Origin of the sequence: Streptosporangium sp. NPDC020145 (assembly GCF_040631275.1) — a bacterium.
Lineage (GTDB): Bacteria > Actinomycetota > Actinomycetes > Streptosporangiales > Streptosporangiaceae > Streptosporangium.
In genome coordinates, this window is the sequence record NZ_JBEXZT010000011.1 from 1 (window position 1) to 113,257 (window position 113,257).

Annotated in this window: 104 protein-coding genes, 4 tRNA genes, 1 rRNA gene, 1 pseudogene and 1 riboswitch (1 of these 111 cut by a window edge); of the genes and pseudogenes, 66 read left to right on the forward strand and 44 right to left on the reverse strand. The window is 70.1% G+C overall.

The genetic code is table 11. The annotated features are described in order from the left end of the window. A 16S ribosomal RNA gene (locus ABZ463_RS21015) occupies positions 1-63 on the reverse strand; the annotation flags it as partial. A 600-nt stretch (positions 64-663) separates the two neighbouring features. Between ABZ463_RS21015 and ABZ463_RS21020 the strand changes: the two genes are divergently transcribed. Both ABZ463_RS21020 and mgrA read left to right on the forward strand, forming a co-directional pair. Then, positions 664-2,742 carry a S9 family peptidase gene (locus tag ABZ463_RS21020; protein ID WP_352015211.1) on the forward strand — a complete coding sequence of 693 codons (2,079 nt, stop codon included), beginning with the start codon at positions 664-666 and terminating at the stop codon, positions 2,740-2,742. Beyond that, entirely contained in the window at positions 2,739-3,767 is a 1,029-nt protein-coding gene (mgrA, locus tag ABZ463_RS21025) for an L-glyceraldehyde 3-phosphate reductase (RefSeq protein WP_352015212.1), read from the forward strand. Before ABZ463_RS21020 ends, mgrA begins: the two co-directional genes overlap by 4 nt. A gap of 4 nt (positions 3,768-3,771) precedes the next feature. Here mgrA and ABZ463_RS21030 read toward each other — a convergent pair whose 3' ends face one another. Continuing rightward, positions 3,772-6,198: a lysylphosphatidylglycerol synthase transmembrane domain-containing protein gene (locus ABZ463_RS21030; protein ID WP_362778107.1), complete on the reverse strand. Its 2,427-nt coding sequence runs from the start codon at positions 6,196-6,198 to the stop codon at positions 3,772-3,774. A gap of 73 nt (positions 6,199-6,271) precedes the next feature. Between ABZ463_RS21030 and ABZ463_RS21035 the strand changes: the two genes are divergently transcribed. From ABZ463_RS21035 to ABZ463_RS21050, 4 genes are all read left to right on the forward strand, one after another. Beyond that, the gene (locus ABZ463_RS21035) at positions 6,272-6,709 is read left to right on the forward strand and encodes an RpiB/LacA/LacB family sugar-phosphate isomerase (RefSeq protein WP_362778109.1); all 438 of its coding nucleotides are present in this window, start codon (positions 6,272-6,274) and stop codon (positions 6,707-6,709) included. A gap of 353 nt (positions 6,710-7,062) precedes the next feature. Then, positions 7,063-8,622, forward strand: a complete 1,560-nt coding sequence (locus ABZ463_RS21040; protein ID WP_362778112.1) for a M28 family peptidase — start codon at positions 7,063-7,065, stop codon at positions 8,620-8,622. Positions 8,623-8,682: 60 nt separating this feature from the next. Then, positions 8,683-10,713, forward strand: coding sequence for a molybdopterin oxidoreductase family protein (locus ABZ463_RS21045; protein ID WP_362778115.1), 2,031 nt, complete (start codon positions 8,683-8,685; stop codon positions 10,711-10,713). A gap of 48 nt (positions 10,714-10,761) precedes the next feature. Beyond that, entirely contained in the window at positions 10,762-11,487 is a 726-nt protein-coding gene (locus ABZ463_RS21050) for a helix-turn-helix transcriptional regulator (protein ID WP_352015217.1), read from the forward strand. 20 nt (positions 11,488-11,507) lie between these two features. Here ABZ463_RS21050 and ABZ463_RS21055 read toward each other — a convergent pair whose 3' ends face one another. Beyond that, on the reverse strand, positions 11,508-11,969 hold the full coding sequence (locus tag ABZ463_RS21055) for a GNAT family N-acetyltransferase (RefSeq protein ID WP_352015218.1): 462 nt from the start codon (positions 11,967-11,969) through the stop codon (positions 11,508-11,510). A 129-nt stretch (positions 11,970-12,098) separates the two neighbouring features. Beyond that, positions 12,099-12,392 carry a hypothetical protein gene (locus ABZ463_RS21060; RefSeq protein ID WP_352015219.1) on the reverse strand — a complete coding sequence of 98 codons (294 nt, stop codon included), beginning with the start codon at positions 12,390-12,392 and terminating at the stop codon, positions 12,099-12,101. Between the two features lie 193 nt (positions 12,393-12,585). Between ABZ463_RS21060 and ABZ463_RS21065 the strand changes: the two genes are divergently transcribed. Continuing rightward, a complete protein-coding gene (locus ABZ463_RS21065) occupies positions 12,586-13,056 on the forward strand; it encodes a hypothetical protein (RefSeq protein WP_352015220.1) in 471 nt (156 codons plus the stop codon). Positions 13,057-13,125: 69 nt separating this feature from the next. Here the strand turns inward: ABZ463_RS21065 and ABZ463_RS21070 are convergent, their stop codons facing one another. The 3 genes from ABZ463_RS21070 to ABZ463_RS21080 all read right to left on the reverse strand — a co-directional run bounded on the left by ABZ463_RS21070 (position 13,126) and on the right by ABZ463_RS21080 (position 14,767). Then, positions 13,126-13,479, reverse strand: coding sequence for a VOC family protein (locus ABZ463_RS21070; protein WP_352015221.1), 354 nt, complete (start codon positions 13,477-13,479; stop codon positions 13,126-13,128). Positions 13,480-13,553: 74 nt separating this feature from the next. Next, entirely contained in the window at positions 13,554-13,877 is a 324-nt protein-coding gene (locus ABZ463_RS21075) for a multidrug efflux SMR transporter (RefSeq protein ID WP_352015222.1), read from the reverse strand. Positions 13,878-13,888: 11 nt separating this feature from the next. Next, a riboswitch (guanidine-III (ykkC-III) riboswitch) is annotated at positions 13,889-13,955 on the reverse strand. Next, on the reverse strand, positions 13,952-14,767 hold the full coding sequence (locus ABZ463_RS21080) for a methyltransferase domain-containing protein (protein ID WP_352015223.1): 816 nt from the start codon (positions 14,765-14,767) through the stop codon (positions 13,952-13,954). (Overlaps the previous riboswitch by 4 nt.) Positions 14,768-14,993: 226 nt before the next feature. Here ABZ463_RS21080 and ABZ463_RS21085 point away from each other — a divergent pair, with 226 nt between their 5' ends. From ABZ463_RS21085 to ABZ463_RS21095, 3 genes and pseudogenes are all read left to right on the forward strand, one after another. Next, complete coding sequence (locus ABZ463_RS21085; protein ID WP_352015224.1) at positions 14,994-16,817, forward strand: acyl-CoA dehydrogenase; 1,824 nt, start codon at positions 14,994-14,996, stop codon at positions 16,815-16,817. Between the two features lie 116 nt (positions 16,818-16,933). Next, positions 16,934-17,674: an NUDIX domain-containing protein gene (locus ABZ463_RS21090; protein ID WP_352015225.1), complete on the forward strand. Its 741-nt coding sequence runs from the start codon at positions 16,934-16,936 to the stop codon at positions 17,672-17,674. Positions 17,675-18,006: 332 nt separating this feature from the next. Then, positions 18,007-18,327, forward strand: a pseudogene (locus tag ABZ463_RS21095) (lipopolysaccharide kinase InaA family protein); the annotation flags it as partial. Positions 18,328-18,481: 154 nt separating this feature from the next. On the opposite strand, the gene ABZ463_RS21100 reads toward ABZ463_RS21095, so the two are convergent. After that, the gene (locus tag ABZ463_RS21100) at positions 18,482-19,363 is read right to left on the reverse strand and encodes a transposase (RefSeq protein WP_362778475.1); all 882 of its coding nucleotides are present in this window, start codon (positions 19,361-19,363) and stop codon (positions 18,482-18,484) included. 301 nt (positions 19,364-19,664) lie between these two features. Here ABZ463_RS21100 and ABZ463_RS21105 point away from each other — a divergent pair, with 301 nt between their 5' ends. Both ABZ463_RS21105 and ABZ463_RS21110 read left to right on the forward strand, forming a co-directional pair. Further along, positions 19,665-20,612: a hypothetical protein gene (locus ABZ463_RS21105; RefSeq protein ID WP_352015229.1), complete on the forward strand. Its 948-nt coding sequence runs from the start codon at positions 19,665-19,667 to the stop codon at positions 20,610-20,612. A gap of 11 nt (positions 20,613-20,623) precedes the next feature. Further along, positions 20,624-21,850 (forward strand): adenylosuccinate synthetase, encoded by a 1,227-nt coding sequence (locus ABZ463_RS21110; protein WP_362778123.1) that lies wholly within the window; start codon positions 20,624-20,626, stop codon positions 21,848-21,850. Here ABZ463_RS21110 and ABZ463_RS21115 read toward each other — a convergent pair. Further along, the gene (locus ABZ463_RS21115; RefSeq protein ID WP_352015231.1) at positions 21,840-22,133 is read right to left on the reverse strand and encodes a Dabb family protein; all 294 of its coding nucleotides are present in this window, start codon (positions 22,131-22,133) and stop codon (positions 21,840-21,842) included. The two genes, ABZ463_RS21110 and ABZ463_RS21115, sit on opposite strands and share 11 nt — an antisense overlap. A gap of 267 nt (positions 22,134-22,400) precedes the next feature. Between ABZ463_RS21115 and ABZ463_RS21120 the strand changes: the two genes are divergently transcribed. Next, positions 22,401-22,688 (forward strand): hypothetical protein, encoded by a 288-nt coding sequence (locus tag ABZ463_RS21120; protein WP_352015232.1) that lies wholly within the window; start codon positions 22,401-22,403, stop codon positions 22,686-22,688. 110 nt (positions 22,689-22,798) lie between these two features. Here the strand turns inward: ABZ463_RS21120 and ABZ463_RS21125 are convergent, their stop codons facing one another. From ABZ463_RS21125 to pdhA, 4 genes are all read right to left on the reverse strand, one after another. Beyond that, complete coding sequence (locus ABZ463_RS21125; protein ID WP_362778128.1) at positions 22,799-24,706, reverse strand: ABC transporter ATP-binding protein; 1,908 nt, start codon at positions 24,704-24,706, stop codon at positions 22,799-22,801. A gap of 464 nt (positions 24,707-25,170) precedes the next feature. Next, on the reverse strand, positions 25,171-26,541 hold the full coding sequence (locus ABZ463_RS21130; RefSeq protein WP_352015234.1) for a dihydrolipoamide acetyltransferase family protein: 1,371 nt from the start codon (positions 26,539-26,541) through the stop codon (positions 25,171-25,173). Positions 26,542-26,553: 12 nt separating this feature from the next. Then, the gene (locus tag ABZ463_RS21135) at positions 26,554-27,537 is read right to left on the reverse strand and encodes an alpha-ketoacid dehydrogenase subunit beta (RefSeq protein WP_352015235.1); all 984 of its coding nucleotides are present in this window, start codon (positions 27,535-27,537) and stop codon (positions 26,554-26,556) included. Continuing rightward, on the reverse strand, positions 27,534-28,625 hold the full coding sequence (gene pdhA, locus ABZ463_RS21140) for a pyruvate dehydrogenase (acetyl-transferring) E1 component subunit alpha (protein ID WP_352015236.1): 1,092 nt from the start codon (positions 28,623-28,625) through the stop codon (positions 27,534-27,536). Before pdhA ends, ABZ463_RS21135 begins: the two co-directional genes overlap by 4 nt. Positions 28,626-28,970: 345 nt before the next feature. Here pdhA and purS point away from each other — a divergent pair, with 345 nt between their 5' ends. The 4 genes from purS (at position 28,971) to purL (ending at position 33,456) form a co-directional block, all read left to right on the forward strand. Further along, positions 28,971-29,216: a phosphoribosylformylglycinamidine synthase subunit PurS gene (gene purS, locus ABZ463_RS21145; RefSeq protein ID WP_352015237.1), complete on the forward strand. Its 246-nt coding sequence runs from the start codon at positions 28,971-28,973 to the stop codon at positions 29,214-29,216. 582 nt (positions 29,217-29,798) lie between these two features. Beyond that, a complete protein-coding gene (locus ABZ463_RS21150; RefSeq protein WP_352015238.1) occupies positions 29,799-30,317 on the forward strand; it encodes an ATP-binding protein in 519 nt (172 codons plus the stop codon). A 173-nt stretch (positions 30,318-30,490) separates the two neighbouring features. After that, on the forward strand, positions 30,491-31,174 hold the full coding sequence (gene purQ, locus ABZ463_RS21155) for a phosphoribosylformylglycinamidine synthase subunit PurQ (RefSeq protein ID WP_362778135.1): 684 nt from the start codon (positions 30,491-30,493) through the stop codon (positions 31,172-31,174). Positions 31,175-31,206: 32 nt separating this feature from the next. Further along, the gene (gene purL, locus ABZ463_RS21160) at positions 31,207-33,456 is read left to right on the forward strand and encodes a phosphoribosylformylglycinamidine synthase subunit PurL (RefSeq protein ID WP_362778477.1); all 2,250 of its coding nucleotides are present in this window, start codon (positions 31,207-31,209) and stop codon (positions 33,454-33,456) included. Between the two features lie 97 nt (positions 33,457-33,553). Here the strand turns inward: purL and ABZ463_RS21165 are convergent, their stop codons facing one another. Further along, positions 33,554-33,679 carry a hypothetical protein gene (locus tag ABZ463_RS21165; protein WP_352015240.1) on the reverse strand — a complete coding sequence of 42 codons (126 nt, stop codon included), beginning with the start codon at positions 33,677-33,679 and terminating at the stop codon, positions 33,554-33,556. A 105-nt stretch (positions 33,680-33,784) separates the two neighbouring features. After that, the gene (locus ABZ463_RS21170) at positions 33,785-34,402 is read right to left on the reverse strand and encodes a TetR family transcriptional regulator C-terminal domain-containing protein (protein WP_362778139.1); all 618 of its coding nucleotides are present in this window, start codon (positions 34,400-34,402) and stop codon (positions 33,785-33,787) included. Positions 34,403-34,468: 66 nt separating this feature from the next. On the opposite strand from ABZ463_RS21170, the gene ABZ463_RS21175 reads away from it, so the two are divergent. Then, positions 34,469-34,801: a hypothetical protein gene (locus ABZ463_RS21175; protein ID WP_362778142.1), complete on the forward strand. Its 333-nt coding sequence runs from the start codon at positions 34,469-34,471 to the stop codon at positions 34,799-34,801. Beyond that, the gene (locus ABZ463_RS21180; RefSeq protein ID WP_352015243.1) at positions 34,798-34,956 is read left to right on the forward strand and encodes a hypothetical protein; all 159 of its coding nucleotides are present in this window, start codon (positions 34,798-34,800) and stop codon (positions 34,954-34,956) included. Before ABZ463_RS21175 ends, ABZ463_RS21180 begins: the two co-directional genes overlap by 4 nt. Before the next feature lie 418 nt (positions 34,957-35,374). Here the strand turns inward: ABZ463_RS21180 and ABZ463_RS21185 are convergent, their stop codons facing one another. Then, the gene (locus ABZ463_RS21185; RefSeq protein ID WP_362778146.1) at positions 35,375-36,259 is read right to left on the reverse strand and encodes a hypothetical protein; all 885 of its coding nucleotides are present in this window, start codon (positions 36,257-36,259) and stop codon (positions 35,375-35,377) included. Positions 36,260-36,414: 155 nt separating this feature from the next. Next, positions 36,415-37,083, reverse strand: a complete 669-nt coding sequence (locus ABZ463_RS21190; RefSeq protein WP_362778480.1) for a TetR family transcriptional regulator — start codon at positions 37,081-37,083, stop codon at positions 36,415-36,417. Positions 37,084-37,165: 82 nt separating this feature from the next. Between ABZ463_RS21190 and ABZ463_RS21195 the strand changes: the two genes are divergently transcribed. Then, the gene (locus ABZ463_RS21195; RefSeq protein ID WP_362778148.1) at positions 37,166-38,605 is read left to right on the forward strand and encodes an MFS transporter; all 1,440 of its coding nucleotides are present in this window, start codon (positions 37,166-37,168) and stop codon (positions 38,603-38,605) included. A gap of 62 nt (positions 38,606-38,667) precedes the next feature. Here ABZ463_RS21195 and ABZ463_RS21200 read toward each other — a convergent pair whose 3' ends face one another. Beyond that, a complete protein-coding gene (locus tag ABZ463_RS21200) occupies positions 38,668-40,773 on the reverse strand; it encodes a PhoX family phosphatase (RefSeq protein WP_362778151.1) in 2,106 nt (701 codons plus the stop codon). 136 nt (positions 40,774-40,909) lie between these two features. Here ABZ463_RS21200 and ABZ463_RS21205 point away from each other — a divergent pair, with 136 nt between their 5' ends. Next, positions 40,910-41,356 carry a sterol carrier family protein gene (locus ABZ463_RS21205; protein WP_362778153.1) on the forward strand — a complete coding sequence of 149 codons (447 nt, stop codon included), beginning with the start codon at positions 40,910-40,912 and terminating at the stop codon, positions 41,354-41,356. Positions 41,357-41,616: 260 nt separating this feature from the next. Here the strand turns inward: ABZ463_RS21205 and ABZ463_RS21210 are convergent, their stop codons facing one another. Then, positions 41,617-42,507, reverse strand: a complete 891-nt coding sequence (locus ABZ463_RS21210; RefSeq protein ID WP_362778156.1) for a DUF4190 domain-containing protein — start codon at positions 42,505-42,507, stop codon at positions 41,617-41,619. 575 nt (positions 42,508-43,082) lie between these two features. Here ABZ463_RS21210 and purF point away from each other — a divergent pair. Both purF and purM read left to right on the forward strand, forming a co-directional pair. Further along, positions 43,083-44,519 carry an amidophosphoribosyltransferase gene (gene purF, locus ABZ463_RS21215; RefSeq protein ID WP_352015249.1) on the forward strand — a complete coding sequence of 479 codons (1,437 nt, stop codon included), beginning with the start codon at positions 43,083-43,085 and terminating at the stop codon, positions 44,517-44,519. Between the two features lie 37 nt (positions 44,520-44,556). Beyond that, positions 44,557-45,582 carry a phosphoribosylformylglycinamidine cyclo-ligase gene (purM, locus tag ABZ463_RS21220; RefSeq protein ID WP_352015250.1) on the forward strand — a complete coding sequence of 342 codons (1,026 nt, stop codon included), beginning with the start codon at positions 44,557-44,559 and terminating at the stop codon, positions 45,580-45,582. A 182-nt stretch (positions 45,583-45,764) separates the two neighbouring features. Here the strand turns inward: purM and ABZ463_RS21225 are convergent, their stop codons facing one another. Both ABZ463_RS21225 and ABZ463_RS21230 read right to left on the reverse strand, forming a co-directional pair. Beyond that, entirely contained in the window at positions 45,765-45,998 is a 234-nt protein-coding gene (locus tag ABZ463_RS21225; protein WP_352015251.1) for a DUF3073 domain-containing protein, read from the reverse strand. 150 nt (positions 45,999-46,148) lie between these two features. Then, positions 46,149-47,252: a Glu/Leu/Phe/Val dehydrogenase dimerization domain-containing protein gene (locus ABZ463_RS21230; RefSeq protein WP_362778160.1), complete on the reverse strand. Its 1,104-nt coding sequence runs from the start codon at positions 47,250-47,252 to the stop codon at positions 46,149-46,151. 186 nt (positions 47,253-47,438) lie between these two features. Here ABZ463_RS21230 and ABZ463_RS21235 point away from each other — a divergent pair, with 186 nt between their 5' ends. Together ABZ463_RS21235 and bldC are read left to right on the forward strand one after the other, a co-directional pair. Beyond that, the gene (locus ABZ463_RS21235; protein ID WP_352015253.1) at positions 47,439-48,296 is read left to right on the forward strand and encodes a hypothetical protein; all 858 of its coding nucleotides are present in this window, start codon (positions 47,439-47,441) and stop codon (positions 48,294-48,296) included. 322 nt (positions 48,297-48,618) lie between these two features. Next, positions 48,619-48,822, forward strand: a complete 204-nt coding sequence (gene bldC / locus ABZ463_RS21240; RefSeq protein WP_013133571.1) for a developmental transcriptional regulator BldC — start codon at positions 48,619-48,621, stop codon at positions 48,820-48,822. A gap of 230 nt (positions 48,823-49,052) precedes the next feature. Here bldC and ABZ463_RS21245 read toward each other — a convergent pair whose 3' ends face one another. Beyond that, positions 49,053-49,748, reverse strand: a complete 696-nt coding sequence (locus ABZ463_RS21245) for a TetR/AcrR family transcriptional regulator (RefSeq protein WP_362778162.1) — start codon at positions 49,746-49,748, stop codon at positions 49,053-49,055. Positions 49,749-49,948: 200 nt separating this feature from the next. On the opposite strand from ABZ463_RS21245, the gene ABZ463_RS21250 reads away from it, so the two are divergent. The 4 genes from ABZ463_RS21250 (at position 49,949) to ABZ463_RS21265 (ending at position 54,036) form a co-directional block, all read left to right on the forward strand. Continuing rightward, a complete protein-coding gene (locus ABZ463_RS21250; RefSeq protein WP_352015255.1) occupies positions 49,949-51,034 on the forward strand; it encodes a LacI family DNA-binding transcriptional regulator in 1,086 nt (361 codons plus the stop codon). Positions 51,035-51,152: 118 nt separating this feature from the next. After that, positions 51,153-51,401, forward strand: coding sequence for a hypothetical protein (locus tag ABZ463_RS21255; RefSeq protein ID WP_352015256.1), 249 nt, complete (start codon positions 51,153-51,155; stop codon positions 51,399-51,401). A gap of 77 nt (positions 51,402-51,478) precedes the next feature. Further along, complete coding sequence (locus tag ABZ463_RS21260) at positions 51,479-52,342, forward strand: N-acetylmuramoyl-L-alanine amidase (RefSeq protein WP_362778166.1); 864 nt, start codon at positions 51,479-51,481, stop codon at positions 52,340-52,342. A gap of 35 nt (positions 52,343-52,377) precedes the next feature. After that, positions 52,378-54,036, forward strand: coding sequence for a beta-N-acetylhexosaminidase (locus ABZ463_RS21265; RefSeq protein WP_362778169.1), 1,659 nt, complete (start codon positions 52,378-52,380; stop codon positions 54,034-54,036). A gap of 219 nt (positions 54,037-54,255) precedes the next feature. Here ABZ463_RS21265 and ABZ463_RS21270 read toward each other — a convergent pair whose 3' ends face one another. Together ABZ463_RS21270 and ABZ463_RS21275 are read right to left on the reverse strand one after the other, a co-directional pair. Beyond that, entirely contained in the window at positions 54,256-54,459 is a 204-nt protein-coding gene (locus tag ABZ463_RS21270; RefSeq protein ID WP_352015259.1) for a cation transporter, read from the reverse strand. 42 nt (positions 54,460-54,501) lie between these two features. After that, positions 54,502-55,569, reverse strand: coding sequence for a quinone-dependent dihydroorotate dehydrogenase (locus ABZ463_RS21275; protein WP_352015261.1), 1,068 nt, complete (start codon positions 55,567-55,569; stop codon positions 54,502-54,504). A 171-nt stretch (positions 55,570-55,740) separates the two neighbouring features. Here ABZ463_RS21275 and ABZ463_RS21280 point away from each other — a divergent pair, with 171 nt between their 5' ends. The 5 genes from ABZ463_RS21280 (at position 55,741) to ABZ463_RS21300 (ending at position 59,869) form a co-directional block, all read left to right on the forward strand. Then, a complete protein-coding gene (locus ABZ463_RS21280; protein ID WP_352015262.1) occupies positions 55,741-56,124 on the forward strand; it encodes a hypothetical protein in 384 nt (127 codons plus the stop codon). A 135-nt stretch (positions 56,125-56,259) separates the two neighbouring features. Beyond that, positions 56,260-57,018 (forward strand): phosphatase PAP2 family protein, encoded by a 759-nt coding sequence (locus ABZ463_RS21285; protein ID WP_352015263.1) that lies wholly within the window; start codon positions 56,260-56,262, stop codon positions 57,016-57,018. Between the two features lie 444 nt (positions 57,019-57,462). Beyond that, a complete protein-coding gene (locus ABZ463_RS21290; protein ID WP_352015264.1) occupies positions 57,463-57,693 on the forward strand; it encodes a hypothetical protein in 231 nt (76 codons plus the stop codon). Positions 57,694-58,072: 379 nt separating this feature from the next. Continuing rightward, positions 58,073-58,891 (forward strand): signal peptidase I, encoded by an 819-nt coding sequence (gene lepB, locus ABZ463_RS21295; RefSeq protein ID WP_362778176.1) that lies wholly within the window; start codon positions 58,073-58,075, stop codon positions 58,889-58,891. 132 nt (positions 58,892-59,023) lie between these two features. Then, positions 59,024-59,869, forward strand: a complete 846-nt coding sequence (locus tag ABZ463_RS21300) for a universal stress protein (RefSeq protein ID WP_362778179.1) — start codon at positions 59,024-59,026, stop codon at positions 59,867-59,869. A 55-nt stretch (positions 59,870-59,924) separates the two neighbouring features. Here the strand turns inward: ABZ463_RS21300 and ABZ463_RS21305 are convergent, their stop codons facing one another. After that, on the reverse strand, positions 59,925-61,844 hold the full coding sequence (locus tag ABZ463_RS21305) for a glycoside hydrolase family 15 protein (RefSeq protein ID WP_352015267.1): 1,920 nt from the start codon (positions 61,842-61,844) through the stop codon (positions 59,925-59,927). A gap of 83 nt (positions 61,845-61,927) precedes the next feature. Beyond that, positions 61,928-62,953, reverse strand: coding sequence for a hypothetical protein (locus ABZ463_RS21310; RefSeq protein ID WP_362778183.1), 1,026 nt, complete (start codon positions 62,951-62,953; stop codon positions 61,928-61,930). Positions 62,954-63,244: 291 nt separating this feature from the next. Between ABZ463_RS21310 and ABZ463_RS21315 the strand changes: the two genes are divergently transcribed. Beyond that, complete coding sequence (locus tag ABZ463_RS21315; RefSeq protein WP_362778186.1) at positions 63,245-63,985, forward strand: HAD family hydrolase; 741 nt, start codon at positions 63,245-63,247, stop codon at positions 63,983-63,985. A gap of 52 nt (positions 63,986-64,037) precedes the next feature. Here ABZ463_RS21315 and ABZ463_RS21320 read toward each other — a convergent pair whose 3' ends face one another. After that, positions 64,038-64,799, reverse strand: a complete 762-nt coding sequence (locus ABZ463_RS21320) for a helix-turn-helix domain-containing protein (protein ID WP_362778189.1) — start codon at positions 64,797-64,799, stop codon at positions 64,038-64,040. A gap of 61 nt (positions 64,800-64,860) precedes the next feature. Here ABZ463_RS21320 and ABZ463_RS21325 point away from each other — a divergent pair, with 61 nt between their 5' ends. Further along, on the forward strand, positions 64,861-66,267 hold the full coding sequence (locus ABZ463_RS21325; protein ID WP_362778192.1) for an MFS transporter: 1,407 nt from the start codon (positions 64,861-64,863) through the stop codon (positions 66,265-66,267). Here the strand turns inward: ABZ463_RS21325 and ABZ463_RS21330 are convergent. Beyond that, on the reverse strand, positions 66,193-67,422 hold the full coding sequence (locus tag ABZ463_RS21330; protein WP_362778195.1) for an MFS transporter: 1,230 nt from the start codon (positions 67,420-67,422) through the stop codon (positions 66,193-66,195). The genes ABZ463_RS21325 and ABZ463_RS21330 overlap by 75 nt on opposite strands. A 101-nt stretch (positions 67,423-67,523) precedes the next feature. Here ABZ463_RS21330 and ABZ463_RS21335 point away from each other — a divergent pair, with 101 nt between their 5' ends. Next, positions 67,524-68,405 carry a LysR family transcriptional regulator gene (locus ABZ463_RS21335; protein WP_362778198.1) on the forward strand — a complete coding sequence of 294 codons (882 nt, stop codon included), beginning with the start codon at positions 67,524-67,526 and terminating at the stop codon, positions 68,403-68,405. Here the strand turns inward: ABZ463_RS21335 and ABZ463_RS21340 are convergent. Continuing rightward, complete coding sequence (locus ABZ463_RS21340; protein WP_362778201.1) at positions 68,370-70,706, reverse strand: M28 family peptidase; 2,337 nt, start codon at positions 70,704-70,706, stop codon at positions 68,370-68,372. The two genes, ABZ463_RS21335 and ABZ463_RS21340, sit on opposite strands and share 36 nt — an antisense overlap. 150 nt (positions 70,707-70,856) lie before the next feature. On the opposite strand from ABZ463_RS21340, the gene ABZ463_RS21345 reads away from it, so the two are divergent. The 3 genes from ABZ463_RS21345 to ABZ463_RS21355 are packed head-to-tail and all read left to right on the forward strand — an operon-like array spanning position 70,857 to position 73,181. Next, positions 70,857-71,474 carry a DedA family protein gene (locus tag ABZ463_RS21345; protein ID WP_352015275.1) on the forward strand — a complete coding sequence of 206 codons (618 nt, stop codon included), beginning with the start codon at positions 70,857-70,859 and terminating at the stop codon, positions 71,472-71,474. Further along, on the forward strand, positions 71,458-72,540 hold the full coding sequence (locus ABZ463_RS21350) for a histidine kinase (RefSeq protein ID WP_362778204.1): 1,083 nt from the start codon (positions 71,458-71,460) through the stop codon (positions 72,538-72,540). The genes ABZ463_RS21345 and ABZ463_RS21350 overlap by 17 nt, the downstream gene beginning before the upstream one ends. Continuing rightward, on the forward strand, positions 72,531-73,181 hold the full coding sequence (locus ABZ463_RS21355) for a response regulator transcription factor (protein WP_352015277.1): 651 nt from the start codon (positions 72,531-72,533) through the stop codon (positions 73,179-73,181). The genes ABZ463_RS21350 and ABZ463_RS21355 overlap by 10 nt, the downstream gene beginning before the upstream one ends. On the opposite strand, the gene ABZ463_RS21360 is transcribed toward ABZ463_RS21355, so the two are convergent. Beyond that, positions 73,166-73,855, reverse strand: a complete 690-nt coding sequence (locus ABZ463_RS21360; RefSeq protein ID WP_362778208.1) for a GntR family transcriptional regulator — start codon at positions 73,853-73,855, stop codon at positions 73,166-73,168. The two genes, ABZ463_RS21355 and ABZ463_RS21360, sit on opposite strands and share 16 nt — an antisense overlap. Before the next feature lie 223 nt (positions 73,856-74,078). Here ABZ463_RS21360 and ABZ463_RS21365 point away from each other — a divergent pair, with 223 nt between their 5' ends. From ABZ463_RS21365 to ABZ463_RS21400, 8 genes are read left to right on the forward strand one after another with little or no spacing between them, the layout of a single operon-like run. Beyond that, the gene (locus tag ABZ463_RS21365) at positions 74,079-75,728 is read left to right on the forward strand and encodes a peptide ABC transporter substrate-binding protein (protein ID WP_362778211.1); all 1,650 of its coding nucleotides are present in this window, start codon (positions 74,079-74,081) and stop codon (positions 75,726-75,728) included. After that, positions 75,728-76,690: an ABC transporter permease gene (locus tag ABZ463_RS21370; RefSeq protein WP_352015280.1), complete on the forward strand. Its 963-nt coding sequence runs from the start codon at positions 75,728-75,730 to the stop codon at positions 76,688-76,690. The genes ABZ463_RS21365 and ABZ463_RS21370 overlap by 1 nt, the downstream gene beginning before the upstream one ends. Continuing rightward, a complete protein-coding gene (locus ABZ463_RS21375; RefSeq protein WP_362778215.1) occupies positions 76,687-77,547 on the forward strand; it encodes an ABC transporter permease in 861 nt (286 codons plus the stop codon). Before ABZ463_RS21370 ends, ABZ463_RS21375 begins: the two co-directional genes overlap by 4 nt. Then, positions 77,544-78,488, forward strand: a complete 945-nt coding sequence (locus tag ABZ463_RS21380) for an ABC transporter ATP-binding protein (protein WP_362778218.1) — start codon at positions 77,544-77,546, stop codon at positions 78,486-78,488. Before ABZ463_RS21375 ends, ABZ463_RS21380 begins: the two co-directional genes overlap by 4 nt. Then, on the forward strand, positions 78,485-79,288 hold the full coding sequence (locus ABZ463_RS21385; RefSeq protein ID WP_362778220.1) for an ABC transporter ATP-binding protein: 804 nt from the start codon (positions 78,485-78,487) through the stop codon (positions 79,286-79,288). Before ABZ463_RS21380 ends, ABZ463_RS21385 begins: the two co-directional genes overlap by 4 nt. Before the next feature lie 37 nt (positions 79,289-79,325). Beyond that, positions 79,326-80,156 (forward strand): carbon-nitrogen hydrolase family protein, encoded by an 831-nt coding sequence (locus ABZ463_RS21390; protein ID WP_362778222.1) that lies wholly within the window; start codon positions 79,326-79,328, stop codon positions 80,154-80,156. Continuing rightward, a complete protein-coding gene (locus ABZ463_RS21395; RefSeq protein ID WP_362778224.1) occupies positions 80,149-81,129 on the forward strand; it encodes an acetamidase/formamidase family protein in 981 nt (326 codons plus the stop codon). Before ABZ463_RS21390 ends, ABZ463_RS21395 begins: the two co-directional genes overlap by 8 nt. 2 nt (positions 81,130-81,131) lie before the next feature. Beyond that, complete coding sequence (locus ABZ463_RS21400; protein WP_362778227.1) at positions 81,132-81,977, forward strand: hypothetical protein; 846 nt, start codon at positions 81,132-81,134, stop codon at positions 81,975-81,977. A gap of 3 nt (positions 81,978-81,980) precedes the next feature. On the opposite strand, the gene ABZ463_RS21405 is transcribed toward ABZ463_RS21400, so the two are convergent. Then, the gene (locus ABZ463_RS21405; RefSeq protein ID WP_362778229.1) at positions 81,981-82,562 is read right to left on the reverse strand and encodes a TetR/AcrR family transcriptional regulator; all 582 of its coding nucleotides are present in this window, start codon (positions 82,560-82,562) and stop codon (positions 81,981-81,983) included. A 40-nt stretch (positions 82,563-82,602) separates the two neighbouring features. Here ABZ463_RS21405 and ABZ463_RS21410 point away from each other — a divergent pair, with 40 nt between their 5' ends. Both ABZ463_RS21410 and ABZ463_RS21415 read left to right on the forward strand, forming a co-directional pair. Beyond that, positions 82,603-83,439 (forward strand): helix-turn-helix transcriptional regulator, encoded by an 837-nt coding sequence (locus tag ABZ463_RS21410; protein WP_352015288.1) that lies wholly within the window; start codon positions 82,603-82,605, stop codon positions 83,437-83,439. A 69-nt stretch (positions 83,440-83,508) separates the two neighbouring features. Continuing rightward, entirely contained in the window at positions 83,509-84,261 is a 753-nt protein-coding gene (locus tag ABZ463_RS21415; RefSeq protein WP_362778231.1) for a glucose 1-dehydrogenase, read from the forward strand. Positions 84,262-84,276: 15 nt separating this feature from the next. Here the strand turns inward: ABZ463_RS21415 and ABZ463_RS21420 are convergent, their stop codons facing one another. Next, the gene (locus ABZ463_RS21420; protein ID WP_352015290.1) at positions 84,277-84,882 is read right to left on the reverse strand and encodes a DUF1707 domain-containing protein; all 606 of its coding nucleotides are present in this window, start codon (positions 84,880-84,882) and stop codon (positions 84,277-84,279) included. Between the two features lie 400 nt (positions 84,883-85,282). On the opposite strand from ABZ463_RS21420, the gene ABZ463_RS21425 reads away from it, so the two are divergent. The 8 genes from ABZ463_RS21425 to ABZ463_RS21460 all read left to right on the forward strand — a co-directional run bounded on the left by ABZ463_RS21425 (position 85,283) and on the right by ABZ463_RS21460 (position 97,837). Next, the gene (locus ABZ463_RS21425; protein WP_362778234.1) at positions 85,283-91,762 is read left to right on the forward strand and encodes a metallophosphoesterase; all 6,480 of its coding nucleotides are present in this window, start codon (positions 85,283-85,285) and stop codon (positions 91,760-91,762) included. A gap of 250 nt (positions 91,763-92,012) precedes the next feature. Beyond that, entirely contained in the window at positions 92,013-92,462 is a 450-nt protein-coding gene (locus tag ABZ463_RS21430) for an SRPBCC domain-containing protein (RefSeq protein WP_352015292.1), read from the forward strand. Beyond that, positions 92,459-92,833, forward strand: coding sequence for a helix-turn-helix domain-containing protein (locus ABZ463_RS21435; protein WP_362778237.1), 375 nt, complete (start codon positions 92,459-92,461; stop codon positions 92,831-92,833). The genes ABZ463_RS21430 and ABZ463_RS21435 overlap by 4 nt, the downstream gene beginning before the upstream one ends. 90 nt (positions 92,834-92,923) lie before the next feature. Continuing rightward, positions 92,924-93,736, forward strand: a complete 813-nt coding sequence (locus tag ABZ463_RS21440; RefSeq protein WP_362778239.1) for an SDR family oxidoreductase — start codon at positions 92,924-92,926, stop codon at positions 93,734-93,736. A 428-nt stretch (positions 93,737-94,164) separates the two neighbouring features. Beyond that, the gene (locus tag ABZ463_RS21445) at positions 94,165-95,493 is read left to right on the forward strand and encodes a histidine kinase (RefSeq protein ID WP_362778242.1); all 1,329 of its coding nucleotides are present in this window, start codon (positions 94,165-94,167) and stop codon (positions 95,491-95,493) included. Between the two features lie 10 nt (positions 95,494-95,503). Beyond that, positions 95,504-95,713 carry a LuxR C-terminal-related transcriptional regulator gene (locus ABZ463_RS21450; protein WP_362778245.1) on the forward strand — a complete coding sequence of 70 codons (210 nt, stop codon included), beginning with the start codon at positions 95,504-95,506 and terminating at the stop codon, positions 95,711-95,713. A gap of 227 nt (positions 95,714-95,940) precedes the next feature. Beyond that, entirely contained in the window at positions 95,941-96,681 is a 741-nt protein-coding gene (locus tag ABZ463_RS21455) for an alpha/beta hydrolase (protein ID WP_362778248.1), read from the forward strand. After that, positions 96,674-97,837, forward strand: a complete 1,164-nt coding sequence (locus tag ABZ463_RS21460; protein WP_362778251.1) for an acyltransferase — start codon at positions 96,674-96,676, stop codon at positions 97,835-97,837. Before ABZ463_RS21455 ends, ABZ463_RS21460 begins: the two co-directional genes overlap by 8 nt. An 837-nt stretch (positions 97,838-98,674) precedes the next feature. On the opposite strand, the gene ABZ463_RS21465 is transcribed toward ABZ463_RS21460, so the two are convergent. From ABZ463_RS21465 to ABZ463_RS21480, 4 genes are all read right to left on the reverse strand, one after another. Beyond that, a tRNA-Phe gene (locus ABZ463_RS21465) sits at positions 98,675-98,748 on the reverse strand. Positions 98,749-98,776: 28 nt separating this feature from the next. Continuing rightward, positions 98,777-98,851, reverse strand: a tRNA-Asp gene (locus ABZ463_RS21470). A 108-nt stretch (positions 98,852-98,959) separates the two neighbouring features. Beyond that, positions 98,960-99,032 (reverse strand) — tRNA-Glu (locus ABZ463_RS21475). A gap of 92 nt (positions 99,033-99,124) precedes the next feature. Beyond that, positions 99,125-100,645: a metallophosphoesterase gene (locus ABZ463_RS21480; RefSeq protein WP_362778254.1), complete on the reverse strand. Its 1,521-nt coding sequence runs from the start codon at positions 100,643-100,645 to the stop codon at positions 99,125-99,127. 43 nt (positions 100,646-100,688) lie between these two features. Between ABZ463_RS21480 and ABZ463_RS21485 the strand changes: the two genes are divergently transcribed. Both ABZ463_RS21485 and ABZ463_RS21490 read left to right on the forward strand, forming a co-directional pair. After that, complete coding sequence (locus tag ABZ463_RS21485; protein ID WP_352015300.1) at positions 100,689-101,030, forward strand: metallopeptidase family protein; 342 nt, start codon at positions 100,689-100,691, stop codon at positions 101,028-101,030. 219 nt (positions 101,031-101,249) lie between these two features. Beyond that, positions 101,250-102,485 carry an MFS transporter gene (locus tag ABZ463_RS21490; protein ID WP_362778258.1) on the forward strand — a complete coding sequence of 412 codons (1,236 nt, stop codon included), beginning with the start codon at positions 101,250-101,252 and terminating at the stop codon, positions 102,483-102,485. A gap of 1 nt (position 102,486) precedes the next feature. Here the strand turns inward: ABZ463_RS21490 and ABZ463_RS21495 are convergent, their stop codons facing one another. After that, complete coding sequence (locus ABZ463_RS21495) at positions 102,487-102,957, reverse strand: PspC domain-containing protein (protein ID WP_352015302.1); 471 nt, start codon at positions 102,955-102,957, stop codon at positions 102,487-102,489. A gap of 120 nt (positions 102,958-103,077) precedes the next feature. On the opposite strand from ABZ463_RS21495, the gene ABZ463_RS21500 reads away from it, so the two are divergent. After that, complete coding sequence (locus ABZ463_RS21500) at positions 103,078-104,235, forward strand: acyl-CoA dehydrogenase family protein (protein WP_362778263.1); 1,158 nt, start codon at positions 103,078-103,080, stop codon at positions 104,233-104,235. Here the strand turns inward: ABZ463_RS21500 and ABZ463_RS21505 are convergent. Beyond that, positions 104,226-104,867: a 3'-5' exonuclease gene (locus ABZ463_RS21505; protein WP_352015304.1), complete on the reverse strand. Its 642-nt coding sequence runs from the start codon at positions 104,865-104,867 to the stop codon at positions 104,226-104,228. The genes ABZ463_RS21500 and ABZ463_RS21505 overlap by 10 nt on opposite strands. Positions 104,868-104,983: 116 nt before the next feature. Here ABZ463_RS21505 and ABZ463_RS21510 point away from each other — a divergent pair. Further along, positions 104,984-105,056, forward strand: a tRNA-Lys gene (locus tag ABZ463_RS21510). Positions 105,057-105,914: 858 nt separating this feature from the next. Here the strand turns inward: ABZ463_RS21510 and ABZ463_RS21515 are convergent. After that, entirely contained in the window at positions 105,915-106,157 is a 243-nt protein-coding gene (locus ABZ463_RS21515; protein ID WP_362778266.1) for a hypothetical protein, read from the reverse strand. 194 nt (positions 106,158-106,351) lie between these two features. On the opposite strand from ABZ463_RS21515, the gene ABZ463_RS21520 reads away from it, so the two are divergent. Both ABZ463_RS21520 and ABZ463_RS21525 read left to right on the forward strand, forming a co-directional pair. Further along, a complete protein-coding gene (locus ABZ463_RS21520) occupies positions 106,352-106,975 on the forward strand; it encodes a DUF6000 family protein (RefSeq protein ID WP_362778268.1) in 624 nt (207 codons plus the stop codon). Positions 106,976-107,096: 121 nt separating this feature from the next. Further along, on the forward strand, positions 107,097-107,546 hold the full coding sequence (locus ABZ463_RS21525) for a hypothetical protein (protein ID WP_362778271.1): 450 nt from the start codon (positions 107,097-107,099) through the stop codon (positions 107,544-107,546). Between the two features lie 110 nt (positions 107,547-107,656). On the opposite strand, the gene ABZ463_RS21530 is transcribed toward ABZ463_RS21525, so the two are convergent. From ABZ463_RS21530 to ABZ463_RS21540, 3 genes are all read right to left on the reverse strand, one after another. Then, entirely contained in the window at positions 107,657-108,439 is a 783-nt protein-coding gene (locus ABZ463_RS21530) for a DUF6461 domain-containing protein (protein WP_362778274.1), read from the reverse strand. A 517-nt stretch (positions 108,440-108,956) separates the two neighbouring features. Next, positions 108,957-109,274 (reverse strand): hypothetical protein, encoded by a 318-nt coding sequence (locus ABZ463_RS21535; protein ID WP_362778276.1) that lies wholly within the window; start codon positions 109,272-109,274, stop codon positions 108,957-108,959. 498 nt (positions 109,275-109,772) lie between these two features. After that, the gene (locus tag ABZ463_RS21540) at positions 109,773-110,423 is read right to left on the reverse strand and encodes an SRPBCC family protein (RefSeq protein WP_362778278.1); all 651 of its coding nucleotides are present in this window, start codon (positions 110,421-110,423) and stop codon (positions 109,773-109,775) included. Between the two features lie 338 nt (positions 110,424-110,761). Here ABZ463_RS21540 and ABZ463_RS21545 point away from each other — a divergent pair, with 338 nt between their 5' ends. Together ABZ463_RS21545 and ABZ463_RS21550 are read left to right on the forward strand one after the other, a co-directional pair. Further along, complete coding sequence (locus ABZ463_RS21545; RefSeq protein ID WP_362778280.1) at positions 110,762-111,514, forward strand: hypothetical protein; 753 nt, start codon at positions 110,762-110,764, stop codon at positions 111,512-111,514. A 266-nt stretch (positions 111,515-111,780) separates the two neighbouring features. Beyond that, positions 111,781-112,230, forward strand: a complete 450-nt coding sequence (locus tag ABZ463_RS21550; RefSeq protein ID WP_362778282.1) for a hypothetical protein — start codon at positions 111,781-111,783, stop codon at positions 112,228-112,230. Between the two features lie 105 nt (positions 112,231-112,335). Here the strand turns inward: ABZ463_RS21550 and ABZ463_RS21555 are convergent, their stop codons facing one another. Together ABZ463_RS21555 and ABZ463_RS21560 are read right to left on the reverse strand one after the other, a co-directional pair. After that, complete coding sequence (locus ABZ463_RS21555) at positions 112,336-113,127, reverse strand: glycoside hydrolase family 16 protein (protein ID WP_362778483.1); 792 nt, start codon at positions 113,125-113,127, stop codon at positions 112,336-112,338. A 41-nt stretch (positions 113,128-113,168) separates the two neighbouring features. Continuing rightward, positions 113,169-113,257 carry the 3' end of an SDR family oxidoreductase gene (locus tag ABZ463_RS21560; RefSeq protein WP_352015995.1) on the reverse strand. It continues 682 nt past the right edge of the window, so only the last 89 of its 771 coding nucleotides appear in the window; the start codon falls outside the window, past its right edge; its stop codon occupies positions 113,169-113,171.

Below are 113,257 nucleotides of genomic sequence, written 5' to 3' on the forward strand. Positions count from 1 at the left end.
GACTTGCATGTGTTAAGCACGCCGCCAGCGTTCGTCCTGAGCCAGGATCAAACTCTCCAAACAATGCTTTTCGAGTCAACCCCGGCTGAAAGCACCCAACCCCGCTACAGGGCTGGTGCATCAACCAAAGGAATCCATCCCCGCACGGATCATGTCGCCATGCCGTGCGTTAGGACGGGTTTGTGCTTCATGCACTGGCTTTTAGCACACTGTTGAGTTCTCAAGAAACGGACGCGTTCACCGTCCCTCCGAACCGTTTTACCGGCCGGAATTCCGGGGCGTTTCTTTCGTTCATTTCGTTGTGTCTTTATTCTTTCAGACCCGCTTTTTCGTGTCAAACCGATCCGACCGGATCGCATTTTCTTCGATAAAGCCTGTCTGAGGAATTTCAGACCGCCCCGTCTCCGGAGCAACCCTTCAAACTTACCAGCACCTGAGTGGCTCTGCGAATCGACGCGAACCGATCATTGGAACCGTTGGTTTGAGGGGGTTGTCAGCGGACACAGAACAAGCCACACCGGATCACCGGAGTGAGTGGAGTGGTTTGCGCCGAACCTTGCCGACGCCAGAACATTAGCAGTCCCCGCAGACCGCTCGGGACGTAACGACGAACCCCGTGGCTTGGTCCGGGACGTCTGGCACGGAAAACATAGACTCGACGGGGTGAGCAGCCAGACACCGCCTACGGCGAAGAAGGTTCCCAGCGAGCGCGTGCACCACGGGGACACCGTGGTCGACGACTACGCGTGGCTGACGGTCAAGGACGACCCCGAGACGATCGCCTACCTCGAAGCGGAGAACGCCTACACCCGGCAGGCGACCGCCCATCTCGAAGGGCTCCAGGAAACGATCTTCCAGGAGATCAAGGGCCGGACGCTGGAGACGGACCTGTCCGTCCCCACCAGGAAGAAGGGCTGGTGGTACTACTCCAGGACGGAGGAGGGCAAGCAGTACGGCATCCAGTGCCGGGTCGCCGCGGACGGCGACGCTCCTCCCGAGCTGAAGGCGGGCGAGGCGCTGCCCGGTGAGCAGGTCCTGCTCGACGGCAACGAGCTGGCCGGCGACAGCGACTTCTTCTCCCTCGGCGCCAGTTCGGTCAGTCCCGACGGGACCCTGCTGGCCTATTCGGTCAACTTCACCGGCGACGAGCGGTTCACCCTGCGGGTGAAGGACCTCACCACGGGCGAACTCCTCGACGACGAGGTCAGCGGCATCTTCTACGGCGGTGCCTGGTCCGCGGACGGCAGGGCCTTCTTCTACACGACCGTCGACGACGCCTGGCGGCCCAACCAGATCCACCGGCACATGATCGGCACCTCGACCGAGGAGGACGTGCTCGTCCACCAGGAGGACGACGAGCGGTTCTGGATCGGCGTCGGCCTGACCCGCAGCGAGCGCTACCTCGTGCTCTCGGCGGGCAGCAAGATCACCAGTGAGGTCCACATCCTGGAGGCCGACAACCCGACCGGTGAGTTCCGGCTCGTCAGAGCCAGGGAGACCGGTGTCGAGTACGGCCTCGACCACGCGGGGGACCACTTCCTGATCCTGCACAACCAGAACGCGGAGAACTTCGAGCTGGCCACCGCGCCGATCGACTCCCCCGCTGACTGGACCCCGTTGATCGAGCACCGCGCCGACACCCGGCTGCTGAACGTCGAGGCCTTCCAGGGATACACGGTCGTGCACCTGCGCCGTGACGGGCTGACCGGCATCCGCGTCCTGCCCGAGGGGGCGGAGCCGTACGAGATCTCCTTCCCTGAGCCGATCTACGACGTGGCGCCCTCAGGGAATCCGGAGTTCGTCACCGAGCGGTTGCGGCTCGGCTACACCAGCATGATCACTCCGCCCTCGGTCTACGACTACGACCTGCGGGCGCGTGAGCTGATCCTGCTGAAGCGCAAGACCGTGCTCGGTGGGTACGACCCGGCCGACTACGAGCAGTTCCGTGAGTGGGCGACCGCCGAGGACGGCACCCGCGTCCCCATCTCGATCGTGGCCAGGAAGGGCGTCGAGCGGCCCGCTCCGACCGTGCTGTACGGCTACGGCAGCTACGAGATCTCGATCGACCCGTCGTTCTCCGTTGCCAGGCTCAGCCTGCTGGACAGGGGGTTCGTCTTCGCCGTCGCGCACATCAGGGGCGGCGGTGAGATGGGCCGTCACTGGTACGAGGACGGCAAGTTCCAGCGGAAGAAGAACACCTTCACCGACTTCGTCGCCGCCGCCAAGCACCTCGCCGCGGAGAACTGGTCGAGTGCGATCATCGCCAGGGGCGGTTCCGCCGGCGGACTGCTCATGGGTGCGATCGCCAACCTGTCGCCGGAGACGTTCGCGGGTGTGGTGGCCGAGGTGCCGTTCGTGGACGCGTTGAACACGATCCTCGACCCGTCGTTGCCGCTGACCATCATCGAGTGGGACGAGTGGGGAGACCCGCTGCACAACGCCGAGGTGTACGAGTACATGAAGTCGTACACCCCGTACGAGAACGTGAGCGGCCAGATCTATCCTCCGATCCTCGCGATCACCAGCCTCAACGACACCCGCGTCTACTACCACGAGCCCGCCAAGTGGGTCGCGCGGCTCCGCGAGGTGGGCAGGGGCGGTCCCTTCCTGCTGAAGACGGAGATGGAGGCCGGGCACGGCGGTCGCAGCGGCAGGTACGACTCCTGGCGGGAGGAGGCCTTCGTCCTGGCCTGGATCCTCGACACCGCCAAGGTCGAGGGCACCGCCAGGGTCGAGCGATGACCTACGTGGCCGACGCGGATCGGTACGACGGGCGGCAGCCGTACAACAGGGTGGGCAGGAGCGGGTTGAGGCTGCCCGCGGTGTCGCTGGGGCTCTGGCACAACTTCGGCGACGACAAGTCGTTCGGGACCCAGCGGGCCATCCTGCGGCGGGCGTTCGACCTGGGGGTGACCCACTTCGACCTGGCCAACAACTACGGCCCACCGTACGGCGCCGCGGAGACCAACTTCGGCAGGCATCTCAGGGAGGACTTCTCTGGATACCGGGACGAGATGGTCATCTCCACCAAGGCCGGGTACGACATGTGGCCCGGCCCCTACGGCGAGTGGGGGTCGCGGAAGTATCTGCTGTCCAGCCTGGACAGGTCGTTGGAGCGGATGGGACTCGACTACGTCGACATCTTCTACAGCCACAGGTTCGACCCGGAGACTCCTCTTGAGGAGACGATGGGCGCGCTCGACCAGGCGGTCAGGTCCGGCAGGGCGTTGTACGCCGGCATCTCGTCCTACTCCCCCGAGCAGACCGAGCGGGCGGCGCGGATCCTGCGGGAGATGGGCACCCCGCTGCTGATCCACCAGCCGTCGTACTCGATGCTCAACCGGTGGATCGAGGACGGGCTGCTCGACGTCCTTGAGCAGGAGGGGGTCGGCTGCATCGCGTTCTCCCCGCTGGCTCAGGGCATGTTGACCGACCGCTATCTCGGCGGTGTCCCCGAGGGGTCGCGTGCCTCGCAGCGGCGTTTCCTCACCCCGGAGATGCTGACCGAGGAGACCATGCGACGTGTCCGCACGTTGCACGAGATCGCGGCCTCGCGCGGTCAGTCCCTGGCGCAGATGGCCCTGGCGTGGGCGCTGCGCGACCGGCGTGTCACCTCGGTGCTGGTCGGCGCGAGCAGCGTCAGGCAGCTTGAGGACAACGTGCGGGCGGTGGAGAACCTGTCGTTCACCGAGCAGGAGCTCGCGGCGATCGACGGGCACGCGGTCGAGTCGGGGGTCAACCGCTGGGCCCGTTCCAGCGAGACCTGAGAGGTCACAGGGCCTCGTGTCGCTGCAGGTAGGTGAACGAGGCCCACCCGGGAAGCACGGGCAGCCAGAACGTCAGCAGCCTGAACAGCAGCACGGCCGAGGTCGCGACCTCGCCGGGCAGGCCGGAGAGGGTCAGGCCGACGGACAGGGAGGCCTCGACGGCGCCGAGCCCTCCGGGGGTCGGCGCCGCCGAGCCGATGGCGTTGCCCGCGAGGAAGACGATGGCCACGGCCGCGAAGTCGAGTGACCCGCCGAAGGCCCGCACCGAGGCGTCGAGACAGGCCACGAAGAAGATCGTCAGTAGCAGGGTGCCCGAGCAGCCTTCGATGATCTTCCGGGGGGACTGGAGCACGTCCAGCAGGCGGGGGATGACCCCGGAGAACAGGGCGCGCAGCCGTACGGTGATCAGCCTGCGCAGGCGGGGGACGCTCACGATGAACAGGACCGCGACCGCGATGGCGAGCAGGACGAACACCAGCGTGCGCGACGGGGTGAACGACGTGGCGGCGCTCGACCCGGTGATGTAGGCGAACAGCAGCAGCAGTGTGATGTGCGAGGCCAGACCGATGAGCTGGGAGGCTCCGACGCTGGCGACGGCCTGGCCCGGGGGGATGCCGCGCTTTTGCAGGTAGCGGGTGTTGATGGCGACGCCGCTCACCGCCGCCGGGGCGACCAGCTTCACGAAGGAGCCCGCGAACTGCACCAGCACCGTACGGCCGAGCGGCAGCCGTTCCGGCACGAAGCCCCGCAGCATCAGCGCGGCGGCGACGTAGCTCATCATCGCCGCGACGAAGGCGACCCCGGTCCAGCCCCACTTGGCGGAGGTGATCATGTTGAGGTTGATCTGCGTCAGGTAGTAGACCAGGAAGTAGGCGGCGAAGGCGCTGGCGATGATCGTGATGAGGGTTCTGGGGCGGAAGCGCTCCAGGCGGACCTCGTCGGCCTCGACCTGGGGTTCGAGGGCGACGATCCGTTCGCGGATCGCGGTCAGCAGCTCCTTGTTCTTGGTGAGCGCGGCCCTGGTCTCGCGGGTGAGCGCGATGCGTTGCAGCAGCGGCAGGGCGCCGGCCAGCACGTCGGGGCCCGCGACGGCCGCGCCCGCGGCGACGGCGCGGTCGGCTCCGACGCGGAGGCTGAGGTAGGTGAGCAGCTGGGCGATGTCGAGGCGGAGCAGGAGGTCTCCGGCGGCGATCTCGCCGCTGCGGGCGTCCATGAGGACGACCCTGCCCTCGTTGTCGACGTGGATGCTGTCGCCGGTCAGCCGTCGGTGGGCCAGCCGCTGGACCTGCAGGAGCAGGACCTGCTCCCAGATCTGGGCGAGCAGGTTGTCGTCGATCTCCTCGTCGGGGACGTCGTCGAGCGGCCGGGTCTCGATGTGCTCGTAGGCGAGCAGCGCGGCCTCGGTGCCGATCTCGCTGGTGCCGACGAGCCTGGGGATGCTGGCGCCCGCGGCCTGGGCGGCGTAGGCCATCAGGGCCTCGCGTTCCAGCTCGGCGCGCAGGGAGCGGATGGCCCTGCGGCGGGTCTCGGTGTTGAGCCGGATGCGGCGCCAGATGCGGTAGAGCACCCCGGCGACCTGGCGGTCACGGTCGAGGACGGTGACGTCGAGGCGGGTGCCGTCCTTGAGGCCGACGGCGTAGCGCCTGCTGCTCTGGTGGTCGTCGTCGAGGCGGTGCGCCCTGACGGGGGCGAAGCCGAGTTTGGCGAGGGTGGCCACGATCGTGCTGCCGGGCGGCCTGGTGTTGGGGCTGCCGATGCCGTACAGGGTGGCGTAGCCGACGGCGAGGCCGACCAGGATGGAGACGACGATGCCGAGGATGGTGGCCGCGGTCGCGGCGAACAGCGCGACGGCGTTGAGCGCGACGGCGCTCCACAGGGCCGCCCGCCAGGTGGGTCTTCGGGAGATGCGCACCGCGGTGACGTAGGCGATGACCGAGGTGAGCAGCGTGTTGAGCGGCTCGACTCCCTGCCTGCCCCCGGTCAGCAGGAGCCACAGGTCTTCCGGGCCCGCGCCGACGATCCACTCGCCGAGGGCGAAGGACAGGACCATGCCCGCGATGGCGGCGAAGAGCCCCTCGGCGACGCGCAGGCCGTCGCGGTGCAGGACGCGTTCGATGGCGTAGGCGGTCGGCACGCCCAGCATGGTGGCGCCGCTGAGCACGCCGACGAGGCCGCTGAGGAGGAAGGGTGCCCGGTTCGTCCCGTCGATGACGTCGCCTTCGAGGCCGTTGAGGGTCTTCTTCGCGACGAGGGCGAGCAGGACCACGGCCACGAGCCCCAGCAGGGTCGCCAGGAAGCGCAGCAGATCGGATGGTCTGCGGATGCGCTGCGGCAGGAGCGGTTCGACGACGAGCACGCCGGAATCGCGCTCCGTCTCGGGCTCTGTGCCTTCGACGGGCGCCGCTTCTTCGTGCTCTCTGATTTCCGTCACCGCCAGCGATTCTGCACGTTCCGCATTACAGGTGCGTCACCGATCTTCTCTTCCAGTGTCCACAATCGAAGGCATGCGTATCTCATTGGCCTCGGACAGTCTTGACGGGGTGGCTCCCATCCTGGTGTCGGAGATAGAGGCGAGAGGACACACGGTGATCGCGCACGGCGCCGTCGCCGAAGGCCCCTCGGACTGGGCGTGGTGTTGCTCACAGGCCGCGCGGGACGTCGTCTCCGGGGTGGCCGACCAGGCGATCGTGTGCTGCTGGACCGGCACGGGGGCGTCGATCGCGGCCAACAAGGTGCGCGGGGTGCGAGCCGCCCTGTGCGTGGACGCGGCTACGGCCGAGGGGGCCAGACGCTGGAACGACGCCAACGTGCTGGCGTTGAGTCTCAGGCTGACCTCGGCGCCGTTACTGGGGGAGATCCTGGATGCCTGGTTCGCCGGGAGCGTCAGCCCGGAGGAGACCGATGTGGCGAACATCGCGTACCTATCCGAGATTGAGAATTGACCTGCTGGAATGCGGCGATGACGGCCGGGCCGGCACCGGCCTGAAAAGCTGATCATCATGCGTCGCAGCCCCGTTTTTCCTTCGCACCCGACCCTAGCCACTTCTGGCGACCGCGTGGCGCCATGGAAGGGCGCGAAGCGGATGGTCGTGGTGCGACGTGTCACGGCGCACGGCCGGGTGCCGTTACCCGGGTGACGTCGTGACCGCCGGGTGACGCCGGGGACCACCCCGCCCGTCGATCTGACGAAGATTGTCAAATTTGGTTAATCCGGTTACCGGAGATCTTTTTTGTTCGCCGCGATCACGGGGATTCCCCGCTCCACTTCCGTCAACTCTCGTCAGAGGAGTTTCGCATGCGCGTACGCGCGTACCAGGGCCTGCTGGCCGCGATCACCACAGCCTCGGCCGTGACCCTGCCCGGCACCCAGGCGACCGCCGTGACCTCACCGGCTCCCGAGGTCACCGTCGCGTCCGTCGCGTCCGTCGGTTCGCCGCCCGTGGACGTGCTCTCCGTGAAGCGGCACCTGGAGGCGTTCCAGCGGATCGCCGCGGCCAACGGCGGCACCCGGGCCGCGGGAACCCGCGGATACGACGAGTCGGCCGACTACGTGGCGGGCAGGCTGCGGGCCGCGGGGTACAGGGTGACCGAGCAGGAGTTCGAGTTCCCGTTCTTCCGTGTCATCGGCACGCCCAAGCTCGCCCGGGTCTCCCCCGGGGCGAGGTCCTACGCGCCGCAGACCGACTTCGTCCCCATGGCGTACTCCGGCTCGGGGAACGTCACGGCCGCCGTGCAGCCCGTCGATCTGGTGCTGCCGCCGAGTGCGGCACCCGGTTCGACCTCCGGGTGCGAGGCCGCCGACTTCGCGGGGTTCGTCCGGGGCAACATCGCGTTGGTGCAGCGTGGCACGTGCGGCTTCCGGGTCAAGGCCGAGCTGGCGGAGGCCGCGGGCGCCTCCGGCGTGATCATCTTCAACGAGGGTCAGGCCGGGGAGGGGGCCGCCGACCGGCGGGGGCCGCTGAACGGTTCGCTCGGCGACACGACCACGCGCGTCCCCGTCGTGGGCACCACCTTCGCCGTCGGCCAGGAGCTGGCCACGCCGGGGTCCCGGGCCACGCTCTCCGTCACCGCCGAGGGCGACCCGCACAGGAAGACCCGCAACGTGATAGCCGAGAGCCCCTGGGGCGACTCCCGCAGGGTCGTCATGCTGGGCAGCCACCTGGACAGCGTGCCGGCGGGACCCGGCGTCAACGACAACGGCTCGGGCAGCGCGGCCGTACTGGAGACGGCCCTGCGGGCGGGCGGCACGCCGACCAGGAACAGGCTCAGGTTCGCCTTCTGGGGGGCGGAGGAGCTGGGGCTGCTCGGCTCCCAGCACTACGTGGCCGCGCTCTCCCCCGGGGAGAGGGCCAGGATCAGGCTGTACCTCAACTTCGACATGATCGCCTCGCCGAACTTCGTCTACGGCATCTACGACGGCGACGACTCCGACCACACGGGCGCCGGGGCCGGTCCCGCCGGATCGGGCGAGATCGAGAAGCTGTTCGAGACGTACTACGCCTCGGTCGGCCAGCCGTGCAAGGGGACCGACTTCACCGGGCGGTCCGACTACGGGCCCTTCATCGCGGTCGGCATCCCGGCGGGCGGGTTGTTCACCGGCGCCGAGGGGATCAAGACCGCCGAGGAGGCCGCCACGTTCGGCGGCGAGGCGGGGGTCGCCTACGACCGGTGCTACCACCAGGCCTGCGACACCCTGGCCAACATCGACGACAGGGCGCTGGCGGTGAACAGCGGTGCCATCGCGACGGCCGCGGCCGTCTACGCACGCAGCCAGATCCTGCCGGGCGGCACCGCCTCAGCGGCGCCGAGCAGGATGAACGTGGCCCCCGCGTGGCGGGACACGGTGTCGCGGTGACGGGCTGACCTCAAGGGGGGTACGGCCGGCGAGCCGTACCCCCCTGGCTAGAGTCTGGGCATGGCAGTGGGTGAGCGGGGGGAGCTGCGTGTCCTGGGGGCCTGTCCGCTGGACTGCCCGGACACCTGTTCGTGGGTGGTGACCGTCAGGGACGGCAAGGCGGTCGGGATGCGCGGCAACCCGGAGCAGCCCTACACGCGCGGCGCGCTCTGTGTGAAGGTCAACCACTATCTCGAACACGCCGGGGCCTCCGACCGCATCCTTTACCCCATGCGCCGGGTCGGCCCCAAGGGTTCGGGCCGTTTCGAGCGGATCAGCTGGGACGAGGCTCTCGACGAGATCTCCGTACGGCTGCGCGCGATCGTGGACGAGCACGGCGGCGAGGCGATCTGGCCCTACCTCGGCACCGGGACGCTCGGCCACATCCAGGGCTGTGAGGGGGTCGCGGGCCGCCGGTTCTGGAACGTCCTGGGCGCCTCCCGGCACTTCCTGAACATCTGCTCGACCGCGGGCAACGCCGGCCTGCGGCTGACCAACGGCACCCCGGGCGGGATGGACCCCGAGACGTTCGCCCTGTCGCGGCTCATCCTGCTGTGGGGCACGAACACCCTCACCAGCGGCCACCATCTGTGGCGGTTCGTCCAGGAGGCGAGGACGGCCGGGGCGTACGTCGTGGCGATCGACCCGATCCGCACCAGGACCGCCGAGCAGGCCGACCTCCACCTGCCGATCAGGCCGGGCACGGACGCCGCCCTGGCGCTCGGGCTGCTGAACGTGGTGTTGTCCGAGGGCGCGCAGGACGACGCCTTCCTGGCCGAGCACACCAACGGCTGGGAGGACTTCCGGGCGGAGATCCTGCGTCACCCGCCCGCCCTCGTCGCGGAGATCACCGGCCTGCCCGAGGCCGACATCCGCTCCCTCGGCGTACGGCTCGCGCACACCCGGCCGACCGGCATCAGGGCCACGATGGGCGTCCAGCGGCACGCGGGCGGCGGTACGGCGATGCGGACGATCGCGGCCATCCCGGCGGTGACGGGCGACTGGCGCCATCCCGGCGGCGGGGTCGCCTACTCGACCAGCGGCCACATCCACCTGAACATCGACACCCGTGACGACCTGCTGGCGGCGCCGGTCAGGCGGCTCACGATGACCAGGCTGGCCGACGGGCTCGACGAGTCGGTCAGGTGCCTGTGGGTCTACGCCGCCAACCCGGTCGGCTCGACCCCCGACCAGAACCGTGTCCGCGAGAGGCTGGCGCGTGAGGACCTGTTCACCGTCGTGATGGAGCAGTTCCCCACCGACACCGTCGACTACGCCGACATCGTGCTTCCGGCGACGATGCAGATCGAGCACACCGACCTGCACGCGGGATACGGACACATGTATCTCGTGTGGAACGAGCCCGCGGTCGAGCCGCCGGGTGAGTGCCTGTCGACGACGGAGACGTTCCGCCGCCTGGCCGGGCACATGGGGCTCACCGAGCCGTCGCTGTACGACTCCGACCTCGAACTGGCCGAGCAACTGCTCGCCTCCGGGCATCCCTCCCTCGACGGGATCACGGTCGACCGGCTGCGCGAGGAGGGCTGGGTCAGGCTCAACGTGCCCCGGCCGTTCGTCCCGTTCGCCGACGGCTTCCCCACGGCCTCGGGGAGGCTGGAGTTCGGTTCCGGTCCCGCCTACGTGCCGCCGCGTACGGCCTCGGCCGCGGGCGGTCCCTATCCGCTGGCCCTGGTCACACCCGCGCCGCACACCTTCCTGAACACCACCTTCGGCAACAACCCCGAGCTGCTGCGCCGTTCGAAGGGGCCCCGGGTGGTGGTCAACCCCGAGGACGCCGCGTCCAGGGGGCTGCGCGACGGGCAGCGGGCCCGGGTGTTCAACGCGGTCGGCGGCTTCGAGGCCGTGGTCGAGATCAGCGACCGGGTACGGCCCGGCGTCGTGGCCTCGACGAAGGGGCACTGGCGCAAGCTGAGCCCGGGGGGTTCGACGGTCAACGCGGTGGTCGAGGAGTACGACGCCGACCTGGGCAGGGGGGCCGTCTATCACGACAATCTGGTCGAGGTGATGCCCGTTATGTCTGAGACGACATAGGTAAAGCTACGGTGCCGCATTAGGGGTGCCCCGTGAGATCCTTCCGCGGTGACCTCAACTCTCGGATACGCGATCCTCACAGCGCTGGCCCGCCGACCGAGGTCCGGATACGAGCTGGCCACCGCCATGGGACATCCGCTGGGATGTTTCTGGACGGCCCGGCACAGCCAGATCCATCCTGAGCTGCAACGGCTGGTCGCGGCGGAACTGGTCACCTTCGAGCAGGTCCCGGGCCCCGGCCCGCAGCGCAAGAAGATCTACTCCATCACCCGGCTGGGGACGAGGGAGCTGCGCGAGTGGGTCATCGAGCCCCCGCAGTCCCGTCCCGAGCGTGACGAACTGCTGTTGAAGTCCTACGCCGCCTGGCTCGCCGACCCGGCCGAACTGATCAAGCTCTTCCAGATCCAGCTTGAGGAGCACGAACGGCGGCTGGCGACCTACGAGGACGAGCGCTCGGCCTTCTCCAGCGCGCCCGGCCGCGAGAGCCGCCGCTTCGGCGACTACGCCACCCTGTGGTACGGCATCAGCTACGAGAACCACCGCATCGCCTGGTGCCGCTGGATGATCGACCAGCTCCGCGCGCGTTCCGCGCGCACGTCACGCCTCCGCAAGACCCCGGCCCCGGCGGCTGTTTCGGTTGTCCCCGCTCCGCCGCCGGTGCCCTCGTTCGACGTGAGCCCGCGCTTCGGTGCGATCCCGCGCTTCGACATGGGCGCGGAGTTCGGGGTCGGCGCGCAGTTCGACGTGGGCGCGCAGTTCGGGGTGAGCCCGTGACCCGGTGGGGGTCCCGCCTCTCAGCTCAGCGCGAGCTTGTATCCCTCGTGTGAGGCGACGAAGCCGAGGGAGTCGTAGAAGCGGTGCGCGTCCTTGCGCGCCTTGTTCGTGGTGAGCTGGACCAGGGCGCACCCCCTGGCCCGGCCCCGCTCGACGGCCCAGCGCAGCATCTGCCCGCCCAGTCCTCTGCCGCGCAGGCCGGAGGCGATCCTGACGGCCTCGATCTGCATCCTGAGCGCTCCCCCACGGGAGATCCCCGGGATGTAGGTGAGCTGCATGGTGCCGACGACCTCGCCGTCCAGTTCGGCGACGATCAGCTCGTTGCCCGGGTCGGCGTCGATGGCCTCGAAGGCCGCCCGGTGGGCCTCGCCGTACTCCCCCTGTTGGGCGCCGGAGGTCGAGTCGTCGGCCAGCAGGGCCAGAACCGTCGGGACGTCCTCAAGGGTCGCGACGCGAAAGGTCAGATAAGGGTTCACCGGCATGCCGTGAGCCTACCGAGGCCCGGTCCTCAGGGGCCGGGCCTCGGCAGGCGTCAACACGGACATGCGGGCCTCGACGTGAGCGGCGTTCGAGTCGACGGCCCGACGTGGGCCAAGTGGCCGAGCGGGCTCTCAGCAGCCGGCCGAGCCGACGTACGTGACCGGCCAGTTGACCGTCGTCTTCGAGACCTGGCCGATGGCCACGCAGGGGCCGGTGATCAGGATGTTGCCGGTGTAGTGCTGGGCGCGCACGACCACCAGGTGCCGGCCCGTGCCGGAGGTGCAGAGGCTGGACGCCCAGTTCGATCCCTGCTGCACGGTGCAGCCGGAGGGGGCGGCCATGGCCGAGGTGGGGGTGAGGGCCAGAACGCCCAGGCAGAGGGCGGCAGAACTGGCGAGGGTCACCGCGCGACGACGAAAGCTCACGACGAATCTCCTAGAAGGTGGGGGGCTAGGAAGCTTTCCTTTAGGAAAGTTTCCTAATTGAATCCTAAATCGGGACTTAGGGGCAGTCAACAAACGTTCAACATTCGCCGCGACGCCCCGCCCGGCGGGTAGGGGACGGATCAGGGTTGCTCCCCGATGCGAAGAAGGGGGCTGGCGGGGCAGTCTTGGGAACATGAACGACGAACTCACTCGACGTGACGAGATGTCCCTCGCCGGCGCGGCCCTGCGGGGAGCCCCCTGGAGGGCGGCGGCGGTGACCGGAGGCGCGACGGCGGCTGTCAGCTTCGGCCTGGGGGTGATCCTGCCGGGGGCCGCGGACCTCACCTGGGCACTCTGCCTGGGGATCACGCTGTTCACCCTGGTCGCGGCGATCGGATCGGTCGGCAGGCCGGGCTCGGGTGACCGGGTGACGCGGCAGGCCAGGCTGTGGGCGCTGCGCAGGCCGTGGCGGTTCTCGCTCTACCCCGCGCTCGGCGCGGCGGCGCTCATGTATCCGGTGCAGCTCATCGTGGACGACCAGGGCGTGTTCGGCGCCGCGTTCGACGCGCTGCAGGGCGGCGTCGTGGTGTATCTGATCACCGCGTTCCTGGCCCTGACGCTCAGGGGACGCGGCGAGCGCCCCTCGCTGCCCCACGGGCACTGACCGGACGGCTCGGCGGAACGTCCCGGGACCGGTGGAAGGCCCCGGGAGGCCCCGCTCGTCACAGGGATCTCACGACTGCTTCTCGTAGTCGGCGCGGCAGACGCAGAACTCGTTGCCCTCGGGGTCCAGCATGGTCACCCAGCCGGTGCCGTCGGGGTTGCGCCGGTCGTCGTGGACCGTGGCGCCGAGCCCGGCCAGCCTCTCGACCTCCTGGTCGCGGGTGGTGCCGTCGGAGCCCGTGACGTCGAGGTGGACGCGGTTCTTGACCGACTTGCCCTCGGGAACCCTGATGAACAGCAGGTTCGGCTCCCCGCAGACGAGGACCTCGTCGCCGTCGGGTTCCGTCTCCGGGTGGATCTCCCAGCCGGTCGCCTGGCTCCAGAAGGCCGCCAGCTCGTGCGGCCGGGCACAGTCGAATGTCACATAGTGCACGTTAATCATGCCCTCAGCCAATCGCGACACCATCTATCGCGTCAAACCGGTTTCCCTAGGGGCGGTCAGTGGCCGCCCCCCGCGAGGTTGAGCCCGATGACGCCCGCGAGGATGAGGACGATGGAGATGATCTTCAGGGCCGAGGCGTCCTCGCCCAGGAGGACGATGCCCAGGGCGGCGGTGCCCACGGCGCCGATGCCGGTCCAGACGGCGTAGGCCGTACCGACCTCCAGGTTCTTGAGGGCCAGTGAGAGCAGACCGAAGCTGAGCACCCCGAAGACGACGACTCCGACGCTCGGCAGCAGCGAGGAGAACCCGTTGCTCAGCTTGAGCGAGTAGGCCATCGCGATCTCGAACAGACCGGCGACGACAATGAGGATCCAAGCCATGACGACTCCCTGAAGCGTCGTCTTTTCGGACCGGGTACGGCGCGTCTCGTCCGGGAGCGTCTCGACTGAGAGCTCTATCCGGGCAACGCCTCCGATGTCGGCCCGATTCCCGTGTCCCACCACAGGGTGAACCACCGCTCGCGGGGAAGCGGCCACATGTCGAGCCGGATCGCCGCCGCGACGACCTCGTCCGCCCGCCCCGGGTCGAGGCAGAGTCTTCTGCAGGCGCTCTCCGCCAGGCCCTCCGGTGTCGCGAAGCGGGACAGCGGGGCCAGGCGCGCCTCGTGCCGCACCCGGTGACCGAGCGCCTCGGCGACCGCGATCACGTCGTGGACCGTGGGCCGGTCCGGGCGGACGATCCCGTGGAAGTGGGCCCACAGGGGGTTGAGCCAGGTCATCGGGTGGCGTTCGGTGAGTTCGACGACGACCCTGAGGCGGGCGTGACCGGACAGTTCGGTGAGGAAGGCGGCCAGGTCGGGCACGTTGTAGACGACGTGGGCGCAGACCGCCACGTCGGCGACCGGGGTCACCGGCGCGACGTCGGGCCAGCGGCCGGTGACGATCCTGAGCGGCACCCCGAGCGCGGCGGCCCGTGACTCCAGTTCGGCGAGCATGCCGGGCGAGGTGTCGACCGCGACCAGCTCTCCCATCCGCCCGGCCAGCGGGAGACCGGCCGCCCCGGTGCCCGCGCCGACGTCGAGCAGGACGCCCCCGGGCGGCAGCGCCTCGGCGACCCGGTCCAGGGTCGGTCCCTGCGGTTCGGCGAGCGCCCGCTCCGTCCGCTCGGCGAACCGCGCGGGCGAGTGCCCCCAGGGGTCGGTCCGCGCCTTCGCCGCGATCTCGTCGGGGATCGCCCACAGCGCGAGGTCCGCACGCCACCGCTCGTCCATGGCAGGAGCCTAACCCGGGGGTGACGACCGTCCCTGTCAAGGCCGCGTGTCGGCCCGGGGGCGCGGCCTCGTCCGAGCGGGCCGGTACAGCTCCCTTTCCTTGAGGAATGTGACAAACGCCCTTACCGGCACAGTTTTTGGGGGGTTACTGGCGGGTAGCATCAGGGGTAAGGTTACTGATGAGTAGAGAAAAAGCCCGGTCCCCCGGTTTCAAGGAGCAGATCCCATGGGCCACTACAAGAGCAACCTCCGTGATCTGGAGTTCAATCTCTTCGAGGTGTTCGGCCGCGGGGACATCCTGGGTACCGGCCTCTACGCGGACATGGACGAGGACGTCGTGCGCAGCGTCCTCGACGAGGTCAACCGCCTGGCGACGGGGGTTCTGGCCGACTCCTTCGAGGAGGGCGACCGCACGCCGCCCGTCCTGGACCCGGAGACCGGCGCGGTGACGATGCCGGAGGGCTTCAAGCGGTCCTTCGCCGCCTACCGCGAGGGCGGCTGGACCAACATCGGCCTGCCCGCCGAACTGGGTGGCCCCGGCCTGCCGCCCAGCGTCAACTGGGCGCTCGCCGAGATGATCCTCGGCGCGAACCCGGCCGTCTGGATGTACGCCAGCGGACCCGCCTTCGCCTACGTGATGCACCTCATCGGCACCGAGGACCAGAAGCGCTTCGCCGAACTGGCCATCGAGCGGACCTGGGGCGCGACCATGGTCCTCACCGAGCCCGACGCGGGCTCCGACGTGGGCGCGGGCCGTACGAAGGCGATCAGGCAGCCCGACGGCACCTGGCACATCGAGGGCGTCAAGCGCTTCATCACCAGCGCCGAGCACGACCTGGCCGACAACATCTTCCACCTCGTGCTTGCCCGCCCCGAGGGGCACGGCGTCGGCACCAAGGGCCTGTCGATGTTCCTGGTCCCGAAGTACCACGTGGACCTGGAGACCGGGGAGCTGGGCGAGCGCAACGGCGTCTACGTCACCAACGTCGAGAAGAAGATGGGCCTGAAGGTCTCCACGACCTGCGAGCTCACCTTCGGCGAGCGGCACCCGGCCGTCGGGACGCTGATCGGCGACGTGCACGAGGGCATCAAGCAGATGTTCATGATCATCGAGCACGCCCGGATGATGGTGGGGACCAAGGCCATCGCCACCCTGTCGACCGGTTACCTGAACGCCCTCGAATACGCCAGGGCCAGGGTGCAGGGCGCCGACCTCACCCAGATGACCGACAAGGCCGCCCCGCGCGTGACCATCGTCCACCACCCCGACGTGCGCCGCGAGCTCATGCTCCAGAAGTCGTACGCCGAGGGCATGCGGGCGCTGGTGATGCTGACGGCCACCTACCAGGACGCGGTGCAGGCCGCCCGCTTCGAGGGCCGTGAGGACCGGCACGCCGAGGCGATGAACGACCTGCTGCTGCCGCTGGTCAAGGGGGTCGGGTCCGAGCGGTCCTACGAGCTGCTCTCCCGCTCGCTGCAGACCCTGGGCGGCTCCGGCTACCTGCAGGACTACCCGTTCGAGCAGTACATCAGGGACGCCAAGATCGACTCCCTCTACGAGGGCACGACCGCGATCCAGGGCATGGACCTGTTCTTCCGCAAGGTCCTGCGCAACCAGGGGGCCGCGCTCGGCGCGCTGTACGGCGACATCAAGGCCTTCGCCGCCTCCCAGGCGGGCAACGGCCGCCTCAAGGAGGAGCGCGGGCTGCTCGACGAGGCCGCCGACGAGGTCAAGGCCATGGCCGACACGATGGCCGGCTGGGCGATCACCTCGCTGGAGACCCCCGAGGAGGTCTACAAGGTCGGTCTCAACAGCACCCGGTTCCTGCTCTCCCTGGGTGACCTGGTGATCGGCTGGCTGCTGCTGCGCCAGGCCGAGGTGGCGCTGGCCGCGCTCGGCTCCCCCGGCAGGGACCAGGCGTTCTACGAGGGCAAGGTGGCCGCGGCGTCGTTCTTCGCCAAGACCGTCCTGCCCCGGCTGGCCGCCGAGCGCCGCGTGCTGACCGAAACCGACCAGAGCCTGATGGAGCTGTCCGAAGAGGCGTTCTGACCACCCGGCCGTGGAGGGTCGTCCCGTTTCCGGGACGGCCCTCTTCCGTGTGTGCGATCATCCCGGAACCGAGTTATTCTCATTGTGAGATTATCTTGACCCGGGAAGGGCGTGTCGTGGACGAGAAGGAATCGGCGTTCCTGGCGGAGTACGACCCCAGGGACTATCCTCCGGTCGCCGTGACGGTGGACGTGGTCGCGCTGACCATCCGCGCGGGTGTGCTGCACGTGCTGCTGGTCGAGCGGGGCCGCCCTCCCCAGCAGGGACGCTGGGCACTGCCGGGAGGGTTCATCAGGCCGGGCGAGGACCTGCCCGAGGCGGCCAGGCGGGAACTGGCCGAGGAGACCGGGCTCGCCCCCCGCGTCCACATCGAACAGCTGGCCAGCTACGGAAGCCCGGACCGGGACCCGAGGATGCGGGTCGTCTCGATCTCCTACCTCGCCTTCGCCCCCGATCTTCCCGACCCCAGGGCGGGCTCCGACGCGGCCTCCGCCGCCTGGCACCCGGTCTCGCGCCCGCCGGAGCTGGCCTTCGACCACGCGCGCGTCCTCGCCGACGGCCTCGAACGGGCGCGGGCCAAGCTGGAGTACACGCCGCTGGCCACGACGTTCACCGGGGAGACGTTCACGATCTCCGAGCTGCGCGGCGTCTACGAGACGGTGTGGGGCGTCCCGCTGCACGCGGGCAACTTCCACCGCAAGGTCCTCTCCGTGCCCGGGTTCGTCGAGGCCACCGGGCACAGCACGGTGAGCGGCGGCTCCCGGGGCGGGCCACGCGCCAAGCTCTACCGCGCCGGGGACGCCCGCCTGCTGCACCCCGCCCTGCTGCGGCCCGCCGAGCAGGAGGGCACCCGATGACCACCCCGGCCGAGGCGATCGCGCTGGTCTCCGCCGCCCGCGTCCCCGGGGACCTGTTCGGCGGGCCGACACCACGGCGGACGTACCGGAGACTGGCCCGGCTGCTGCACCCCGACCTGACGCCGGGTGCCGAGGCCGCCGGGGCGTTCGCCAGGCTGGCGAGCCTGTGGGCCGAGCACACCGGACACACCCCCACGGACGACCTGGCCGGAACGGTGGTCGGAACCCGCCACGTCGGGCGGCTGCTCCACGAGGGCGCGACCGCCCTGCTGTACGACTGCGCTCCCGACGCCCTGCTCAAGATCCCTCGCGGTCCGGCGGACAACGACCTCATGCGGCGCGAGGCGCAGGCGCTCAGGACGATCGAACGGGAGGGCGATCCGACGCTGCTGCCGTACGTGCCCCGGCTGGTCGACTCCCTCCGGCACGGCTCCGGCGACACGCGGCGGCGGGCGAACGTGATCAGCCGGGTCCCCGACGGGTTCGTGAGCCTGGCGGAGATCGCGCGGCGGCGGCCGGTACTCGACCCGAGGGACGCGGCGTGGATCTGGCGGCGGCTGCTGGTCGCGATCGGGGCGGCGCACCGCGCCGGGGTGGTGCACGGCGCGGTGTTCGGCCACCACGTCCTGGTCCACCCGATCGACCACGGTCTGGTGCTCGTCGACTGGAGCCAGTCGGTCCCGCTCGGCAGCCCGTTGACGGCCCTGGTCGCCAGGCACCGTGACGACTACCCGCCGGAGGTCCTCACCGGGGCGCCCGCGACCGAGACCCTGGACATCAGGCTCGCCACCCGCTGCGTCGCCGCCCTCATGGGAGACCGGGTGCCCGGTGCGATCGGCCGTTTCGTGCGGGGCAGCCTGGTCGCGCCGCCCCGGGACGCCTGGCGGCTGCTGGGTGAGCTCGACGAGTTGCTCGACGATCTCTACGGCCCCAGGACCTACCGTCCACTGAACCTCTGAGATCCCTCAGACCGAGGCGAACAGTTCGACGGTCCTGGCCCGTTCGCGCTCGTCGCCGAGCGGGTTCACCAGCAGCTCCGTCGTCCCGGCGCAGGAACCGGGGATTGGCGACCTTCCGACCGTCCGACAACACCGCGAAATGGGACAGACCCAGATCTATCCCGACCTCCGACTCCGTTTCCGGGAGCGGTTCATCGGCCACCTCAACGACGAACGAGGCGAAATACCGATCAGCGGCGTCCTTGATGACCGTGACGCTGGATGGTTCGGCGGGCAGGTCCCGCGACCATCGAACCGCCACATCCCCGATCTTCGGCAAACGCAGCCTCCCACCAGCAGTGATGGCGAAGCGAGCGTTACGGGTGAAACGAATCGACTGCCGACTGTCCTTACGTGACCGGAACCGGGGCCGAGCCGCCTTCGGCCCCTTGCGCGCGCCCGTCAGGGAGGCGAAAAAGACGCGAAAGGCGGTGTTCAAATCCGCCAACGCCTGCTGCAACACCACTGCCGACACCTCGCCCAGCCATGCGCGCTCCGGAGTTCTCTTGGCCTGCGTGATGACCCGCTTGGACAGCTCGGTGTCGGAGACGTACGGCAAGCCCTGCTCGTGGGCTTGCCGTCGCGTACACAGTCCATCGTTGAACACTGTCCGCGCGCATCCGAACGCCCGAGCCAGCGCACGGCACTGGCCAGGGGTGGGGTAGAGGCGAACGTTGTAACGGAGCCGCACACGAACAAGCGTGCCATCCATCCTTGATCACTCGCATAGATATTCGAGAAATGGAGAAAAGACATGGCGACCGGACAACACCGCCTCCGTCCTGGGCAACATCACCGTCGCCGAATGGAACGCACGCCGTACGGCGCCCCCACCCTCTTCCGATAACAAGATCCTCCACTTGCGGGAAGGCCTGACCCCTCTTGACGTGAGGGCCGAGGCGCTACAGACAAACACTGCGGCGGGTTGACGCGGCCCATCGTTATTCTCATAATGAGATTAACTCAACCTGAGAACAACCAAGGGGACCCACATGGGAAGCGGAATCTGGTCGACCGACGTCTACTCCGCCGCCGCGAGCTACCGCGCCGCCAAGGGCACCAGCGCCTTCGCCTACAGCGACAGCGGCGCGCGCGCCACGCACGAGGACCTCGACCCGTACGGCGTCGCCGCCCGTGAGAGCCGTGACTCCGACGAGCACCCCGACAGCCTCGCCATCGCCGTCCTGTTCGACGTGACCGGCTCGATGGGCGGGGTCCCCCGTACGCTCCAGACCAAGCTGCCCGACCTGCTGGGCCTGCTGATGCGCAAGGGCTACGCCACCGACCCGCAGATCCTCTTCGGCGCGATCGGCGACGCGACCTGCGACCGCGCCCCCCTCCAGATCGGCCAGTTCGAGTCCGACAACCGGATGGACGAGGACCTCGGCAAGATCCTGCTCGAAGGCGGGGGCGGCGGCCAGAAGACCGAGTCCTACGAGCTGGCGATGTACTTCATGGCCAGGCACACCTCGATCGACTGCTTCGAGAGGCGCGGGCGCAAGGGCTACCTGTTCATCATCGGCGACGAACTGCCCTACCCGAAGGTCAGCCGCCGTCAGGTCCGCCAGGTGATCGGCGACTCCCCGCTGCGGGACATCACGACGAAGGACATCGTCGCCGAGCTGACCAGGGCCTACCACGTCTACTACATCCTGCCCGCCGGGGCGAGCTACGCCGGGGACGGCCAGGTGCTGGCCGCCTGGCGCGACCTGCTCGGTCAGAACGTCCTCGAACTGGACGACCTGGACGCGGTCTGCGAGACCATCGCGCTCACCGTCGGCCTCGGCGAGGACGCCATCGACCTGGACGAGGGGCTGGACGACCTCGACGAGATGGGCTCGGAGGCCGGCCAGGCCGTGGGCAGGGCGCTGGCCCGTCTCGACCGGCGGACGCTCGCGGTGCCCGAGGAGCCGGGCGCCAGCGGCGTGATCCGGCTGTGAGGGGTACGGGCGTGCGCGAACACGTGATCGTCGCCGACCTCGGGTACGGCGACGCGGGCAAGGGGACCGTCGTGGACTGGCTCTGCTCACAGGAGCCGGTGCGGGCGGTCGTCCGCTTCAACGGTGGCGGGCAGGCGGCGCACAACGTCGTCCTGCCCGACGGGCGGCACCACACCTTCGCCCAGTTCGGGGCGGGGACGTTCCGGGGCGTGCCGACCCACCTTTCACGCTTCACGATCGTGGACCCGCTCGCCCTGGCCTCCGAGGCGGCGAACCTGGCCCGCCTCGGGGTGCCCGACCCGTTCGGGCTGCTCACCGTGGACCGGGACGCCCTGCTCGCGACGCCGTACCACGTGGCGGCCGGGCGGGCCAGGGAGCTGGCGCGCGGCGAGGACCGGCACGGGTCGTGCGGGATGGGCGTCGGGGAGACCGTCTCCTACGCCCTGGCGCATCCGGGCCTCGCGCCGACCGTGGGTGACTGCGCCGCCCCGGTACGGCTGGCCCGCAAGCTGCGCGCGCTGCGCCGGGAGGTCGAGGAGACCTGGTGGGTGGCCGGGCCGGTGGCGACGGAGCTTCCCCCGGTCGAGGACTGCGTCGCGGCCTACCGGGCGTTCGCCGAGCGGGTGACCCTCACCGGCCCCGCGCGGCTCGCGGCCCTGCTGCGCGAGGGGCCGGTCGTCTTCGAGGGGGCCCAGGGCGTGCTGCTCGACGAGTGGCACGGCTTCCACCCGTACACGACCTGGAGCACGACGACCTTCGCGAACGCCCTCGAACTGCTCGGCGGGGCGGGTGCCGTACGGCTCGGGGTGCTGCGTTCCCACACGCCCAGGCACGGTCCCGGGCCCCTGGTCACCGAGGACCGGACGCTGCGGGTGCCCGAGCGGCACAACGGGACGGGGCCGTGGCAGGGGCCGTTCAGGGTCGGGCACTTCGACGCGGTCGCGCACCGCTACGCGCTGGCGGTCACCGGCGGGGCGGACGCGCTCGCGCTCACCCACCTGGACGTGCCGGTCTCGCGGATGTGCGTCTCCTACGACATCGGCGAGCCACCCGTGGGTACGGCGGGCGACCTCGACGGGCAGGCGAGGCTGACGGAACGGCTGCTGCGGGCCCGTCCCCACTACGTGGACGGTGTCGACGACTGGCCGGGGGCGGTCGAGGAGGCCCTCGGAGTGCCGGTGTGGCTCGGCTCCTGGGGCCCGACCTCGGCCGACAAACGCGCGTGGGTCAGATCGTGAACTGTACGGCGGCGCGGGAGGCCACGATGGGCTTGATGTGCTTGGCGATCACCGCCTGGTGCTCGGGGTGGTCCCGGTAGACCAGGAAGTCGTCGGCGTTGTCGAAGTCCGCGACGATGGCGAACTCGTGGTTGCCGGGGTTCACACCCGCGTCGGCCCCCAGCGTGTAGGCGCGGATCTCCGGGATGATCTCCGTCAGCCTGCGAAGCTCGGTCTTGACCGTCGCCTTCTGCTCCTCGGTCGTCCCCTCGGCCCAGGTGAACAGCACGACATGACGGAACATGATCTCCCCTTCGGTCGGATGCCCAGTAAGCGTACGGCCGCCCTTTACGCGGGACGAGCGCGGGGCGTCCCGCGGTATTCGGCGCGGCGACTCCCCCTCGCCCGAAATGCTCCGATATATGCCATTTATTTATTATTTATACAGATCTGTGCGCCTTTGCCAAACTATAAGTGCTTTGCGGTGTCGTGGTAGGTGCGTCTCCTGCGATGTTTGGGGTGTTCGAGCCCAGGAAGGCGAAATCGTCTTCCCGTGAAACCGGAGGATCGCATGGGATCGAAGACTGCTGCCTCGCTCTTCGCGAGCACCATGGGCGCGGGGCTCCTCGCCGGAGTCCTCATCGCCGGCCCGGCGGAGGCCACGACCACGCCCACAGCGGCGGTCCCGGCCGTCCAGACGTCCGTCTCGGCCGGATTCCTCACCGCGGGCTGCTGCCGGCGGCGCTGCTGCCGGTGCGGCTGCGGGTGGCGGAGTCGCTGTGGCTGGCGCGGCGGCTGCGGCTGGCGCGGCGGCTGGCGGTGGAGCAACTGGGGATGGGACGACGACTGGGGATGGTGACGGCGGTCGCGTTTCGTCCCGTTCCGGCTTAGGGAAACCCATCGGGAAACGCCTCGCGTGAATCGGTGACTTCCCTCGGCCTCGCCGGAATTCGGGAATGAGAGGACCGGTCAGCCCCTGAGTGGACCCGTCCCCATCCGGGGGCGGGTTCGCCATGCCGTACGACCGAACCTGGTCCGCGTCCGCCCCGGAGCGGCACCGAGCACGACCGTGCGGGCCGTCCCGGGAACGAACCGCAGGTCATGGGTGAGCAGGATGGTCGTACGGCCCGCCATGAGACGGCCGAGCGGCTCCATGACCCGGGCGGCGGTCTCCGGGTCCAGGCCGGTCATCGGCTCGTCGAGGACGAGCACCGGGGCGTCACGCAGGATCGCCCTGGCGATGGCCAGGCGCTGGCGCTGGCCACCGGACAGCAGCCTGCCTCGCTGCCCGACCTGGGTGTCGTACCTCGCCGGGAGCCGCTCGACGAACTCGTGCGCCCCGGCCATGACGGCGGCCCTGACGATCTCGTCCATCCCGCAGCCGGGACGGCCGTAGGCGATGTTGTCGCGTACGGTGCCGGAGAAGAGCAGGTTCTCCTGCTGCAGAACGGTCACGGCCTCACGCAGCGCCGTACGAGGAATGTCCCTGATGTCCACGCCGTCGAGCAGGACACGCCCCTCGGCCGGGTCGTGGAAGCGCAGCAGGAGTTTGGCCACGGTCGACTTGCCCGCGCCGCTCGGGCCGACGCACACGACCAGTTCGCCCGGTTCCGCGTGGAAGGTCAGGTGCCGCAGCGTGGGAGTCGACCTGCCCGGATAGGTGAAGCCGACGTCGGCGAAGTCGATCCGTCCCCGTGGCGGCGCGGCGGGCGGTACGGCCCCGGCGGAATCGGTGACCCGGGGCCGGATCCGCAGGATCTCGATCACCCGGTCGGAGCCCGCCGCGGCCTGGGAGACGGTCAGCGCGAGTTGCCCGAGCCCCTGGACCGCCGGGTAGAGGTAGGCGAGGTAGGCCGCGAAGGCGAGCAGCCCGCCGATCGTGAGGCGGCCCGCCATGATCTCCCACGCGCCGACCCCGATGACGACGAGCAGGCAGACGGTCTCGATGATCTGGACGACCGGCCCGTACAGCGCGGAGAGCCTGGCCTGGGTCACGTTGGCCCTCATCCAGGCGCGCCCCTGGGTGTGCAGCCGCCGCGCCTCGGTGCCCTGCCGGTTGAAGGCCTGCACCAGCGCCTGGTTGGCCAGGCCCTCCTCGATGACGCCGTTCATGACGCCGTTGCTGAGCCGCTCACGCGCGGCGGCCGTCCTGAGGCGCGAGGCGAAGAGCTTGGAGACGACCAGGAACGCCGGGACCATCGCGAACGTCACCAGCGCCAGGTCCCAGCGGGTCAGCAGGGCGGCCCCGGCGAAGAAGAACACGCTGACGGTCGTCGTGAGAATCCTGACCACACCGGAGCCGACCAGTTCCTCGATGGCCTCGACGTCGTCGGTGAGCCTGGCCATCAGGTCGCCGAGCCTGCGCCGGTCGAAGAAGTCGGGGGTCAGGGTCTGCATGTGCGCGAACACCCGGTCCCGCAGGCGCAGCAGGAAGCGCTCGCCGCCGACGGCGGTGGCGTAGGAACCGAGGAAGGAGGCCAGCCCGGCGACGACCATCAGGCCGAGCCAGACGAAGGCGGGCTCCCAGAAGGCGTCCAGGTTCTGTCCCGCGAGGACCTCGTCGGTGATGCGGCCGAAAAGCCGGATCGCCCCGATCTCACAGAGGGCCGCCACGATCGCCAGCAGCACCCCGGCCACGAACAGCCTGCGGACCCCCCGGGTGTGCGGCCAGAACCGCCCGAAGGCCTCCCTGATGGAGACGAAAGGGGCCGGTGGGGGGTCGTCCGGAGGACGTGCGGGGGTGGAAAAGGAGAACCGGCGGGTTACCCGCCGGTTCGTCGCTGAGGGAACTACCACCACCAGCCGCCCCAGCCCCAGCCACCACGGCGCCAGCCCCGGCCACCGCATCCGCAGCGACGGCGTCGGCAGCCGCCCCACGCGAGCGGGGCACCGCCGGCCGGGAAGAGCTTTTCGAGTCTCATTGGCTTTCCCTTCTGGTGGAACCTTTCGCGAATCTCCAAATCACGACACTAGCACCGATATATGCATTAACCACTAAACCCCCGATGAATGGATAACGTTTTAACCGGATATGTCATGACATCCTCGGACGCGCCACCGGCCACCCCAAGGGGAACATCACCGCAGGTCAAAACGGCCCCACGGAGCACGCCGTACGGCAAAGCCCCTTCCCCGAAATCAGGGAGAAGCGGAACACCGGGTTCACAGAAAGGTCATCGACCCGCACGGGAGCCCGGTCGCCGCAGATCGGTCCGCGGGCTTCACGTGTCAATCGAAACGCCCCGGGAAAGGCCACGGAAACGGCGGCGCCGCAAACGCCGGGTAAAAGGGGACGGGCCCGCCCCCGTGAGGGGACGGGCCCGTCGGGCCGGTGCGGGGGCTCAGCCCCAGGCGAGCATGCGCAGCGGGTCCTCCAGCATGGCGCCCACGTCGCGCAGGAAGAGCGAGCCCAGTTCGCCGTCCACGATCCGGTGGTCGAACGACAGCGCGAGCGTGCACACCTTCCTGGGCACGATCTGCCCGTCGACCACCCAGGGCAGGTCCCTGATCTGCCCGAAGGCCAGGATCGCCGACTCGCCCGGGTTGAGGATCGGGGTCCCGGCGTCCACCCCGAACACGCCCACGTTCGTGATCGTGATCGTGCCGCCCGACATGTCGGCGGGCTGGGTACGGCCCGCCCGCGCGGTCTCGACCAGCGCCCCCAGGGCGCGGGCGAGGTCGGGCAGCGACAGCGCGTGGGCGTCCTTGACGTTGGGCACGATCAGGCCGCGCGGGGTCGCCGCGGCGATGCCCAGGTTCACCCGGTGCTTGACCACGATCTCCTGGTTCGCCTCGTCCCAGGAGGAGTTGACCATCGGGTAGCGACGGGCCGCGACCAGCATCGCCTTGGCCACCAGCAGCAGCGGCGAGACCTTGACCTCGGCGAAGTCGTCGAGCAGCCGCAGCCGCCTGACGGCCTCCATCGTCCCGGTCACGTCCACCTGGAGGAACTCGGTGACGTGCGGCGCGGTGAACGCCGAGGACACCATGGCCTGCGCGGTCGCCCTGCGCACTCCCTTGATGGGGATGCGCTCCTCGTCGGGTCCCTGCGCCACGGCCGTCGCGCCACGCCCGGGCGCGGCGACCGCGGCGTGGACGTCCTCCCGGGTGATGCTCCCGTTCGGGCCCGTCCCGGTGAGCGTGCCCAGGTCGACACCGAGGTCCTTGGCGAGCTTGCGCACCGGGGGCTTGGCCAGCACCGCGCCCCGCGCGGCACCGGACCCGGCGGGCGCGGCAGGCCCAGCGGGCGCGGCAGCGGGCTCAGCCTGCCGTACCGGAGCCGCCGGAGCCGGAGCCTCGACGGCCGCCGGAGCGGGAGCCGGGGCGGTGGCCGCCGGAGCGGCGGACTTGCGGGGCCTGCGCTTGGCCGTACCCGGCTTGACGCCGTAGCCGACCAGCACGGGCTGCCGCTCCGGCTTGGGGATCGTGGGGACCATGTCCTCGGCGGGGGTCCCGGCCGGTGTCTCCGGAGGACCCGAGCCGTCGTCGACGGTGATGATCGGCTTGCCGACGTCGACGGTCTGCCCCTCCTCGGCCAGCAGCGCGGCGATCACCCCCTCGTACGGCGAGGGCAGCTCGACGATGGCCTTGGCCGTCTCGATCTCCACGATGATCTGGTTGACCTTGACCGGGTCGCCGGGCTTGACGTGCCAGCGGACGATCTCGGCCTCAAGCAGGCCCTCCCCCACGTCGGGGAGCTTGAACTCCTTCACGTCGTCTCCCCTCTAGAACGCGAACACGCGGTCGACGGCTTCGAGGACCCGGTCCAGATCCGGGAGGTAGTGGTCCTCCAGCCTTGAGGGCGGGTAGGGGGTCGAAGGCCCGCCGACGCGCAGCACCGGGGCCTCCAGGTTGTAGAAGCACCTCTCGGTGACCCTGGCGGCGATCTCGGCGCCGAACCCGTTGTAGACGGGCGCCTCGTGGACCACGACGCACCGCCCGGTACGGCGCACCGACTCCACGACCCGGTCCACGTCGAGCGGGTTGAGCGAGCGCAGGTCGACCACCTCGACGGACCTGCCGTCCTCCTCGGCCGCCGTCGCGACCTCAAGGCAGGTCTTCACCATCGGGCCGTAGGCCAGCAGCGTCACGTCGCCGCCCTGCCGTACGATCCTGGCCTGGTCGAAGGGGGTCCAGTCAGCGGCGGAGGAGGCGGTGTCCACCTCGGCCTTCTCCCAGTAGCGCCGCTTGGGCTCGAAGAAGACGACCGGGTCGTCGCTCCTGATCGCCTGCTGGATCATGGTGTAGCCGTCGACGGGGTTGGAGCAGGCCACGACCCGCAGGCCACCGGTGTGGGTGAAGTAGGCCTCCGGCGACTCGCTGTGGTGCTCGACCGCGCCGATGCCGCCGCCACAGGGGATGCGCACCACGACGGGCAGCTTCAGCTTGCCCAGCGAGCGCAGCGGCATCTTGGCGAGCTGGGTGATGATCTGGTCGGCCGCCGGGAAGACGAAACCGTCGAACTGGATCTCGCAGACCGGGCGGTAGCCCCTGAGCGCGAGTCCGATCGCCGTGCCGATGATGCCGGACTCGGCCAGCGGGGTGTCGATGACCCGCTGCTCGCCGAAGTCCTTCTGCAGGCCGTCCGTGACGCGGAAGACACCGCCGAGCTTGCCGACGTCCTCACCCATGATCAGAACCTTGGGGTCGTCCTCCATGGCCTTGCGCATGCCCTCGTTGAGGGCCTTGGCCAGCGTGAGACTCGTCATCCCTCGAACCCCTCCAGGTAGGCGGCGAACTCCGCGCGCTCCTCCTCCATCAGCCGGTGCGGCTCCGCGTACACGTGGTCGAAGATCGCCAGTGGCTCGGGGTCCGGCAGGGCCAGACAACGCCTGCGGACGTCCTTGCCCAGCTCGTCGGCCTCGGCGTCGATCGCGTCGAAGAATTCCTGGTCGGCGATCTCGTTCTTGAACATGTAGGCGCGGACCCGCTCGATCGGGTCCTTGAGCTTCCACGCCTCAAGCTCGCTGGCCACGCGGTAGCGGGTCGGGTCGTCGGAGGTGGTGTGGGCGCCCATCCGGTAGGTGAAGGCCTCGATGAGGGTGGGTCCCTGGCCGGAACGCACGTCGGCCAGGGCCTTGCGGGTGACCGCCAGGCAGGCGAAGACGTCGTTGCCGTCCACCCGGACACCGGGGAAGCCGAAGCCGCTGGCCCTGCGGTACAGCGGGATGCGGGTCTGCTTCTCCAGCGGCTCCGAGATGGCCCACTGGTTGTTCTGGCAGAAGAAGACCACGGGGGCGTTGAAGACCGACGCCCAGATGAACGACTCGTTCACGTCGCCCTGGGAGGTGGCGCCGTCGCCGAAGTAGACCAGCGTCGCGTTCTCCGCGCCGTCGCGCTGCACACCCATGGCGTAGCCGACGGCGTGCAGGGTCTGGCTGCCGATGACGATCGTGTAGAGGTGGAAGTTGTGCTCAGCCGGGTCCCAGCCGCCGTGGTTGACCCCGCGGAACATGCCCAGGAGGTTGACCGGGTCGACCCCCCGGCACCAGGCGACGCCGTGCTCACGGTAGGTGGGGAAGACCATGTCCGTCGCGGCGAGCGCCCGTCCGGAGCCGATCTGCGCGGCCTCCTGACCGAGCAGGGAGGCCCACAGGCCGAGTTCGCCCTGGCGCTGCAGGGCGACCGCTTCCAGGTCGACGCGGCGCACCAGGACCAGGTCCCGGTAGAGACCGCGGATCTCCTCCGGGGTCAGGTCGATGTCGTAGTCGGGATGCTCGACCCGTTCCCCCTCCGGGGTCAGCAACTGGACGAGCTCCGCAGGTGCTTGCGCACCACGAGGGGCCTCGGCTGTCACGTGCCACTCCTGTGTGCTCAGGGCCTTGGGAGGTGGGTTCACCACCGCTGTCCGGCCGGTTAGCAGCGCATCCGATCCGACTGGTGGTGGTTCGTATGCGTTTGTGGACATCGTGGCAGAGGTCACATACCTGTGCGCAAGACCTGCCCCGACATCCATCTCGCCCCTTGTTCCCGCCGGATCACCCCTCTCACCCTCGCATGGACCGCTCCCTCGGCGCACGGACCGGTTCGTCGTGTGGAACGTGCCCGTCTCGCGGTCGCCCGGGCCCCGGGACCAAACGTCCGGCGGAGCCCGTTACTCTTGAGGCGCCTAACCGTCCCCGCAGCGACCAGGAGGAACACCGTGGCGCGCGTCATCGTCGACGTCATGCTGAAGCCCGAGATTCTCGACGCGCAGGGCCAGGCCATCGCCCGCGCGCTGCCGCGGCTCGGCTTCTCCGGCGTCTCCGCGGTACGGCAGGGCAAGCGGTTCGAGGTCGAGATCGACGGCCCCGCCGACGAGGCCGCCCTGGCCGAGGTTAGGAAGATGGCCGAGACCCTGCTGGCCAACACCGTCATCGAGGACTACACGGTCACCGCCGAGGCGTGAGTTTTTGCGGCGCCTTCGGCACCGCGGGCAGTGCCTTTTTGCGCCGCCTGGCGGCGTCGCGGGCTTGGGCGCCTCGAGCCAACGCTTTCCCTCGTCGCTCATCCGCTTCGCTCCTTCGCTCCTCAGTCCAAGCGTCGGCGCGCCCAAGCCGGGTTTCCTGCGCCACCTTCGGCGGCGGCGCGGGGCTTGGGCGCTTCGGGTCGGTGTCTTCCCTCGTCACTGCGTCGCTGCGCTCCTGCGTTCCTCGGTCCAGACACCGACGCGCCCAAGCCGAAACTCCTCACGCACGGCGCCGGTAACCCGTACCTTTTGGCGTCGTGGGTTCGGGGTGGCTGTCATCGGGCGATCATCGAGCGTTGAAGTAGGACCTGGACTGTGGCCTACACGGCGAAGATCCACACAGATCCCGGAACGCCCCTTATCTCAGGGGTAGATCCCTTACGCCCAGGTAGATCACTTTCTGGACCTGCCGTAATCCCACAGCTTGACCAACACTAAATAACATTAAGGTTATTTTGCGGTTAGCCCGGATTCCGCGGGGAAACCTTGACAGGGTGACGTCTGGCCCGGGAAGGGGGTCCGGTGGATATCGAGTTCTCGCTGGCTCTGCCGAGAGAGGCCGTCGGCATACCGATGGTCCGCAGAGCCCTTGGCGACTCGCTTCGCTCACTCGGCGTCACCGAAAGCTGCGTGTCCGACATCCTGCTCGCGGTCACCGAGGCGTGCGCCAACGCCGTACGCCACGGGGGCCCCGCCAACCGCTACGAGGTCGAGGTCGCGATCGGCTACGGCCGTTGTGACGTCCAGATCATCGACAGGGGGCAGGGCCTGGCCCGGCTCCCCGAGCACTACCCTCCGGGCGACACGGAGAACGGCCGGGGCATCCTGATCATGCAGGCCGTGGTCGACGAGATCTCCTTCGGCGTCACGCCGGGCCGGGGCACGACCGTGCACCTGCGCAAGCACCTCGACTGGGACGACGACGCCCTCCTGCTGCGCGAGAGCCTCGCGTGCGAGGGCCTCGTGCGCGAGGGGCTCATGTGTGACAACCGGGTGCGCGTCGGGCTGCCCCGCGAGGACCGCGTCCTCGCCGCGGTGTGAGAGACCCCACAGTTTCACCAGGTCACATGACTGAGAAGGCCATGCCGTACGGCCCGGCGACCTGCGCGTGTGACCCGCTTGTCGGGAACGGATAGCCTGGGCGCACCGCCGCAGACCGCTGTCCACCGTGAGAGACGCCGGCGCGGCGCTCGTTTGTGGAGGGGAACGCTGTCATGAGTGCTGCCCGCGTGGGCGTCGTCACTTTTCCCGGGACTCTTGACGATCAGGACGCGGCGCGTGCCGTACGTCACGCGGGCGGCGAGGCCGTTCCGCTGTGGCACGCCGACCCTGATCTCAAGGGAGTGGACGCGGTCTTCCTGCCCGGTGGGTTCTCCTACGGGGACTACCTCCGGTGCGGGGCCATCTCCAGGTTCGCGCCCCTGATGGAGGAGCTGATCCCGGCGGCCAGGGCCGGGCTTCCTGTTCTGGGCACCTGCAACGGCTTCCAGATCCTCTGCGAGGCCCACCTGCTGCCCGGCGCGCTGATGCGCAACGCGGGGCTGCACTACATCTGCCGTGACCAGGGCATCAGGGTCGAGAGCACCGCGACCCCCTGGACCTCCGACTTCACCGAGGGCCAGGAGATCGTGCTGCCGATCAAGCACGGCGAGGGCCGTTACGTGGCCGACCAGGAGACCCTCGGCGCCCTTGAGGCCAACGGGCAGGTCGTCTTCCGCTACGTCGGGGGCAATCCGAACGGCTCGCTGAACGACATCGCGGGCATCAGGAACGAGGCGGGCAACGTCGTCGGCCTCATGCCGCACCCCGAGCACGCGGTCGAAGACCTCACCGGAGCCCCGAGCACCGACGGCCGGGGCTTCTTCACCTCCATCCTGAAGAAGCTGGTGAACCTGTGAGCGAGCACGAGACCCCGCGCCCCGAGGCGGTTCTGGACACCGTCAAGCGGGCTCAGGACACCCCCGACGAGCGGCAGCCGTACGCCGAGCTGGGCATGAAGCTCGACGAGTACGACCGGGTCCGCGAGATCCTCGGCCGCAGGCCGACCAGCTCCGAGCTGGCCATCTACAGCGTCATGTGGAGCGAGCACTGCTCCTACAAGTCCTCCAAGGTGCACCTGCGCCAGTTCGGCACCAAGGCCCCTAAGTCGGAGGCCCTGCTGGTCGGCATGGGGGAGAACGCCGGCGTCGTGGACGTCGGCGACGGCTGGGCGGCCACCTTCAAGATCGAGTCGCACAACCACCCGTCCTACGTCGAACCGCACCAGGGCGCGGCGACCGGTGTCGGCGGCATCGTGCGCGACATCATGTCGATGGGCGCCAGGCCGATCGCGGTCATGGACGCCCTGCGCTTCGGCGGCGCCGACGCCCACGACACGCGGCGGGTGCTGCCCGGCGTGGTCGAGGGCATCAGCCACTACGGCAACTGCCTCGGGCTGCCCAACATCGGCGGCGAGGTCGTCTTCGACCCCTGCTACATCGGCAACCCGCTGGTCAACGCGCTGTGCGTCGGCCTGCTCCGCAAGGACCAGATCAAGCTGGCCACCGCTCCCGGGCCCGGCAACAAGGTCGTGCTCTTCGGCGCGCTGACCGGCCCCGACGGCATCGGCGGCGCCTCCGTCCTGGCCTCGGCCACCTTCGAGGACGAGTCGCAGGCCAAGCGCCCCAGCGTCCAGGTCGGCGACCCGTTCATGGAGAAGCTCCTGATCGAGTGCTGCCTTGAGCTGTACCAGGCGGACGTCGTCGTGGGCATCCAGGACCTCGGCGCGGCCGGTGTCTCGTGCGCGACCACCGAGCTCGCGGCCAAGGGCACCGGCGGCATGGACGTCAAGCTGGACCTCGTCCCGCTGCGCGATCCGTCGCTGCGGCCCGAGGAGATCCTGATGAGCGAGTCGCAGGAACGCATGATGGCGGTCGTCACCCCCGACGACATCGATGCCTTCATGGCGATCTGCGCCAAGTGGGACATCCCGGCGACTGTGATCGGCGAGGTCACCGACGGCGGACGCCTGGTGATGACCTGGCACGGCGAGACCATCGTGGACATCCCGCCGGGCACCGCGGCCGACGAGGGCCCCGTCTACGAGCGGCCCTTCCACGAGCCCGCCGGGCAGGCCGCCCTGAACGCCGACGTCCCCTCCCGCCTGGCCCGCTCCGAGGACCTGCGCGCCGCGCTGCTGCGGCTGCTCGGCTCGCCGAACCTGGCCTCGAAGGAGTGGGTCACCTCCCAGTACGACCGCTACGTCCGGGGCAACACCGTGCTGGCCCAGCCCGCCGACGCCGGGGTGCTGCGCATCAGCGAGGTCATGCCCGGCGCCGAGGAGACGACCAGGGGCATCGCGCTCGCCACGGACGGCAACGGCCGCTACGCCAGGCTCGACCCGTACGCGGGCGCGCAGCTCGCGCTGGCCGAGGCCTACCGCAACGTCGCGGTGACCGGGGCGACCCCGCTCGCGGTGACCAACTGCCTCAACTTCGGCTCCCCCGAGGACCCCGAGGTCATGTGGCAGTTCGCCGAGGCCACCCGGGGGCTCGCCGACGCCTGCAAGGCCCTCGGGGTGCCGGTGACCGGCGGAAACGTCTCCTTCTACAACCAGACGGGCTCCACCGCGATCCACCCGACCCCGGTCGTCGGCGTGCTCGGTGTGATCGACGACGTGGCGAACCGGGTCCGCAGCGGCTTCACCGCCCCCGGCCAGAAGGTTCTGCTGCTCGGCGAGACCGCGGAGGAGTTCGGCGGCTCCGAGTGGGCGCACGTGGTCCACGGTCACCTGGGCGGCCTGCCGCCGAAGGCCGACCTGGAGGCCGAGCGCGCCCTCGCCCTGGTCCTCACCGAGGCCGCCTCACGCGGCCTGCTGACCGGCTCCCACGACCTGTCCGACGGCGGTCTTGCGATCGCCCTGGCCGAGTCGGTCCTCGCCCAGGGGGTCGGCGCGACGGTCACCCTGCCGGACGACGACGCCTTCGTCGCCCTGTTCAGTGAGTCGTCGGCCCGCGCGCTGGTGACGGTCGCCCCGGAGTCGTTCGAGGCCTTCGCCGAGCTGTGCGCCGCCAACGACGTGCCCTGTCAGTGCCTGGGCCTCACCGGCGGTGACGCGCTGGTCGTGGAGAACGTCCTGGAGATCCCGGCCACCGAGCTGCGGGAGACCCACACCTCGACCCTCCCGGCCATCTTCGGCTGATCCATCCCCGTCGGGGGGTACGGCTCGCGGGCCGTGCCCCCCGACGGCGTTTCTCACGGTCCCCCGCGCCCCCGTGGCCGGGGACCCGCCGTGCCGGTCACCGCTCCTGCTCCGGCTCCGGCCTCTCGTGCCTGCCCGGTCTGGTCCGGGTCTCTGCCTGCTGCCTGGTCAGCGACGGTACGAAGTCCTTCTCCTCGACGGGCTTGCCCTCGTGCTTTCCCATGGAGGTTTCCCTTCTCGCGGGGCTCCCGGCATGACGTACTCACCGTGACTGTAACCTCGCTCCTCGTGTCCGGGGAGAGACAATCGGCTCCCCTGTCGGCCACCGTCAGGCGAGGCTGTCCAGGTGTGCCCGCAGAACGTCGAGGCAGAGCTCGGGCGAGAGCAGGTCGGGATACAGGACGGTGTTCAGGCTGAGGCCGTCGAGCAGGGAGCTCAGCCGCTCGATCTCGATGTCGAGGTCCAGGCCGGGCCGCAGGGTCCCGGTGTCGATCGCGCGCCGGAGAACGCGCCGGACGAGGGCCCGCATCCCCGCCGCGGCCTCACGGGCGAGATCGGCGTCGATCGCGGGGTGGGTCCTGGCCGCGGTGACGAAGTCGACGAAGACCGCAGCCTCGGCGCGGCGGGCCTCGTCGAGGGGCAGCAGTTCGGCGAACAGGTTCAGGGAGAGCCGGCGCCGCTGCTCTCCGGTGAGAGCCTCCAGGTCCCCCACTTCGTCGATGCGGCGCAGCAGCCGTCCCTCGACCCGGTCGAGCATGGACCGCATGGCGAAGCCCATCAGCTCCTGCTGGTTGGCGAAGTAGTGCCGCAGGGAGCCGATGTTCAGCCCGGCCTCGTCCGCGACCGCGCGCAGGGAGGCCGCCTGCAGACCGTCCCTGAAGACGACTCTGAACAGCGCGTCCACGACGTCGGCACGACGGGCGACCGGATCGACCTGCTTGGGCACACCTCTTTTTATCACACCTGTGATATCTTCGATTTATCACACCTGTGATAAATCGAAGGAGGAGCCGTGCAAACGGTGCTGACCCTGATGCTCGTCAGATTCGGCCTGATCGTGGGAGGGCTCGTGGTGGTCGCCCTGATCGCGTTCGGCGTCGCCGTCACGCTCAAGCGCCGGGGCAGGGGTGCCCAGGTCCGCCGATACGCCGAGGCCGCCGCCGGCTACCTCGAAACCCGTGCCACCGCACGGCCCGGGCGGGGAGGTTCCCGTGGACGGCTCGCCGGTGAGGCGGTCCGGTTCGCGGCCCGGTACCTGGATGACGACCAACGTCTTCGGGATGACCGGCCCTCCGAGGACAGTCGGCGCTTCGGGGACGAGCGGTACGGAAGGGACGACCGGTGAGCGGAGACGGGGGCTCGGAACTGCTCGACCACCTGCTGCACGACTTCATCGTCAAGGGGATCATCGTGGCCGTCGCCCTGGTCGTCCTCGCGGTGGGCATGGTGATCATCTGGCGGATGGCCGGGCGGAGCGGCCCCCGCGACCGCGACCGATGACACGCGAGGCACGGGGGTACTCGCGAGCGTGGGCCTACCGGGAGCCGAGGCCTGCCGAGCGCGGAGCGTTTCCGGACACGGGGGTTTCCAGGCGCGGGGCTTTCCGGCGTGAAGGTCCAGGCGTGGAGGTTTCTGAGCGTGGAGCCTTTCCAGGCATGAGAGTTCCAGGCGTGGGAGCCGTCCAAGGCGGGAGCCGTCCAAGGCGGGAACGAGAAAGGCCCCTCCCGGAGTGCGGCCGGGGAGGAGCCTTCCTGGTCCTGCGTGGGGCGCGGGTCGCGCCCCTTCTGTCCGTGAGTCGCGTGAGGCCGGGTGTCCCGACTCCGTCCTCACGCGACCCACCTGGCCCTGCCATTCGTACGGCGGGGGCCGAGGAAGGGCCATCCGCTACGCGGAGCCCTTCCCGTCGAGCTCTCCTGGATCAGGAGAGGCAGATCACATAGATGGTGCCGCTGGCGTTCTTGCCGGACACGGTCCAGCCGGTCGGGGCGCCGCTGCCGGCGTTGGGAGCGCTCGCGTAGATCTGGGCCGAGCCGCTTCCGCTCCCGAGGCTGTAGCCGCCGCCGGTGGCCTTGCCCGAGTCGCAGGTCACGGTCTTGGAATTGCTGCCATAGCCGCCACCGCCGAAGCTGAACTGGGCGGTGTAGGTGTTCAGGGTACCGGCGCCGCCGGAACCGGGCTCACCCTTCTCGCCCTTCTGGCCCTGGGGACCCTGCGGGCCCGCGGGGCCCTGAGGACCCTGGTCACCCTTCTCACCCTTGGCACCGGGCTTGCCGTCCTCACCGGCCGGGCCCTGCGGACCCTGCTTGCCCTGAGGGCCTGCCGGACCCTGGTCTCCCTTGGGGCCCTGGGCACCGGGCTTGCCGTCCTCGCCCGGCTTGCCGTCCGCGCCGTCCTTGCCATCCTTGCCGGGAGCACCCTGCGGACCCTCAGCGCCCTTGGGGCCCTGCGGACCCGCCGGGCCCTGCTTGCCCGGCAGGCCCTGCTCGCCCTTGGGGCCCTGCGGACCGGCCGGGCCCTGGGCGCCGTCCTTGCCCGGGGCGCCCTGCGCGCCACGAGGGCCGGAGCTGGCGATGCCCTGGCTGACGTTGTTGCCGTCACCCCAGGTCACTCGGATCTCGGTGGGCCTGCACACGGCGGACGGGTTCACGATGCGCGCGTAACGCGTCTTCTTGTTCACACAGGCGTGAATCTCGGAACCGGCCGTCGCTGCGACGGCGCTGCCGCCCACGGTGAGCATGGTTCCGGCCAGCACTCCGACGGCCACGACACTAAGCGTGCGGGCGCCCGGCACCTTGAAAGCCACAGGGCTTCCTCTCTGCTACACCAGTTACTGGTGTGTTGGAAGGGGTCATTTAGGACACGCTTAGACCGTTCCATTCGTTGTCACGCTAATCATCACGTTTTCGCATCACTCCCGCTTCGCCGTACCGAACGCCAGTTCAGGGGTGCGGAGGCATCTCACAACGGGCGTGCCGCACGGCGGGCCGCCATGACCTCGACGCCGCCGATCAGCAGGTCGACCCCGAAGGTGTCGTAGACCTCGGCCGAACAGCCGTCGACGAGCGGGGTGGCCATCTCCACGAGGTGCGGGTAGGACTCGCGGGGCAGCGACTGCAGGCTGAGCCGTTTGATCCGCTTGACCTCGGCCGCCTCGTGGTCCGACGGACGGCGCCGGTCGCGCGCCTCCCCTCCGGCGAGGGCGATCGCGCCCTTCAGGAGGTATCTGGCGACCAGGCAGCTCTCCTCGTAGGTGAACCCGGCCTGGTTGATCAGGCCGAGCGCGGTGTCCCACACCCGCAGGAAGCTCGGCACCTCCATCTGGTCCACCTCCTCAAGCACGGAGGCGGCGCACGTGTGCCGTCGCAGGATGCCGACCAGGTCCGCGACGAGACCGCGCAGCCGCTCGTTCCACGGTCCCGTGGCGTCCTCCTGGGTCGCGAAGCCGCGCATCAGGTGGTCGCCCATGCCGACGGTCAGCTGCTCCTTGTTCTTGAAATGCCAGTACAGGGCCATGGGAGTGACACCCAGGTCCTGGGCGAGCCGCCTGATCGTGACCGCCTGGAGTCCTTCGGCGTCACCGATGCGCAGCGCCTGGTCGATGACGGCGTCCCGGGTCAGTTTTCCCATCACGGTTGACAACTATACGCCGTACAAGCTCAACTATGCGATGTACATGTACAACGTATAAGTACACCGTATAGGAGTTGACGTGACGACTGACCGCCGGTGGTGGGCGTTGGGGGCGATCTCGCTCGGGACGTTCATGACCTACCTCGACAACAACGTGGTGAACGTCGCGCTGCCGACGATCCAGCGGGACCTCGGGCTGAGCCTGTCCGGACTTGAGTGGATCGTCAGCAGCTACATCCTGGTGTTCGCCGGACTGATGCTGGCCGGAGGGCGGCTGGCCGACATCCTCGGCCGACGAAGGATCTTCGTGCTCGGGCTGAGCGTCTTCACCCTGGCCTCCCTCGCCGCCGGGCTGGCCACCACCGGCGGCCTCCTGATCGCCGCCAGGGCGGCCCAGGGCGTCGGCGCCGCCCTGCTGACCCCGACCGCGCTCGCCCTGATCAGGTCGGTCTTCCCCGACGCCAGGGAACGTGCGACCGCCATCGGCCTGTGGAGCTCCGTCGGCGCGCTCGCCCTGGCCCTCGGGCCGTTGACCGGTGGTTTCATCAGTGAGAACTGGCGGTGGGGCTGGATCTACCTGATCAACGTGCCCGTCGGGCTGGTGACCGTCGGCCTGACCCTCTGGGCGATCAGGGACACCCCCGACGGCCGCGTACGGCACAGCCTGGACATCCCCGGCCTGGCCACGTCGAGCCTGGCGATGTTCGCCCTGACCTACGGACTCATCGAGGGCGGCCGGGCCGGTTGGACCTCACCGGAGATCCTCGGCGCGTTCGGACTGGCCGTCGCCTTCGCGATCGCGTTCGTCGTCATCGAGCGCCGGAGCCGGGAGCCGATGATCGACCTGTCGGTGTTCAGGTCACGGGTGGTCAGCGGCGGCATGCTCTCGATCGGGCTGTGGGCGTTCGGCGTGTTCGGGATCTACTTCTTCACCGCGCTCTACCTGCAGAACGCGCTGGGCTTCTCCCCCCTTGAGGCCGGGGCCTCCTTCGTGCCGATGGCCCTGGTGATGGCGGTGTCCGCCGCCCTGTCCGCCCGGATCAGCCAGACGGTCGGCACCGCGCCGACCGTGGCGGCCGGACTCCTCGTGATGGCCGGGGCGATCTTCGGGATCTCCTTCGTCGGCGAGGGAGGCACCTTCGGCGACCTGCTGCCGTGGTTCCTGCTGTACGGCCTCGGCGGCGGCCTGCTCGTCCCGGTCACCACGGTCGTCCTGGGCATGCTCCCCGCGGACCGCGCCGGAATCGCCGCGGGCGTGCTGAACGTCTCCCGGGAGGTCTTCGGCCTGCTCGGCGTCACGATCCTCGGGGCCATCCTGAACGGCAGGCAGACGGCGTTCCTCGCGGACGGCGCGGGCCCGCTGACGGCCTTCCTCGACGCCTACCGGACGACCCTGGTGATCGCGGCGCTCATCGTGCTGGTCGGGGTGCCGGTCAGCCTGTTCTCCCTGCGCCGGTCCCGCTCGGGGCGGGACGGGGACAGGCCCGCGGAGGCCGTACCGGCGATGGCGCAGGGATGAGGAAGTACGGTGCCGCCCGCGACCCCGCCCAGATGGGCGCGGGCGGCACCGGGATCATCGGGTCAGGAGCCGATCTTCCCGCCCCTCCTGTGCCAGGTGACCACCACGGCGGGGCGGGGCTGACTGGTGCCCCCGTCCGGCCAGTGGCTGCTCGGCGCCTCCGGGGTGGCGCCGTTGGTCTCCCCGGGGTGCTGGACGGCCGTGAAGACACTGCGCTGGTCGGGGCTGACCAGGGGGCCACAGGTCTCCGCGCCGACCGGGACGCTCAGGAACTGCTTGAGGTGGCCGCGCTCGGGACCGCGGACCGGCATGACGAACAGGCCGTCGTGGGCGCCGAGCTGGTTGCCGTCGGTGGAGATCCACAGGTTGCCGTCGCCGTCGAAGGCGACGTTGTCCGGGCAGGAGATCGGCGAGACCTTCGTCTTGTCGAACCCGGCGAAGTAGGTCGCCGGGTCGTTCGGGTCACCGCAGACCAGCGGCAGCGACCAGGAGAAGGTCGTGGCGCCCGCGTCGTCGCGCCGCTCCGTGATCTCCAGGATGTGGCCGTGCTTGTTGGCCGGACGCGGGTTGGCCTCGTCCACCTGCGCGGGGGTCCGGTTGGCGTTGTTGGTCAGCGCCACGTAGACGCCACCGGTGACCGGGTTGCGCTCCACGTCCTCGGGACGGTCCATCTTGGTCGCGCCGACCTTGTCCGCCGCCGACCGGGTGTAGACGAGGACCTCCTGGGCCGTCATGCCGGGCACGTGCGAGATGCCGCCGGTCACCAGCGGAATCCACTGCCCGGAGCCGTCGAAGCTTCCGTCTGAGGGCAGCTTGCCGCTGCCGTCGATCTCCTTGGCCGGGCTGTCCCCGGTGAACTTCGCGACGTACAGCGTGCCCTCGTCGAGCAGCGTCCGGTTGTGCCGGTCGAAGCCGGGGATGTAGCGCCTCTTCGAGACGAACTTGTAGACGTACTCGAACCGGGAGTCGTCCCCCATGTAGGCCACGACCCGGCCGTCCCTGGCCAGGGTGGTCGTCGCGCCCTCGTGGGCGAGCCTGCCCAGGGCGGTGCGCTTGATCGGGGTCGAGGTGGGGTCGAACGGGTCGATCTCCACGATCCACCCGAACCTGTTGACCTCGTTGGGGTGCTTGGCCAGGTCGAAACGCTCCTCGACCCGGTCGAACCTGCGGTTGCCCGCCGGGACGCCGGTCGTGGGGCTCACGCCGTACCGGGAGAGGTAGGGCTTCTGGGCCTCGGGGACGCCGTTGCCGTTGACGAAGTACTGGTTGAAGTTCTCCTCGCCGCTCAGCACCGTCCCCCACGGGGTCGTGCCGCCGGCGCAGTTGTTGAGCGTGCCGACCGGGGTGGTGCCCGCCGGGTCGGCCGCGGTCTTCAGCAGGTCGCCGCCCGCGGCGGGCCCGGTGAAGCGCATCGGGGTCAGCGCGGTGATCCGGCGGTTGTAGCGGCGGCGTCCCCGGGTGACGAGCCGCCACTGCCCGGTCCCGCCGACCCGCTCGACCTCGACCACCGAGCCGCCGTGTGCGGCCAGCGCGATCCTGATCTGCTCCTCGGTCGCGGCGTCACCGTTGGTGTAACCGCGGAACATCAGGTTCTCGTCGGTGTACTCGTGGTTGACCCAGAGCAGGCCACGGTGGCCGCCCAGCGGGAAGAAGGTGACGAAGTCGTTGTTGTAGCCGAACTGCTTGGCCTGCGCGTCCGCGCTCTGGTTCTCGAAGTCGAAGGCGGGCGCGTCGGGCAGCACCGGGTCACCCCAGCGCACCACCGGCGCCGTCTCGTAGCCCTCGGGAACCGTCACCCTGTCGTCGGTGTTCGGCGGGACCGCGGTGAAGGTGAGCCTGCCGCCGCCGTGACCCCCGTGCCCTCCCGGGCCGCCGTGACCGGGACCGAAGGCCTGCGCCGCGTCGTCGGGGCCGGGAGCGGCCAGGGCCGGGGCCGCGCCCGTCGCGACGGCGCCGATCGCGAGCGCGCCGAGGGTGCCCGCGCGCAGCACCCCGCGGCGGGAGACGACCTCGGCGACCACGTCACCGAAGTAGGTGTTCTCGCTGGTGTTCTGGACGTCGTGAGCGCACTGGTTGCCGCAGCGGAACCAGCAGGTCAGCGCGCTGCGTCCACCCCCGTGAGGGTTGGCCAGCAGGGGGAGCGCTCTGCGCGGTGACACGTTCGCCACGGGGGCCTCCAAGGTTGTGGTGCGACCGGTTCGGCTGGACGTTACGAGGGCCGGGGGAATCCGGAGTGAACGACGTCTGCCCACCCGGTGAAGCGTGTGTCGCGATCCCCACCCCGAGCCGGGGGATGATGGGAACGTGCCTCCTCACAAGCCGGATCCCGCCAAGGTCCACGCCGCCCTCGACGCCCAGCTCGTCGCGCTCGGCGAGCCCGCCTACGACGGCGGGGAGACGACCGCCGAGTTGCTGCGGGCCTGCGTCGCCGTGGTGCTGCGGGCCTACGACCTGGGCCTGCGCCCCGAGCGGGAGGCCGCCCGCTTCGCCGTACGGCACCTGCTCGACCGGCTGGCCACGGCGGCTCCGGGACGGACCGTCGAGGTGCGGGTCCCGCCGTACGCCGCGGTGCAGTGCGTCGAGGGGCCCCGGCACACCCGGGGCACCCCGCCGAACGTGATCGAGACCGACGCGCTCACCTGGCTCGAACTGGCCACCGGGCGGCTGACCTGGGAGCGGGCCGAGGAGGAGGGCAGGGTCACGGCGAGTGGAAGCCGGGCAGACCTCTCCGCCCACCTGCCCGTCGCCTAGAAACCACCCGAAGGTCTCGCCCGCCACACCGTAGAACCACCCGGAGCACGGCGTGCGGCTGACCGAGGTCGTCTCCTTCTCGTCGCCCGCCACGCCGTAGGACCACTCGGAGCCCCTCACGACCGCCCCCGTGCCCACCCACCACCGCAGGCTGCCACTACGGTCGGCCACCGTGGGCCACAGTGGGGCCCATCGCGGGGCCGCTACGAGAGTCATCGTGAGCCACGGTGGGACCGCTGTGGAGCCGCTGCGGCCATCACCTACGACCGCCACTGTGGCGCGCTCTGGACCTGTACACCCAGCCGCTCCTCGACACAGCGCTGCTGCAGGCCGGGCGGCAGGTCCATGCAGTCACCGACCGTGCTGTAGAACCACGTCAGGAACACCACAGCGATGATCAGCGCCAACACGCTCAGCACGATGCCCCCGACGGCGCGCCCCCGGTTGGAGTCCTTCACGAAGGCGACGATGCCGATGACCAGTCCGGCGATGGCCGTCAGCACGCCGAGGCCGCACACCACGAGCAGGAAGATGCTCGCGATGCCCAGCACGAGCGACGCCGTGCCGAGCCCGCCGCCCCGCGGCTTCTGGTAAGGGCTCTGGTAACCCCCCTGGTACGGCGGCGCCCCCGGATAGCCCGGTCCCCCCGGCGTGAGCGGCGGCTGGTAGGGCTGCTCCTGCCCGTACGCCCCTTCCCGACCGGCCCCCGGATGCTGCCCGTACGGCCCCTCCTGCCCGGCCCCCGGATGCTGGCCATACGGCCCTTCCTGTCCGTACGGTCTCTCTTGTCCGGCTCCCGGGTACCCCTGTCCGTACGGCCCCGCCTGACCGCTTTCCCGGTGTTCCTCGCCGTACGGTCCCTCCTGGCCTCCCCGGTGGCTGGCGGCCTGCTGGCCGTACGGCGATGCCCCTCCGCTCGCTCCGCCGTACGGAGCGCCCTGGCCCTGGGCGCCCTGACCTCCGTAGGGACTGGCGCCGGGAATGCCTCCGTACCGGCCGGGCTCGGGATGCTGGAACACCTCGGTGGCGTCCGAGCCCCTGTCCGGGCCCCTGTCCGGGCCTCTCTCTGGGCCCCTGTCTGAGCCGGGGTCGGTCTGGAGGGGTTCCGGGACCTCGGGAGCGGTCGGCAGGTCGGGATGACGCGGTGTCACCGGTTCGTCCGGCGTGGAGATCGGCTCCCCCGGCGGCCTCTCCCATCGCCCCGGCGCCCCGGGTTCCGGCGCCCCCGGCACTCCAGGACCGGGCACTCCCGGCGTTCCCGGGCTCGGCACTCCAGGACCGGGTCCCGGCGTTCCCGGGCTGGGCACTCCAGGACCGGGCAGCCCCGGTTCCGGGGCTCCCGGCTCCCGGGGCACCGGCCCGCGCGGTTCTGGAGACCACGGCTCCGGCTCCTCGGGAATCGGCCGCCTGGGCTCGGGAGAACGCGGCTCCGGTTCCTCCTCTCCCGGGGCCGTCGGGTGCTCCCGGCCCGACGCCTCCTCGGGCTCCCCGTCTGGCCACCGGTCCCGCTGTTCCCGCCGCGGATCAGGCTGGTTCGGGTCCTCAGGTGTTGTCACGTCCACTCTCCCGACGTGTAGGGATGCCGGATACCCCACACTCCCCCGGCTCTTTGCCGTGAAACAGGCCGACACGGCAAAACACTGACGATTGTTCGGCAACGGTGCGGCAGACGGCGGAGAAGGCCCCCGGGTTCGAGCAACGAGGAAGCCGACCTAGACTGAAGCATGTGCTGAAGGGCGACGGCCAGCTGAGCCATGACCTTGACCCCCGTGACCGGCCTCCGAAAGACGCGTGCGGCGTCTTCGGCGTCTGGGCACCCGGGGAGGAAGTCTCCAAACTCACCTACTACGGGCTGTACGCGCTGCAGCACCGCGGGCAGGAGTCCGCGGGCATCGCGGTCAGTGAGGGAAGCCGCATCCTCGTCTACAAGGACATGGGCCTTGTCGCCCAGGTCTTCGACGAGTCGATCCTCGGCACCCTCCGCGGCCACCTGGCGATCGGGCACTGCCGCTACTCGACCACCGGGTCGAGCGTCTGGGAGAACGCCCAGCCGACGCTGAGCTCGACCGAGGAGGGCGGCCTCGCGCTCGCCCACAACGGAAACCTGATCAACACCCCCGAGCTCTCCCAGCGGCTCGCCCCCGGCTCGACCAGGGCGACGACCGACACCGAGGTGCTCGCCTCACTGCTCGCCCAGGACCGCAGCCAGCCCATCGAGGACGCCGCCGCGGAACTGTTCCCGCAGGTCAAGGGGGCGTACTCGCTCGTCTTCATGGACGAGCGCACCCTCTACGCCGCCCGTGACCCGCAGGGCATCCGCCCGCTGGTGCTCGGCCGTCTCGAACGCGGCTGGGTCGTCGCCTCGGAGACCGCCGCGCTGGACATCGTGGGCGCGACCTTCGTCCGCGAGATCGAGCCGGGCGAGCTGATCACCATCGACGAGCGGGGTGTGCGCTCGCGCAAGTTCGCGCTCCCCGAGCCCAAGGGCTGCCTGTTCGAGTACGTCTACCTGGCCCGTCCCGACACCACGATCGCCGGGCGCAGCGTGCAGAGCACCCGCGTCGAGGTCGGCCGGGTGCTGGCCCGTGAGCACCCCGTCGAGGCCGACCTGGTCATCCCGACGCCCGAGTCCGGCACCCCCGCCGCCGTCGGCTACGCCGAGGCGAGCGGCATCCCGTACGGCCAGGGCCTGGTCAAGAACTCCTACGTCGGCCGTACGTTCATCCAGCCGTCCCAGACGATCCGCCAGCTCGGCATCCGGCTGAAGCTCAACCCGCTGAAGGAGGTCGTCGCGGGCAAGCGTCTGGTCGTGGTCGACGACTCCATCGTGCGCGGCAACACCCAGCGGGCGATCGTCAAGATGCTGCGCGAGGCGGGGGCCAGGGAGGTCCACGTCCGCATCTCCTCCCCGCCGGTCGCCTGGCCGTGCTTCTACGGCATCGACTTCGCGACGCGGGCCGAGCTGATCGCCGGTTCGCTCAGCGTCGAGGAGATCCGTGCCTCCCTGGGCGCCGACTCCCTCGGTTACATCTCGATCGAGGGGCTGACCGAGGCGACCACGATCCCCGCTGAACGGCTCTGCCGGGCCTGTTTCGACGGCGTCTATCCCATCGCCATCGACCAGGACAACGTCGGCAAGTACGTCCTGGAAGCCAAGCTGTGATCCTGTCTGTGATCCCGCAGAACACCTCGGAGACCGCATGACCAGTTACGCCGCCGCCGGTGTGGACATCGACGCGGGCGAACGCGCCGTCGAGCTGATGAAGGCGAAGGTCGCGCGGGCGCGACGGCCCGAGGTGGTCGACGACGCCAGCGGCTTCGCCGGTCTGTTCGACGCCTCGGCGCTGCTCGGTTACCGGCGTCCGCTGCTGACCACCTCGACCGACGGGGTCGGCACCAAGGTCATGCTGGCCCAGCGCCTCGGCAAGCACGACACGATCGGCATCGACCTGGTCGGCATGGTCGTGGACGACCTGGTGGTCTGCGGTGCGGAGCCGCTCTTCATGACCGACTACATCGCCTGCGGCAAGGTCGTCCCCGAGCGGATCGCCGAGATCGTCGGCGGTGTCGCGGAGGGTTGCCGCCTGGCGGGCTGTGCCCTCGTCGGCGGTGAGACGGCCGAGCACCCGGGCGCCATGGGCGCCGACGAGTACGACCTGGCGGGCGCGGCGACCGGTGTGGTCGAGGGCGACGAACTGCTCGGCCGTGACCGGGTCCGCGAGGGTGACGTGGTGCTGGCGCTGGCCTCCTCCGGCGTGCACTCCAACGGCTACTCGCTGGTACGGCACGTCATCGCGCAGGCCGGTCTTTCGCTCGACGACCAGTTCGCCGAGCTCGGCCGCACGCTCGGTGAGGAACTGCTGGAGCCGACCAGGATCTACGCCCTGGACTGCCTTGAGCTGACCCGTGCGACGGAGGTCCACGCCTACGCGCACATCACCGGCGGCGGCCTTGAGGGCAACCTGTCCCGTTCCCTGCCGCCGACGCTCGACGCCCTGCTCGACCGCTCCTCCTGGACCCCGCCCGCGGTCTTCGGGCTGCTCGCCGGGCACGGGAAGATCGCGCAGGCCGACATGGACCGCACCTTCAACCTCGGGGTCGGCATGGCCGCGATCGTCGCGCCGGAGGCCGTCGATCCGGCCCTGGCGCTGCTCAAGGCGCGCGGCCTGCCCGCCTGGGTGCTCGGCGAGGTCGTCCCCGGCACGGGTGTCGCGCGTTACCGCTAGCCGTGTACGGCGAGCCCCGGGTGGATGGCCACCCGGGGCGTCTCGGCGTCCGGAACGCCTCCGTGAAAACGCCGAACAGCGCTCCGGGAGCCGGAGCGCTGTCGGGAAAAGACGCAGGGAGAGAACACCCGGTGGTCTTTCGGCCTCCGGGTGTCTCTCACTCGTATTCGAAGTGAAGCCGCCTAACGCCGGCCGGACGTCCCGTCTTCACGGTCGTCTCCGGAGCCGTAGTCATCGGCGTAATCGGCGTACCGCTCAGCCAGTTCGTCATAGGAGTCGTTGGCGTCGTCATTGTGGTTGGAGTCGTCTCTGACTCCGAGCTCGTCGCGAAGACGCTCAAGATCAGTGCCACCGCTGTTGTACTTCAGCTGGCGAGCAACCTTGACCTGCTTGGCCTTTGCTCGGCCGCGCCCCATTGGCTCGACCCCCTCGTGTGGGGTCGTGCCCGACCCCTCGTCGCTAACGCACCACGCACTGACGCCACCTGACTTGAGGCGTCAGCTCTCGTTCGACTACAACCGTACCCGTTTTACGCCCGGCTCGGTACGCCGTATGGGCGTGATGGGCTAGCGGCCCAGCCAAATGCCCCTAATTCGCCCGACTTCCGACATTCTGCGCTCCGCTAGCCTATCGGCTGCGACCGCCGGAGGGACGCCATCCTCGTCCGCCGTCACGAAGATCTTGAGAGTCGTGTCGAAGATCTGGGTGGCCTTTGCCTTCGCGCGGCCCATGTCGAACCCGTGGATCTCGTCGGCCACCTGGATGACGCCGCCGGAGTTGACCACGTAGTCGGGCGCGTAGAGGATGCCGCGGTCGGCGAGCTCCTTCTCCACCCCCGGGTGCGCGAGCTGGTTGTTCGCCCCGCCGCACACGATCTTGGCTCGCAGCCTGGCCACCGTCTCGTCGTCGAGTGCCCCGCCCAGGGCGCACGGCGCGTAGACGTCGATGTCCGCACCGGTCAGCGCGACCTGGTCGGCGACCACCTCGACCTGCGGGTGCCTGGCGCGGACCCGCTCGACGGCCCGCTCGCTGACGTCGCAGACCACGACCTCGGCTCCGGCCTCGACGAGGTGGTCGACCAGGCGGTGGCCGACCTTGCCGACGCCCTCGACACCGACCCTCCTGCCGCGCAGTTCCGACGTGCCGTGGACGTGCTCGACGGCGGCCCGCATGCCCTGGAACACGCCGTAGGCGGTCAGGATCGAGGAGTCGCCCGCCCCGCCGTTGGCCAGTGTGCGGCCGGTCACGTAGGAGCTCTCGCGGGCCACGAGGTCCATGTCCTCGCTGTAGGTGCCGACGTCGCAGGCCGTGAAGTAACGGCCGCCGAGGGACTGCACGAACCTGCCGTAGGCGCGCAGCATGGCCTCGTTCTTGTCGACGGCGGGATCTCCGATGATGACGGCCTTGCCGCCGCCGAGGTCGAGACCGGCCAGGGCGTTCTTGTAGGCCATCGCCCGGGAGAGGTTGAGCACGTCGGTCAGGGCCGCCTGCTCGCTGTCGTAGGGGTAGAACCTGGTGCCGCCCAGGGCGGGGCCGAGGGCGGTGTTGTGGATGGCGATGATGGCTCGCAGGCCGCTGCGCTCGTCGGAGCAGAACACGACCTGCTCGTGCCTGGCCTGGCTGTTCGCTGGGCTGGTGTCCTTGTGGGACAGCCCGAAGACGTCGGTCACGGTGGTGGCTCCCGGTCGTCCGTCCGCCGCTCCGTTGCGGCGGAGATCACCCTCAGCGTAGCCAGAACCATGTAACGAGCCGCGATCGCGCCCCCTGGGTCTCACCAGCCGAGACACCATGGACGACGGAACTCCTCACGACGGCGGCACCGGACAACGGCCCGCCCTTCGTGACACGATGCGGACGTGCTGCCCTATGCCGCGTACCTCCGTGTCTACGAACCGCTGACCGCGTTCGCCCCGCCGGAACGCTCATCCTGGGCCGCCTACGCCGAGGCCACCGACCGGCCTCGCCGCGCGGGCGCGCTCCACGCCGAGCACGGCGAGGCCGTACGGCGTCTCCTGGGGGTGCCCCCGTCCCCCGCTCCCGCCCAGGAGAGCCCCAACGCCTACCTCAGGCGTGTCGAGGACGTCCTCTACGTCTGCCCGTGGCAGAGCCGGCTGAGATCGTGGCTGGCCTTCTCCCGCTTCCGTGGTTCGACCCCCGTGAGGCTGATGGAGCGGTTCGTACCGATCTCCGTCGCCGAGCAGACGGCCGACGACTTCGACAAGTTCAAGCGCCGTGGCGGGGCCGCCGCGTTGCGCACCCATATCCGTACCTCGACCTGGCACGTTCCCACGTCGTGGTTCGTCCCCTTCGACGGCAACGAGCGCTGGCTCGTGCTCGAAGGAGAGGGAGACCCCGAGGGCACGACCACCACGAGGAACCTCATCTACGTGACGTCCATGGCCCACGCCAGACGGCGCTGCGCCCGCGCCCTGCAGATCATCCGCAGGCAGGTCGGCGAGGTCGCGGTCGCCGCCGAGGTCGAGGAGATCGCCCGCTGGCTTGAGGAGTTCCACCCGCACTCGCTCGTGGAACTCGACTACGGCGGCATCGTCCACCTGATGGGCGACGACAAGCTCCAGGCCGACCAGTCGGTCGCGGAGATCGCCGCCGCGCTGACAGGTCTGGAGAACGGCGAGGAAGAGTTGGCCTACGCCATGTACCAGCGCGTGATCCTCCGCTGGAGATCAATACAACTTCTCGAATCAGCAAACTGAGTCGCAAATCATCCCTCTGACCTGCATAAGTAGGTTCGTCGATGACCGGTGACACGTCTACGAACTGAGTAGTTTGCCGTTTTCACTGCGATACCACGAAACGTGTCGCTAGAATCACCGAGCGTGACAACAACAGGTGCACAAGAGAGATGAGCCACTCAAAGGCTCGCCAATCGCTCTACGTGGCTGTATGGTCACATCGGGTGATGCCGCATATGGCCCGAACAGCCGCACGCAAGGGGCCATAGGGGGACAACATCCGTGACAAGCGTCAAGTCGCAGGATCGCTGTCGCCGGTCCACATGGAGGAGAGGCCGCACAAATGTCAGCTCGTACACCCGAGGCAGAGCCGCTGCTCACCCCGGCGGAGGTCGCAACCATGTTCCGGGTCGATCCCAAGACCGTCACCCGGTGGGCGAAGGCCGGGAAGCTAACGTCCATTCGCACACTCGGCGGACACCGCCGCTACCGGGAAACCGAGGTTCGCGCGCTGCTGGCGGGGATTCCGCAACAGCGCTCGGAGTAAGACGGGGGCCGTCACGGACCTAGGGGGGATCCAGCGCGCGCTCACGTCGGATTCGTGAGCGCGTGAGGCCAAACGGGTTATGTGGGATGCGGCGTCGCCCGCCCGGCGCCGCCCCACATCGTCCCGTACGGCCACGCGGCCCCGAAGCCTGGTCCCACCCCTGCCCCGGCCCCCACACTCCGTCCGCACGCTCCGTAACCCACGGCCCGCCCGGTGATCTCCCGAGCCGGTCACGGTGCGTGTTCGGAGACCAGGTTCTCCAGCAACGGCACGACCCTCGGGTCGTGACCGGCCGCCACGCCGAGCGTGGCCACCATGTGGTCGACCAGTATGCGCTCGACCACCCGCCGGTCGACGTCGCGGTACTCCAGCCAGTCGAGGGCCGCCGTCTCGACCGAGGCGATCCACGAACGCAGCGTGACCCGCAGGACGGGTCCGGGTTCCTCGACCCGCAACAGCCTCATCACCAGGCCCAGCAGGCGGTGCCGTACCCCGTCGACGATCTCGCCGACCTCGCCACTGCGGTTGGCGGGGCCGCCTCTGACCAGCGCCGCGAAGCCTGCGGCGCGTTCCTCGACGAAGTCGAAGTAGCGTTCCAGCCCCACGGCGAGCCGCTCGACCGGGCCGCCGTTCTCGCTCGGCTGCAGCCGCGCCTCAAGTTGGTCCGCCGCGCTGCGCAGCGCGGCCACGTAGAGCTCCTGTTTGCCGCCGAAGTAGTGGTAGACCAGCGCCCGCGACGTGCCCGCGGCCGAGGCGACGTCGTCGATGGAGACGTCCTCCGCGTCGCGCGCGCCGAACAGCTCAAGGGCCGCCGCCACGAGTTCCTCACGCCGCCGGTCGACGCTGAGCCTGCGCCGTGCGGGACGCGCGCCCCGCCCCGCGGGTCTGTCCCGTTCCCGTTCCTCGGCCCCGGATATCGAACCCACGTCCCGCACACTAGCCGAGCCGATCAAGGGGTGGCGGGGAGAAACAAGAGTCGTTTTTCGGGCTTTCGCCGTGGTGAGCCGCCATCTGGGTGACCGGAGTGGGGGGAAAGATCCAGGAAACAGCCTTCAGGCCGTACCCGATTCGTAACTCGATCGTTTTGAGTGACAGGTGCCCATCCACCACTTCCCGGGGGAGAGCCATGTCAGGACCACCGGTCAACACCACCGTCACCCGAGCGCGCGAGTTCGCCGACCCCGTCCTACAGGACGGCGCGGGGCCGCGTCCACGGCCCACGATCCGCAATGTGGCCGAGCGCGCCGGTGTCTCCAAATCACTGGTCTCGCTCGTGCTGCGCGGATCGCCGCACGTCAGCGAGCACCGGAGGCAGGCGGTGCTCCAGGCGGCCAGAGAGCTCGGATACCGGCCGAACGCGGTCGCCCGCAGCCTCGTCGAGGGCCGCACCCACCTGGTCGGGGCGCTCGTCGCCGACCTGCACAACCCCTTCTACGCCGAGTTCCTCGACGGCCTGCAGGAGAGCCTGCACGGCGACGGCCTGCGGCTGCTCATCGGCAACAGCCAGTGGGACCCGGCCTTCGAGGACGAGGCGGTCGAGGCGTTCCTCGAACTGCGCGTCGACGGCCTCGTCCTGCTCGGCATCGCGCCGACCAGCGAGACGCTCGTCGAGGCCACCGGCTACACGCCGACGGTCGTGGTCGGCGAGCGTGACATCGAGCTGGGCGGTGTGGACATCGTCGTGGACGACGACCAGCTCGGGGCGCGGCTGGCCATCGACCACCTCGTGGAACTCGGCCACCGCAGGATCGCCCACATCGAGGGCACCCGGTTCTCCTCGGGCCGCTTCCGGTGCGAGGGCTACCTGGTCGCGATGCGCAGGCACGCGCTGGCGCCGTACATCATGGTCGAGCAGGGCGAGTGCACCGAGGAGGGCGGGGCGGAGGCGGCGCGCAGGCTGCTGACCCGCGACCCCCGTCCCACCGCGATCTTCGCCGCGAACGACACGGTGGCGATCGGGGTACTCGCCGCCGCCGCCGAGCTCGGTCTGCGGGTGCCCGAGGACCTGTCGGTCGTGGGATACGACAATGTCCACCTCGCCGGGACCCAGCCGATCTCGCTGACGACCGTCGACCAGCCCCGCAGGGCGATGGGGCGCTCCGCGGCGGCGCTGCTGAGCGACCGGATCGGCGACCCGGGCAAGGTCGCGCGGCTGCGCGAGATCACTCCCAAGCTCGTCGTACGGCGCAGCACGGGCCCCGCGCTGCCGTAGGGAGCCTGCCTGGAGCGTTACAGGTCCAGGCGGGCCCCAAGTCCCCGTCAAAAGCAGGTCAACCCTCGATGTCGCGAAGACACGCGGGTGTTGACTGCGATGTGACGAGGGGGTAGCAATGCGTGATCCTGAGCTGATTTCGTGTGCCCAACGGGCGGCCGCCGAGCTTGAGCGGGCATGGGCGCACTGGCGGGCCACCAGAGGGCGCGGCGAGGACACGGGCGCCGAGTCCGTCGCGAGCTACGTGGCCCATTCGATCGACCATCCATGGGGCCGTCCGCGTGTGGTTCTCGGACTGGACGCGGACGACGCCAGAGAACTCGCCGCGCTGCTGCAGAGGCAGGAGACGGGAGAGCGGGTCTGGTGACCGCCGGGGTCTCGGCGAGGTAACGGTCCCGGGCCACGTAGGTTGGGTGGTTGACGGTTCCTTCGAGGAGGATGAGCGTGACCAGCAAAGCACTCGTGGCCACTCTTGCTCTGTGCGGCCTTGGCGTCGCCGCCTGTGGCGGCACCACGGGCGGCACCGGCGCGGCCCCGGCGCAGAACGGCGGCCCCGCCTCCGGTACGGCCTCACCCGCCTCCGCGCTGTCGGAGCGGACGGCGACCCCGGCTCCTGAGACCCCGGCGACGGGCGGGAGCGTTCCCGCGGACCCGCTGAAGGGCAAGGTCGTGGTCATCGACCCCGGCCACAACGGGCAGAACTACCGGCACCCTGCGGAGATCAACAAGCAGGTCGACGTTCTGACCCAGAAGAAGGCCTGCGACACCACCGGCACCGAGACCAACAACGGTTACACCGAGGCGGCCTTCACCTGGGACGTCTCCCAGCGGCTGGCCAAGATCCTCAAGAGCAGGGGCGCGACGGTCAAGCTCACCCGGCAGAACAACTCGGGCTTCGGGCCGTGCATCACCGAGCGGGCCGCGGTCGGCAACAAGGCCCACGCCGACGCGGCGATCTCCATCCACGCCGACGGGGCGTCCGCGGGCGACCACGGCTTCCACATCATCATGCCGAAGAAGATCAACGGACCGGTCGACCCGGTGGTCGGGGCGTCCAGGAAGCTCGGCATCGACGTACGGAACGCCTACAAGGCGGGCACCGGGACGCCCTACTCCACCTACATCGGTAGCAAGGCCCTCGACTTCCGCAACGACCTGGGCGGCCTGAACCTCTCCACGGTGCCGAAGATCTTCATCGAGTGCGGCAACATGCGCAACGCGGGGGACGCGGCGAATCTCCAGAGCCCGGCGTTCCGCCAGAAGGCCGCCCTCGCCCTTGCCAACGGGCTGCAGAACTATCTCAAGTAATGCGCGATCATGTTCGATTTGACATGATCTGAAGCATGAATGCGCCGTTGCCACGTCCTGTCGCCTTCGAAACCTCCACCGACTCGTTCGAGCTCTCCCCGGGGGCTCCCGTCGCGGGCCCCGCCGACCTGGCCGGGGCCGTACGGCTGGCACTGTCCGTGCTCGACCTGAGGCCCGCGGGGGCGGGAGAGGCCGGGGCGGTCACGGTCGAGCACGACGCCGCGCTCGGCCACGAGGCCTACACGCTTGAGGTGACAGGCCGGGGGGTGCGGATCGCGGCCGGCGACCGCCAGGGGGCGTTCTACGCGGGCCAGACGCTGCGGCAACTGCTGCCCGACGCGGCCTTCCGCGCGGCTCCCGTTGAGGCCGGGGGTGCGGGCTGGACCGTTCCCGGTGTCACCGTGCGGGACGCGCCGCGCCTGGCGTGGCGCGGGGCGCACCTGGACCTCGCGCGGCACTTCCTGCCCAAGCGGGAGGTGCTCAGGATGATCGACCTCATGGCGGTCCACAAGCTGAACCGGCTCCACCTGCACCTGGTCGACGACCAGGGGTGGCGGGTCGAGAGCCGGGCCTACCCCCGGCTGCACGAGGTCGGCTCGCACCGGCCGCGTACGATCGTCGGGCACCACGAGGACGCCCCGGTCTACGACGAGGTGCCGCACGGCGGGTACTACACGCTGGACGACCTCGCGGAGATCTCCGGGTACGCCCGCGCGCGGGCCGTGACGGTCGTGCCCGAGATCGACGTACCGGGGCACGCCTGCGCGATCCTGGCGGCCTACCCCGAGCTCGACGCGCGGGCGACCGGCGGCAGGACCCCCGAGCCGTTCACCGTGCTGGACCGCTGGGGCATCTCGACCGCCATCCTGTCCCCGCTGCCGTCGACCGTCGACTTCCTGACCGTCGTCATCGACGAGATCCTGGGGGCACTCGGCGAGACGCCGTACGTGCACATCGGCGGGGACGAGTGCGTGCTCGACGACTGGGCCGCCTCCCCCGAGATCGTCGCCTTCCAGGCGGAGCTCGGCCTGGAGAACGTGGGCGACCTGCACGCGTGGTTCCTGCGCAGGCTCGCGGACGTGCTGGCCGAGCGGGGCAGCAGGGCCGTGGTGTGGGACGAGGCCTTCGTCAGCGGCATGCTGCGGCCCGACACGATCGTGATGCCCTGGCGTGGCCCCGGCGTGGCGCAGCGGGCCGCGCAGGCCGGGCACGACGTGGTGCAGACCTCGGTCTTCCCGCTGTACTTCGACTACGCGGAGGCGGCCTCCGAGGAGGAGCCGCTGGCCATCGGCGAGACCATCACCGTCGGCGACGTCGTGGCCTACGAGCCCGTGCCGTCGTCGTGGACGGACGCGCAGCGGGAGCACGTGATCGGGGCGCAGTTCCAGCTGTGGAGCGAGCGGCTGCCCGACGCCAGGGCGCTTGACTACCGGGCGTGGCCCAGGGGTTGCGCGCTGGCCGAGGTCGCCTGGTCGGGCACGCCAGGGGCCGACTTCGACGCGCGGCTCGAACGGCACCTGCGCAGGCTGGACGCGCTCGGCGTCGAGTATCGCCCGCTGTCCGGGCCGCGCCCGTGGCAGCTCGGCGGCGCCGGTCCGCGCCGCCACCGCCCCGGCTTCGTCAACGCCGAGGACGTCATGAAGCGCCTTGAGGGCATGACCCACGACGCCGACTCGACCCGGCCGAGCATGTGACGGTACGGCCCCGCACCGGGGACCACGGTCTGGTCCCCGGTGTGAGGGTCACGGCCCTCGCGGGAGATCGTCTCCCGTGGCGGCCGGGGTCACGGGCTCCCCGGGGTGGTCGTGGACGTCGCGGCGGGAGGGCCGGACGGCCGGGGGCGTGGGGTGCGGGGCGCGCCGGGGTCGGCGGGTGGCGCCGGGGGGCGTGCCGTACGAGAAACGGGCGGGCGGTCAGCCCGCCACCTTGTAGCCGGCCTCCTCGATGGCGGCGCGGATGGCGGCGTCGTCGAGGGTCTCACCGGAGACGTCGACCCGGCCGCTGGCCAGGTCGACCTCGACGCCGGTCACGCCGGGGACCTCACCGACCTCCTCCTTGACCGAACTCACGCAGTGGCCGCAGGTCATGCCGGTGACGGTGTATGTGCTCAGGCTCATCACGCCTCCAGGTGTCGAGGTTTACCCTCCCAGGGTATTACCTCAGCCCGCGGTGCGGCCGATGATCTGGCGCACATCCGTGACACCGTGCCTCCGCAGGCGCCGGGACAGGTCGCGGTTGATCCGCCAGGCCCACAGCGGCCCCTCGTAGATCATGCCGGTGTAGCCCTGCACCAGGGTCGCCCCGGCCAGCAGGCGCTCCCAGACGTCGTCGACGCCCTCGACGCCGCCGACGGAGACCAGCACGAGGCGGTCGCCGACCCGTGCCCTGAGCCTGCGCAGCACCTCAAGCGAACGGGCCCGCAGCGGACGTCCGGAGAGGCCGCCCGTCTCGGTGCTGCTCACGCCCTGGCGGCTGATCGTGGTGTTGGTGGCGATGACGCCGTCGAGCCCGAGTTCGAGGGCCAGGTCGGCGACGGCGTCCACGTCCTCGTCGGCCAGGTCCGGTGCGATCTTGACGAGCAGCGGGGTGCGCCTCGGCGTGCCGTCGGCGACCTCCTTGACCGCCCGCAGCAGGGGGCGCAGCAGTTCGACGGCCTGCAGGTCACGCAGGCCCGGGGTGTTGGGCGAACTGACGTTGACCACCAGGTAGTCGGCCAGGGGGGCGAGTTCCTTGGCGCTGGACACGTAGTCGTCCGCGGCCTGGGACTCGGGCACGACCTTGGTCTTGCCGATGTTGACGCCGACCACGACGGGGACCCCGCGGGTCCTGCCGAGGGCCTTGGCCGCGGCGGCGGCACCGGCGTTGTTGAAGCCCATCCTGTTGATGATCGCCCGCTCCCTGACCAGGCGGAACAGCCTGGGCCTGGCGTTGCCCGGCTGGGCGTGCGCGGTGATCGTACCGACCTCGACGTGGCCGAAGCCGAGCGCGGACATGGCCTCGACGCACCTGGCGTCCTTGTCGAACCCCGCCGCCAGCCCGAAGGGGCTGGGGAAGTGCACGCCGAAGGCCTGCACCCGCAGGGCGGGGTCGCGTGGGGCGAGCCTGCGGTGGACGAGCCGCTTGACCACGGGGGCCGCCGACAGCAGGCGCAACCCGCCGACCGTCAGGTGGTGGATGTCCTCCGGGTCGATGCGGCTGAGGACCTGCGTGAACACGATTCGATACATCACCGATCAGGGTAGTCCCCCGGCGGGACGCGGCCCGCCCCGGCCATGCCGTACGGGGTCGGAGTCGTCCTCAGGCGAGGATGCTCCCGCGTCGCGGGCTCCGCGGGCACCGTATATTGCCGTCAACAGATCGTTAAGCGTTCGGCAAACTGGGGGCGGCAGGGTGTGGACATGAGCATCCTGTCACGTTCGACCATCATCCGCAGGCGCCGCGCCCTGGTGCACATCGTGCTCAGGGACATGGCGGAGACCGGTGACACCACGGTCCCTCCGTGGTGGGAGGCGGACATCGAGCAAGAGTTCGGTGGCCTGAGCGGGTTCCTGGCCGAGCTGAGCCGCCAGTGGTGGACGGCCTACGCCGCGCACCTGGACGCGCTGATCGAACTCGGCTGGGACGAGCCCGCCCAGGCGTGGGCCGACGTGGCCGAGCAGATGCCGCAGTTACGCGCGGTGCTCGACTCCTACCTCGACGAGTCGGCCCTGGCCGAGGCCGAGCGGCGGCACTGTGACGTGCTGCGCTGGACCACCCGGCGGGAGAGCAGGAACGCCGCTTGAAGAGCGTTCCGGGAGTCCCTGTCTGAGGATCTCTGATCGGGACGGCCGGGCCCCGCAGCGCCGGTGGCACGCCGTTCCCGCCCCGTGCGGGTCGAATCCCTGGCATATCCGTCCCCTTTCGGGTAGCGATGGATGATGGCCAGGACACTCGGAGAGCGCAGCCGTCAGGATTCCGACCGCCGCCTGGGGATGCGGCTGACGTTCGCGGTCGGGGCCGTGGCACTGTTCTCGGTGCCGTTCGTCCTGTTGCTCGTGCTCGTGCTGATCTCCTTCGAGCCGCTGAACGACCTCGACGAGGCGATCGCCACCGGATTGCACGCCTATGTGCTGGCCGACCCCGGCTACGCGCGTCTTCTCGGGGCGTGGACCGACATCCTGGGCCCCAACACCTGGCGCGTGCTCGTGGTCGCCGCCGCGGCCTGGGCGTGGTACCGGGGAGCGCGCCGCCCGGCGGTCTGGGCGGTCGTCACGATCGCGGCCAGCGGTGTGCTGAACGTGTTGATCAAGGAGATCGTCAACCGGGCCAGGCCCGTCCTGCCGGACCCGGTCTCCTGGGCGCCGGGGTGGTCGTTCCCCTCCGGGCACGCGATGGCGGCGGCCACGGGGGCGAGCGTGCTCGTGCTGATGCTGCTGCCCCGGCTGAGGGGACCGGCGTCCAGGGCCGCCGCCTGGACCCTCGCGGCGGTGTCGGCGGTCTTCGTGGCGTACACGCGGGTCGCCCTCGGCGTCCACTGGTTCAGCGACGTGGTCGCGGGGCTCGCGCTGGGGGTCGTGGTGACCGCGGGGACGACGGCGGGGTTCGAACGGTGGCGGCGGGAGGAGGGGCGCAGGCCCGCGGAGCCGTACGTCGAGGGGGTCGAGCCGGAGGCGTTCTCCCGGGGTGACCGCGAGTAACCGTCACGGTGGTGCCGGTCCCGGGTTCGAATGTCGTGATCTTCTTCTGATGGCTCTCACCTGAGGAAACGTCGCCACAGATTCTGACAAAGATCAGCAATGGGTGCCGTCAATCTAGTGATATGCCACCGTTTACTGAATTTTCCGCTCAAAGCCGGGGGGCGACATGGATGATGAAGGCAAAAAGGTTTGTTGCCAGAGTCACACCGCTCGATCCCCCACACTGGTCCTTCGAAAGCCCACAATGGCCATCGCAGGGTTCGTGACACATGGACAAGATCAAGAAAAATCACCCAATATCACGATCTGTGCGCATTGGGCTACTTTAAGCTACGAAGTAGGATAGAAATCCTTAATGGAAGATTAAGTATTTTCCAGCAAGGAACCAGCAGCCGGCCGGACATCTAGGGTTCGACGGCTAACCCTCGGAAAGGAAGCCGTCCCATGGATCGTCAGCCGATTGTCTGCAATACCTGCACGGGTGTTCTTCTCACCACGGACTCCCGTGACTACACCCCGCAGCGGGGACGCCTGATCGTCACCAACGGTTACTGCTCCTGCCCGGCCGCGCAGAAGGCCGCCCCCGTGGTCACCTCGGCCACCCTGCCCGCCGCCCCCGCTCCCGAGCCTGTCGCGCAGCGCCCGGTGCCCGAGACGGCGATGGCGAGCGCCTGAGCCGCGTGCCCTAACGCCTCGTACGGCCTGGCGGCCGTGACGTGCCGGCCCCGGTAGTGCTTCGGTAGTGCCCCCACGGTGCCCCGCGGTGTTTCAGCAGTGCCCTGGAACACCCCGGTAGCGCTTCGGTGGTGCTCCCGGCCGTACACACGGCCAGACCGCCCGTCCCGGCCAGAACACGGGGACGGCGGTGGTCCGGTTCCTCGTGGGAGAGACCCTGACCGGCGTCACACGTGGGCGTTCCTCACTTCACGGACGGTGTCGGGAGCGCCTCTCCTGGGTACTCAGAGGCGGGATCGCCTCGACGCGAAGCGTCGGAAGTAGGCATGATCTAGGCTCATCAGCGAGAAACCATTGAAGGCCGGGCGGCCGGGACGGGGTGCACGTGGTCGCGGAGGACGTGGAACAGCCGGCCAGGGGCAGCGACAAGAAGAAGGGCTCTCTCTGGCGGGAGTTGCCCATCATGATCGTGGTCGCCCTTCTGCTGGCCCTGCTGATCAAGACCTTCATCGTCCAGGCGTTCTACATCCCGTCCGGATCGATGGAGAACACGCTCCAGATCAACGACCGGGTCCTGGTCAACAAGCTCGTCTACCGGGTGCGTGACATCGAGCGCGGTGACGTGGTGGTCTTCTCCGGCGGCGTCGACTCCTGGCCGGACGAGGTCGAGTTCGAGGAGCCCTCGAACCCGGTCACCGGCGCCCTCAACTGGGTCGGCTCCCTCTTCGGCCTGGTCCCCACGGAGAAGGACTTCATCAAGCGGGTCATCGGCGTCCCCGGTGACAAGGTGAAGTGCTGTGACGGCCAGGACCGCGTCACGGTCAACGGTGTCCCCCTCGACGAGAAGGCCTACCTGTTCCCGGGCAACAAGCCCTCGGTGACGCCGTTCGAGATCACCGTCCCGCCCGGGCGGCTGTGGGTGATGGGTGACCACCGGATGGTCTCGTCCGACTCGCGCGCCCACCAGGGTGCCCCCGGTGGCGGCGCCATCCCGATCGACCATGTGATCGGCCGCGCCTTCGTGATCGTCTGGCCGTTCTCGCACGCCGACGTCATCTCCATCCCCGACACCTTCTCCCAGTCCGCGCTGAAGGCGACGGCCGCCCTCGGTTCCGGGGCTCCGCTGCTGCTCGGCGCCGCGGTCGCGGTGCCCCTCGTCCGCCTGCGCACCCGCAGACGGCTGCGCCGCCGCCGCTGACTCCCCGGTAGGCCCCTCCGGTAACCCCCGATTCCCCCGCCAGGCCGTGGGGGAGGTTTTACGGCGTGGTGTTCCCCCTGGTCAGCGAAGTACGACAAGGATGGAAACAGGGGACATGGGGGAGGCAGCGCGATGCAGTACAACGCCGACCAGCGGCCTGTGGTCGCCGGATACGACGGTTCCGAGGCGAGTGAACGGGCGCTCAGGTGGGCCGCCGAGGAGGCCCGGCTGCGTTTCGCCCCGTTGGTCGTCTGCCACGCCTGGCAGTGGTCCCAGGGAACTCCGGTGCCGTTGGCCAGCATGGAGACGGTGCAACGCCTCGGCAGTCAGGTGCTCGACAAGGGCGTCGACCTGGCGCGGCGGCTGGCTCCCCGGATCGAGGTCAGGACCTCACTCGACCTGGGGTCGCCGTCCGTCGTCCTGATGAGCGAGTCCGGCGCCGCCGACCTGCTGGTGGTCGGCAGGCGTGGCTCAGGCGGCTTCGCGGAGCTGCGGATCGGCTCGACGGCCGTACAGCTCGCCGCGCACGCCTACTGCCCGGTCGCCGTCGTCGGGGAACGGCCCGGCCCTCCGACGAACCTGGTGGTCGTCGGTGTCGACGCGACCGCCCCTGAGCGGCTGGAACTGCGGCTGGCGTTCGAACAGGCGTGGCTGCGCAAGGCGTCGCTGCGGGCGATCTGCCTGATCCCCGAGGAGGCGCGGGACACCCGGGAGTACATGGTCGGCTTCCGGCGGGCCGTCTCGATCCTTGAGGAGAGATACGGCCAGGTGAACGTGGAGACGACCGTCGTGGACGACGCCCATGTCACGGCCCTCCAGCGGGCGGCCCAGGACGCGGACCTGGTGGTCGTCGGGGACCGTGGCTGGGACGACCCGGCCGAACTGCCGCTCGGCGTGCTCTGCCAGGCGTTGCTGCGCGGGGCGCCCTGCCCGGTCGTCGTGGCCCCCTCCCACCGGCCGCTCAGCGCCTCGCGGTAGCGCCGGGCCCGCCCGGCGTCTCCCCGGCGTTCCGAGCACGGCCCGGTGGCCGGGTTCACAGGGGGTCGGTCGCCGGGTTGCGCCACGTACGGCCGCCGAACCTGCCGCGTTCCGCCCTGATGATGTGGATGACCGCGTTGATGAGGGCCAGGTGGGTGAAGGCCTGGGGGAAGTTCCCCAGGTGACGTCCGCTGAGCGGGTCGATCTCCTCGGCGTAGAGGCCGAGCGGGCTGGCGAAGGAGAGCACCTTCTCGCAGAGCCTGCGCGCCCTGCGGTGCTCCCCGATCTCGGTCAGGGCCGAGACCAGCCAGAACGAGCAGATCGTGAAGGTCCCCTCCTCACCGGTGAGGCCGTCGTCGGTCTCCTTGGGCAGGTAACGCAGCACCAGGTCGTCCACGGTCAGCTCGTCGGCGATGGCGAGCACCGTGTCGCGGACCCTGGGGTCGTCCGGCGGCAGGAAGCCGACCAGCGGGATGAGCAGGAGTGAGGCGTCCAGGGTGTCGGAGTCGTAGTGCTGCCTGAAGACCCCCCGCTCGCTGACGCCGTTGGCACACACGTCGGCGTGGATCTCGTCGGCGATCCGCCTCCAGCGGGCGACCAGGGCCGTGTCCTGGCGGAGCCTGGCCAGCCGTACCCCCCTGTCCACGGCGACCCAGCACATGACCTTCGAGCTGGTGAAGTGCCGTGGCTCGCCGCGTACCTCCCAGATGCCCCGGTCGGGCTCGCGCCAGTATCTGATCGCGGACTCGACCTGCCGCCGCAGCACCGGCCAGATCCGCTCGTCGAGGCGGTCCCTGGAGCGGGTGTGGATGTAGAAGGAGTCGAGGACGGCTCCCCAGACGTCGTTCTGCCGGTGGTCGTAGGCGGCGTTGCCGACCCGGACGGGCCGGGAGCCCTCGTAGCCCTCAAGGTCGTCCAGGACGTGCTCGGTGAGGACGCGTTCTCCGTCGACGCCGTACATGACCTGCAGTTCCTCGTCGCGTTCGGCGACGTCGGCGATGAACCAGAAGAAGTCGTCGGCCTCCCAGTCGAAGCCCAGCGTGTACAGGCCCCACAGGGCGAAGGTCGAGTCCCTGATCCAGCTGTAGCGGTAGTCCCAGTTGCGGTCGCCACCGGGTGTCTCCGGCAGGGAGGTGGTCGCCGCCGCGACCAGGGCGCCGCTCGGGGCGAAGGTCAGGCCCTTGAGGGTGAGGGCGCTGCGTTCGAGGAAGCTCCGCCACGGGTGGTCGGGGAAGTCTCCCCTGGCCAGCCAGTGCTGCCAGTGGTGCGCGGTCCACACGAGCCTGCCGTACGCCTCGTCGAAGGTGTAGGGCGGCTCGTGGGCGGTCCAGGTCAGCGCGCAGAAGCGGGTGTCGCCCTCCTTCAGGAGGGTGCGCGCCGTGGCCCGCGTCGCCTCGAAGCCCAGCCGCATGTCGGTGGTGAGCCTCAGTTCGAGGGACTCCCCCTCGGCCCTGGCGACGCCCTGGTGGTAGCCCCGGTCGGTGTAGGACCAGCGGCCGGGGGTGCGGCCGTAGCCGAACATGGGTTCGCAGTCCAGGGTGACCTGCGCCTCCCCGCTGACGCAGCGCACCGTGCGCAGCAGGACGTGGCTGGCGTCGTAGTCGGTCGGCGCCCTGCGGTGGGTGTGGGACAGCTCGTCGTCGTGGTGCCACGGGCCGACGACCAGCAGGTCGCGCACGACGATCCAGCCGGTCGGGGTGCCCCAGCTCGTCTCCAGGACCATGGTTCCCGGCAGGTAGCGGCGTGCCGCGGGGACCCTGATGTCGGCGGGGCCAAGGCGGAAGCCCCCGGCGTCCCGGTCCAGGATGGCGGCGAACACGCTGGGCGAGTCGATCCGTGGCAGGCACAGCCATTCGACGTTCCCGCTCGGCGCGACCAGGGCGGTCGTCTCGCAGTCGGACAGGAACGCGTAGTCCGCGATCGGAGGGAACGGAGAGCAGTCGCGGAGCACACCTGTCAGGGGGTTCACCGTCATCGGATCCCGCCTTCCCGACCTGCCGCGAGCCGGTCGTCTCCTTCCACTCTAGGCACGAAACCGCAGGTGAGAAAGGTCGCCCCTCAGTCGTCGCGGGGTCCCGGCAGGGAGATCCTGAGCCTGCGCAGCGCGGCGGCGAACTCCTCGGCGGGGTCTCCGAGATAGCTCCACGGGGCGCCGCGCCCGACCCGGTTGCCGACCTGCCTGAGGTGTCTGGCCGCGAGGTCGTGCGTGCTCGCCTCACGGACGAAGACGGCCCCGAACAGATGGTGGGCCTCGAAGTCGCGGGGGTGCGCGGTGGCGTAGGCCGTCCAGCGGCGTTCGGCGTCCTTCAGTTCTCCGACGACCCGCTCGGAGAAATACCGCATGCTGAACTTCATGTAGGCCATCATCTTGTTCTCGACCACGAGACGGCGTTCCTCGGCGCGTAGATACTCCAGGTGCGCCAGCGCCAGCATCGCGGTGAGCGGATTTCCCCGGGGCGCGAACGCCGCCGCTTCCCGGGCGTGGGAGAACATCTCCTCGTGGGAACCGCCCCACTTCTCGGAAAGCGCCTGAATCCGGGCCCAGTGGGCGGAGAAGAGCGTGGCGGAACGGGAGACGGTCTCCTCCCAGATCTCGTCCTCCTCGGCCCGGTCGAACTGCATGCCCAGGGCGAACCAGATCATGGACTCCCACGGCACGGGGTCGTACGGACGCAGTCTCGCCGCCTCCATGAGCGGTTCGTGGGCGCCGGACAGGGTGGCGAAGAACATCTTGAACCGGTCCTCACCCGCCTCCCCGGAAAAGCCTCCGCCCCGGATGACCCACGCCTCGTCGATGACCGTACGGCCGAGCCAGAGCAGGATGTCGGCCCGGTCACGGGACCCGGCGAGCAGTTCGGCGATGCCCTGGCTCCTGCCGACCGCGGCGCGGCTGAGCGCGTCGAGCCGCAGGGAACGTAACTCCGGGTCACCGTGGGTCTCCCCGAGGAGGACGAGTCCCGCGTTCAGATAGCCTTCCTCGACCGCCTCGACGGCGGCGTCAAGGGCGATGTCGTTCCAGAGACGCCCGACGACGAAGGCGTCTCCGGCGGATCGTCCGTCTTTCCGGCGCCGGAAGATTCTCATAGAAGGCCCTTTTTAGCACTTCACGATTGCCAACGTGATCGAAAAACACAAAAGTCGTGATCAACGGTCCATATGACATACCAGAAATATGACTTTATGGAGAGATTCGTTGGAGAATCCGGGCCGGGTAATCGAGGGATCCGGCGTACCACCCGGGGAAAACGGTCTGAGGGAAAAGTGACGGCGCGGAAAGCGAAAGCACATGCCTTCGGGACCTGGCGCGTTCACCACGGGTGATTCGGGATGACCGCCCCGTGCACGGCCGTGGATGATCGGATACGGTGCGGCCACGTGACACGGAACCGGAACGTCGAGGGACTCCTGTTCGACCTCGACGGCACGCTGCTCGACCACGACACGGCCGCGACCACGGCCTTCACCACGGCTCTCACAGGGGTCGCGGGGGCGGACGTCGACCACGAGGCGGCGCGGCGGCGCTGGTCGGAGCTCGAACACCACGCCATGGACCGTTACCTCGCCGGTGAGCTCACCTTCACCGGACAGCGCCGCCTGCGCGTGACCACTCTCTTCGCCGAGCTCGGCCTGGGGTCCTGGGACGACACCGAGGCGGACACCTGGTTCGCGGGCTACCTGCGGCACTACGAGGCCGCCTGGCGTGCCTTCCCCGACGTCGCGCCCTGCCTTGCCGTACTGGCCGGGGAGGCCGTCCGGCCGCGGCTCGGGGTCCTGACCAACGGGGACGCCGCCCAGCAGCGTGACAAGCTCCGCAGGATCGGGCTGGGTACGGCGCTGCCCGTGCTGGTCGCGTCGAGCGAGGTCGGCGTCGCCAAGCCACGGGCGGAGATCTTCCACGCGGCCTGCGCGGTGCTCGGGCTGCCGCCCGGGCGGGTGGCCTACGTCGGTGACAGGCACGACGTGGACGCCGCCGCGGCGAACGCCGCCGGGCTGTACGGCGTCTGGCTGAACCGGGCGGACGCCCCGGTGCCCGCCGGGCTGCCCGCCGTACGGTCCCTGGAGGAGCTGCCCGCCCTGCTCGGGTTCGGTCAGCCGTACGGCGGCGCGGCCGGGTGACGGGTCAGGGGCCGGCTCGGCGGAGCCGTTCCTCGCGGCGATCTCCAGCGCCTCAGGCGGGCGCCTCGAAGGAGAAGGTGTCCGCCAGCCCCCGCCTGCCCGTCTCGGTGAGGTGGACGACCCGGGGCGAGACGCCGTACCGCAGCCAGTCGAGGGTGAAGAAGCGGCCGGTGAGCGCCGCCCCCAGCCCTCCCGCGAGGTGGTGGCGCCGCTCGCTCCAGTCGACGCAGTAGCGCACGACCGGGCGCCGCCTGGTGCTCAGGCGGGCGACGTCGACGCCGAAACGGCCGAAGACCTCCCCGCCCTTCCCGGTCAGGTGGTACTCCAGGGCCCGGCCGTAGGCGGCGGGCAGGTCGGGCCCCCGGCCGTCCTCCTCGGCCTTCGGCGTCCCGGTGAGCAGCCCCTGGCTGACGAAGGTCTCCATGAGCCCGACACCGAGCGACCCGGCGAGGTGGTCGTAGCAGGTGCGCGACCTGCGCAGGGCGTTCTCCCTGCTGCTGACCCGCAGCGAGGCGACGGGGGCCGGGACGGCCGGGGCGATGACCGCCAGCGCCTCAAGCGCCGTGGAGACCTCGGCGCTCGCCAGGCGGTAGTAGTGATGCCGCCCGCGCTGCTCACCGACGACCAGACCGGCTTCGGTGAGCCGCCGCAGGTGCACGCTCGCGGTGGCCGGGGTGACCCCGGCCTCCTCAGCCAGGACGCTCGCGGCCAGCGGACGGCCGCCGGAGAGCGCCTTGAGCATGTGGGCGCGGGAGGCGCTGGCGATCAGGCGCGCCGCGCGGGCGATGTCCGGGTCACGTCGTGGGTGCTCCACGGCGCGAACGTACATCAACGGTTAGACGGATGACTAAGTGACCCGGGACGACCATGCGGTCATGCGTACAACCGACCGCCGGGCCCCTGTCGAGCGGCTGGTCTGGCCCCCGCTCATCGCGCTGAGCCTCGGCTACTTCCTGGTCATGCTCGACGTCACCGTCGTCACCGTCGCGGTCCCCACCATCAGGGAGTCCGTGCACGCCGACGCCTCGGCCACGGCCTGGGTCGTGGACGGCTACAGCACGGTCTTCGCGGGCCTGCTGCTCCTCGGCGGCGGCCTCGGTGACCGGCTCGGGCACCGCGGGGTCTTCCTGACCGGCCTCGGCGTCTTCACCGTCGCCTCCCTCGGCTGCGGGTTCGCCACAACCTCCGTGACGCTGATCGCGTCGAGGATGCTCCAGGGCGTCGGCGGGGCGCTGCTGGTGCCGACGTCGCTGGCGCTGCTGGCCGCCGCCTACCCCGGGCGGGCGACCCGGGCCAGAGCCCTGGGGGTGTGGGCCGGCGTCGCCGGGGTCGCCTTCGCCGCCGGCCCCCTGGTCGGCGGTCTCCTCGTGGCCGGGCTGAACTGGCAGGCCGCGTTCTGGATCAACGTGCCGGTCGCGCTGCTCGCCGTGTGGCTCACCCTGAGGCACGTCCCGGCCCCGGCCGCCCGCGCCTCGGGTCGCGGACTCGACCCCGTCGGGCAGGTCCTGGGCGTCGTCGGCCTGACGGCGCTCGCGGGCATGCTCAACGAGGCCGGTACCCAGGGCTGGACGTCACCGACCGTACTCGCGGCCTGCGGGGTGGGGATCGTGGCGCTCGTCCTGTTCGTCCTGGTCGAACGGCGTCTTGAGGCCACCCCCGGCTCCGCCCCCCTGCTGCCGCCCTCGCTCTTCCGCTCCCCCGGTTTCTCCCCGGCCGCGGCGGTCGGGGTGCTGCTCAACCTCGGCTACTACGGGATGCTCTACCTGTCCACGCTGTACTTCCAGAACGAGCGCGGCTACGGCGCCCTCGGCACCGGGATCGCGCTGCTGCCGACCGTGTGCATGGCGGTGTTCGCCGCCCCGCTCTCCGGCCGCCTCACCGCGCGCCACGGCCCCCACGCCCCGATGGCCGGGGCGCTGCTGCTCGGCGCGTTCGGCTTCCTCGGCTGGCTGGTCGCCGGTCCCGACACCCCCTACTGGCAGTTGCTCTTCGCCCTGGTCGCCACGGGTCTGGCCACCCCGACCACCGTCCCGGCCGCGACCGCCGCGATCGTGCAGGCCGCGCCGGACGCCAACGCGGGTGTCGCCTCGGCGGTGTTCAACGTCGCCAGGCAGATCGGCAACTCCGTCGGCGTCGCCCTGTTCAGCACCCTCACCGCGACGTCCGCGCCGCTGGTCCCCGGCCTCCACACCGCCGCCCTGATCGCCTCAGGCGCCTTCTTCGCCGGGGCGTTCCTGGCCCTGGTGTCCTGGCGCGCCAACCGCGTCCCGGTCCCCCTGTGAACCGCGGCGCCGTACGGCGAGCACCACCACCGGCACGGCCAGGAGCGCGAGCGCTCCCCCCGCCCACATGACGCCGGAGACCGCGACGGTGTCGACGACCCGGCCGCCGAGCAACGCGCCCAGGGAGATGGCCGCGTTGAAGACGGCGACGAACAGCGCCGACCCCGCCTCCGGCGTCTTCGGCGCCGCCGTGAGCACCCACGTCTGCATGCTGACCGAGACCCCTCCGTAGGCCAGCCCCCACGCCGCCAGCGAGACCACGACCGCGGCCCGCGTCTCACCGGCGAGCGGAAGCGCGAACATGCAGACGCCGAGCAGCCCGGCCACGGCCAGGACCGTGCCGTACCGGGCCCGCACGACGACGGCCCCGGCGACGAAGTTCCCCATCACCCCGGCCAGGCCGTACACCAGGAGCAGGGTGCCGACGAGGCCGGGGCCGACGCCGGAGACCTGCTCAAGGACGGGCCTGACGTAGGTGTAGGCCGCGAAGTGGCCGGTCACCATCAGCAGGACGACGACCAGGCCGAGCCGTAGCCGGGCGTTGCGGAGCAGGCCGGGCAGTTCCCGCGCCCTGACCGTCCCGAGGGCGGGCAGCGGCGGCAGCGTCAGGACCAGCGCGACCAGCAGGACCAGCGCGAGCACCCCGAGCGCGGCGAACGCCGGGCGCCAGCCCACGAGCTCACCGGCGAACGTCCCCGAGGGCACCCCGAGCACGGAGGCCAGGGAGACCCCGCTGAAGATCAGCGAGGTGGCCGTCCCCGCCCGCTCCGGCGCCAGCCGTGCCCCCAGCCCCGCCGCGACCGCCCAGAAGCCGCCGATGGACAGCCCCACCAGGACGCGGGCGGCCAGCATGACGGCGAACACCGGGGCCAGCGCCGAGAGCAGGTTGGCCACGGCCAGCAGCGCCGCCAGCGCGACCAGCACCGGCCGCCGGTCGAGCCCGCCGACGGCCACCACGAGCACCGGTGCCACGATCGCCCCGACGAGGCCGGGGACCGTCACCACCAGGCCCGCCGTACCCGCGGAGACGCCGAGTTCCGCGCTCATCGCGGTGAGCAGCCCGACCGGCAGCATCTCGGTCGTGACGACGGAGAAGGTGCCCAGGGCGACGGCGACGACGGCGGTCCAGTTCCCGGTCCTCACCGGGGTTCGCATCGTTGTGAACATGCCGCCAAGCCTGTGCCGCCGCCGGGCCGGGAACAACGACGAAGATCGCATCCTTACATTAACCGGGCTAATCGATTTGGGGACGCGCGGTGCCTGAGCTGGAGATGAGAGAGCTTGAGTGCTTCCTCACGCTGAGTGAGGAGCTGCACTTCGGGCACGCCGCGGAACGGCTGCGCGTCTCCCAGGGACGGGTCAGCCAGCTCCTGCGTTCGCTGGAGCGCAGGATCGGCGCCCGCCTCCTCGAACGCACCAGCCGCCGGGTACGGCTCACCCCGCTCGGCGAGCGTTTCCTGACGGACCTGCGTCCGGCCTACGACGCCCTGCGGCAGAGCGTCGAGCGCGCCAGGACCGGGGCGCGCGGCGTCGAGGGGATCGTGCGGATCGGCTTCTCCGGCTTCCTGAACGAGCAGGTCATGACGGCGATCAGGGCCTTCGAGGACCGGCACCCCGCCTGCGAGGTCGAGACCGTGGAGTACCCGTTGGCCGACCCGTTCGGCGGCGTGCGCCGGGGCGAGGTCGACGGGGCCGTCGTCCCGGCCCCGGTCAGGGAGCCCGACCTGGTCGCGGGGCCGCTCTTCTCCAAGGAGCCGATGACCCTGGTGGTCTCCGGCCGCCACCCCTTCGCGGGCCGGGAGTCGGTCTCCGCCGAGGAACTCGCCGACTGCGTGCTCGTCGACATCGCGGAACCCGCCCCGCGCTACTGGCGCGACCTGCAGGTGCCCGCCGTCACCCCCGGCGGCAGGCCCGTGCCCCGGGGGCCCGGGGTCAGCACCCTGCAGGAGGCGCTGACGCTGATCGCCGCCGGCCGGGGGGCGATGCTGCTCTGCGCGCCGAGCGCCCGCTACCACGGCCGCCCCGACATCGCCTTCGTCCCCGTCACCGGCCTGCCGGACTCCGCACTGACGTTCGTCCGGCACCGCGACAACGAGACCGCCTCACTGCGCGCCCTCGGCGACGCCCTCGCCGTGTGAGCCGCGGCGCAGCGTGTACCCCCGGGTGACCGCGACGAGGTCACCGTCCTCCCTGGTCGCCGCGACCAGTCCCGGGGGCCGGGGCACGAAGCCGGGCACCGCGGACAGGCCGTCGCTCTCGGAGATCGCGATGACACGGACCCGCTCGGCGGGCGACAGCCGTACGGTGACCCTGACCCCCTGGGAGGGGATGCCGCGGAAGCGGATCTCACCCGGCCAGGTGCCGGTGCGCGTACCGGTGACCTGGACGCCCGCCTGGCCGAACCGGCCCGCGGACACACCCGCCCAGGTGATCGGCCGGTCCAGCCGCAGCGTCACCGAACGGGCTCCCCGGCCCGCTGTCACGCGCATCGTGAGTGTGCCGCCGTCGTAGGAGGACACGACGACCCTCGGGCCGTCGGCCCTGATCGCCGGGGCGGGGCCCGTCCACAGCGACCCCCGCGCGTAGCCGGGCGGCAGCCCGTCAACGGCACGCGCCGAGACGTACCGCCTGGTCCACCCGGCGGGTTCGGGGTCCGCGCTGGCCCAGTGCGCGACGCGGGTGTCGGCGTCCATGACGTAGGCCAGGTGCGTACGGCGTGGCCGCTCGGCGTCGAACCCGTCCACGGCCAGCCCCGCGCCGACCAGGCAGACGGCCAGGACGGCCGCCGTCACCGGCACACGCCTCGGGAGTACGGCGGGGCCGGGCTGGAACAGTTCGACGAGCGGCGCGACGCCCAGCCAGAACAGCGCCAGCACCAGGGCGCCCACCCCGCCGAGCGCCAGGCCCATCCCGTCGAAGGCGTTCCAGGCCAGGGAGGGCAGCACCGCGGCGGCCGTGACCGGTCCCAGTGTCGTCGCGACCGCCCGTACCCAGGCCGGCGCTCCGGTCACGGACGCCGCCAGCGCGCCGAGCGCGCCCAGCAGCGCGGGCAGGGTGAACAGGAAGGCCGCTCCCGGGGCGAACCAGGCGCACAGCGCGCCCAGCCCGGCCGTCCAGACCAGCACGGCCGCCGACAGCGCGGCCGGGCCGAGCCTGCGGCGCAGCGGCAGGTACCAGCAGAGCACCGCCAGCGCGGACATGACCGCGATCGCCGCCTCGAAGGCCTGCGGGCGATGTAGAAGTCCGCCCATCGTGTCGTACTCGGGCCGCAGGCCGACCAGCAGTTCCCACAGCCCCTGGGCCATGGCGACCGAGGCGAGCAGCGGCAGGACCGCCGAGACCGTCGCGACCGCCAGTCTGGGAAGGGTGAGCAGCCGCCGTACCCGGCCGAGGACCACCAGGCCCGCGACCGCCAGTACGGCCAGCGCCGCCAGGGGCGGGACGGCCGTGCCCGGGTAGGTGATCATGACGCCGAGGGCGCGGAAGTAGGTGACGTCGTGGTCGGAGGTCAGCGTCCGCAGGTCGGCGCCGCCCAGGGCGCGGGTCAGCGCCAGCATGGTGGAGCCGTGGTGCTGCAGGCTGCCGGGGTCGAGGTTCGCGACGGAGTCCGCCGCGGTGTGGTAGAGCGAGGAGCCCCTGATGTAGGCGAAGTTCATGCCGGTGAACCCGGCCCCGGTCAGCGGGGTGAAGTCGGTGTTGTTGGGCAGCAGCCGGTACATCTCGACCATGGAGGAGTCACCGCGCGGGGCGGGGACGGCGTCGGCGAACGTCTCGACCAGCCGGGCGTTGTTCCGTGAGGTCTCGAACATCAGTGAGGGGCCGCGCACTCCCCTGGCCTCCCAGTTCAGCAGCACCCCGCCCGCACGGCCGAGCGGATGCCGCCTGACGAACGCCTCGGCGCCGAGAACGCCGTCCTCCTCACCGTCCGACATCAGCAGCACGACGTCATTGCGGAGACCGGTTCCCGTGCGCAGTGCCCTGACCGTCTCGATCATCGCGGCCACCGCCGCGCCGTCGTCGGAGGCGCCGGGGCCCATCGCCGCCGAGTCGTAGTGGGCGGCGATGAGCACCGTACCCGTCGGGTCGGTCCCGGGAAGCCTGCCCACGATGTTGTCGACCTGGCCGAACGTCGCCAGCCCGGAGGCCGGGCGGGCTCCGACGGCCCGCTGCACCTCGACCTGGAGACCCTCGGCCCGCAGCCGTCCCACCAGGTAGTCCCTGGCCCGGTCACCCGCCGGACTTCCGATGGGCCGTGGCTCGGCGGCGAACTCCCTCAGGTGGTCCAGGGCGCGCCGCGCGCTGAACTCCCCGGCGGGGGCGGAGGCGGGCAGGGGCTGCATGGTGCTGTCGGCCATCGCGGACAGCACGACCACCGCCACCAGGACGACGAGGGCCGCCGGCCCCGCGAACGCCGTCTTCTTGAACATCTTCTTGAACACGGTCGGCGACGATAGGTACGGCCGACGGCTCCGCGACATGAGGCGCCTGCCCGAACCTCGCTGTGGTTTTCCACAGGTGTGGTTTTCCACAACCGGAAACGGTCACGAACCTCATGGTGACCATATCCCGACCTTCGTAACCTTCTGGGCATGACGGATTGGCTGGTAGCACTGATGGAAAGCCTCGGCGCCCCGGGGGCCGGGTTCGCGGTGGCGATGGAGAACCTCTTTCCTCCCATCCCGAGCGAGGTGATCCTGCCGCTGGCGGGCTTCGCCTCCTCCCAGGGGGAGATGAGTCTGCCGGCCGTACTGCTGTGGACCACGACGGGCTCGGTGGTCGGCGCGCTGGCGCTGTACTGGATCGGCGCGCTGCTCGGCCGTGAACGCACCCTGGCCCTGGCCGCCCGCATTCCGCTGCTGAAGGTCTCCGACATCGACAAGACCGAGGCGTGGTTCCTCAAGCACGGCCGCAAGACCGTGTTCTTCGGCAGGATGATCCCGATCTTCCGCAGCATGATCTCGATCCCGGCCGGGGTCGAACGCATGCCGCTGGGTGTCTTCACGGCGCTGACCGCCGCGGGCAGCCTCATCTGGAACACCATCTTCGTGCTGGCCGGCTACCTCCTCGGGGAGAACTGGTCCCTGGTCGAGGCCTACGTCGGCGTGGGCACCAACGTGGTGATCGCCGTGGTCGCGCTGGCCGTGGTCGTCTTCGTGGGCCTCAGGCTGAACGAACGGTACAAGGGGCGGCATGCGAGCCGTCGTTAGGGGGCTGCGGCTGCTCGGGGCGGTGACCCTCGGCGCGTTCACCGCCCTGCTCGGCCTGGTCTTCGTCCTGGTGGCGCTGCCGTTCGCGGGGCGCCCCTGGGCGCGGGCGGCGGCCCGGCGGCTGGCCGCGCTCGAAGTCCGGCGGCTCGGTCTCGACCTCTCCCCCCAGGGCGGGGGTGAGTTGGGCTACCTCGCGGCGAGGGTGCCGGTCGGCGTGCTCGGCGGCCTGGTGGTCCTCCTGCTCGGGTACGGCACGGTCACGGCCGCCGTCCTGGCCTGGACGTGGGGAAGGGGCCTGCCGTTCGACGGCATGCCGCCGGCCCCGCCGCTGATCGCCTACATCGGCCTGGCAGGGGTCTTCCTGCTCTTCCTGCACCTGTCCGGCCTGGTGGGGGCGGACGTGCTCGAACGGCGGCTGGCCGTACGGATGCTCGCCCCCGACCCGACCGAGGCGCTGCGGCGCAGGATCACCGAGCTGACCGAGAGCAGGGCGGGGGCGCTGGCGGCGGTCGACTCCGAGCGGCGCAGGATCGAACGTGACCTGCACGACGGGGTGCAGCAGCGGCTGGTCGCGCTGTCGATGCTGGCCGGACGGGCCCGCAGGGGACGGCCCGAGCTGCTCGAACAGCTGCACGAGCAGGCCCAGCAGGCGCTGACCGAGCTTCGCGAGGTGGCCTGGCGGGTCTATCCTTCGGCACTCGACTCGCTGGGGTTCGCCGAGGCGCTGGCCGGGGTCGCCGAACGTGCCGGGGTCCCGGTCAAGGTCGTCGGAGCGCCGCCGGAACGGCTGCCCAGGACGGTCGAGACGGCGGCCTACTTCGTGGTCAGCGAGGCGGTGACCAACGCCGACAAGCACTCGGGGGCGGACCTGGTCACCGTCGAGGTCCGCGAACAGGGCACGATGGTCCTCGTGCGTGTGGAGGACAACGGCGCCGGTGGCGCCGACGCGACGGGGGACGGTCTGTCCGGGCTGGCGGGCCGGGTGGCCGCGCTCGACGGCCGTCTCACCGTGACCAGCCCGGACGGCGGGCCGACCGTGATCACGGCGGAGCTGCCATGCGGGTGATCCTGGCCGAGGACTCGACCCTGCTCAGGGAGGGCCTGGTCCGGCTGCTGGCCGAGGAGGGGCACGAGGTGCTCGCCGCCGTGGGCGACGGCGAGGCCCTGGTCGAGGCCGTCTCGGAGGCCGGAGCGGAGCTCGACGTGGTGGTGGCCGACGTCCGGATGCCGCCGACGCACACCGACGAGGGCCTGCGCGCGGCCCTGGAGATCAGGCGGCTCCGGCCGGACGTCAGGGTGCTGGTGCTGTCGCAGTACGTGGAGAAGAAGTACGCGACCGAGCTGATGAGCGGCGACATCTCCGGGGTCGGCTACCTGCTCAAGGACCGGGTGGCCCAGGTGAGCGACTTCCTTGAGGCACTCGACCGGGTCGGAGCCGGGGGGACGGCCTTCGACCCCGAGGTGGTACGGCAGTTGCTCGCCCGCACCAGCCACGCCGACCCGCTGACCCGGCTGACCGCCCGGGAGCGGCAGGTGGTCGAGCTGATGGCGCAGGGGCTGACCAACGCCTCGATCGCGCAGACGCTGCACGTGTCGCAGAGCGCGGTCGAGAAGCACGTCAACGCCCTGTTCGACAAGCTTGAGCTGTCACACACCACCGGTTACAGCCGACGGGTCCTGGCCGTGCTGCGCTATCTCGGCTCCTGAGCGGCCTCGGCCGACGCGGGTTTGAGCAACTCGTCGATGCGCTGCCAGGAGCGGTGCCAGTTGTGCCGCGCCGCGGCGGCGGCCCCCGCGGCGTCTCCCGCACCGAGTGCTTCCAGCAGGGCGCGGTGCTCCTCGTATGCCTCCTCGTGCACCCGGACGTAGCCCCAGATATGGCGCTCTATCCGGCGGAGCTGTTCGTCGATGGAATCGAGTGTCTCGATCAGGACCGGGTTGGCCGCCCTGCGGTAGTAGACGCGGTGGAACTCCTCGTCGAGCGCGCTCAGCCGGTCGGGGGCGGTGGTCTGGTTCAGCGTGTCCAACAGCCCCCGCATGAGGTGCAGGTCGGACTCCGTCATGTGCGGCGCGGCCAACTCGGCGGCCAGCGCGTCGAGGGTCGCGCCGACCTGGAACAGGTGTGAGGCCCGGTCGAGGGGCAGGGAGGCGACCCGGGTCATGCGGCTGGCACTGGCCTCGACGAGCCCTTCCTGGCCGAGCCGGATGAGGGCCTCCCGGACGGGGGTCCGGCTGACCCCGAGGAACTCCGCGATCTCGACGTCACGCACGGTCTCGTCCGGCTGCAGGACCCCGTTGAGGATCCAGGCGCGCAGCTCCTCGTAGGCGAACTGCTGGGCGCTCGTGTAGCGCCGGGCTGACTTCACTTGGGGCAGGGGCACAACAGCAATATATCGGCTACCCCTCCCTCCGGCGAGCACTTGTCCCTGAAAGCAGGCCCTTGTCAGAAAAAGGACGACCGATATACTGCATGCCCATCCCCCAGAACGAGCCCCGGTGATCTCCCACGGCCGACATGGCCCACCGTCGGGGCGAGCCCGGCCCACGCCAGGAACGCGGCGTGACGAGCAGGTTTCGCGGGTGACAGGGAAGGAAGGCAAGACGGTGAAACCCCAGACTAAGCTCACCGCGTTGACGCTGGTAGGCCTGCTGGCCGCAGGATGTTCCGGCGGCTCGGACGCCGGGACGCGGGCCGCGGGCAAGAGCGGCGCCGTGTTGCGGATCGGCACGACGTTCACCTGCAACTCGACCAATCCGTTCGCGTCCATCGGCACGACCTGCGCGATGATCTTCCGCTACAACTACCCGTTTCTTGTCCAGTACACCGGTTCCGGCTCCTTCGAGGGCGACCTGGCGAAGGCGTGGACCTCCAGCGAGGACAAGCTCACCTGGACCTTCGACCTGCGCCCCGGCGCGAAGTGGTCGGACGGCACCCCTCTCACCGCCGCCGACGTGGCCTTCACCGTCAACACCATCGTGAGGTACCGCGAGGGGCCGACCGCCTCGGAGGCCGCCTCGGTCAAGAACGTCAAGAGCGCCTCGGCCCCCACGCCCGATCGGGTCGTGATCACCTATGAGAAGCCGACCGCCAACGTGCTCGGCCGCCTGGTGAAGGTCCCCGTGCTCCCGGCCCACGTGTGGGAGAAGTACGCGACCGGCGACGGGATGCAGCTCAAGCAGACCCCCAACCCCGCGCCGCTGGTCGCGGGCGGGCCGTTCCGGCTGAGCAAGTACGCCAAGGACCAGATCGCGCTGATGGAGCCCAACCCCAACTGGTACGGCGACCGCCCCAAGCCCGGCGGTTTCGGCCTGCAGTTCTTCAGCAGCCCCGACGCCATGGTCAACGCCCTCAAGACCGGCCAGATCGACTACGCGGCACCACTGCCGATCACCGCGGTCAAGCCGGTCGAGCAGGCGGGCTTCACGGTGTCACGCAGGGCGGGCTTCCGCTTCCACGACCTCATCATCAACCAGAGCCCGAACCAGAAGGCCCACCCCGAACTGCGCGACCCGAAGGTACGCGAGGCGTTCGAGCACGCCGTCGACCGCAAGCGGATCATCGAGGTGGCCTACCTCGGGTACGGCACACCGGGCAGCTCCATCGTGCCTCCGGCCAGCGGAGACTGGTACGACCCCTCGGTCAGCCCCCTGGACTTCGACCTGACCAGGGCGGCTGCGCTGCTCGACGAGGCGGGCCACCGTCCCGGCCCCGACGGCGTCCGGGTCGCCGACGGCAAACCCATGTCGTACGAGGTGATCATCCCGGACGTCGAGGGCGGCGAGGGTGAGCGGGCGCTGCAGATCGTCAGCGAGGACTTCAGGAAGATCGGCGTGCAGCTCAAGCCCAGGCAGGCCGACAACGCCACCGCCTTCGACCAGCTGACCGGGCCCGACAAGAAGTACGAGCAGTTCACCCTGGCCCAGTGGGGCTGGATCGCGCAGCGCGACCCCGACTTCCTGCTCAACGGCATGACCTGCGGGCAGTGGGGCAGCTGGAACGACACCGCCTACTGCGACAAGGACTACGACAAGCTGTACGACCAGCAGGCGAGCACCGTGGACGACGCCGAGCGCAGGAAGCTCGTCTGGCGGATGCAGAAGATGGTCTACGAGGCCCGGCCGTACATCGTCACCCACTACGACGACGTCGTGGAGGGACACAGCAAGAAGTGGGGCGGGTTCGGCGACTCGCCGCTCGGCATCCTCGACTCGCAGTCCCGTTACGTCCTGCTGTCGGCGACGGCCGCCTCCTGATGTCACGCACCGGCCACCTGATCAGGCGTCTGCTGACGACCCTGGTGACCATCTACGTGGTGGTGACGCTGAACTTCCTCCTGTTCCGCGTGCTGCCCGGGGACGCCGTGGCGAACCTGTCCCGCGTTCCGGGCGGTTCGCCGGAGCTGAGCGCGGCGCTGCGCAGGCAGTTCGGCCTCGACCAGCCGCTCTGGGACCAGTACTGGATCTATCTCGGCCGTCTGGCCCACGGAGACCTGGGCGTCTCCTTCGCCACCCAGGAACCGGTCGCCGGCCGCCTGGCGGAGGCCTTCGCCAACACGCTGCCGCTCATCACGATCGGCCTGCTCCTGGCGCTCGCGCTCGGCCTGGTCAGCGGCGCGCTCGCCGCGTGGTACCGGGGCGGCTGGGTCGACAGGCTCAGCACCAACACCGCCATCGCCTTCTACTCGGTCCCGACCCACTTCCTGGGGCTGCTGCTCATCCTGCTGCTGGGCTCCGACCTGCCCGCGCAGGGCATGCGCGACGAGTTCCTGGTCGACCCGACCTGGGGCGAACAGCTCGCCGACGTGGCCGCCCACATGGTCCTGCCCGCGCTGACCATCGCGCTCATCGTCTTCGGGCAGTACACGCTCGTGGTGCGCTCCTCCATGCTGGAGACCCTGGGTGACGATCACGTGCTGACCGCCAGGGCGCTCGGCGCCGGTCCGATGCGCACGTTGGCCAGGCACGTGCTGCCGAACGCGATGCTGCCCGTCATCACACTCGTCGCCCTCTCCCTCGGCAGCCTCATCGGCGGGTCGATCCTCGTGGAGACGGTCTTCTCCTGGCCCGGCGTCGGCCGGGCGATGTACGAGGCGGTGGTGCAACGCGACTATCCGATGCTCCAGGGGGTGTTCCTCGTGCTCACCGTCTCGGTGGTCACGCTCAACCTGCTGGCCGACCTGCTCTACGTCCGGCTCGACCCGAGGGTGGCCCGATGAGACTCCTGCGCGCCAACCCACGGGCCGTCGTCGGCGTCGCCGTCCTCGTCCTGCTGACACTGGCCGCCCTGCTGGCCGGGTGGCTGGCGCCGTACGATCCGGGGCGGCAGGTCGGAGCGGTCTTCGCCCCGCCCGGCCCCGCGCACCCGCTCGGGCTCGACGACGGCGGCCACGACGTGCTCAGCCTCCTGCTGTACGGCACGCGGCCGACGCTGTTCATCGGCGCCGCCGCGGCCCTGGTCGCCGTGCTGGTCGGCGGCTGCGTCGGGGTGACCGCGGGGTACTTCGGCGGCTGGGTCGACACGCTGCTCATGCGGATCACCGACTACGCCATCGTGATTCCCGCCCTGCCGCTCGGCATCGTCATCGCGGCCGTGTGGGGCAGCAGCATCGGCCATCTCGTCGTGGTGATCGCGCTGCTGCTGTGGACCTCGACGGCCAGGGTGGTGCGGGCCGAGACCTCCTCCCTCAGGAACCGTCCTTACGTCCAGCGGATCCGCGGACTGGGCGCGAGCCACCTGAGGGTGATCGGCCGCCACCTCCTGCCGCAGCTCGCGCCGCTGCTGAGCGCGATGGCCGCGCTCACCATCGCCCTGGCGATCTTCACCGAGACCGCGCTGACCTTCCTCGGGCTCGGCGACCCGGAAACCGTCACCTGGGGAACCATGATCCGTTTCGCGTTCCAGCGGACGGCGATGACGCAGGGGGCCTGGTGGGCCTTCGCCCCGCCAGGCGTCGCCGTCTCACTCGTCGTCATGTGCTGTTACTGGGTGTCCCAGTCGATCGAGGACACGCTCAACCCCCGGCTCAGGGTCGCGCACCTGGCCCGCGAGTACTTCAAGGTGGTGCCCCGATGAGCCTGCTCAGCGTGCGTGACCTGGTCGTCGGATTCCCCTCGGGCGCGCGTGCCGTACGGTCGGTCAGCCTCGACCTCGAACCGGGGGAACGGCTGGCGCTCGTCGGCGAGTCCGGGTGCGGCAAAACCACCACAATGCTGGCCATGATGGGGCTGCTGCCCGCCGGGACCGTCGTCTCCGGCCAGGTGCTGCTCAACGGCGAGGACATCCTGGCCGGTGGTGAGGCCTCGATGCGGCCACATCGCTGGACCGACATCGCGATGGTCTTCCAGGGCGCCATGAACGCGCTCAACCCGGTGCGCCGGGTCGGCGCCCAGATCGCCGAGGCCGTCCGCATCCACGGCGGCGGCAGGCGGGAGGGCAGGCTGCGCGCCCTTGAGGTGCTCGAACGGGTCGGCCTGCCCGAGGGCGTCGCCTCCCGCTACCCGCACGAGCTGTCCGGCGGCCAACGGCAGCGGGCCGTCATCGCCCTCGCGCTGGCCTGCGAGCCGAAGGTCCTGCTGGCCGACGAGCCGACCACGGCGCTCGACGTGATCGTGCAGGACCAGATCGTCGCCCTGCTGCGGGAGCTGAGCGACTCGCTCGGGCTCGCCGTGGTGCTCGTCACCCACGACCTCGCCCTGGTCCCGCGCATCTGCGACCGGGCCGCCGTCATGTACGCCGGCTCCGTCGTGGAACACGCGGCCTGCGCCGACCTCGTGCGCAGGCCACTCCACCCGTACACCCGGCGCCTGGTCGAGGCCACCCCCGACCTGACCGCGCGGCGCCCGCTGACCTCGATCCCCGGCGTGCCGCCCCGGCTCGACCTGCCGCTGACCGGCTGTGCCTTCCAACCGCGCTGCACGAGTTCACTCGACCGGTGCGCGGAGAGCCCCCCGCCGCCACGGGACCTGGGCGGCGGCCGTTCCTGCGCCTGTCACCTGGTGGAGGTGGACGCATGAGCCTGGTCGCCGAGGACGTCCGTGTCAGGTACGGCGGCCGCAGGCCGCTGGCCGACGTGCTGCTGCGCCACCCGTCACAGGGCTCGTTCGCGGTCGACGGAGTACGGCTCTCATTGGCCAAGGGCAGCGTCGTGGCGCTGGTCGGGGAGTCGGGGTCGGGCAAGAGCACACTCGCCCGGTGCATGGCCCGGGTGCAGGACCTCACCGAGGGCCGGGTGAGCGTGGACGGCGTGGACGTCGCCACGCTACGCGGCCGGGACCTCAAGGCCTTCCGCCGCCGCGTCCAGATGATCTTCCAGGATCCCTACGAGTCCCTCAGCCCCCGCCAGCGGGTCAGGGACATCGTCGCCGAAGGGCTGGCCGTGCACGGGGTGCCCAGGGCGGAGCGGGAGGAACGGGTCCGGGCCGCGCTGACCGCGGTCGGCCTCACCCCGGTCGAGTCCTTCCTTGACCGCCGCCCGTTCGAGCTGTCCGGCGGGCAGCGCCAGCGTGTCGCCATCGCCGGCGGTCTCGTCCTCGACCCCGACTATCTCATCGCCGACGAGCCGGTCTCCATGCTGGACGTCTCGGTACGGGCCAGCGTGCTCAAGCTGCTCGACGACCTGCGGGAGAGCCGGGAGCTCGGTGTCCTGCTCATAACCCACGACCTGGCCACCGCCGTACACGTCGCCGACCACGTCGCGGTGATGCACGACGGCCGGATCGTGGAGCAGGGGCCTGCCTCGCAGGTGACGCGGGAGCCCGCCCACCCCTACACCCGCGCGCTGCTCGCGGCCACCCCGGCCCTCGACCGTGGCTGAGCACCCGAAAAACCCCCGAACCGAAGAACGGAGACCCATGCGAGTCGCCCTGGCCCAGATGTCCTCCGGGCCCGACAGGGACGCCAACCTCGACCGGATGGCCGCCACACTCGACCGCGCCGCGGACGCGGGGGCGGAACTGCTCCTGTTGCCCGAGGCGTGCGCCTACCGGGGCGCGCCGTCACCCGGCCTCGTCGAGGAGCGTGACGGCCCGACGCTGTCACGTCTGCGCTCCGTGGCGGCGGCGCGCGGGCTGGCCGTACTGGTCGGCGGAATGTGGCTGGCCTCCGGTGAGGAGGCCAGGCCGTACAACGCCGCGGTCTTCGTCGGACCGACGGGCCGGATCGTGGCCGAGTACCGCAAGGTCCACCTGTTCCGGCTGGCGACGGCCGAGGTGACCGAGGACGAGGGCGAGTACACCACCCCCGGCGACCGTCTGGTGACCGTGGCCTACCGGGGGCTCTCCTTCGGCCTGTCGATCTGCTACGACCTGCGTTTCCCCGAGCTGTACCGTTCGCTGGCGCGCTCCGGTGCCGACGTGTTGTGCGTGCCGTCCAACTTCTCCGCCCTCACCGGTGCCGCGCACTGGGAGCCGCTGCTGCGCGCCCGGGCGATCGAGAACCTCTGCTACGTCCTGGCTCCGGCTCAGGAGGGGGTTGGGGACGACGGTTTCGCGGCCTTCGGCCAGTCCATGGCGGTCGACCCCTGGGGCCGGGTCCTGGCCCGCGCCGAGGAGGGGACGGAGTTCGTCACCGTGGACCTCGACCCCGCCACGCTCGGCCGGGCACGTGCCGCGCTGAACGCGCCGAACGAGACGGCCCCCGCCGTGTACGACCGGCCGGTGGCACGGGAGCGGGCCGATGACTGACCTCACGACCGGTCCCACGGCGGTGCGGGTGCCGAGGAACCTGCACCATTTCTCCTACGACCAGGCCCTCACCCCGGTGGTCGAGGTCGGCGACGGCGCCACGCTGGTCTTCGAGACCCTCGACTGCTTCTCCAACCAGGTCGTCTCCACCGACCAGCGTTTCCCCGCCGAATCCGACCTTCTCGACCTGATCGGCGCCTTCAACCCCGTCGCCGGTCCGGTCGCGATCCGTGGCGCGCGGCCCGGCGACGCCCTGGCCGTCACGGTCCGCGACATCCGGCTGGGCACGGTCGCGCCGTACGCGGTGACCCTGATCCACCGTGACGACGAACTGGACGCGCCGCTCGGCGACACCCGTGTCTGCCCTATCGACGGCGACACCGTGTCGTTCCCGACCTCGCTCGGCCCGCTCGTCCTTCCGACGCGCCCGATGGTCGGCTCACTCGGTCTCGCGCCCTCTGGAGAGGCCTTCCCCTCGCTGCTGTCCCACCCCCGGTGCGGTGGCAACATGGACTGCCAGGCGCTGCGGACGGGCAGCGTGCTCGTCGTGCCGGTCGAGGTACCGGGCGGATTGCTGTCCCTCGGGGACGTGCACGCCCTCATGGGGGACGCGGAGATCACCGGCACCGCGCTGGAGACCAACGCCGACGTCACCGTGACCGTGGACCTGCTCCCCGGGGCGGGGACCGCGATGGGCACTCCCCACCTCGACGGCCCCCGGCACATCGGCACCGTCGGATGCGCCCACGGGACCGACGTCACCGCCAACCTGCGGGCGGCGATGCGCGAGCTCCACCGCAGGCTGACCGCCGAGTACGGCTACCGCCCCGCCGAGGCCCACCACCTGCTCGGAGCGGTCGCCGAGGTCACCGTGAACCAGTGCGTCCACGGGGGCTGGTCGTCCGTCCACGTGGCGGTTCCGCGATACTCACTGCCCACCTCCCCACCGGAACCGTCGTCCCGAGACGAGTGAACATGCACCGACCACGCGCCCTCTCCATCTACGACATCGGCCGCACACCGATGTACGCCTCCCAGTACGACCAGCGCTTCTCCTACTGTCTGCACGTCCCCGAGGACTACGGCGCCGACCCGGGCAAGGTCTACTCCCTGGCGGTCCTGGTCCACGGGACCGAGCGGGACGTCCAGACCTACCGGGACGCCTTCGCCGACTTCGCCGAGGCCAACGACTGCATCGTGCTTGTCCCCCTCTTCCCGGTCGGCATCCCGGACCCCGGCGAGTTCGACGGCTACAAGTACCTCAGACACGGCGACATCCGCTTCGACCTGATCCTGCTCGCCATGGTCGAGGAGGTCACCGGCACCTACCGTGTCGACAGCCGGCGTTTCCTGCTGTTCGGTTTCTCCGGAGGCGGCCACTTCGCCCACCGGTTCCTCTACCTGCACCCGGAGCGGGTGCGCGCGGTGACGATCGGGGCGCCGGGGGCGGTCACGCTGCTCGACGAGAGCCTGCCCTGGCCCGCGGGGATCGGTGGCACCCTGGAGACACTGGGCAGGCGGGTCGACCCCGCCGCGCTGCGCGAGACGGCCGTCCACCTGCTGATCGGCGCCGAGGACACCCAGACCAGGGCCATCCGTGTCCGCACCGGGCATCCGGCGTGGATTCCGGGGGTGAACGACGAGGGAGTTCCCCGCACCCGGCGGATGCTCGCCCTGAAGCACAGCCTCGAACGGCACGGCCTGGCCGTACGGTATGACGTGGTTCCCGGTGTCGGGCACCACGGCCCCTCCCTGTTCGGCCAGGTGAAGGACTTCTTCACCCATGTCCTGACCGCCGACGCCCGCGCCCCGAGCCGCTGAGCCTCAGGAGTCGCCGGGCAGGGAGTCGAGCCAGCCCAGGAGGCGGTTTCCCTCGCGGACCATGATCTCCGGGTCGCGCAGGGCGTTGGTCAGCAGCGACATGCCCTGGTAGGCGCCGACGAGCGTGAGCGCCAGGCCGTCCGGATCGGGGGCGCCCAGTTCGCGGAACTGCCGCTCGGCCCAGTCGAGCAGCAGCCGGATGACCCTGCCCGCCTCGACGTCCATGCCCCCGTCCTCGCGTTTGTCCAGCTCGACGGCCAGGGTCCCGGTCGGGCAGCCGTAGCGGGCCGCGACGTCGCGCTGGCCGATCCAGCCGCCGACCAGGGCCTTGAGGCGTTCGCGCGGGTCGGGAAGCCTGTCGAGTTCGTCGGTGAGGCCCGCCAGGTGCCCGGCGTGCTCGGCCAGGGCCGCCTGGACCAGCGCGTCCTTGGTCTTGAAGTAGTAGTACACGTTCCCGACGGGGACGTCGGCGGCGTTGGCGATGTCGGCGATGGTGGTGCGCTCCACGCCCTGCCGGTGCAGGACCTGGGCGGCGGCGACCATCAGCTGCCGCCGTTTGCCCGCCGATTTCTTTGAGTCAGCCACCTGACTAACAATAGTCGATCCCTGTGGCTATCGTGGGGACATGACCATCGAGGCGATCGGCGACTCCACCCGGCGGCGCGAACGGCTCCGTGACTTCCTGCGCGCCCGCCGGGCCCGGCTCACCCCCGGCGACGTCGGCATCCCCACGGCCGGACGACGCCGGACCCCGGGGCTGCGGCGCGAGGAGGTGGCGCTGCTGGCCGGGGTCGGGGTCTCCTGGTACACCTGGCTCGAACAGGGCCGCGACATCACCGTCTCGACCGGCGTGCTCGACGCGATCGCCGGGGCGCTGCGCCTGGGCGAACCCGAACGGGCCCACCTCTACTCCCTGGCCGGTCTCAACCCGCCGCCCGCCGGGCGGACGCCCGCGAGCGAGGTCACCCCCGAGCTGCGGCGCCTGCTCGACGGGTGGGAGGGACGGCCCGCGGTGCTGCGGGACAGGAACTGGGACGTGCTGGCGTTCAACGAGACGGCGCGGAGCGTGTTCGGCTTCGCCGAGGGGGCCGCCCACAACTGCCTGGTCACCTTCTTCACCAGCCCCCGCTATCTCGCCATGCGCGAGACGTGGGTCTCGGCCGCCCCCGCCGTCGTGGCCGCCTACCGCGCCGACTGGGCGCGTTTCCCCGGCGACGCCGGATTCGAGCGGGTGGTCGCCGACCTCGGCGTCGTCAGCCCCGACTTCGCCGAACTGTGGGAACGCCACGAGGTGGGCGTCCCGGCCCAGGCCGTCAACGCCCTGCGCCACCCCCGGGCCGGTGAGCTGTTCTTCGACGCGACGACCCTGACGGTCGCCGACCGTCCCGGCCTGAACCTCGTGCTGTACGACCCCCGCCCCGGCACCGGCGAGCGTCTCGCCGCCCTGACCCGCACGGCCTGAACCTGGTGGTACCACACCCACGACAGGCGCGCACTGTATGCCCGCGCGCCGTACCGGCACGCTGGACCCATGACACGGTTCTCGGGAAAAGTCGCACTGATCACCGGCGGTACCAGCGGCATGGGCCTGGCCACCGCGCACCGGCTGCTCGCCGAAGGAGCCCGGGTCGTCGTCACAGGCCGTGACAGGGTACGGCTGGACGCCGCCGTGGCGAGCCTCGGCGACCGGGCGTTCGGGGTGGCCGGCGACGCGGCGAACCTCGCCGACCTGGACACACTGGCCTCGACCGTCCACGACCGGTACGGCGGGCTGGACGTGGTGTTCGCCAACGCGGGCGTCGGCGCCTTCCAGCCCTTCGGCGACGTCACCGAGGCCGAGTTCCACCGCGTCGTGGACATCAACCTCAAGGCGGTGTTCTTCACCGTCCAGAAGACGCTTCCCCTGCTGTCCGACGGGGGATCGATCGTGATCAACGCGTCGTTCGCCCTGCACCGTGGAACGCCCGGCACGGCCCTCTACTCGGCGGCCAAGGCCGCGGCGCACAATCTGACCCGGACCCTCGCGGCCGAGCTGGCGCCACGGCGCATCCGGGTCAACTCCGTGAGCCCGGGCACCATCGACACCCCGGCGTTCCGCACCGAGGTCTCCGCCGAGGCCCGGGCCTCCCTCGCGGCCTCCATCGCCGCCGGACGCGTCGGCACCGCCGAGGAGGTCGCCGCCGTGGTCGCCTTCCTCACCTCCGGCGAGGCCTCCTACGTCAACGGCCAGGACATCCTCGTCGACGGCGGCCTCGTCAACTCCACCCCCGCACCGGTGCTGTGAGTCCCGCTCCCGGGCTCAGCGGTCCTTCCTACGCTTGGCCTTGCCGCTCACGCCGCCGAACAGCGCCAGGCCCTTCACCACGACCACCGGCGCCGACGGGTCGATGTCCGGGCCGCCGTGCACGTCGAAGCCGCCGAAGATGCCCACACCCTGGCAGCGCACCTCCACCCCCTCGGGCACGATGATCTCGGCCCCGCCGAAGACGGCGTTGATCGTGATCTCGATCTCCTTCGCCTCGAACTCGGCGTCGGTCATGTCGAACCGCATCCCGCCGAAAAGGGCCAGACCCCTGATGCGCCGCCGTACCCGCCAGCGGCCCTTGCGGTCGGCGCCGCCGAAGATGGCGATGACGTTCTCGGGTTCTGAGTTCGTGCCCGGGACGTAGGACACCGGGCTCGTGGCCGGACGGTGCCGCTCGACCTGCAGATCGCTGGTGAGAACCTCAAGTTCCCCAACCGTCTTGGCCTGGTAGAGCCTGTCCAGGCGTTCGGAGTACTCCTCGTAGGCCAGCTGACCGGTGCTCAGGGCCTCACCGAGCAGGGCGGAGACCTGCTCCCTGTTGCTGTCCGAGGCGCGCAGGTTCGACGTCTGGGGGTCCCTGCGCTGAGGGAAGTTTTCCATGAAAGTCACGATAGTTCTCATTTATCACGACAGAGAGCGCGTAAAAGGGGCCGGGTCTCCGTACCGGCTCGCACCCCGTCACCCCGAGCCCGGCGGCTGAAGGTTACGGCGCAGGTCACCGGACCGGTCCGGCCTGCCGTTCACGGCACTTGGGAGGCGGTGCGCGTGCGCCGTCGCGGGCCGGTCGATCATGGCGGTCTCCGCGCGCGGCCGCCGACCGGAGCGCCGCCCGTCTGATCACCGAACAAGCCCGTTGGGCGCCTTGTCTGATAGATCCAAAATGTGATCATTGTCGGGATTTGTTGATCGTTCACCTTCACTACACGCACGCGCAGTGAGCCGTTCCACCCGCCGTGATTTCTGTGATCAGCACACTCGAATCACCTGAAACGGCAGAAACATGACGCGCAGCAGCGCACCACGACCCCCTGCCTGGCCCGGTGCGATCACCGCGATCGCACTCACGGCCGGCGCACTCGTCGCCGCGCCGGCCTCCCCGGCCTCGGCGGCCCCGGCGGCCTCGGCGACCGAGAACCGGCCGACCTACCTCGGCAAGTCCCTGTACACCGGTGAGTTCCACGCGCACACCGGAATGAGCGACGGAGCCGAGAACCCGAGCGCGGCGTTCACCTACGTGCGCGACAAGACGGACGCGGACTTCTTCGCCCTCACCGAGCACGACGTGATGTGGGACATCCGCAACGGCGACGACTTCATCAAGGACTGGCGGGACGCCGACTCGGACGAGTGGCGCGCCCTGCACGAGCTGGCGGACAAGTTCAACGCGTCCCAGACCGAGCTCACCGTGGCCCCCGCCATCGAGAACACCTGGTACGACGGCACCGGCCACATCAACCTCTTCAACACCAGCTGGCACGCGACGGCCAGGGCCACGGAGAAGGGCACCGTCGACGGGTTCGCCAACGGCTTCGGCGTCGGCGACATGAAGTACGACTACTTCACCTACCTCGCCCGCCTCAAGCAGGACCCGAACGCGATCGGCCAGTTCAACCACCCCTCACCCACGGGCAAGGGCGAGTTCTTCGGCTTCAAGGGCCTGGACAGGACCGCCGACGAACGCATGGAGCTGATCGAGGTCAAGTCCCCGGACCAGGCCAGGGAGTTCCAGAAGGCCCTTGACGCGGGCTGGCACCTGTCCCCGGTCTGGAACGGCGACGAGCACTCCGCCACCTGGGTCACGAGCAACCCGTCGATCACCGGCATCTGGGCCAGGGGCAGGAGCCTGGACGACCTCTACGCGGCGATGCGCGACCGCAGCACGTACTCCACCGGAGACGTCAACGCCGTCCTCGCCTTCGGCGGCAACGGCAAGCTGATGGGCTCGATCCTGCCCGCGGGCACCACCACCCTGGACGCCGAGCTCCAGCTGAGGGACCCCGACGCCAAGGACTCCTTCACCGGCGCGCAGCTGATCACCAACGGCGGGAAGGTCGCCCACGACTTCGGCAGGCTGAGCGGCAACGACCTGACGCTGAAGAAGAAGCTGGACGTCAAGGACGGCGACTTCTACTACGTCCGCGCCGACCAGGCCGACGGCAACTTCCTGGTCTCCGCCCCGATCTGGATCGGCGAGACGACGAGCGGCGCGAACTACGCCCCGCAGATCACCGTCGCCGACGTGCCCACGACCGCCCGGTACGGCCAGGCGGTCACGCTGCCGCAGGTGAGCGCGACCGACGACTCCGGCGGGCAGCCGACCACCGCCCTTGAGGTGTGGGACTCCGCGGGCCAGGTCCCGGTCAAGGACGGCGCCTTCCAGATCCGCTCCTACGACGACACGTTCGTCGTCGTGAAGGCGACCGACGACAAGGGCAACACCAACGCCGAGCTGCGCCGGATCCAGATCGACCAGAGGACGCAGGACCCGGCGGGCGTGTTCCGCTTCACCAACAACGTGGCCGTGGGCGCCGAGCCCGGCACGGCGGGCATCGCCGTCACGACCGACCGGGACATCCAGCGCGTCTACGCGCAGGTCCTGCCGGAGGGCGGCGACGACTGGTCCAGGGCCCAGGTCCTCACCTCGACCGGCGACAGCCCGTACGAGACGTCGACCGTCGGCAACGACGAGCCCAAGTTCCAGCACTCCGTCACGGGCCAGACGCTGCGCTCCCACGAGTTCCGGCTCACCGGCCTGAAGGTCGGCACGTCCTACCGGTACCGCCTCGGCGTCACCAGGAACGGCGCCGCTCCGAAGGCCGCCGACACGGCCGCCTGGACGGACGTCAAGGGCCGGTTCCTCGCGGGCGGGACCGACAGCGAGCCCGTCTACATCCTCGGCGACGTCCAGGTCCCCGACAGCAACGCCGACAGCCTCAAGCTGCCGGGCAAGGTCCTCGACCAGCTGAAGGCCAAGGCTCCCGGCGGCGGCACCGTCATGCAGCTCGGCGACCTCGTCGAGGACGGCGGCCGCACCAGGATGTGGAGCGAGATCAACGACGCGCTCCTGTCCGGCCTCGACACGCAGTACGCGGCTGTCAAGGGCAACCACGAGACCTACGAGGACCCCGACTACAACTCGGTCGCCGTCGAGCCCGCCTCGATCTTCACCAACATGTTCGCGCTGCCCAAGAACGGCGCCGTGGGCGAGGCCAACTACTCGTTCGACCGCGGGCAGATCCACTTCTCCGTCCTCAGCTCCACCGCCCGTCTCGACGACCAGCTCGCCTGGCTGGTGAAGGACGTCCGGGCCTCGGACAAGAAGTGGAACGTCGCCCTCGGGCACTTCTCCTACTACGGCGGCCGCCACGGGGCCGACGCGGGCATGGACATCGACCGCGAGAAGGTCACGCGCGTCCTCGACCAGCTCGGCGTCGACATGTACATCGGCGCTCACGACCACGTCTACAAGCGCTCGACGATCTACGAGGGCCGGCTGGCCCGGACGCCGGAGGAGACGGCCGAGGGCACCACCTTCGTGACGATGGGCTCCTCCGGCCCCAAGTTCTACGAGAACGCGAAGCACTGGTGGGACGACAAGGTCGACGACGAGGACATCCAGATGGGCGGTGTCCTGACGGCCACCGACGCGGGCCTGCGACTGACGGCGTACAAGATCGACGGCCGGGTGGTCGACGACTTCACCGTCACCAAGCCGCAGGGCACCTGGAAGGTCTCCTCCGCCGAGATCAGGAACCGTGAGCTGGACGGCGTCGGACTCATCTCCTCCCCGGGCAGCCTCGACAGGCTGACCGTCATGGCCGCGACGTACGACGCCTCGCAGCAGAAGATGATCGACGTGCGCTCGGCCGACGTCACGCTCAACCACACCGGCCGTGAGCAGTACATCCGTTTCGACAAGCCGCTCGCGGTCGCGCCGAGCTCGACCGTCAGGCTGTTCGTCTGGGACTCGCTGAAGTCCGGCAAACCGCTGCGGCCCGCCGTGACCCTGCGCGAGGGCCTGGCCGGTGACGGCACCGCCCAGACCCCCTACCTGATCGACTCCGCCGACGACCTGGCGAAGATCGACAACGACCCGGCCGGGCACTACAGGCTCGCCGGCGACCTGAACCTGAGCGGCCTCGGCCGTTTCCAGATCGGCCGCACGATCGCCTTCACCGGCGTGTTCGACGGCGCCGGGCACACCGTCTCCGGCCTGTCCGCGATCCCCGGCCAGGGGCCCGGCCTGTTCGCCGACAACCACGGCACGATCGTGAACCTGGTCGTCAACGGCGAGGCGACCACCGACCGCACCCCGGCCGGTCTCGTCGCCGACATCAACCACGGCACGATCGAGCGGGTCCGTGCCGACGGGTCGCTGACCGCCGCGAGCTATGTCGGCGGCATCACCGGCCACCAGTTCGGCATCGTCCGCGACAGCGTCTCGACGGTGAACGTCAAGGCCACGGCCCAGTACGTCGGCGGCGTCGTCGGCGTCGCCATGGGCGGCTCCGTCACCCAGAACGTGCTGGCCACCGGCTCGGTCACCTCGGCCGGGGCGTCGGCGGGCGGCATCGCGGCCTACGGGTACGACGCGACCGAGATCAGCCACTCGGTCGCGCTGAACTCGAACGTCTCCGGCACCAGCTACGCGCACGCCATCCTCGGCCGCGTGCTCGCCGGGCAGACGGCCTCGCTGGAGGACAACCACGTCAGCCGGGCCGTACCGATCAGTGGGCAGACGCTGACCGACCCGCCCGCGGCGGGCAACCAGAGGGGCAACGTCGTCCCCCCCGCCGAACTCCGCAAGCAGTCCTTCTACGAGGCGCGCGGCTGGGACTTCACCAACGTCTGGCAGTGGAACGAGACCGGCGCGCGGCCGACCCTGAAGGTGGCGCCCGAGACGCTGCAGGCCGGTGAGGCGCCCCAGCTGCCGAAGGACGACAGGGGCTTCCACATCGTCAAGAGCGCCGACGACCTCGCCCAGATCGGTACGCACCTCTCGTATGACTACGTGCTCGGCGCCGACATCGACCTGAGCGGAAAGCCGTTCACCACCCTGCCGGGCGCGTTCACCGGTGAGCTGGACGGCGCGGGCCACACGATCAAGGGCCTGACCTCGACCGGCGGCCTGTTCACGCAGGTGTCCGGAAACGTCCACGACCTCGCGATCGTCGGCGCCAAGGTGACCGGAACCACCGCGCGCGCGGGCATCCTGGCGGGCGCGAGCACCGGCACCGTCGAGCGTGTGTGGGTCTCCGGCTCGGTGACCGGGGCCTCGCGGGTCGGCGGTCTGCTCGGCGACTCCCAGGGTGTCGTCCGTGACGTCTACTCCACGGCGGACGTGCACGCGCTGTCCACCGAGGCGGGCGGGGTCATCGGCGTCGCGCTGGCGGGATCGCTCACCGAGCGGGCCTTCGCCACGGGTGCCGTCCTCGCCGACGGCCGCAACGACGGAGGCGTGGCCGGGTACGGCTACACCGGCACCACGATCCGGAACTCGATCGCGCTCAACCCGACCGTCACCGCGCCGTCCTGGGCGCACCGCTTCCTGGGCCGGGTGCTGGCGAACAACGTCGCCACGCTTGAGGGGAACTGGGCGGTCGAGACCCTCCAGGCCACCACGCAGCAGGAGACCACGATCGGTCCGGCGACGCTCAACGGCGCCACCGCGACCAGGGACGAGGCCCGCAGCCAGGACTTCTGGACCGGCAAGCTCGGCTTCGACCTCACCACGGTCTGGAAGTGGGACGAGGACGGCAGGCGGCCCGTACTGCGCGCCGTACCCGAGGACGTCCCCCCCGTCTCCGAGCCCGAGCCCACGGGCCCGGCTCTGGCGCGGGACACCGACGGCTTCTACCTCGTACGGCAGGCGGCCGACCTGGGTCAGATCGCCGCCCACCCGGCGGAGAGGTTCCGGCTCGCCGCGGACCTCGACCTGACCGGCGTCGCCCCGATCACCCCCGCGTTCACCGGCGAACTGGACGGGGCGGGACACACCCTGAGCGGTTACACCTCCTCCGTCGGCGGCCTGTTCACCTCCGTCACCGGCAAGGTGCACGACCTGACCCTCGCCGGGGCCTCGGTGAACACCACCACGGGGAACGTGGGTCCGCTGGCCGACCGTCTCGACGGCACCGTTGAGCGGGTCGCCACCAGCGGCTCGATCGTCGGCGCCACCACGGTCGGCGGCATCGTCGGCTACAGCTGCGGCGTGCTGCGCGACTCGTGGTCGGCGACGACCGTCTCGACGACCGGCGGCAAGTACGCGGGCGGACTCGTCGGCATCGCCGGCGGCGCCACTCAGTGCTCCGCGAGCGGCGGCAGCCTCACCGAGCGGAACTACGCCACCGGCGCGGTGACCGTACCGAAGAGCGAGGCCGCGGCCGGCATCAGCGGCTACGCCTACACCGGCACCACCATCCGGAACAACGTCGCGCTCAACCCGACGGTGACCGCGACCGGATGGGCCCACCGGATCGTCGCCCGCACCCTGAACGGGGGCGCGCCGACCGTCGAGCACAACCTCGCCGTCGAGACCCTGGTCGCGTCGGTGCAGAGCATCGGCTCCACCGCGCCGGAGAGCTTCAACGGCACCACCGTCACCGTCGCGCAGGCCGCCGACCCGGCCACCTACGCGTCGATCGGGTGGGACCTGGAGAAGGTCTGGCGGTGGGACACCGGCCTCGGCCGACCGGTCCTGCGCGCCGCCCTGACGGCACCCGCCACCGCGCCGGAACCTGCGAGCCCTGCCGCCGAGAACCCCGCCACGGAGGAGACCGCGACGCCTGCCGCGGCGGCTTCGGCGGAGTCCGCGGCCTCGGCGCGGACCGTCGCGTTCACCACCGTGGTCCCAGCGGCGGCGGCCAAGGCCACCGAGACCGACGGCATCCGCCACCAGGCGGTCGTGAACGACAACGGCACCGTCACGGTGACGGTGTCAGCGGGGGCCGCCACGGCGGCCAAGCAGCTGTCGTTCCTCCTGCTGAAGGCCGGCGCCCCCGCGTCGGCTCCGGCCGGAGGCGACATCGCCTATCTCGGGGAGGCCCGCCTCGACGAGCAGGGCAACGCGACGCTGACCGTGCTCCTGAACCAGCCGGACGGGACGACCCTCGCGCTCAACACCTCCGGTGACACGAAGCGTTACCTCGCCCCGCTCCTGTCCCGGGTACCCGAGCCCACGGGGATGAGGGTGCTCCACGACACCGTCACCGCCACGGTCAAGACGCAGGGGAACGCCCCCGCCCAGGTGACGATCACCCTGATCTGCACGGGCAAGGGCAAGTGCCAGGAGGATGTCACCGTCTCCCACGGCGGCCGTCCTGTCGACGACAAGAAGGTCACGCTCCAGCCCGGCAAGACCCGGGACCTGAAGCTCAACCTCCGCGACGAGGCCCGCGCCGCCCTCCGCGCCGGCAAGTCGATCGTCCTGGACGTCCGGATCGGCACGGCCCCGGCGGTCCAGGTGAAGGTCAACCCGTAAGGAGGCCCCGGCCTCTCCGACGACCCGAAAGCCCATGGCGCCCGCAGCCTTCTCGGCTGCGGGCGCCATGGCGCATCAGGGCGACGCCGCGACCAGACCTCCCCGTACGGGCATGGGCCGCGCCCCGACCGGCCGTGCCCATAACGCCCTCTCCGCCGACCCCACGGTCTACACGCAACACAAGGTTGCGCATCACTGATACGACCACTAGGTTAATGCGCAACCGATGGTTGCCTATTGGAGGTCCGTGGTGGAGTTCGGAAAGCTGGAGCGTGAGATCCACATCGACGCGGCGCCGGAGGTCGTGTTCGATGTGGTGAGTCGTCCCGAGCACATCAAGATGTGGTGGTCCGACGACGCGTCGTTCGAGCCCGAGCCAGGCGCCGTCGGCGAACTGGTGTGGGACGTCCCCGACGTGGTCGAGTCGATCACGGTGGTCGACGTGGACCCGCCCCGCAGGTTCGCGATGCGCTGGGTCGCCCCTGACGGTCAACTGCCCGATGCGGGCAACTCTCTCCTGATCACCTTCGAGCTCGAACCCTCCGGCGACGGCACGATTCTGCACCTGACCGAGAGCGGCTGGCGGGAGAAGGGCTGGGAGGCCGCCGTGCTTGAGAAGGCCTTCCACGAACACGAGCACGGCTGGGACACCTTCCTTCCCCTCCTGCGGAGCTACGCCTCTTCCGTGGTGGCGCGATGACCGTCGCCGTCGACGACGAACTCTGGTCGGCGATCGGCGACCCGATCAGGCGCCGTCTGCTCGACCTGCTGCTCGCGGAAGGCGTCGGTACGCCGACCAGCCTGAGCGATCGTCTCCCGATCTCGCGCCAGGCGGTCACCAAGCATCTGAACGTCCTCGATCGCGCGGGCCTCGTGCGCGCGACACCGATGGGCCGCGAGCGACGCTACGAAGTCGACGAGGCACAGCTCGCCCGCGCCGTACGGCAGCTGAACGAGGTCGGCAGAACCTGGGATGTACGGCTGAACCGCATCAAGCGCATCGCGGAACAGATCCAGCGTCAGAAAACGACTGACCAACAGATCGACGTACCCGTGTGCCGGTGGCGGTGATCTCCGTCCCGGACGCCTGAACCGACGGTGCCGGTGTGCCATCGAGCCCGTGTAACCGTCCGAAGAATCAACCACCTTTGGGGGACAAACATGAGTGGATCGCTGCTCGGCGACAGGAACGCTGTCATCTATGGGGGCGGGGGCGCCATCGGCGGCGCGATCGCCCGGGTGTTCGCCCGGGAAGGCGCGAGGGTGTTCATCGCCGGACGGACACAGGAGAGGCTCGACGCCGTGGCACGTGACATCGCCGCCACGGGCGGAGCGGTCGAGACCGCGCAGGTCGACGTTCTCGACCAACAGGCGGTCGAGAAGCACGCCGACACGGTCGCGGCGACGGCCGGCGGCATCGACATCGCCGTCAACGCCGTGAGTGTCCCGCACGACCAGGGGACCTCGCTGGCGGATCTCTCGCTGGAGGAGTTCATGCGGCCGATCGACGGCTATCTGCGGGCGCTGTTCATCACGAGCAAGGCTGTGGCACGGCACACGGGTCGCGAGCGGCCCGGCGTCATCCTGACGCTGTCCGAGCCGGGTTCCAAGCTGGCTGTGGGCGGCATCTTGGGGCACGCCGTGAGCGCGGCGGGCAAGGAGGCCTTCTCCCGGGTTCTGGCCGCGGAACTGGCGCCGGGCAACGTCCGGGTGATCGGCATCCGTCCACACGCCGCCGTCGACGCGCCCGCGGCGGGTTCCCACACCAAGGACCTCTTCGAGCAAGCCGCGACGGCGGCCGGGCAGTCGGTCCAGGAGCTGCTCGAAAGCGGAGCGATGGCGCAGGGAACGCTTCTGAAGAGACTGCCCACGCTCTCCGAGATCGCGGAGACGGCCGCGTTCCTGGCTTCGGACCGAGCCGGAGCCATGACCGGAACGATCGCCAACCTGACCGCCGGCGCACTTGTCGACTGAGACCGCCGCATCCGATCAACCCGACGACTTCGTTCCCCGCACCTCCTGGGCGTTCCGCCCAACGCCCAGGCCGTCGCCGACGCGGGCTTCCCGGTGGTCGTGACCTGCCCCTACGGGCGGTCAGGCGTCCGGATCACCGCCGTCCAACCGTCTTGAACGCCGGCAGCACTCGGTAGGCGCACGCACTTACCCATCTCAGCCGGAGAAGCCGTCGCCAGAGCGCAAGCGGCGGTTGAACGGCTCAACGCCCCAGACGTCCGGCATGGGAACTCCTCGACTGGTGCCGACAAGCTTGGTCCGGAGAACCTTGCCCGCCAGGTCGCAACGCTCCGCCGGTTCCAACTGGCGTGATCCGGCCCACCGGGGTGAGGCGAAAGATCCCTCCATGGTGTGATCTGGGTGATTGGCGGTCTCCATAGACTGGCCGGATGGCTTCTCCCCCCGCCCAGCGGGCGCGGCTGCGGCCCGTCGCCCGGCTGGGCCGCGCGCTCACCGCAGCCGTGTGGACCGGCAGGGCCGGTCCGTCGCACCCCCGCCCCCGGTGGCTGACCCCCCGCGTGCCGGGGTTTCTGAGTCTGCTGCCGTTCCGCACGATCAACCTGGTCCTCGTCGCCGATCTCGTACTGGCCTTCATCCTGTTCCGCTCCGTGCAGGCGCTCATGAGGCACGAGTCGCTGTATATGGCGACGCCTCTGGACGAGGGAGAGATCGCGTTCATCGCCCTGACCTCCTCGCTGCCGCTGGCGCTGCGCGACCGCTGGCCGCTGATGGCCTGGCGGCTCGCGGTGGTACTGATTCCCTGGGGGATCGTCACCCGCGGCCAGGACCTGGAGGCGGCCTTCTCCGCCGACGCCGTGATCATGTACCTGCTGGTGGTCTACGCGGTCGCGGTCCGCTGCGAGCGGCACGTCATCATCGGTGTGTGGATGATCTCGGCTGCCGCCCTGTGGATCCTCGGCATCCAATCCGACCCCAGCCTGCCCGGCGTGACGTTCATCGGCATCGCCATGGTGACCGTCACCGTCCTGTTCGGCTACAACGTCCAGGCCAGGAGGACGGCCGCCGGGCGGCTGGCCGAGGAGGAACGGCGCAGCGAGCAGGCGCTGGCCGGGCAGGCCGTCCTGGAGGAACGGGCCAGGATCGCCCGGGAGCTGCACGACGTGGTGGCGCACCACATGTCGGTGATCGCCATCCAGGCGGAGGCCATACCACTGCAGGCGCGGGAGGACGCGCGGCTGCTGGAGGAGGGGCTCGGCGAGATCCGCGCGCTCTCGCTGGCCGCCATGACCGAGATGCGCCGCGTGCTGGGCGTGCTACGCGACGGGGACGGGCGTACGGACACCGCGCCGCAGCCGGGCCTGGGCCGCCTGGAGGAGCTCGCCGCCACCGCGCGCTCCGCGGGGCTCTCCGTGGAGCTCAAGCTGGGCGGCGACCTGCTCGACCTGCCCACCGCGGTGAATCTGTCGGCCTACCGGATCGTGCAGGAGTCGCTCAGCAACGCCATGCGGCACGCGCCCGGCTCGGCCGTCACGGTGAGGATCCACCGCTCGGGCGACGAGCTGAACATCCACGTGGCGGACGACGGCGGGGACCGCGCCTCCGCGGAGGCGGCGAAGGCGGGGCGCGAGAAGCACACGGGACACGGCCTGATCGGGATGCGGGAACGGGCCGCCATGCTCGGCGGGAGCGTGTGGGCGGGACCGACGGGAAAGGGCTTCGCGGTCACCGCGATACTTCCGATCGCTGAGGAAACATGACGATCAGGGCATGGTCAGAACCGGCTTCACCGTGTTCCTGGACGCCCGGTCCGACATCGAGGCGGTGAACGGGCGGGAGGCTGTCGAGCGCGTCACCGAACACGAGACCGAGGTGCTCGTCCCCATCGCCAGGGGCCGCTCCGACCAGGAGATCGCCGAGGAGCTCGTACTCTCGGAGCAGACGGTCAAGACCCACATCGGCCGATCCCGACCAAGCTGAACCTGCGCGACCGGGCCCAGGCGATCCTGTACGCCTGCGAGTCCGGACCGGTCCGCTCCGGCGAGTGAGATCCCCAGGGGACCGTCCCACGCCCCGCTCCCCCGGGACGGCGCCGCCTTCCTCCCTCCGGGGGGTGATGTGAAGGTGAGCACCGCGGTGTGACGCGAGTTACCGATCTTGATTCGTAGCGTCCTGTCTCGTTCCCCCGAACCGGACAGGAGGCCTCCGTGCTCCGCTCCTCGCTCGCCGTCGCCACCGCCGCAGCGCTCACCTACCTGGCCGTCCCCTCGCCGCAGGGTGACCGGATCATCCAGGTCTACGGCGATCTCAGTACGGCGGAGCACGTGGCCGTCATCGTCCCCGGCGCCGACACCACGCCCGCCACCTTCGACGGCGGGCGGGCCAAGCCGTACAGCACCCCCGGAGGCGGGGCGCGGGCGGTGCTCGCCCAGGCGCGGGAACTGGATCCGGCAGCCCGGCTGGCCGTGGTCGCCTGGCTCGGGTACGACAGCCCGGCGACCATCAGCCTGGAGTCCGCCACCGGCTGGGCCGCGGAGAAGGGCGCCCCGGCGCTGCGGCGCTACGTGAACGAGACGCTCCGCGGCAAGCGGGTCAGCCTGCTGTGCCACAGCTACGGGTCGGTGGTGTGCGCCAAGGCCGCGCCGGGGATCCGGGCGGACAACCTGGCCGTGTTCGGCAGCCCCGGGCTCGGCGTCTCCTCGGCGGCCGAACTGGGCGGGGTCCCCCTCTGGGCGGGCAGCGGCACGGAGGACTGGACGCGCGACATCCCCAAGATCAAGCTCGGCCCGCTGGGCTTCGGCCGCGATCCCGCCGAGCCCGGCTACGGTTCCCGGGTGTTCGCGGCCGGCGCCGCCGGGCACAGCGACTACCTCGCCCCCGGCGGCGAGTCCCTGCGCAACCTCACCCTGATCGCCCTCGGGCGGACCGCCGAGGTGTCCCATGCGTGACCCGGCCGGGCGCCGTACGGCGGCGCGGGTCGAGGCGATGACGCCGCCGGGGCGGGACCGGGGGGTGGACGCGCTGCGGGCGCTGGCGATCGCCGGGGTGGTGCTGGGGCACTGGCTCGTCACGGCGTGGGTGCCCGGGCCCCGGGGGACGGTCGCCGTCTCCAGCCCGCTCGCGTTCATGCCGGAGCTCGCGCCGCTGTCGTGGGTGTTGCAGACGCTGGCGGTGTTCTTCTTCGTGGGCGGGTACGCCGCGGCACGGAGCCTGCGGACTGCGGGTGATCGGGCGGGGGCGGAGACGGCGGGACCGGCGCGGACGGCGGGACCGGCGTGGGTGCGGGCCAGGATGGGGCGGCTGCTGCGGCCGGTGGGCCCGCTCCTGCTGGTCTGGGCAGGGATCGCGGCGGGGCTGGCGCTGCACGGCGCGCCGTACGCGACGGTCAGGGCGCTGGCGCTCCCGGCGCTCGGACCGATCTGGTTCCTGGCGGTCTTCGCGGCGCTCACCGCCGCCACTCCCCTGCTGCTGAGACTGCGGCCGGGTGTCACCGCCGTCTCGGCGGCCGCGGTGGTGCTCGTGGTGGACGCGGTCAGGTTCGGCCTGGGCGGGCCGGCCTGGCTGGGGTGGGTGAACCTCGCGGCCGGGTGGCTGGTGCCGTACATGCTGGGGATGGGCTGGGCGGGCGGCGGGCTCGCCTCCCGGCGGACGGCGGTGGCGCTGCTGGCCGGAGGGGCGGCCGGGGCGGCGGTCCTGGTGGCCGGGTTCGGCTATCCCGCGAGCATGGTGGGCGTGCCGGGGGCGAGGGTCTCGAACCTCAGCCCGCCCACGCTCGCCGCCGTCGCCTTCGGGCTCGCCCAGGTGGGGCTGGCGCTGCTGGCGCACGGGCCGCTGGGGCGGCTGATGCGCAGGCCCCGGCTCTGGGCCGCGGTGGCGCTGCTCAACCTGTCCGCTATGACGATCTTCCTCTGGCACCTGACGGTGGCTGCCGTGACCGCCCTGGCCGCACTCCGCTTCGGCGCCGTCCCAGGACTGCTCACCCCGCCCGCCCACCTCTCCTGGCTGCCGGAGCGCCTGGGCTGGCTGCCGGTGTTCGGAGGGCTGCTCGCCCTGGCGGGGGCAGCGGCGAAGCGGTTGAATGCCAGAGTGTCGCGATCAGCTTGACGCGGTCTTCGCATGTTTGTGACGCTGTGCCACGAAAGGCCCCTGCGGCTGGAGTCGCCCCAGTTCGGTAGACACATCAGGGCTTGCACAGCCGTCTTGATGGACGTTCTTGAGGACCTGTCGGCACTCGTATACCGAGCATGCCTCCATTTGATCCGATCGCGGAGAACGCGAACGTGGTCGAATCTCTGACCTTCCAATTGCCCCGCGACCCACTGGGCACACGATCGTCGGGATCGAGCTCCCGTAAGTGGAATCGGAGGCTCTTGACGGCCTTCCGCTCGCGGACCTCGCGCCTCTTGGACAGAAAATCGCCCGGCAGGTTGTGACACACGTCAGCGATCATGCGCATGTGTTCCAGGTGCCTCATCGCCGTATCGGTCTCCCCATCGGCCAACGCGCGCTCCGCCAGGTGGCTGACGGCACGAATCTCCACGAACCCCTTGGCCATCAAGCCCCTGACGGCCTCCTGCGCCGAACCACGTTCCAATCCGGCGGGCCGGTCACGCGCTGTCCGTGTGTCTTCCGAGAACGTGTGGCAGACACAGTGGCCTTCACGCTCTTCAACGCAGCGCGGGTGACCGCAACCGTGGTCATGCCGGTGATCACGGGACCACACATGGAAGTCCCGCGCGGTGTCAACGGCGCGAACCGTCCGAAGCGCCCTGGGCAACGTCGTGCCCCGGCCCGAACCTTTCGCCTCTGACCAGGGAAATAACCACACGCACGTCAGCGCGCCATGAACGAACCTGAAACGGAGGCCGGCGACTTACTGCCGCCGAGATCAAAAAAGCCCCGAACGACTTCGTTCGGGGCTTCCCTGCTGCTCAGCTGCTGTGGTCAGGGGCAGGGTCGAACTGCCGACCTTCCGCTTTTCAGGCGGACGCTCGTACCAACTGAGCTACCTGACCTCGGTGGTGGATCGAACACCTACCAGAGCGGTCCTGACGGGACTTGAACCCGCGACCTCCACCTTGACAGGGTGGCGAGCACTCCAAACTGCTCTACAGGACCTTGCTTTTGTCGGAAGTTTTCGCTTCCGTCTTTCTTGCCTTGCTTAGCTTACCAGTTCTTCGGAGGTCTTCGACCTGCCGTTTCCCCGGTGAGCTTTCGCTCAGCAGGTGCCCCCAACGGGATTCGAACCCGTGTCGCCGCCTTGAAAGGGCGGTGTCCTAGGCCACTAGACGATGGGGGCTCGGAACTGGCGTCCCGCTCCGTTGCCGTCTTCCGCTGGAGACCTCTGAAGCATAGGGGACTTTTGACCCCGATGCCAAAGCGGCGTTCCGGCTAAGGCGGCGTGGCGCCGACGGTCGCCCCCGTTGGAGACGGGGAAACAGTCGGCCCAGGAGAAATTGTACGGCCAGGGGCGCTCTCGACGTGACGCTCGATCTGGACGGATTGCTCTCCCAGCCCTCCCAGGGTGATGTCGTCCCAGGCCCGCAGGCGGTGTGACTTGCGATCGAAGTACAGCACCGAGGCCGCGACGGGGGTCGGTTCGTCGTGTTCCAGGGCCCGTAGACCCGCCCCGCCCGTGGAACCCTGGACGAGCAGCCGGGTACCGGAGGGCAGCAGTTCGGTCGATCTCTCGTGGGAGTGTCCCGCGAGAATCATGGGCGTCCGGCCGGAGAACTGCCTGGCGATCGTCGGGTCGTGCACGGCGACGAGGTCGACGGGCTTGCTCTCCAGGGCGAGCCTGGCGGCGTGCTCACGCCCGGTGGCCGCAAGCGCCTCCAGGTCCGAGTCGACGGAAACGGACTTGTCCGGGGTGAACCGGGGGTCGCCGAGCCCGTAGATGCGCAGCCCGGCCACGGTCTTGACCTTGTCGTCGAGGACGACGGCGCCCTTCTGCTTCGCGACCGCCTTCTGGGTCGAACCGGAGTCGTGGTTGCCCCTGACGAACACGTACGGCAGGCCGAGCCGGCCGATCTCCTCGGCGAACTTGTCCTCGGGGCCCGTCCCGTGGTCGGTCAGGTCACCGGTGTCCACGACCGCGTCGATCTTGAACTGCTCGGTGAGCGAGCGGATGACGTTCCAGGCGATCGGATTGAGGTGGATGTCCGAGACGTGGAGGATCCTGATCGAGGCGGGGTCGGAGTCGTACAGCGGCAGGGCCGAGACCGTGTCGTAGAGCTGGGAGACGTTGTTGACCAGCTTGGCGAGCTGGGTCCGGTACGACTCGAACCGCGTCACGATCGACTCGGCGTCACCGACCAGCGAGGGCGCCCCGGCGAGCAGGCCGGTGTACTTCGGCTCGACCACCGCCCTCGGGTGGAAGGTCAGCGCGACGGCCGCGCCCGTACCCGCGATGGCGACCGTGGCGCTCAGCAGGCCCGCCAGCGCGGGACCCGGCCTGCGGAAGACGATCAGCGAGCCGAGCAGGCCGCCCGCGAGACCGCACACCAGAGCCCTGACAACCAGGGTCCTGACCCCCTCACGCAGCTCCTTCTCCATCATGCTGGGCAGGTGGGAGGACATCCGCGGGTTGTCCAGGATCATGGCGACCCTGCTGGTGTTGATGTTCTCCAGGGTGACGCGCAGGCCGACCGGCGCGTCGTGGGTGTCGAACAGCAGCGTGCCGAACGGATGCGCGTCGAGGACGGTCTCCCCCGTCCAGGACGGCTCCGCCGTCATACCGAGTTCCACGGGGCCGACATTGGCGCGTACGGGGCCACCGAGCATGATGCCGAGCCAGGCCGAGGCGATGGACACCGCGACGACCGCCACGCCGCGCGTGACGCGCCCCACGGCGAGGCTGCGAAGCCCTCCCTGGGCCCGCTTTGTGAGGCTTCTGAGCTTGCTGAGATCCATCCGCTCCGCCCTCTACCCGGAAACCGGGGGCACAATGGCGGGTGTGATCGAAGTCTCGCGAGAAAGGTTCGAGGAGCTCGTGGCCGAGGCTCTGGACACGATTCCTCCCGAACTGACGAGAGTGATGAACAACGTGGTCGTGGTGGTTGTGGACGATCCGCCCGAACCCGATCTTCTTGGGCTGTACACCGGGATTCCACTCACCGAACGCGGGGACTGGTACGCAGGAGTACTACCCGACCGCATTGAGATCTACCGTAACTCCATACTTTCTATATGTAAGTCCGAAAGTGACGTGGTGAACGAGGTCCGCATCACCGTGCTCCATGAGGTGGGCCATCACTTCGGTATCGACGACGACAGGCTGCACGACCTCGGCTGGTGATCGAAACGACACAACCTCCCATGCAGGGAAATATCATGATATTTCGCCACGCTGTGCATGGGCTTCGTCGCTTTCGGTTGCGCAACGGCGCTTCAACGGGCACCGTAGGTTACATACTGACCACCCACAGTCAATGTGCTTGCAGCCCAGCGGAGTCATATGGCGGCCACCCGGCCCGGTCGGCTACCCGGGCGGCACCGCCGCCCCACCGAAGCCCAAGTGACATATGGCGAGATAATCGCCATCGGAGAGTTTCGCGCGCTCTGGATGGCCCAGGGGCTTTCCCTCCTGGGTGACCAGCTCTCCCGAGTCGCGTTGTCCGTGCTGGTCTTCCAGCGCACGGAGTCGCCTCTGGCGACGGCTTCGGTCTATGCCCTGACCTATCTTCCCCCGATCATCGGCGGGCCGCTGCTCTCGGCACTCGCCGACCGGCACGCCCGGCGACACATCATGATCGTATGCGACCTGCTCAGAGCACTCCTGGTCGCGCTCATGGCGATCCCCGGCACACCGTTCGCGGCGCTGTGCGCCCTGGTCTTCTGCGTGGTGCTGCTCAGCGCCCCGTTCTCCGCCGCCAGGGCCGCGCTGTTACCCGAGATCCTTGAGGGCGACCGCTACGTCGTGGGTTCCGCCCTGCAGAACATGACCAACCAGGGGGCCCAGATGCTGGGCTTCGCCCTCGGCGGCGCCCTGATCATGGGTATGGGACCGTACCGGGCGCTGGCTCTGGACGCGGCGACCTATCTGGCCTCGGCGTTGATCCTGGTCTCCGGCATACGGCGCCGCCCCGAGCCCGTCCGCGACGACACGGCCTCGCCCTCGATGTGGACCATGACCCGTGCGGGCACCAGACTCGTCTTCGGCGACGGACGACTGCGTACGCTCGTCATGTTCGCCTGGTTGTGTGGCTTCTACGTGCTTCCTGAGGGGATCGCCACCCCCTACGCCGCGACGCTGACCGACGATCCGGAGCGGATCTCCTTCGTCGCGGGCCTGCTGATGGCCGCGATGCCCACCGGGACGGTCGTCGGCGCCTTCCTCTTCGGCCGATACGTCACCCCGTCGAGCCGGCTGCGTCTGATGGGCTGGCTGGCGATGCTGACCTGTGCGCCACTGATCGCCTGTGCCGTACGGCCGCCGCTGGTCGTGGTGCTGGTCCTGTGGTTCCTGTCGGGGGTCGGCGGGGCCTACCAGCTCGCAGCGAACGCCGCGTTCGTGCAGTGTGTCCCCGCCGAACGGCGGGCTCTGGCCTTCGGGCTCGTGCACTCGGGCCTGCTCGCGTCACAGGGCGTCGGCATCCTGGTGGGCGGCGCCGCCGCCGACAGACTCGGCCCTGAGGTCGTGGTGGCACTGGCCGGCGCGGCCGGTCTCCTTCTGGCGGCCGCGCTGGCCGTGCTCTGGGTCCGATCCCGCCAGGAGATCATCGAGATGGCTCGCACGGAGACGTCCGCCTGACTCACGCCTGAGGGGCGGGGCCGCCGTTGTCTCGCTGGGCCGTACCGGGGGTGGGGTAGGGAGCGACCGGGTCCTGGTGGGTGGGGTACTGCGGGGCCTGCTGGTAGGGGGCCTGCTGGTGCGGAGCCTGGTAGGAGCCGTTGTGACCGGCGTTCCTGCTCCAGTTCTCGGCCTTCGCCCACCCCTGCTCGGCCTTGGCCTTGGCGTCCAGCCACACCGGGTTGTCCTTGTTCTTGGCGACCAGGTCCTGCAGGATCGAGGAGTCCTTGCCCTCCTCGGGCAGCAGCAGCCAGCCGACCGCGTAGATCCCGACGCCGAGACCACCGAAGAAGGAGGCGACGGCCAGGGCCGCGCGGATGATGTTGGGGTCGACTCCGACGTAGTGTCCGAGCCCGGAGGCCACACCCGCGATGACGCGCCCGTTCCTGGTCCTGCGGAGCTTCTTGACGCTTGAGAACTCGTTTTCGTTCATGTCTTCAGAATGCCCCTGAAGGGACATCGCTCACATCGGGATTCCCCCTGGGAGGACCCTGACATCCTTCCTGAGACGCCATCAATACCCTGACAGGGGCCGACGAGAGAGGAACACCTCATGGACGATCTCCTGCGCGTCGACGACGCATTCTCCGAGGAACAGCGGCTCATCCGTGACACCACCGCTGAGTTCGTCGCGGACAAGGTGCTCCCCCACGTGGGCGAGTGGTTCGAGGAGGCGGTCTTCCCCGCCCGTGAACTGGCACCGCTCCTCGGCTCGCTCGGCCTGCTCGGCATGCACCTGGGCGGGTACGGCTGCGCGGGCCTGGACGCCGTCTCCTACGGCGTCGCCTGCCGGGAGCTTGAGGCGGGAGACTCGGGGCTGCGCTCGTTCGTCTCCGTGCAGGGCTCGCTGGCCATGTTCCCCATCTGGAAGTACGGCTCCGCGGAGCAGAAGGAGGAGTGGCTGCCCAGGATGGCCTCCGGCGAGGCGATCGGCTGCTTCGGCCTCACCGAGCCCGACCACGGCTCCGACCCCGCCGGGATGCGCACCCATGCCAAGCAGGACCCTTCGGGCGACTGGGTCCTCAACGGCTCCAAGATGTGGATCACCAACGGCTCCGTCGCCGACGTCGCGGTGGTCTGGGCCCAGACGGAGGACGGCGTCCGCGGCTTCGTCGTCCCCACCGGCACTCCCGGGTTCTCCGCCCCTGAGATCCACAGGAAGATGTCCCTGAGGGCCTCGGTGACCTCCTCCCTGTATCTCGACGACGTCCGTCTTCCCGCGTCAGCCGTACTGCCCGGGGTGCGGGGGTTGAAGGGGCCGCTTTCGTGCCTGTCGGAAGCGCGTTTCGGCATTCTGTGGGGAGTCGTGGGGGCGGCCCGCGCCTGCCTGGAGGCCGCCGTCGACTACTCGAAGACCCGTGTCCAGTTCGGCAAGCCCATCGGGGCCTTCCAGATGACCCAGGAGAAGCTCGCCTGGATGTACGTCGGTCTCGGCCAGGCTCAGCTCACCGCGCTCCACCTGGGCCGGCTGAAGGACGCGGGCACCCTCACCCCCCGGCAGGTCAGCTTCGGCAAGCTCGCCAACGTCCGCGCCGCGCTGGACATCGCCCGTCAGGCGCGCTCGATCCTGGGCGGCAACGGCATCACGCTGGAGTATCCCGTGATCAGGCACATGAACAACCTGGAGAGCGTGCTGACCTACGAGGGCACCCAGGAGATCCACACCCTCGTCCTGGGCGAGGCCCTGACCGGGATTCCCGCCTACCGCTGACCTTGGAGTCGTCGGCCGAGTGCGGGGCGTTGCGGCCTGCCGCTGGGGCGCCAGAGGGGAGTCCGTGCGGCCCTGGCCAGTTTCTCCTGCCAGGAGACGCCCTGGCGCATGTAGAAGCGGAGCAGTTCGGCGGTGGCCCTGGCGTCGGCCAGCGCGGCGTGGGCGCCGGAAAGCGGTATACCCGCCCGTTCACAGCAGGCGGCCAGGGTCCACTTCCCCTCGGAGAGGAAGTCCGGGGCGAGCTTCTGCGTGCACAGGGTCTCGGTCAGCCAGTGACTTTCCGGCAGAACCCGGAGGAACCGGAGGTCGAAGGAGGTGTTGTGAGCCACCAGGACACGCCCGGCGACCCGCTGCCAGACGTCGTCGAGCACCTCCTCGATCACCGGCGCCCGCGCGACCATCGCCTCGGTGATCCCGTGCACGTGCACGGCCCCGGTCGTCCTGCGTGGGTTGACCAGCGAGTGCCACTCGTCGAGGACCTCGCCCTCGGTGCTCAGGGAGACGAGGGCGATCTCACAGATCTGGTCGCCCTTCGCCGGGGAAAACCCCGTGGTCTCCACGTCGACCACGACATACCCTTGCCGGGAGGACACGCGGACCCCTCCGGCGGACTCAAGCCCCGAGCTCGTCATGAGTGCCACTGTATGATCCATCTACCCCCGTCCACACACGGTTCGTCCAACCACCGCCCCTTCCGGGCCTGGCAACGGACGTTGGTGGACACTATCCTCGGTACGCTGTCTCAAGCGGGGCGTTAGCTCAATGGTTAGAGCTGCGGACTTTTAATCCGTAGGTTCTGGGTTCGAGTCCCAGGCGCCCTACTCTTCAACCCCTTGCCCAGCAGGGGGTTCTTCTTTTCCCGGCCCCATGGAATCCGTAGGGGCGATCGCACGCCTAGGGGAGACCACGGGTGCCGGACGCCTCCCCACGATGACCTTCCGCGGCACCAGGGCTGCGGACGGTGCCGTGCGCCACGCCGTGTTCCTGCCGGCTTTCGGTCGTGGCCGTGTACCAGAAGTACAGTTCAGAGCCGATCTGGCTGATTCTCGTGGTGTCCGCTCCTGCTGCGGTCGCGGCCACAGTGGGGTTCGTGCGGGAGAGACGGGAAAGGCGACGGCGCCCCGAACGGGCAGCGGAGGATCCCGGTGAGGTTTTGCGGCGTCGCGTCGAGGCCGTCAACGCGACGTTCACCGATGTCCGCTTCTGGCCAGGGAGCGGGACCGCTCTCCCGGGTTACCTTCGAGGCGCTCCCCCGAACGGTCTCGCCAGCCTCCTCCGTGGAAGGGCACCCCCATGTCCTTGATCAAGCGCCTCGCTGTCACTGCTGCCGCCGTGGTTCTCGCTTCCCCGTTGGCGGCGATCCCGGCCGCCGCTTCCGCCAGCTCCAATTTCGTTTGCGCTCAGGGGAGGTGGGAGAGCGGGGAGCCGCTTTTCCACTTCTTGTGGCTGATCGGAGAGGACTGTACTGGGACCGCGGACCCGGCGCCCGGCCCCAACGTGATCACTGTCACCTCCTGGAACGCGACCTATAGCTGCGCGAAATTGAGCACACTTGACGGGAAGCGCGTGTTCGCCGACGCAAAGAAATGCGTCCAGGTGTAGCGGCTGCGTGGCTTCATGACGGCGCCCCCGCCCAGGAGGACAGGGGCGCCGTGGCGTGCCGGGTGCCGGGCTCATCGTCAGCGGGGGCGGAAGCGCAGACCCTGGCGGTGGCCGGTCACGGTTCCGGCGTGGTGGCCCAGCCGGTAGGCGATGAGCGACACCGGTTCGGCCACGACCGCACACGGCCGGGCGTCATCGCCTTCGGTGCTGTCCCACACCTGTCGGACGGCGATCAGCATGTCCTCCGCTCTGGAGGACTCGATGCGGGCCGGGCGGACGACCGTGTAGCCCTCTCCAACAGCGTGGCGAGGGGTGTGCATGCCAACCTGGTTTCCGTACTCGGTGCAGAGCCGGCCCGCGCCGAAGGGGAGTCGATCGCGAGGACGCCAGCCATCGAAAAAGAGGCGCTCCGTTGGCGCTCCCGGAAATGAGTTCCGTCGGCCGGCTCCCGTCACCGGCCACGAGGACTCCCGAGTGATCATCGGGCTCTTGCCTCGCACGCCAGGATGTGTCCATGACTGATCCGACGGACGACCTGACGGTCGAGGTCATTGAGCGCTACGCGGTCGCCGCGCCGGAGCACGAGACCGCCCGTTACCTTGATCTTCTTCATGGCAACTTCGTCGACCTGGCCGACCAGGAGCGAACCAGGTTCCTCCGCTCGTTGGGCCACGACGCTCGGCAGATCACCGACGCCGACCTTGAACGCATGCTTCGACGGGGAGAGTTCTCCGGTTGGCGGGAGCGGCTCGCCGCGGCGTGGCTCATCGGCCTCGACCGGCGTACCCGGTTCCGTGAAATCCTGGCCGACCTCCTCCTGGAGAGCGACCTCGTCTACGCCGGTCAGGGGTACAGCTTCGCCATCACCCGATTCGGGCAACCGGAGGACGCCGGCGTTCTCACCGCCTACCTGGAGAGGTACCTGCCGCAGCGCGACTGCCATTACGACCAGGACTGGGTCCTCGGCGGCCTCCTCCACCTCGACGAGACGCTGGGCACGGACCACGCCCCGGGATTCCTCACTCCCGACGGCCTCTGGAGCGGCTCCTCGTTCTCACGCCAGGACCCGGCCGACTGCCACCGCCGGATCGCCGGACTTCTCCGTTTCGCCGACCAGGCGATGAAAGCCGGCGCCTGAGACCGCCACGGCCCGACTCGGTCAGATCCTGGCGCACTGTTGTGTCCATGCGCTTCGCGCCGAGCGTCAAGACCGACGGGGAATCCATGTCCCTCACCCGTGATGACAGACCCAGGCCATCATGTGGGCCGACGAAGCCCTGGACTACGGCATGGAACCGGGCGACCGGCGCGTCATCTCCTGTGTCCTCATGCGCAAAAGCGCCATCGCCGGCAAGTTCGGCGACCACGGTCCCGGCCTGGCCAATGCCAAGGCCGCCCGATGGCTCTGTTCCCCACCAGGGAGGGCTCGCAACAACCGCATGATCTCTATGCTGCGGTACAGCGCAGCGATCAGAGGAGGGCCGGGGATGTCCGAGCGAAGCACCTGGACCATGCACCACTTCTCCCAGGCCAACCCGGAGGGGCCAGAGCAAGGAGATGTGCCCGCGCTCCTTCGTAGGGTCGCAGATTCCATCGAGGAACTGGGCGATGTCGAAGTCCACGACGTGATCATGCACAACGAGATCACCGAGGACGGCGACTGGCCAAGCCTCACCGTGTACTTCGACTACCGGACCGATGGTGCCTGACCTGGAGTTCGGCTCTGATCGGATCCACCGGCCACCTCCATCCCTACCGCTGACGCCCTTGGCTCATGAAGATCGGAGCATGGGCGGAACGGTCTCGACACCGCCAGGGGTCAGAGAGTGGCGCCGAGAACGGGGCGGTGAAGGTGGTGGGGGTTGATCGTGACGCCGGTGATGCGGCCGGCGAGGGCCAGGGCCGCCGGGATGGGGTTGTCGACGCTGTCCTCGGCGGTCGGATCGATGCCCAGTTCGCGGAGGTGGTGGTTGAGCCGGTCGGGGTCCGTACCCCACCTGTCGATGGGAAATCCCGGGTTGATGTCGGTGATGAGCCGGCCGTCGACGGCATAGGCGACATGGTGCCGGGCGTAGTCATGCCGATGCACCGTCACGGCCTCTCCACCGTCGCGTGACAAGGCGCCCAGAGTCTCTCGTCGTGCGCCGCGCCAGCCGCAGTCCTCGACCGCGACGGTCCAGTCCCCGATTCGCCTCACGGTGACGATCTGAGGTCCCTCTGGACAGGAGTGGTCCCCGTCTTCGATCAGCCGGATGTCCTCGTCCGCGGCGCCGAGTCGGCGCAGCACCTCGTGTTCGTCGAGCCCACGGACGAAGACGATCGTGTAGACGTCCCCGAGCCGGCTGTTCCCCTCCCACGCGTAGTCCTCCGGCGACGGGCCGGGGGTTCTCGCGGTGGCGTGGACCATCTCGAACGTTCTCGCCTGCTCGACGACCTCGGGATGGGCGGTGAGGAAGGCGTCGATGATCTCCTGTGCGACCCGGCCACGCCAGCTGACGGTGTAACCCTTCGCCTTCGCCCATGTGCGCATGCGGAGGGAGGTCTCGCGGGAGAGCCCCACGCGGTGGGTGACGCGGAGAGGCGTGAAGTCGGCATCGGACATGATCAGAAACTACCGACGGGGTTGATGTCCTGCCTCGCCGTCCAGGCATCGTGCTTCTCGCTGCGGGCCATGGTGACGAAGCGCACTCTGGCGGAAAACGTGAGTTGACGAGGTCTTCGGCCGCGACACCCCATCCCAAGATCCGGAACATACACGAAGCTTTTTCATCTCGCTTCACAAAGTTGAGGCGAGATGATCCTTTGACGAGTTGACCTGCGCGAAGAGGGCGGCAGCGCGGGACGCGCCAGGCCTTCGACTGCGTGTTCACCCGCTCGCCGGGGTCACGAAGCCTGGCGGGGGTGGAGCTGGAGCCCTTCTGCGAGACGGGCCTGTTCCCGTCCTTGTACGGCACGCGGACGTGCTCACCGGCACCGAGGCGGCCCTTGTCGGCGAGCGTGATCAGGCCGGTGGTCTTCAGGCGGTGCGGGGTGTGGACCCACGCCACACGGAAGGCACTGTGGACGGCCCCGCCCAGGGCTGATGTCCTCCGCGTGGGAGGGCGGGCGGGGCGCTCTTACTAGTCCTTCTTCAGGATGTTCACGCCGGTGATCTGCCTGCTGAAGGGGATGTACGCGATGGACGTGCCGCCGACGGGCGCCCACTCGCCGTGCCACTCGCCGTACTCGGGCATCTGCGGGTTGGGGTGCTTCCAGCCCACACCGATCATGTGGTAGCCGGTGCCGCTCGCGCAGTAGCTGGTGTACGCGGGCGGATCGTAGAGGCGGCCGATAACGCAGTCGGAGGGTTCGGCCTGTGCCGGTGTCGCCCCGGTGACGACCGTGGCGGCACCCAGTGCCGTCGCGAGCAGGGCTGTGGATAATCGGCGGATTCTCATGGGTGGCTCCTTACGACTGGGAAGGAGGACACCTCAAGGTGACCATCGATCGGCGTCGGCGGGGAGCTTGCATTTCTTCATATTTCGGCTGCATGGTCCCGCTTCGGCGCCCGCTGGATCGGACCCGAATCAGCGGCTCGCCTGGCCGGTTGTCACGCCGCTGCGGCTTTCACCACCTGGTGCGTCTGCTCGACGGTCCGGGCTTTGAGGGGGATCGGAGCCGGTCTCCGATGAGTGTGAGCACCTACGGCCATAGCTCCTGGAAACCGCGCCTGGCGACGTCCGCCGAGGTTGGCCGTGCGGGAAGCGAGCGAGCGTCCATAGTGGGACACATCCGATCCTCCCCCGGACGAGGCGTTCAGGCTCCCCGCGCCGGGCTGCGGGGACGACCTCGGGCGGGGGCCGAAGCGTGGACGACGCCGGTCCTCACCCGTCCGTGCGTCACGAAGGAGGCATCGGTGGCCACGAGGTGAACCAGCGGGGCCGACTGTTGTCCGGTCAGTTGTGGGAGCCGGATTCCGCGGCGGTCTTGAGATCGTTGAGCCAGGCTTCCAGGCCCATGTCCGAGGTGGGGTCGGCTTGGGGGCCGGTGTGGCTTTCCTCGGTGCGGACGAGGACGCCGCCGGGGACTTTGACGAAGTTCCAGACGTGGATGCCGTCGATGTGGAAACCGGCGCCGTCGGCGGGTCCGGTCCAGCGGATGCACCTGCCGTACTGGAGTTGCCGGACGGTGGAGGTGATGACCACCGTGGAGGGCGGGGACGGGGGGTTGGGGGGCAGGTGAACGGTCGCCTGGAACCGTGAGCGCTCGCGCAGTGGACCCGGGTCGAGACGCTTTGTGGTCATGGGCGCGACGGGCTTCTGCCAGGAGGGCCAGTCTTCCACGTCGGTCTGCAGATCCCAGATCGTGCGGAGCGGCGCCTGGATGAGGATTTCGGTCCGGTAGCGGGCCTTGGCGGCCGGGTCGACACCTCTGCCTTGGCAGGTCAGCGAGGCCGGGCCGGTGCCGTGATCGTGGGTGACGGCCTGGACGGGCACGGCGGTGGCGCCGAGGACACCGGCGACGGTCAGCGGAACCGCGAGCAGGGCGGCGCGCGTGCCGCTCCGGCGGCGAGGGGTTCGCGAGGTGGCCGAGCGAGTGCGGAACATCCTTCTCCTCTGTTCGTCGACCGGGTCGACCAGTCGAGCTATCAGCACTAGCGACCGTTAGACCATATAACGAGCGACAGTGAGCAGCAATAGGAAAAGTTAGAGCCAATAACTGTCGTGAACTTGATTTCCAGACCGCGTCCATGGTGGCCGTGTCGCGAAAAGGGGGCCGGACCGGCGGGAGCCCTGTCCCAGGGGCCGGGCCGCGTACGGGGTGCCGGCCGAGGCGGCTTCGAGGGGGTTGTGAGGGGTAGGCACGGATCAGAGAGGCCGCGGAAGGCCGCTGTCACACCGATCGTGACCGGCGCGCGGTCAGGTGACGGAAGGTGGCGGGACGCGTGAAGGACCGGGTTGTCCGCGCCGTCGGCGCTGGGTTGGCGGCCGTCTCCGAGAAGGCGGCGCGACTGCGACACGGGAGGCCGCTGCACCCTGACGGGCTCGTTCTCCACGCCGCCCTGCGTCTGCGGGGCGTGTCTCCACAGATGGGCGCCGCCTTCCTGGACGAGCCCATGACCCTGACCGGGGTGGCTCGCCTGTCTCGCGCGGCCGGTCTACCACCGCCGCTGCCGGACATCCTCGGCCTCGCCGTCCGCTGGTCCGCGGCCGGGCTGCCGGGTGACACGGGCGAGGGTGTCTGCGACCTGCTGCTGGCCACCACGGGACACACCGTCCTCGGCCGGCGTGCGTTGCGGCCCACGAGGCGGTGGGCGCCGGGCATGTACGGCTCGCTGCTGTCGTTCGCCCTCGACGGCCGGAACCGGAAGGTGTTACTCGGCGCCGTCGCGCGGTCGTCATGGGCCTCGTGGGCCGACCTTGACGAGCTCGCACTGGCGGTTGAGCGTGAACCGCTGGTGCTGGACCTGGTGGTGGCCCATCCGTTGACGCCCTGGCGGCGCTTCGGCCTGCTGGAACTGACCGGCCCGCCGCTACCGGACTCCGCGGCGCCGATGCGGTTCGACCCGGCCCGGCATCCGATTCCCGGCCTGCCTCCTGCGGGTGTGATGCAGCGGGTACGCGGACCGGTGTACGCCGCCGCCCAGCGCGTACCGCAGATGGGGGTGCGGGACCGTGACCGGGTCACTCCCGGCTGACCGGCCGGGCCGGGTTCGAGACCCCCGCCGCAGTCGCGACCATGCGCCTTTGCCGTGCGCCTCCGCTGTGCCGAACGTGCGCACCAGCGAACTCCAACCCGGGCGCAAGCACGGGGCGACATGGTGCTCTCATGCGGAAACCTCGTTCGCGTGGCCAGTACCGGCGTTCCGGCCGACCGACACCCGGTAGGCGGCTGTCGTCACGGCGTTCGAAGTACGGCAAGCGCGACTCTCTGGGTTCTCATCTCTGGACGGCGTGCATCACCGTGTCCGCGACCCTCGCGGTCGGGTATCTGGGGTACCAGGCGGTGACGGGCCTGATGAACGCCGCGTTGTCGGCCGGTCTGGTCGGTGAGCCCGGGACGCTGCTGGTCACCGAGTGTCGCTCGGGCAGCGGCCGCAGGAGCCTGCGGACCTGTACGGGGGTCTTCACCTACGCCTCCACCGGTGACCGTGTGATGGTCAAGGCCTTCTCGTGGGCCGAGAGCAGCGCGGTCTATCCCGCCCAGATCAACGCCGGTGGGGACCGGGCCAACCTTCGGGGCGTGCTGGGGGTGGCGGCGTCGTTGCCGTTCTTCTGGTTCCTGCTGGCCCTGTGTAGTGGCGGGCTCTGGATCTGGTACCTGGACGAGTTGGTGGGGCGGGTGGCAGGCCGGGTCTGCCTGGTGGCGGCGGCCGGGTTCCTGGTCGGCCTCTTCGCGATGGCCGTCAGCTGAGCGGCCGTGCCGGTCATCGGCCGGCCGTGCCGGCCGATGACCGGTGCTCCGTCCTGTCGCCCTCACGACCGGCGGGCGAGCGGCCGAGTCGATGCGCCGGCCGTCTCACCCGGCCGCGGGCCGGTAGCCGCGGACGTAGTCGACCGTGAACTCCCGTGGATACGGCCGTGCCGGCTCCGGGCCCGTACGGGGGAACTCGTAGATGCCGAGCATGAGCTGCATCGGGTAGCGCGGCGACTGGGGCACGGTCCTGACGCGTTCCCCGTCGATGAGGAAGGTCACCCGGCCGGGTGTCCACTCGGCCGCGTACACGTGGAAGTCACGGACGTCGATGGGTACGGACTCCACGGTGAAATCGTCGGTGATCTCCGGGTCGCCGAAGGGGTGCAGCCCCATGCCGATCCGTGCGCCGTCCGGCCGGACGTCCCTGCCGAAGATCTCACAGACGCAGATCTCGGCCGAACGTTCCGGCTCGTCCTCGTAGCCGATCATCCACAGCGCGACCATGGCACGGGGGTCGTCGGTCGCCTTGGCCCGCATCTCGACGAGGCCGTACCGGGGGGTGTAGAGCCTGACGTTGGCCTGCGCCTCGCGGACGACCATGCCGGGCCCGCGGCCGTGCTGCCCGACGCCGCTGCCCACGGGTCCGGCGAAGAGACCGGTCTGCAGGGAGGAGACACGGAGTTCCCCCTCGGCCTCGGGGCACCACGACGGCTGGTCCTCCTCGATCAGGAGCCGCAGCAGGCCGCCGCCGACCCGGTACCGGGCGAGGGACGCCGTGCCGGTGGTCCACTGGGGCAGGTAACGGGGCACCCATCGGTTCTCGTCGAGACGATCGCCGTCGAAGACGTCCTCGAACTCCAACTCGTAACCGTTCTTGGTGACCGGATCGGGCATGCCCTCCACGTGTCTCTCCTTTCGAGGGAACAGGACGGGGTTCAGCGGACGGTCCAGCCGCCGTCCACGACGAGCGTGTGCCCGGTGACCAGCGAAGCGGCCGGCGAGGCGAGGAACAGCACCGCCCCGG

What these genes read in the sequence shown, in the direction of transcription:
- mgrA (WP_352015212.1), top strand. Translation starts at nt 2,739, where the DNA reads ATGACCTACGTGGCCGACGCGGATCGGTACGACGGGCGGCAGCCGTAC.
- ABZ463_RS21035 (WP_362778109.1), top strand. Translation starts at nt 6,272, where the DNA reads ATGCGTATCTCATTGGCCTCGGACAGTCTTGACGGGGTGGCTCCCATC.
- ABZ463_RS21040 (WP_362778112.1), top strand. Translation starts at nt 7,063, where the DNA reads ATGCGCGTACGCGCGTACCAGGGCCTGCTGGCCGCGATCACCACAGCC.
- ABZ463_RS21045 (WP_362778115.1), top strand. Translation starts at nt 8,683, where the DNA reads ATGGCAGTGGGTGAGCGGGGGGAGCTGCGTGTCCTGGGGGCCTGTCCG.
- ABZ463_RS21055 (WP_352015218.1), bottom strand. Translation starts at nt 11,969, where the DNA reads ATGCCGGTGAACCCTTATCTGACCTTTCGCGTCGCGACCCTTGAGGAC.
- ABZ463_RS21065 (WP_352015220.1), top strand. Translation starts at nt 12,586, where the DNA reads ATGAACGACGAACTCACTCGACGTGACGAGATGTCCCTCGCCGGCGCG.
- ABZ463_RS21075 (WP_352015222.1), bottom strand. Translation starts at nt 13,877, where the DNA reads ATGGCTTGGATCCTCATTGTCGTCGCCGGTCTGTTCGAGATCGCGATG.
- ABZ463_RS21080 (WP_352015223.1), bottom strand. Translation starts at nt 14,767, where the DNA reads ATGGACGAGCGGTGGCGTGCGGACCTCGCGCTGTGGGCGATCCCCGAC.
- ABZ463_RS21085 (WP_352015224.1), top strand. Translation starts at nt 14,994, where the DNA reads ATGGGCCACTACAAGAGCAACCTCCGTGATCTGGAGTTCAATCTCTTC.
- ABZ463_RS21105 (WP_352015229.1), top strand. Translation starts at nt 19,665, where the DNA reads ATGGGAAGCGGAATCTGGTCGACCGACGTCTACTCCGCCGCCGCGAGC.
- ABZ463_RS21115 (WP_352015231.1), bottom strand. Translation starts at nt 22,133, where the DNA reads ATGTTCCGTCATGTCGTGCTGTTCACCTGGGCCGAGGGGACGACCGAG.
- ABZ463_RS21120 (WP_352015232.1), top strand. Translation starts at nt 22,401, where the DNA reads ATGGGATCGAAGACTGCTGCCTCGCTCTTCGCGAGCACCATGGGCGCG.
- ABZ463_RS21135 (WP_352015235.1), bottom strand. Translation starts at nt 27,537, where the DNA reads ATGACGAGTCTCACGCTGGCCAAGGCCCTCAACGAGGGCATGCGCAAG.
- purQ (WP_362778135.1), top strand. Translation starts at nt 30,491, where the DNA reads ATGAGTGCTGCCCGCGTGGGCGTCGTCACTTTTCCCGGGACTCTTGAC.
- ABZ463_RS21165 (WP_352015240.1), bottom strand. Translation starts at nt 33,679, where the DNA reads ATGGGAAAGCACGAGGGCAAGCCCGTCGAGGAGAAGGACTTCGTACCG.
- ABZ463_RS21190 (WP_362778480.1), bottom strand. Translation starts at nt 37,083, where the DNA reads ATGGGAAAACTGACCCGGGACGCCGTCATCGACCAGGCGCTGCGCATC.
- purM (WP_352015250.1), top strand. Translation starts at nt 44,557, where the DNA reads ATGACCAGTTACGCCGCCGCCGGTGTGGACATCGACGCGGGCGAACGC.
- ABZ463_RS21225 (WP_352015251.1), bottom strand. Translation starts at nt 45,998, where the DNA reads ATGGGGCGCGGCCGAGCAAAGGCCAAGCAGGTCAAGGTTGCTCGCCAG.
- bldC (WP_013133571.1), top strand. Translation starts at nt 48,619, where the DNA reads ATGTCAGCTCGTACACCCGAGGCAGAGCCGCTGCTCACCCCGGCGGAG.
- ABZ463_RS21250 (WP_352015255.1), top strand. Translation starts at nt 49,949, where the DNA reads ATGTCAGGACCACCGGTCAACACCACCGTCACCCGAGCGCGCGAGTTC.
- ABZ463_RS21255 (WP_352015256.1), top strand. Translation starts at nt 51,153, where the DNA reads ATGCGTGATCCTGAGCTGATTTCGTGTGCCCAACGGGCGGCCGCCGAG.
- ABZ463_RS21265 (WP_362778169.1), top strand. Translation starts at nt 52,378, where the DNA reads ATGAATGCGCCGTTGCCACGTCCTGTCGCCTTCGAAACCTCCACCGAC.
- ABZ463_RS21270 (WP_352015259.1), bottom strand. Translation starts at nt 54,459, where the DNA reads ATGAGCCTGAGCACATACACCGTCACCGGCATGACCTGCGGCCACTGC.
- ABZ463_RS21275 (WP_352015261.1), bottom strand. Translation starts at nt 55,569, where the DNA reads ATGTATCGAATCGTGTTCACGCAGGTCCTCAGCCGCATCGACCCGGAG.
- ABZ463_RS21280 (WP_352015262.1), top strand. Translation starts at nt 55,741, where the DNA reads ATGAGCATCCTGTCACGTTCGACCATCATCCGCAGGCGCCGCGCCCTG.
- ABZ463_RS21285 (WP_352015263.1), top strand. Translation starts at nt 56,260, where the DNA reads ATGGCCAGGACACTCGGAGAGCGCAGCCGTCAGGATTCCGACCGCCGC.
- ABZ463_RS21290 (WP_352015264.1), top strand. Translation starts at nt 57,463, where the DNA reads ATGGATCGTCAGCCGATTGTCTGCAATACCTGCACGGGTGTTCTTCTC.
- ABZ463_RS21300 (WP_362778179.1), top strand. Translation starts at nt 59,024, where the DNA reads ATGCAGTACAACGCCGACCAGCGGCCTGTGGTCGCCGGATACGACGGT.
- ABZ463_RS21305 (WP_352015267.1), bottom strand. Translation starts at nt 61,844, where the DNA reads ATGACGGTGAACCCCCTGACAGGTGTGCTCCGCGACTGCTCTCCGTTC.
- ABZ463_RS21310 (WP_362778183.1), bottom strand. Translation starts at nt 62,953, where the DNA reads ATGAGAATCTTCCGGCGCCGGAAAGACGGACGATCCGCCGGAGACGCC.
- ABZ463_RS21325 (WP_362778192.1), top strand. Translation starts at nt 64,861, where the DNA reads ATGCGTACAACCGACCGCCGGGCCCCTGTCGAGCGGCTGGTCTGGCCC.
- ABZ463_RS21330 (WP_362778195.1), bottom strand. Translation starts at nt 67,422, where the DNA reads ATGCGAACCCCGGTGAGGACCGGGAACTGGACCGCCGTCGTCGCCGTC.
- ABZ463_RS21345 (WP_352015275.1), top strand. Translation starts at nt 70,857, where the DNA reads ATGACGGATTGGCTGGTAGCACTGATGGAAAGCCTCGGCGCCCCGGGG.
- ABZ463_RS21350 (WP_362778204.1), top strand. Translation starts at nt 71,458, where the DNA reads ATGCGAGCCGTCGTTAGGGGGCTGCGGCTGCTCGGGGCGGTGACCCTC.
- ABZ463_RS21355 (WP_352015277.1), top strand. Translation starts at nt 72,531, where the DNA reads ATGCGGGTGATCCTGGCCGAGGACTCGACCCTGCTCAGGGAGGGCCTG.
- ABZ463_RS21370 (WP_352015280.1), top strand. Translation starts at nt 75,728, where the DNA reads ATGTCACGCACCGGCCACCTGATCAGGCGTCTGCTGACGACCCTGGTG.
- ABZ463_RS21375 (WP_362778215.1), top strand. Translation starts at nt 76,687, where the DNA reads ATGAGACTCCTGCGCGCCAACCCACGGGCCGTCGTCGGCGTCGCCGTC.
- ABZ463_RS21380 (WP_362778218.1), top strand. Translation starts at nt 77,544, where the DNA reads ATGAGCCTGCTCAGCGTGCGTGACCTGGTCGTCGGATTCCCCTCGGGC.
- ABZ463_RS21385 (WP_362778220.1), top strand. Translation starts at nt 78,485, where the DNA reads ATGAGCCTGGTCGCCGAGGACGTCCGTGTCAGGTACGGCGGCCGCAGG.
- ABZ463_RS21390 (WP_362778222.1), top strand. Translation starts at nt 79,326, where the DNA reads ATGCGAGTCGCCCTGGCCCAGATGTCCTCCGGGCCCGACAGGGACGCC.
- ABZ463_RS21395 (WP_362778224.1), top strand. Translation starts at nt 80,149, where the DNA reads ATGACTGACCTCACGACCGGTCCCACGGCGGTGCGGGTGCCGAGGAAC.
- ABZ463_RS21400 (WP_362778227.1), top strand. Translation starts at nt 81,132, where the DNA reads ATGCACCGACCACGCGCCCTCTCCATCTACGACATCGGCCGCACACCG.
- ABZ463_RS21410 (WP_352015288.1), top strand. Translation starts at nt 82,603, where the DNA reads ATGACCATCGAGGCGATCGGCGACTCCACCCGGCGGCGCGAACGGCTC.
- ABZ463_RS21415 (WP_362778231.1), top strand. Translation starts at nt 83,509, where the DNA reads ATGACACGGTTCTCGGGAAAAGTCGCACTGATCACCGGCGGTACCAGC.
- ABZ463_RS21420 (WP_352015290.1), bottom strand. Translation starts at nt 84,882, where the DNA reads ATGGAAAACTTCCCTCAGCGCAGGGACCCCCAGACGTCGAACCTGCGC.
- ABZ463_RS21425 (WP_362778234.1), top strand. Translation starts at nt 85,283, where the DNA reads ATGACGCGCAGCAGCGCACCACGACCCCCTGCCTGGCCCGGTGCGATC.
- ABZ463_RS21435 (WP_362778237.1), top strand. Translation starts at nt 92,459, where the DNA reads ATGACCGTCGCCGTCGACGACGAACTCTGGTCGGCGATCGGCGACCCG.
- ABZ463_RS21440 (WP_362778239.1), top strand. Translation starts at nt 92,924, where the DNA reads ATGAGTGGATCGCTGCTCGGCGACAGGAACGCTGTCATCTATGGGGGC.
- ABZ463_RS21445 (WP_362778242.1), top strand. Translation starts at nt 94,165, where the DNA reads ATGGCTTCTCCCCCCGCCCAGCGGGCGCGGCTGCGGCCCGTCGCCCGG.
- ABZ463_RS21450 (WP_362778245.1), top strand. Translation starts at nt 95,504, where the DNA reads ATGGTCAGAACCGGCTTCACCGTGTTCCTGGACGCCCGGTCCGACATC.
- ABZ463_RS21460 (WP_362778251.1), top strand. Translation starts at nt 96,674, where the DNA reads ATGCGTGACCCGGCCGGGCGCCGTACGGCGGCGCGGGTCGAGGCGATG.
- ABZ463_RS21480 (WP_362778254.1), bottom strand. Translation starts at nt 100,645, where the DNA reads ATGGATCTCAGCAAGCTCAGAAGCCTCACAAAGCGGGCCCAGGGAGGG.
- ABZ463_RS21495 (WP_352015302.1), bottom strand. Translation starts at nt 102,957, where the DNA reads ATGAACGAAAACGAGTTCTCAAGCGTCAAGAAGCTCCGCAGGACCAGG.
- ABZ463_RS21500 (WP_362778263.1), top strand. Translation starts at nt 103,078, where the DNA reads ATGGACGATCTCCTGCGCGTCGACGACGCATTCTCCGAGGAACAGCGG.
- ABZ463_RS21505 (WP_352015304.1), bottom strand. Translation starts at nt 104,867, where the DNA reads ATGACGAGCTCGGGGCTTGAGTCCGCCGGAGGGGTCCGCGTGTCCTCC.
- ABZ463_RS21515 (WP_362778266.1), bottom strand. Translation starts at nt 106,157, where the DNA reads ATGCACACCCCTCGCCACGCTGTTGGAGAGGGCTACACGGTCGTCCGC.
- ABZ463_RS21520 (WP_362778268.1), top strand. Translation starts at nt 106,352, where the DNA reads ATGACTGATCCGACGGACGACCTGACGGTCGAGGTCATTGAGCGCTAC.
- ABZ463_RS21525 (WP_362778271.1), top strand. Translation starts at nt 107,097, where the DNA reads ATGTGGGCCGACGAAGCCCTGGACTACGGCATGGAACCGGGCGACCGG.
- ABZ463_RS21530 (WP_362778274.1), bottom strand. Translation starts at nt 108,439, where the DNA reads ATGTCCGATGCCGACTTCACGCCTCTCCGCGTCACCCACCGCGTGGGG.
- ABZ463_RS21535 (WP_362778276.1), bottom strand. Translation starts at nt 109,274, where the DNA reads ATGAGAATCCGCCGATTATCCACAGCCCTGCTCGCGACGGCACTGGGT.
- ABZ463_RS21540 (WP_362778278.1), bottom strand. Translation starts at nt 110,423, where the DNA reads ATGTTCCGCACTCGCTCGGCCACCTCGCGAACCCCTCGCCGCCGGAGC.
- ABZ463_RS21555 (WP_362778483.1), bottom strand. Translation starts at nt 113,127, where the DNA reads ATGCCCGATCCGGTCACCAAGAACGGTTACGAGTTGGAGTTCGAGGAC.